General features: G+C 65.2%; 106 protein-coding genes and 1 riboswitch (1 of these 107 running past the window's edge). Of the genes, 47 read left to right on the top strand and 59 right to left on the bottom strand.

The genetic code is table 11. From position 1 onward, the window contains the following. Nucleotides 1–48 precede the first annotated feature (48 nt). The 6 genes from QM467_RS02435 (at nucleotide 49) to pqqC (ending at nucleotide 6143) form a co-directional block, all read left to right on the top strand. A complete protein-coding gene (locus tag QM467_RS02435) occupies nucleotides 49–1827 on the top strand; it encodes a PQQ-dependent methanol/ethanol family dehydrogenase (protein ID WP_283364687.1) in 1779 nt (592 codons plus the stop codon). Nucleotides 1828–2144: 317 nt separating this feature from the next. Then, nucleotides 2145–2834: a response regulator gene (locus tag QM467_RS02430; RefSeq protein ID WP_283364686.1), complete on the top strand. Its 690-nt coding sequence runs from the start codon at nucleotides 2145–2147 to the stop codon at nucleotides 2832–2834. A 24-nt stretch (nucleotides 2835–2858) separates the two neighbouring features. Then, nucleotides 2859–3893: an ABC transporter substrate-binding protein gene (locus tag QM467_RS02425; protein WP_283364685.1), complete on the top strand. Its 1035-nt coding sequence runs from the start codon at nucleotides 2859–2861 to the stop codon at nucleotides 3891–3893. Further along, nucleotides 3890–4627, top strand: coding sequence for an ABC transporter permease (locus tag QM467_RS02420; RefSeq protein ID WP_283364684.1), 738 nt, complete (start codon nucleotides 3890–3892; stop codon nucleotides 4625–4627). The genes QM467_RS02425 and QM467_RS02420 overlap by 4 nt, the downstream gene beginning before the upstream one ends. Next, entirely contained in the window at nucleotides 4617–5351 is a 735-nt protein-coding gene (locus tag QM467_RS02415; protein WP_283364683.1) for an ATP-binding cassette domain-containing protein, read from the top strand. Before QM467_RS02420 ends, QM467_RS02415 begins: the two co-directional genes overlap by 11 nt. Nucleotides 5352–5378: 27 nt before the next feature. Continuing rightward, a complete protein-coding gene (gene pqqC / locus QM467_RS02410) occupies nucleotides 5379–6143 on the top strand; it encodes a pyrroloquinoline-quinone synthase PqqC (protein ID WP_283364682.1) in 765 nt (254 codons plus the stop codon). Nucleotides 6144–6179: 36 nt separating this feature from the next. On the opposite strand, the gene QM467_RS02405 is transcribed toward pqqC, so the two are convergent. Both QM467_RS02405 and QM467_RS02400 read right to left on the bottom strand, forming a co-directional pair. Continuing rightward, on the bottom strand, nucleotides 6180–7181 hold the full coding sequence (locus QM467_RS02405) for an FAD:protein FMN transferase (RefSeq protein WP_283364681.1): 1002 nt from the start codon (nucleotides 7179–7181) through the stop codon (nucleotides 6180–6182). Then, on the bottom strand, nucleotides 7178–9337 hold the full coding sequence (locus QM467_RS02400) for a 4Fe-4S binding protein (protein ID WP_283364680.1): 2160 nt from the start codon (nucleotides 9335–9337) through the stop codon (nucleotides 7178–7180). The genes QM467_RS02405 and QM467_RS02400 overlap by 4 nt, the downstream gene beginning before the upstream one ends. Before the next feature lie 205 nt (nucleotides 9338–9542). Between QM467_RS02400 and QM467_RS02395 the strand changes: the two genes are divergently transcribed. The 6 genes from QM467_RS02395 (at nucleotide 9543) to queD (ending at nucleotide 14360) form a co-directional block, all read left to right on the top strand. Next, on the top strand, nucleotides 9543–10742 hold the full coding sequence (locus QM467_RS02395; protein WP_283364679.1) for an FIST N-terminal domain-containing protein: 1200 nt from the start codon (nucleotides 9543–9545) through the stop codon (nucleotides 10740–10742). Continuing rightward, entirely contained in the window at nucleotides 10739–12064 is a 1326-nt protein-coding gene (locus QM467_RS02390; protein ID WP_283364678.1) for an ATP-binding response regulator, read from the top strand. Before QM467_RS02395 ends, QM467_RS02390 begins: the two co-directional genes overlap by 4 nt. Before the next feature lie 159 nt (nucleotides 12065–12223). Next, complete coding sequence (locus QM467_RS02385; protein WP_283364677.1) at nucleotides 12224–12637, top strand: c-type cytochrome; 414 nt, start codon at nucleotides 12224–12226, stop codon at nucleotides 12635–12637. Between the two features lie 114 nt (nucleotides 12638–12751). After that, the gene (locus QM467_RS02380; RefSeq protein WP_283364676.1) at nucleotides 12752–13150 is read left to right on the top strand and encodes a dihydroneopterin aldolase; all 399 of its coding nucleotides are present in this window, start codon (nucleotides 12752–12754) and stop codon (nucleotides 13148–13150) included. Continuing rightward, the gene (locus QM467_RS02375; protein WP_283364675.1) at nucleotides 13147–13893 is read left to right on the top strand and encodes an SDR family NAD(P)-dependent oxidoreductase; all 747 of its coding nucleotides are present in this window, start codon (nucleotides 13147–13149) and stop codon (nucleotides 13891–13893) included. The genes QM467_RS02380 and QM467_RS02375 overlap by 4 nt, the downstream gene beginning before the upstream one ends. A gap of 113 nt (nucleotides 13894–14006) precedes the next feature. Then, entirely contained in the window at nucleotides 14007–14360 is a 354-nt protein-coding gene (gene queD / locus QM467_RS02370) for a 6-carboxytetrahydropterin synthase QueD (protein WP_283364745.1), read from the top strand. Between the two features lie 49 nt (nucleotides 14361–14409). Here queD and QM467_RS02365 read toward each other — a convergent pair whose 3' ends face one another. The 4 genes from QM467_RS02365 to QM467_RS02350 form a co-directional block, all read right to left on the bottom strand. Beyond that, on the bottom strand, nucleotides 14410–14757 hold the full coding sequence (locus tag QM467_RS02365; protein ID WP_283364674.1) for a hypothetical protein: 348 nt from the start codon (nucleotides 14755–14757) through the stop codon (nucleotides 14410–14412). Between the two features lie 163 nt (nucleotides 14758–14920). Continuing rightward, nucleotides 14921–15910, bottom strand: coding sequence for an Hsp33 family molecular chaperone (locus tag QM467_RS02360; RefSeq protein ID WP_283364673.1), 990 nt, complete (start codon nucleotides 15908–15910; stop codon nucleotides 14921–14923). After that, on the bottom strand, nucleotides 15907–16851 hold the full coding sequence (argF, locus tag QM467_RS02355) for an ornithine carbamoyltransferase (protein WP_283364672.1): 945 nt from the start codon (nucleotides 16849–16851) through the stop codon (nucleotides 15907–15909). Before argF ends, QM467_RS02360 begins: the two co-directional genes overlap by 4 nt. Continuing rightward, nucleotides 16848–18056: an aspartate aminotransferase family protein gene (locus tag QM467_RS02350; RefSeq protein ID WP_283364671.1), complete on the bottom strand. Its 1209-nt coding sequence runs from the start codon at nucleotides 18054–18056 to the stop codon at nucleotides 16848–16850. Before QM467_RS02350 ends, argF begins: the two co-directional genes overlap by 4 nt. Nucleotides 18057–18645: 589 nt before the next feature. Between QM467_RS02350 and QM467_RS02345 the strand changes: the two genes are divergently transcribed. Beyond that, entirely contained in the window at nucleotides 18646–19161 is a 516-nt protein-coding gene (locus QM467_RS02345) for a GcrA family cell cycle regulator (protein ID WP_283364670.1), read from the top strand. A gap of 255 nt (nucleotides 19162–19416) precedes the next feature. Here the strand turns inward: QM467_RS02345 and phoB are convergent, their stop codons facing one another. From phoB to ribA, 11 genes are all read right to left on the bottom strand, one after another. Then, nucleotides 19417–20160, bottom strand: a complete 744-nt coding sequence (gene phoB, locus QM467_RS02340; RefSeq protein WP_283364669.1) for a phosphate regulon transcriptional regulator PhoB — start codon at nucleotides 20158–20160, stop codon at nucleotides 19417–19419. A gap of 23 nt (nucleotides 20161–20183) precedes the next feature. Beyond that, the gene (phoU, locus tag QM467_RS02335) at nucleotides 20184–20882 is read right to left on the bottom strand and encodes a phosphate signaling complex protein PhoU (protein WP_283364668.1); all 699 of its coding nucleotides are present in this window, start codon (nucleotides 20880–20882) and stop codon (nucleotides 20184–20186) included. Nucleotides 20883–20916: 34 nt separating this feature from the next. Further along, complete coding sequence (gene pstB / locus QM467_RS02330) at nucleotides 20917–21717, bottom strand: phosphate ABC transporter ATP-binding protein PstB (RefSeq protein ID WP_283364667.1); 801 nt, start codon at nucleotides 21715–21717, stop codon at nucleotides 20917–20919. After that, on the bottom strand, nucleotides 21714–22556 hold the full coding sequence (gene pstA, locus QM467_RS02325; protein ID WP_283364666.1) for a phosphate ABC transporter permease PstA: 843 nt from the start codon (nucleotides 22554–22556) through the stop codon (nucleotides 21714–21716). The genes pstB and pstA overlap by 4 nt, the downstream gene beginning before the upstream one ends. Nucleotide 22557: 1 nt before the next feature. Next, nucleotides 22558–23553, bottom strand: a complete 996-nt coding sequence (gene pstC / locus QM467_RS02320) for a phosphate ABC transporter permease subunit PstC (protein ID WP_283364665.1) — start codon at nucleotides 23551–23553, stop codon at nucleotides 22558–22560. Nucleotides 23554–23614: 61 nt separating this feature from the next. Then, the gene (pstS, locus tag QM467_RS02315) at nucleotides 23615–24661 is read right to left on the bottom strand and encodes a phosphate ABC transporter substrate-binding protein PstS (protein ID WP_283364664.1); all 1047 of its coding nucleotides are present in this window, start codon (nucleotides 24659–24661) and stop codon (nucleotides 23615–23617) included. Between the two features lie 275 nt (nucleotides 24662–24936). Beyond that, entirely contained in the window at nucleotides 24937–25986 is a 1050-nt protein-coding gene (locus QM467_RS02310) for an ATP-binding protein (RefSeq protein ID WP_283364663.1), read from the bottom strand. 17 nt (nucleotides 25987–26003) lie between these two features. Next, nucleotides 26004–27089 (bottom strand): lysylphosphatidylglycerol synthase domain-containing protein, encoded by a 1086-nt coding sequence (locus QM467_RS02305; protein ID WP_283364662.1) that lies wholly within the window; start codon nucleotides 27087–27089, stop codon nucleotides 26004–26006. A 357-nt stretch (nucleotides 27090–27446) separates the two neighbouring features. Then, nucleotides 27447–27848: a 2Fe-2S iron-sulfur cluster-binding protein gene (locus QM467_RS02300; RefSeq protein ID WP_283364661.1), complete on the bottom strand. Its 402-nt coding sequence runs from the start codon at nucleotides 27846–27848 to the stop codon at nucleotides 27447–27449. 203 nt (nucleotides 27849–28051) lie between these two features. Further along, a complete protein-coding gene (locus tag QM467_RS02295; protein ID WP_283364660.1) occupies nucleotides 28052–30445 on the bottom strand; it encodes a hypothetical protein in 2394 nt (797 codons plus the stop codon). Continuing rightward, nucleotides 30414–31517, bottom strand: coding sequence for a GTP cyclohydrolase II RibA (ribA, locus tag QM467_RS02290; protein ID WP_283364659.1), 1104 nt, complete (start codon nucleotides 31515–31517; stop codon nucleotides 30414–30416). The genes QM467_RS02295 and ribA overlap by 32 nt, the downstream gene beginning before the upstream one ends. A gap of 172 nt (nucleotides 31518–31689) precedes the next feature. On the opposite strand from ribA, the gene QM467_RS02285 reads away from it, so the two are divergent. Together QM467_RS02285 and QM467_RS02280 are read left to right on the top strand one after the other, a co-directional pair. Beyond that, nucleotides 31690–32655 (top strand): hypothetical protein, encoded by a 966-nt coding sequence (locus QM467_RS02285; protein WP_283364658.1) that lies wholly within the window; start codon nucleotides 31690–31692, stop codon nucleotides 32653–32655. After that, nucleotides 32652–33629: a DUF1624 domain-containing protein gene (locus QM467_RS02280; RefSeq protein ID WP_283364657.1), complete on the top strand. Its 978-nt coding sequence runs from the start codon at nucleotides 32652–32654 to the stop codon at nucleotides 33627–33629. The genes QM467_RS02285 and QM467_RS02280 overlap by 4 nt, the downstream gene beginning before the upstream one ends. Here the strand turns inward: QM467_RS02280 and fumC are convergent, their stop codons facing one another. Then, nucleotides 33630–35024 (bottom strand): class II fumarate hydratase, encoded by a 1395-nt coding sequence (gene fumC / locus QM467_RS02275; protein WP_283364656.1) that lies wholly within the window; start codon nucleotides 35022–35024, stop codon nucleotides 33630–33632. Between the two features lie 228 nt (nucleotides 35025–35252). Between fumC and QM467_RS02270 the strand changes: the two genes are divergently transcribed. After that, the gene (locus QM467_RS02270; protein ID WP_283364655.1) at nucleotides 35253–35525 is read left to right on the top strand and encodes a KGG domain-containing protein; all 273 of its coding nucleotides are present in this window, start codon (nucleotides 35253–35255) and stop codon (nucleotides 35523–35525) included. Nucleotides 35526–35580: 55 nt separating this feature from the next. Here QM467_RS02270 and QM467_RS02265 read toward each other — a convergent pair whose 3' ends face one another. The 3 genes from QM467_RS02265 to petA form a co-directional block, all read right to left on the bottom strand. Then, nucleotides 35581–36420 (bottom strand): cytochrome c1, encoded by an 840-nt coding sequence (locus QM467_RS02265; protein WP_283364654.1) that lies wholly within the window; start codon nucleotides 36418–36420, stop codon nucleotides 35581–35583. Nucleotides 36421–36445: 25 nt separating this feature from the next. Then, on the bottom strand, nucleotides 36446–37726 hold the full coding sequence (locus QM467_RS02260) for a cytochrome b (RefSeq protein ID WP_283364653.1): 1281 nt from the start codon (nucleotides 37724–37726) through the stop codon (nucleotides 36446–36448). Nucleotides 37727–37789: 63 nt separating this feature from the next. Beyond that, the gene (gene petA, locus QM467_RS02255; RefSeq protein WP_283364652.1) at nucleotides 37790–38308 is read right to left on the bottom strand and encodes a ubiquinol-cytochrome c reductase iron-sulfur subunit; all 519 of its coding nucleotides are present in this window, start codon (nucleotides 38306–38308) and stop codon (nucleotides 37790–37792) included. A 406-nt stretch (nucleotides 38309–38714) separates the two neighbouring features. On the opposite strand from petA, the gene QM467_RS02250 reads away from it, so the two are divergent. From QM467_RS02250 to QM467_RS02240, 3 genes are all read left to right on the top strand, one after another. Beyond that, nucleotides 38715–39206 (top strand): tRNA (cytidine(34)-2'-O)-methyltransferase, encoded by a 492-nt coding sequence (locus tag QM467_RS02250; protein WP_283364651.1) that lies wholly within the window; start codon nucleotides 38715–38717, stop codon nucleotides 39204–39206. After that, nucleotides 39203–40099, top strand: coding sequence for an oxygen-dependent coproporphyrinogen oxidase (gene hemF, locus QM467_RS02245; protein ID WP_283364650.1), 897 nt, complete (start codon nucleotides 39203–39205; stop codon nucleotides 40097–40099). The genes QM467_RS02250 and hemF overlap by 4 nt, the downstream gene beginning before the upstream one ends. 62 nt (nucleotides 40100–40161) lie before the next feature. After that, entirely contained in the window at nucleotides 40162–40359 is a 198-nt protein-coding gene (locus tag QM467_RS02240) for a DUF2158 domain-containing protein (RefSeq protein WP_283364649.1), read from the top strand. A 13-nt stretch (nucleotides 40360–40372) separates the two neighbouring features. On the opposite strand, the gene QM467_RS02235 is transcribed toward QM467_RS02240, so the two are convergent. The 5 genes from QM467_RS02235 to QM467_RS02215 form a co-directional block, all read right to left on the bottom strand. Beyond that, the gene (locus QM467_RS02235; RefSeq protein ID WP_283364648.1) at nucleotides 40373–41497 is read right to left on the bottom strand and encodes an extensin-like domain-containing protein; all 1125 of its coding nucleotides are present in this window, start codon (nucleotides 41495–41497) and stop codon (nucleotides 40373–40375) included. A gap of 165 nt (nucleotides 41498–41662) precedes the next feature. Then, a complete protein-coding gene (locus tag QM467_RS02230; protein WP_283364647.1) occupies nucleotides 41663–42070 on the bottom strand; it encodes a DUF2852 domain-containing protein in 408 nt (135 codons plus the stop codon). Between the two features lie 149 nt (nucleotides 42071–42219). Next, nucleotides 42220–42894, bottom strand: a complete 675-nt coding sequence (locus QM467_RS02225; protein WP_283364646.1) for a TetR/AcrR family transcriptional regulator — start codon at nucleotides 42892–42894, stop codon at nucleotides 42220–42222. Between the two features lie 815 nt (nucleotides 42895–43709). Beyond that, nucleotides 43710–44693, bottom strand: a complete 984-nt coding sequence (locus QM467_RS02220; protein ID WP_283364645.1) for a crotonase/enoyl-CoA hydratase family protein — start codon at nucleotides 44691–44693, stop codon at nucleotides 43710–43712. Between the two features lie 190 nt (nucleotides 44694–44883). Beyond that, entirely contained in the window at nucleotides 44884–46494 is a 1611-nt protein-coding gene (locus QM467_RS02215) for a RecQ family ATP-dependent DNA helicase (RefSeq protein ID WP_283364644.1), read from the bottom strand. Nucleotides 46495–46677: 183 nt separating this feature from the next. Here QM467_RS02215 and QM467_RS02210 point away from each other — a divergent pair, with 183 nt between their 5' ends. Further along, nucleotides 46678–47067, top strand: a complete 390-nt coding sequence (locus tag QM467_RS02210) for a c-type cytochrome (protein WP_283364643.1) — start codon at nucleotides 46678–46680, stop codon at nucleotides 47065–47067. A 160-nt stretch (nucleotides 47068–47227) separates the two neighbouring features. Continuing rightward, nucleotides 47228–47728, top strand: a complete 501-nt coding sequence (locus tag QM467_RS02205; RefSeq protein ID WP_283364642.1) for a GNAT family N-acetyltransferase — start codon at nucleotides 47228–47230, stop codon at nucleotides 47726–47728. Here the strand turns inward: QM467_RS02205 and QM467_RS02200 are convergent. Genes QM467_RS02200 through QM467_RS02185 form a run of 4 tightly spaced genes read right to left on the bottom strand, consistent with a single transcriptional unit; the run spans nucleotide 47725 to nucleotide 54597 of the window. Beyond that, nucleotides 47725–49836 carry a hypothetical protein gene (locus QM467_RS02200; RefSeq protein WP_283364641.1) on the bottom strand — a complete coding sequence of 704 codons (2112 nt, stop codon included), beginning with the start codon at nucleotides 49834–49836 and terminating at the stop codon, nucleotides 47725–47727. The two genes, QM467_RS02205 and QM467_RS02200, sit on opposite strands and share 4 nt — an antisense overlap. After that, on the bottom strand, nucleotides 49833–52649 hold the full coding sequence (locus QM467_RS02195) for a DUF4159 domain-containing protein (RefSeq protein WP_283364640.1): 2817 nt from the start codon (nucleotides 52647–52649) through the stop codon (nucleotides 49833–49835). Before QM467_RS02195 ends, QM467_RS02200 begins: the two co-directional genes overlap by 4 nt. Further along, on the bottom strand, nucleotides 52646–53578 hold the full coding sequence (locus tag QM467_RS02190; protein WP_283364639.1) for a DUF58 domain-containing protein: 933 nt from the start codon (nucleotides 53576–53578) through the stop codon (nucleotides 52646–52648). Before QM467_RS02190 ends, QM467_RS02195 begins: the two co-directional genes overlap by 4 nt. Beyond that, nucleotides 53578–54597, bottom strand: coding sequence for an AAA family ATPase (locus tag QM467_RS02185; RefSeq protein ID WP_283364638.1), 1020 nt, complete (start codon nucleotides 54595–54597; stop codon nucleotides 53578–53580). The genes QM467_RS02190 and QM467_RS02185 overlap by 1 nt, the downstream gene beginning before the upstream one ends. A 177-nt stretch (nucleotides 54598–54774) precedes the next feature. On the opposite strand from QM467_RS02185, the gene QM467_RS02180 reads away from it, so the two are divergent. The 6 genes from QM467_RS02180 to QM467_RS02155 all read left to right on the top strand — a co-directional run bounded on the left by QM467_RS02180 (nucleotide 54775) and on the right by QM467_RS02155 (nucleotide 58837). Then, nucleotides 54775–55374 (top strand): DUF1285 domain-containing protein, encoded by a 600-nt coding sequence (locus QM467_RS02180; protein WP_283364637.1) that lies wholly within the window; start codon nucleotides 54775–54777, stop codon nucleotides 55372–55374. Beyond that, nucleotides 55371–56021, top strand: a complete 651-nt coding sequence (locus tag QM467_RS02175) for a CoA pyrophosphatase (RefSeq protein WP_283364636.1) — start codon at nucleotides 55371–55373, stop codon at nucleotides 56019–56021. The genes QM467_RS02180 and QM467_RS02175 overlap by 4 nt, the downstream gene beginning before the upstream one ends. Next, nucleotides 56022–56282 carry a DUF6111 family protein gene (locus tag QM467_RS02170; RefSeq protein ID WP_283364635.1) on the top strand — a complete coding sequence of 87 codons (261 nt, stop codon included), beginning with the start codon at nucleotides 56022–56024 and terminating at the stop codon, nucleotides 56280–56282. Continuing rightward, nucleotides 56279–57565 carry a CCA tRNA nucleotidyltransferase gene (locus tag QM467_RS02165; RefSeq protein WP_283364634.1) on the top strand — a complete coding sequence of 429 codons (1287 nt, stop codon included), beginning with the start codon at nucleotides 56279–56281 and terminating at the stop codon, nucleotides 57563–57565. The genes QM467_RS02170 and QM467_RS02165 overlap by 4 nt, the downstream gene beginning before the upstream one ends. Before the next feature lie 42 nt (nucleotides 57566–57607). Further along, a complete protein-coding gene (locus QM467_RS02160) occupies nucleotides 57608–57865 on the top strand; it encodes a hypothetical protein (RefSeq protein WP_283364633.1) in 258 nt (85 codons plus the stop codon). 294 nt (nucleotides 57866–58159) lie between these two features. Continuing rightward, nucleotides 58160–58837, top strand: coding sequence for an outer membrane protein (locus tag QM467_RS02155; RefSeq protein ID WP_283364632.1), 678 nt, complete (start codon nucleotides 58160–58162; stop codon nucleotides 58835–58837). Between the two features lie 235 nt (nucleotides 58838–59072). Here the strand turns inward: QM467_RS02155 and QM467_RS02150 are convergent, their stop codons facing one another. The 8 genes from QM467_RS02150 to QM467_RS02115 all read right to left on the bottom strand — a co-directional run bounded on the left by QM467_RS02150 (nucleotide 59073) and on the right by QM467_RS02115 (nucleotide 65783). Continuing rightward, nucleotides 59073–59678, bottom strand: coding sequence for a glutathione S-transferase N-terminal domain-containing protein (locus QM467_RS02150; RefSeq protein WP_283364631.1), 606 nt, complete (start codon nucleotides 59676–59678; stop codon nucleotides 59073–59075). Between the two features lie 121 nt (nucleotides 59679–59799). Further along, a complete protein-coding gene (locus QM467_RS02145; RefSeq protein WP_283364630.1) occupies nucleotides 59800–60012 on the bottom strand; it encodes a cold-shock protein in 213 nt (70 codons plus the stop codon). A gap of 279 nt (nucleotides 60013–60291) precedes the next feature. Further along, entirely contained in the window at nucleotides 60292–61128 is an 837-nt protein-coding gene (locus QM467_RS02140; RefSeq protein ID WP_283364629.1) for a 23S rRNA (adenine(2030)-N(6))-methyltransferase RlmJ, read from the bottom strand. Next, the gene (locus QM467_RS02135; protein WP_283364628.1) at nucleotides 61125–61880 is read right to left on the bottom strand and encodes a ribonuclease T2; all 756 of its coding nucleotides are present in this window, start codon (nucleotides 61878–61880) and stop codon (nucleotides 61125–61127) included. Before QM467_RS02135 ends, QM467_RS02140 begins: the two co-directional genes overlap by 4 nt. A gap of 25 nt (nucleotides 61881–61905) precedes the next feature. Then, entirely contained in the window at nucleotides 61906–62376 is a 471-nt protein-coding gene (locus tag QM467_RS02130) for a hypothetical protein (protein ID WP_283364627.1), read from the bottom strand. A gap of 53 nt (nucleotides 62377–62429) precedes the next feature. Beyond that, nucleotides 62430–63326 (bottom strand): WecB/TagA/CpsF family glycosyltransferase, encoded by an 897-nt coding sequence (locus QM467_RS02125; RefSeq protein WP_283364626.1) that lies wholly within the window; start codon nucleotides 63324–63326, stop codon nucleotides 62430–62432. Nucleotides 63327–63636: 310 nt separating this feature from the next. Then, entirely contained in the window at nucleotides 63637–65217 is a 1581-nt protein-coding gene (locus QM467_RS02120) for a peptide chain release factor 3 (protein WP_283364625.1), read from the bottom strand. An 89-nt stretch (nucleotides 65218–65306) separates the two neighbouring features. Continuing rightward, on the bottom strand, nucleotides 65307–65783 hold the full coding sequence (locus tag QM467_RS02115; RefSeq protein WP_283364624.1) for a ferritin-like domain-containing protein: 477 nt from the start codon (nucleotides 65781–65783) through the stop codon (nucleotides 65307–65309). A gap of 246 nt (nucleotides 65784–66029) precedes the next feature. Between QM467_RS02115 and QM467_RS02110 the strand changes: the two genes are divergently transcribed. Continuing rightward, the gene (locus QM467_RS02110; RefSeq protein ID WP_283364623.1) at nucleotides 66030–67916 is read left to right on the top strand and encodes an alpha/beta hydrolase; all 1887 of its coding nucleotides are present in this window, start codon (nucleotides 66030–66032) and stop codon (nucleotides 67914–67916) included. Nucleotides 67917–67997: 81 nt separating this feature from the next. Continuing rightward, nucleotides 67998–68498, top strand: a complete 501-nt coding sequence (locus tag QM467_RS02105; protein WP_283364622.1) for a hypothetical protein — start codon at nucleotides 67998–68000, stop codon at nucleotides 68496–68498. On the opposite strand, the gene QM467_RS02100 is transcribed toward QM467_RS02105, so the two are convergent. Next, the gene (locus tag QM467_RS02100) at nucleotides 68460–71672 is read right to left on the bottom strand and encodes an efflux RND transporter permease subunit (RefSeq protein WP_283364621.1); all 3213 of its coding nucleotides are present in this window, start codon (nucleotides 71670–71672) and stop codon (nucleotides 68460–68462) included. The genes QM467_RS02105 and QM467_RS02100 overlap by 39 nt on opposite strands. A 56-nt stretch (nucleotides 71673–71728) precedes the next feature. Next, on the bottom strand, nucleotides 71729–72859 hold the full coding sequence (locus QM467_RS02095; RefSeq protein WP_283364620.1) for an efflux RND transporter periplasmic adaptor subunit: 1131 nt from the start codon (nucleotides 72857–72859) through the stop codon (nucleotides 71729–71731). A 376-nt stretch (nucleotides 72860–73235) separates the two neighbouring features. Here QM467_RS02095 and QM467_RS02090 point away from each other — a divergent pair, with 376 nt between their 5' ends. The 5 genes from QM467_RS02090 (at nucleotide 73236) to QM467_RS02070 (ending at nucleotide 77621) form a co-directional block, all read left to right on the top strand. Then, the gene (locus tag QM467_RS02090) at nucleotides 73236–74648 is read left to right on the top strand and encodes a circularly permuted type 2 ATP-grasp protein (RefSeq protein ID WP_446737720.1); all 1413 of its coding nucleotides are present in this window, start codon (nucleotides 73236–73238) and stop codon (nucleotides 74646–74648) included. Between the two features lie 82 nt (nucleotides 74649–74730). Then, nucleotides 74731–75690 (top strand): alpha-E domain-containing protein, encoded by a 960-nt coding sequence (locus QM467_RS02085; protein WP_283364619.1) that lies wholly within the window; start codon nucleotides 74731–74733, stop codon nucleotides 75688–75690. A gap of 80 nt (nucleotides 75691–75770) precedes the next feature. Continuing rightward, nucleotides 75771–76604 carry a transglutaminase family protein gene (locus QM467_RS02080; protein ID WP_283364618.1) on the top strand — a complete coding sequence of 278 codons (834 nt, stop codon included), beginning with the start codon at nucleotides 75771–75773 and terminating at the stop codon, nucleotides 76602–76604. Between the two features lie 49 nt (nucleotides 76605–76653). Further along, nucleotides 76654–77124: an Lrp/AsnC family transcriptional regulator gene (locus QM467_RS02075; protein ID WP_283364617.1), complete on the top strand. Its 471-nt coding sequence runs from the start codon at nucleotides 76654–76656 to the stop codon at nucleotides 77122–77124. A 203-nt stretch (nucleotides 77125–77327) separates the two neighbouring features. Then, nucleotides 77328–77621 (top strand): hypothetical protein, encoded by a 294-nt coding sequence (locus tag QM467_RS02070; RefSeq protein ID WP_283364616.1) that lies wholly within the window; start codon nucleotides 77328–77330, stop codon nucleotides 77619–77621. A gap of 111 nt (nucleotides 77622–77732) precedes the next feature. Here the strand turns inward: QM467_RS02070 and QM467_RS02065 are convergent, their stop codons facing one another. From QM467_RS02065 to hpnN, 7 genes are all read right to left on the bottom strand, one after another. Next, entirely contained in the window at nucleotides 77733–79256 is a 1524-nt protein-coding gene (locus tag QM467_RS02065; RefSeq protein WP_283364615.1) for a hypothetical protein, read from the bottom strand. Next, complete coding sequence (locus QM467_RS02060) at nucleotides 79253–80011, bottom strand: ABC transporter ATP-binding protein (protein ID WP_283364614.1); 759 nt, start codon at nucleotides 80009–80011, stop codon at nucleotides 79253–79255. The genes QM467_RS02065 and QM467_RS02060 overlap by 4 nt, the downstream gene beginning before the upstream one ends. A gap of 85 nt (nucleotides 80012–80096) precedes the next feature. Continuing rightward, on the bottom strand, nucleotides 80097–83402 hold the full coding sequence (locus QM467_RS02055; protein WP_283364613.1) for a transglutaminase family protein: 3306 nt from the start codon (nucleotides 83400–83402) through the stop codon (nucleotides 80097–80099). Between the two features lie 143 nt (nucleotides 83403–83545). Then, nucleotides 83546–84445, bottom strand: coding sequence for a transglutaminase family protein (locus QM467_RS02050; RefSeq protein WP_283364612.1), 900 nt, complete (start codon nucleotides 84443–84445; stop codon nucleotides 83546–83548). Further along, nucleotides 84442–86961: a circularly permuted type 2 ATP-grasp protein gene (locus QM467_RS02045; protein ID WP_283364611.1), complete on the bottom strand. Its 2520-nt coding sequence runs from the start codon at nucleotides 86959–86961 to the stop codon at nucleotides 84442–84444. Before QM467_RS02045 ends, QM467_RS02050 begins: the two co-directional genes overlap by 4 nt. Nucleotides 86962–87092: 131 nt before the next feature. After that, the gene (mog, locus tag QM467_RS02040) at nucleotides 87093–87632 is read right to left on the bottom strand and encodes a molybdopterin adenylyltransferase (RefSeq protein ID WP_283364610.1); all 540 of its coding nucleotides are present in this window, start codon (nucleotides 87630–87632) and stop codon (nucleotides 87093–87095) included. Next, nucleotides 87629–90292, bottom strand: coding sequence for a hopanoid transporter HpnN (gene hpnN / locus QM467_RS02035; RefSeq protein WP_283364609.1), 2664 nt, complete (start codon nucleotides 90290–90292; stop codon nucleotides 87629–87631). The genes mog and hpnN overlap by 4 nt, the downstream gene beginning before the upstream one ends. Nucleotides 90293–90513: 221 nt before the next feature. Between hpnN and hpnH the strand changes: the two genes are divergently transcribed. Continuing rightward, a complete protein-coding gene (gene hpnH, locus QM467_RS02030; RefSeq protein ID WP_283364608.1) occupies nucleotides 90514–91662 on the top strand; it encodes an adenosyl-hopene transferase HpnH in 1149 nt (382 codons plus the stop codon). Here hpnH and QM467_RS02025 read toward each other — a convergent pair. Continuing rightward, nucleotides 91606–92364, bottom strand: a complete 759-nt coding sequence (locus tag QM467_RS02025) for a phosphorylase family protein (RefSeq protein ID WP_283364607.1) — start codon at nucleotides 92362–92364, stop codon at nucleotides 91606–91608. The two genes, hpnH and QM467_RS02025, sit on opposite strands and share 57 nt — an antisense overlap. A 447-nt stretch (nucleotides 92365–92811) precedes the next feature. Between QM467_RS02025 and QM467_RS02020 the strand changes: the two genes are divergently transcribed. Then, nucleotides 92812–93573, top strand: a complete 762-nt coding sequence (locus tag QM467_RS02020; RefSeq protein ID WP_283364606.1) for a hypothetical protein — start codon at nucleotides 92812–92814, stop codon at nucleotides 93571–93573. On the opposite strand, the gene hpnE is transcribed toward QM467_RS02020, so the two are convergent. From hpnE to hpnA, 5 genes are read right to left on the bottom strand one after another with little or no spacing between them, the layout of a single operon-like run. Beyond that, nucleotides 93548–94816, bottom strand: coding sequence for a hydroxysqualene dehydroxylase HpnE (gene hpnE / locus QM467_RS02015; RefSeq protein WP_283364743.1), 1269 nt, complete (start codon nucleotides 94814–94816; stop codon nucleotides 93548–93550). The two genes, QM467_RS02020 and hpnE, sit on opposite strands and share 26 nt — an antisense overlap. Continuing rightward, nucleotides 94816–95655: a presqualene diphosphate synthase HpnD gene (hpnD, locus tag QM467_RS02010; protein WP_283364605.1), complete on the bottom strand. Its 840-nt coding sequence runs from the start codon at nucleotides 95653–95655 to the stop codon at nucleotides 94816–94818. Before hpnD ends, hpnE begins: the two co-directional genes overlap by 1 nt. Continuing rightward, entirely contained in the window at nucleotides 95655–96542 is an 888-nt protein-coding gene (hpnC, locus tag QM467_RS02005) for a squalene synthase HpnC (protein ID WP_283364604.1), read from the bottom strand. Before hpnC ends, hpnD begins: the two co-directional genes overlap by 1 nt. Beyond that, entirely contained in the window at nucleotides 96539–97747 is a 1209-nt protein-coding gene (locus QM467_RS02000) for a glycosyltransferase (RefSeq protein ID WP_283364603.1), read from the bottom strand. The genes hpnC and QM467_RS02000 overlap by 4 nt, the downstream gene beginning before the upstream one ends. Next, nucleotides 97744–98745 (bottom strand): hopanoid-associated sugar epimerase, encoded by a 1002-nt coding sequence (hpnA, locus tag QM467_RS01995; RefSeq protein ID WP_283364602.1) that lies wholly within the window; start codon nucleotides 98743–98745, stop codon nucleotides 97744–97746. Before hpnA ends, QM467_RS02000 begins: the two co-directional genes overlap by 4 nt. A 290-nt stretch (nucleotides 98746–99035) precedes the next feature. Here hpnA and QM467_RS01990 point away from each other — a divergent pair, with 290 nt between their 5' ends. From QM467_RS01990 to cysN, 6 genes are all read left to right on the top strand, one after another. Beyond that, on the top strand, nucleotides 99036–99359 hold the full coding sequence (locus tag QM467_RS01990) for a DUF2849 domain-containing protein (RefSeq protein ID WP_283364601.1): 324 nt from the start codon (nucleotides 99036–99038) through the stop codon (nucleotides 99357–99359). A 127-nt stretch (nucleotides 99360–99486) separates the two neighbouring features. Continuing rightward, nucleotides 99487–101157: a nitrite/sulfite reductase gene (locus tag QM467_RS01985; RefSeq protein WP_283364600.1), complete on the top strand. Its 1671-nt coding sequence runs from the start codon at nucleotides 99487–99489 to the stop codon at nucleotides 101155–101157. Beyond that, on the top strand, nucleotides 101144–101671 hold the full coding sequence (locus QM467_RS01980; protein WP_283364599.1) for a DUF934 domain-containing protein: 528 nt from the start codon (nucleotides 101144–101146) through the stop codon (nucleotides 101669–101671). Before QM467_RS01985 ends, QM467_RS01980 begins: the two co-directional genes overlap by 14 nt. Beyond that, nucleotides 101664–102431, top strand: coding sequence for a phosphoadenylyl-sulfate reductase (locus QM467_RS01975; RefSeq protein ID WP_283364598.1), 768 nt, complete (start codon nucleotides 101664–101666; stop codon nucleotides 102429–102431). Before QM467_RS01980 ends, QM467_RS01975 begins: the two co-directional genes overlap by 8 nt. Beyond that, nucleotides 102428–103330: a sulfate adenylyltransferase subunit CysD gene (cysD, locus tag QM467_RS01970; protein WP_283364597.1), complete on the top strand. Its 903-nt coding sequence runs from the start codon at nucleotides 102428–102430 to the stop codon at nucleotides 103328–103330. Before QM467_RS01975 ends, cysD begins: the two co-directional genes overlap by 4 nt. After that, nucleotides 103330–104958 carry a sulfate adenylyltransferase subunit CysN gene (cysN, locus tag QM467_RS01965; RefSeq protein ID WP_283364596.1) on the top strand — a complete coding sequence of 543 codons (1629 nt, stop codon included), beginning with the start codon at nucleotides 103330–103332 and terminating at the stop codon, nucleotides 104956–104958. The genes cysD and cysN overlap by 1 nt, the downstream gene beginning before the upstream one ends. Nucleotides 104959–104964: 6 nt before the next feature. Here the strand turns inward: cysN and QM467_RS01960 are convergent, their stop codons facing one another. The 3 genes from QM467_RS01960 to QM467_RS01950 form a co-directional block, all read right to left on the bottom strand. Continuing rightward, nucleotides 104965–105357 (bottom strand): hypothetical protein, encoded by a 393-nt coding sequence (locus QM467_RS01960; RefSeq protein WP_283364595.1) that lies wholly within the window; start codon nucleotides 105355–105357, stop codon nucleotides 104965–104967. A 55-nt stretch (nucleotides 105358–105412) separates the two neighbouring features. Beyond that, nucleotides 105413–105853, bottom strand: a complete 441-nt coding sequence (locus QM467_RS01955; protein ID WP_283364594.1) for a DUF3775 domain-containing protein — start codon at nucleotides 105851–105853, stop codon at nucleotides 105413–105415. 90 nt (nucleotides 105854–105943) lie between these two features. Further along, nucleotides 105944–106519, bottom strand: a complete 576-nt coding sequence (locus tag QM467_RS01950; RefSeq protein WP_283364593.1) for a hypothetical protein — start codon at nucleotides 106517–106519, stop codon at nucleotides 105944–105946. A 168-nt stretch (nucleotides 106520–106687) separates the two neighbouring features. On the opposite strand from QM467_RS01950, the gene QM467_RS01945 reads away from it, so the two are divergent. The 5 genes from QM467_RS01945 (at nucleotide 106688) to thiC (ending at nucleotide 110582) form a co-directional block, all read left to right on the top strand. Next, nucleotides 106688–107200 (top strand): L,D-transpeptidase, encoded by a 513-nt coding sequence (locus QM467_RS01945; protein ID WP_283364592.1) that lies wholly within the window; start codon nucleotides 106688–106690, stop codon nucleotides 107198–107200. Nucleotides 107201–107310: 110 nt separating this feature from the next. Next, nucleotides 107311–107775, top strand: coding sequence for a Spy/CpxP family protein refolding chaperone (locus QM467_RS01940; protein ID WP_283364591.1), 465 nt, complete (start codon nucleotides 107311–107313; stop codon nucleotides 107773–107775). Between the two features lie 35 nt (nucleotides 107776–107810). Further along, nucleotides 107811–108080, top strand: a complete 270-nt coding sequence (locus QM467_RS01935) for a hypothetical protein (RefSeq protein ID WP_283364590.1) — start codon at nucleotides 107811–107813, stop codon at nucleotides 108078–108080. 142 nt (nucleotides 108081–108222) lie between these two features. Next, the gene (locus tag QM467_RS01930) at nucleotides 108223–108489 is read left to right on the top strand and encodes a hypothetical protein (RefSeq protein ID WP_283364589.1); all 267 of its coding nucleotides are present in this window, start codon (nucleotides 108223–108225) and stop codon (nucleotides 108487–108489) included. A 95-nt stretch (nucleotides 108490–108584) separates the two neighbouring features. Next, nucleotides 108585–108681, top strand: a riboswitch (TPP riboswitch). Nucleotides 108682–108725: 44 nt separating this feature from the next. Then, a complete protein-coding gene (thiC, locus tag QM467_RS01925; protein WP_283364588.1) occupies nucleotides 108726–110582 on the top strand; it encodes a phosphomethylpyrimidine synthase ThiC in 1857 nt (618 codons plus the stop codon). 143 nt (nucleotides 110583–110725) lie between these two features. Here thiC and hpnI read toward each other — a convergent pair whose 3' ends face one another. The 3 genes in view from hpnI to QM467_RS01910 are tightly spaced (at most 17 nt apart) and all read right to left on the bottom strand, a layout consistent with a single transcriptional unit that may run on beyond the window. Further along, entirely contained in the window at nucleotides 110726–111964 is a 1239-nt protein-coding gene (gene hpnI / locus QM467_RS01920) for a bacteriohopanetetrol glucosamine biosynthesis glycosyltransferase HpnI (RefSeq protein ID WP_283364587.1), read from the bottom strand. Between the two features lie 17 nt (nucleotides 111965–111981). Beyond that, on the bottom strand, nucleotides 111982–112590 hold the full coding sequence (locus QM467_RS01915; protein ID WP_283364586.1) for an ABC transporter substrate-binding protein: 609 nt from the start codon (nucleotides 112588–112590) through the stop codon (nucleotides 111982–111984). Then, a protein-coding gene (locus tag QM467_RS01910; protein WP_283364585.1) for a lysylphosphatidylglycerol synthase domain-containing protein crosses the window boundary here: on the bottom strand, nucleotides 112580–112592 show its 3' portion. It continues 995 nt past the right edge of the window; the window shows 13 of its 1008 coding nt (coding positions 996–1008); the start codon falls outside the window, past its right edge; the stop codon is at nucleotides 112580–112582. The genes QM467_RS01915 and QM467_RS01910 overlap by 11 nt, the downstream gene beginning before the upstream one ends.

Below are 112592 nucleotides of genomic sequence, written 5' to 3'. Positions count from 1 at the left end.
AGCCAAATCAAATGGCGCCGGTCGCTCCGGAGCAATTCTTTGGGAGGAATGGGAATGATGAAACGCACACTTCTTGCTGGCGTCTCCGTGTTGGGGATGGCCTTCGCCGGCGCCGCGTTGGCCGCTGGCGTCACAGACGCGGACCTGCTCGCCGACGGCGTTAACGCCAAGCAGGTCGTCACCAATGGTCTCGGCCTGGCGGCCCACCGCTTCAGCCCGCTGACCCAGATCAACACCACGACCGTCAAGAACCTCGTTCCGGCCTGGTCCTTCTCCTTCGGCGGCGAAAAGCAGCGCGGCCAGCAAGGTCAGGCCGTGGTGCATGACGGCGTCATCTATATCACCGGCTCTTACAGCCGCCTGTTCGCGATCGACGCGAAGACCGGCGAAAAGATCTGGGAATATGACGCCCGTCTGCCGGAAGGCATTATGCCCTGCTGCGACGTCGTGAACCGCGGCGCCGCTTTGTTCGGCGACAAGGTCTTTTTCACCACGCTCGACGCCCAGATCTACGCGCTTGACGCCAAAACCGGCAAAGTCGTGTGGCACAAGGCCATTGACGACTTCAAGGCTGGCTATTCCAACACCGCCGCGCCCCTGATCGTCCCGACCAAGGCCAATGGCACGCTGATCGTGACCGGCGTCTCCGGCGGCGAATTCGGCGTCGTCGGCCGCGTCGAAGCCCGTAACGTCGACACCGGCGAACTGGTCTGGAGCCGTCCGACCCTCGAGGGCCTGACGGGCACCTATCAGGGCAAAGAAACGACCATGACCGGCAAGGCCAACGACACCTGGGCCGGCGACATGTACAAGACCGGCGGCGGCGCCACCTGGCTCGGCGGCACCTATGACGCCGACACCAAGATGGTCTTCTTCGGCACCGGCAACCCGGCCCCCTGGAACTCCTGGCTGCGCCCGGGCGACAACAAGTGGACGTCCTCGCGCCTCGCCATCAATCCGGAAAACGGCGAACTCGTCTGGGGCTTCCAGACCACGCCGCATGACGGCTGGGACTTCGACGGCGTGAACGAGTTCATTCCGTTCGAAATGACCAAGGACGGCAAGACCGTGAAGGCCGGCGCCACCGCCGACCGCAACGGCTTCTTCTATGTCCTCGACCGCACGAACGGCAAGTTCATCTCGGCCATGCCCTTCGTGAGCAAGATCTCCTGGGCCAAGGGCATCGATTCCAACGGTCGTCCGATCTACAACGACGACAACCGTCCGGGCGACCCGACCAAGTCCGAAGATGGCAAGAAGGGCAAGGAAGTCTTCGCCGTTCCGTCCTTCCTCGGCGGCAAGAACCAGATGCCGATGGCCTATTCGGACCAGTCCAAGCTGTTCTATGTGCCGTCGAACGAATGGGGCATGGACATCCACAACGAGCCGGTCGTCTACAAGAAGGGCGCGGCCTATCTCGGCGCGGGCTTCAACATCAAGCCGATCTTCGACGACCACATCGGCTCGCTCAAGGCGATCGACCCGGTCGCCCAGAAGGTGGTGTGGGAATACAAGAACAAGGCTCCGCTTTGGGCTGGCGTTCTGACCACCGCCGGCGGTCTTGTGTTCACCGGCAACCCGGAAGGCTATCTGCTGGCCTTCGACGCCAAGAACGGCGAAGTCCTGTGGAAGTTCAACGTCGGCACCGGCATTGTCGCGCCGCCGATCAGCTGGGAACAGGACGGCGAGCAGCTCGTCGGCGTGGCCGCCGGTTGGGGCGGCGCGGTTCCGCTGTGGGGCGGCGAAGTCGCCAAGACCTTCAAGGGCATCAACCAGGGCGGCTCCTACTGGGTGTTCAAGCTCGCGCCCAAGTCGGCGACCAAGTAAAAGTCTGCCGCCAAGTAAGACGATCCGGCCGCTTTCCGGCGCAAGCCAGAAAGCGGCCATCGCCGGCGACTTCAACGATCATGCCAATCGAGCGGCCGCGCCAACGCCCGGCCGCTCTTTGCTTGTCGCGCGGCGCCATCCTGTTGCGCGGATTTATCTTTCCGCGCCGACTGGTCCGTCACGCGACTTGCGCGCGGCGCCGTCAAGGCGCACATTCACGAATATTCGCCCGGACCTTTCCACAGACGAAACGCCGGGCGATTTGGACGGCGGGTTTGATCGCCGTTCAAGATGAGGCTGGGACCGGGAAACGCCAAATGACGCGCATTCTGATTGTCGACGACCATCCCCTGTTTCGCGAGGCGCTGGAAAGCGCCGTGCGGCTGGAGCGTCCGCAATGCGAGATTTTCGAGGCCACGACCATCGACGAGGCGCTCGACGTGCTGGCCAGGGAAAAGAACCTCGATCTCGGCCTGTTCGATCTTTTTCTCCCCGGCACGACGGGCCTTTCCGGCCTTGTGCGGGTGCGCGCGGCCCATCCGCATCTCCCGATCATGGTCGTCTCGGCGCATGAGGACCCGCGCGTGGTGCGGGACCTGCTCGCGCTCGGCGCCGCTGGCTTCGTCTCCAAGGCGACGTCGAAGGGCGAACTCGCCCGCGCCATCAACGAGGTCCTCAATGGCTCGATCTATCTGCCGGAGCGATTCCGCGACATCAATCAGCCGCAGCCCTCGGAGATCGAGCGGGGCGACATGCTGCGCCGGTTGCAGGACCTGACGCCGCAGCAATTGCGCGTGCTCGACATGATCCGCGCCGGCCTGCAAAATAAACAGATCGCCTATGAACTTGGCGTGGCGGAAACCACCGTCAAGGCCCATGTCTCCGAAATCCTGCGCAAGCTCAATGTTTACAGCCGCACCAAGGCGGCGATCGAAGTCGGCAAGATGGATTTCGCGCAATTTTCCGCCGAGGGACATCCCGGCGCCGATAAAAGCGCGTCGAACTGACCGCTTCGCAAAAGGTTGTCCACCGTGCGCAGAAATTCCCTCCGCCTTCGCCCGCTCTTCCTTGGCCCGCTCTTGCTTCGCCCGTTCTTTCTGGCGCTGAGCCTGGCCGGCTTCGCCCTGGCCTCGACCGCCGCCTCCGCGGCCGACAAGCTGCGGCTCGCCATCCAGTCCACCGGAACCTTCGCCTGGGAGCTGGCCACCGCCCGCGCCTATGGCCTGGACAAGGAAGCCGATCTCGATTTCGAGACCACGGAACTGTCGACCACCGAGGCCGGCAAGATCGCGCTGGTCGGCGGCGGCGCCGACATGATCCTGTCCGACTGGCTGTGGGTGGCGCGCGAGCGCTCGCTCGGAACCGCGCTGGTCTATTATCCCCACTCCACGGCGCTCGGCGCCGTGATCGCCAAGGGTCCGGCGGCTTCCTGGCAGGCGTCGGACTTCGTCGGCAAGAAGCTTGGCGTGGCGGGCGGCTCGCTCGACAAGAGCTGGCTGATGCTGCAGGCCTGGGCGCTCAAGCAGAAGGTCGATCTCAAGACGCAGACGACGCTCGCCTTCGCCGCCCCGCCTCTGCTGGCCGAAAAGCTGGCTCAGGGCGAACTCGACGCCGCGCTGGAGTTCTGGACCTTTGCGGCGCGGCTTGAGGCCAAGGGCTTCGCCCGCGTGGTCGACATGGCGGCGGTCGAGCGCGATCTCGGCGCCAAGGGGCCGGTCGTCGTCACCGGCTATGTCTTCAACGAGTCGTTCGGCGCGAAGAACGGCCCCTTGCTCCAGCGCTTCTTCGCCATGATGACCAAGGCGAAAAGGCTGATCGCCGACAATGACGAGGCCTTCGCGAAAATCGCGCCCATGACCGGCGTCTCCGATCCCGCGACGCTGGCGATCCTGCGGCAATATTATCGCCAGGGCATTCCCTCGCGAACGCTGGCCGAGGAATTCGCCGACGCCGAAGCGATCTACAAGGTGCTGGCCACCGTAGGCGGGCGGCAGCTCGTCGGCGATGCGGCCCAGCTCGATCCGGGCCTGTTCTTCCGTCCGCCGCCCGCATCCGGAAGCAAATGACGCGGATCGTTTCGCTCTGCCTGTTCGTCGCGCTATGGCAGGTTGGCGCCCTGCTGCTCGGCCCGCGCTATCTCCCCGAGCCGATGGCCGTGGCGGCGACCCTGCTCGCCGAGGCCCGCAGCGGAGCTCTGGCCTTCAATCTCGGCGTCACGCTCGCACGGGTGCTGGCGGGCTTCTCGCTCGCCATGGTCATCGGCTCGGCTCTGGGCGTCGCGCTCGGCCGCCTGACCTGGCTCGACCGTCTGGTCGATCCCTGGCTGGTGATCGTGCTGAACACGCCGGCGCTGGTCGTCATCATGTTCGCCTATATCTGGGGCGGGCTGAACGAGGTCTCGGCGCTCGCGGCGATCACGCTCAACAAGCTGCCCAACGCCGTCGTCACCCTGCGCGAAGGCGCGCGCGCGCTCGATCCCGCGCTCGATGAAATGGCGAAGGTCTTCGTCTTCTCCCGCCTGCGGCGCTGGCGCCATGTGGTCGCGCCGCAGCTCGCGCCCTATTTCGCCGCCGCGGCCCGCGGCGGACTGGCGCTGGTTTGGAAGATCGTGCTGGTGGTCGAATTGCTCGGCCGCCCCAATGGCGTCGGCTTCAAGATGAACGAGGCGTTCCAGCTGTTCGACCTCCGGCTGCTGCTCGCCTATGCCTTGCCTTTCGTCGCGCTGATGATCCTGGTCGAAAGCTTCGTGCTGCGCCCGGCCGAACGCTCCGCCAGCTGGTGGCGTCGCCATGGCGCTTGAAATCGAGATCGCGCGCAAGGCCTTCCGCCTCGCCGATCGCGGCGAGCGGATCGTGTTCGATCGTTTTTCGCTGAGCGTCGCCGAGGGCTCCATTGTCGCCCTGCTCGGCCCTTCGGGCTGCGGCAAGAGCAGCCTGCTGCGCATCATTGCCGGCCTGGATACGGATTTCTCCGGCGTGGTGACGAACAGGCCCGCGCGCGTCGGCATGGCCTTTCAGGAGCCGCGCCTGCTGCCCTGGCGCAGTGTCGCCGACAACCTGCGCCTCGCCGCGCCGGGCCTGACCGACGAGGCTCTGGCCGCGCTGCTCGCCGCCTTCGAACTTGAGGGGCGCGGCGGCGACTATCCAGGACAATTGTCGCTCGGCCTCGCCCGCCGCGCCGCTCTGGCGCGGGCCTTCGCCGTCGAGCCCGAGCTGATGCTGCTCGACGAGCCTTTCGCTTCGCTCGACCGCGCCTTGCACCTGCGTCTGCGCGCGCTGCTGGCGCAACGCATCGGCGCGAAAAAGATCACGGCGCTGATCGCCACCCACGACCTCGACGACGCCCTTCTGCTCGCCGATGAAATCATCTTTCTCGAGCCGGCGCCGGCCCGGATTCGCGGGCGCCTGCCGATCCCCGCGCCGCGCGGGTCGCGTGACGAAAATCTTACAAAACTAAGGGCTTCCGCAGCGATTTATCAGGTGAACGACGCGCCCGGGAATGGTAATTCGGAAGGCGCGACATAACGCAAGAACAACAATGGGAGCGAAACTATGGGCAGCGCCGCTTTGGCCGAAAAGGTCTCCGCGCCAACCGATCTTCTGACCAGGGAAGAATTCGAGGCCGCCATCCGCGCCGTGGGCGCCGAGCGTTACCACGACAAGCACATCTTCCACAAAATGCTGCATGGCGGCCAGCTGAACAAAGGCCAGGTCCAGGCCTGGGCGCTTAACCGCTATTGCTATCAGGACGCCGTGCCGCGCAAGGACGCCGCGCTGATGGCGCGCACCGATGACCGAGAATTGCGCCGCGAATGGATTCACCGCATCCACGACCATGACGGCCTCGAGAACGAGGAAGGCGGCATCGAACGCTGGCTGGTCCTGACCGATGGCCTCGGGCTCGACCGCGCCTTTGTCGTCTCCAAGGAAGGCGCCCTGCCCGCCACGCGTTTCGCGGTGGAGGCCTATGTGCGCTATGTGACCGAACAGCCGCTGGTGGTCGCCGTCGCCTCCTCGCTTACCGAGCTGTTCGCGCCCAAAATCCATCGCGAGCGCATCTCCGGCATGCTGGAAAATTACAGCTTCGTCAGCGACGACGTGATGGCCTATTTCAAGCGCCGCCTGTCGCAGGCCCCGCGCGACGCCGATTTCGCGCTGGAATATGTCAAGACCCACGCCAAAACCCGCGCCGAACAGGACGCCTGCGTCAAGGCCGTGCAGTTCAAATGCAACGTGCTGTGGGCCCAGCTCGACGCGCTCTATCTCGCCTATGTGCAGGGCATGATCCCGCCCGGCGCTTTCGTGCCGAAGGCGTGAAAAATCGCGCTCGCCCCGCTGAGGCAGGGCGAGCGCTTAAGCGAGATTCTGGCGCGGGAATCCAGGGGTCGCCCAGACCTTGCCGGCCTTGGTGACGCCATAGGCCTCGGCGTCGAAATGCTTCAGCAGTTTCGCGCCCTCATCCGGCCCCAGCACCGAAACCGCAGTCGAGAGCGCATCTGCGACCACGGCCTTGGGCGCGATCACCGTCACGCAGGCGAGCGATGCGGGCGAATAGCCGGTGCGCGGGTCAAGAATGTGGTGGCGGGAATAATCCTCCGACCACGTATAGGCATAGTCGCCCGCCGTCGCCATGCAGCCGGTGACAGGCGCCGTGCCAAGCATGGCGTCGGGCTGGCGCGGATGTTTCACCGCCGCCGTCCAGTCGCGATCATTGGCGGGGCGGCCCAGGGATTCCATCTCTCCGGTATCGACGAAGGCCTGTTTCACGCCGCGCTCGGCCAGGATTTTGGCGACGCGATCCGCCGCATAGCCATGGGTGAGGCTATTGAGCGTGATCCCCATGCCGGGGCGCTCGAAAGCGATCGCCTCGGCGTCGAAACGCACGCGCGACTGGCCGATCAAGGCGCGGGCCGGGGCGGCCTCGTCGTCGCTCGGCCAAGCGCCGCGCCTGGCCCAGGAATCATAGAAAATCCAAAGCGGCTGCACAGTCACGTCGAAGGCGCCGCCGCTGGCGCTGTGCACGTCTTCGGCGACCGCGAGCATGTCGAGCAAGGCTTGATCGGGCCGCTCCAGCCGGCCTTCGGCGTTGAGGCGGCGAATGTCGCTGCCCGGCGTGGACAGGCCCGCGACGCGCTCCAGGCGCCGGATTTCGGCGAAACCGGCGTCGAGCGCAGCCTCGGCTTCGCGCTCGGCCAGCCCGACCACGGTCAAGGCGACGCCGGTGTCGAAGGCCACGCCCGCCCGGCGGAAGGACAGCGCCGCGCGCCCCTCGCGTGAAGCGGCCCAGACGCCCGCGGCGCCGAGCCCGGCGCCCGCAAGGGCGAGTTGCAGCATCTGCCGACGATTGGTCTTCACTGCGCCGCCTCCAATTGCTGTTTCTGCTTCCTGCGCGCGCGCTTCTGCTCCAGCACCACGGGCACGCAAAGTTGCGGATTGTCGAGGATCGCCACGCAATCCAGGCATTGGAAACATTCCGAATAGACAATCTCGCCGCTCTTCTCGATCGCGCCATAGCGGCATTTCACCTTGCACATCTGACAGGGCGAGCCGCACTCCTTGCGGCGCGGAATCCAGTTCCAGCGCCGCACGAAACTCAACGCCGCAAATGTCGCCCCCAGCGGGCAGAGATAGCGACAGAAGAATTTGTAATGGAACATGCCGGCGATCAGAAGGGCCACGGCATAGAGCACGAAGGGCGCCGAGCGCAGGAAGATCAGCGTGATCGAGGTCTTGAACGGCTCGACCTCGGCGACCTTTTCCGCCTGGTTGGAGAAAAACAGCGCGGTGACGAGAATGACCGCCAGCACGATGAATTTCGGAACGCGCGCCAGGCGTTCATAGCGCTGCGGCAAGCCGATCTGGCGCAGGCGCAGCAGCCGCGCGACCTCGCCCGCGAATTCCTGCAAAGCGCCGAACGGGCAGAGCCAGCCGCAGAAGGTCCCCCGCCCCCAGATGAACAGGGCGACGAGGCCGAAGATCGTGACCATCAGGGTCGGCGGATCCCACAGGAAAAAGACGAAGCTGCCTTCGCACTTGAGCGCCTTGATCAAGCCGAACAGCCAGACGATCGACAATTGCGCCTGCGCCATCCAGCCGATAAAGACCAGCGTGAAGGCGAGAAAAGCGAGACGGAACCATTTGAACGCGCGGGGCGAATGCGTCAGCGCGCGCTGGCGCGCCAGGGCGACAGCCAGCACGATCAGGCCAATGCCCAGGATCGCAATGTCGCGGCTGCGGCTTTCCCAGATCGAACCGAGACCGAGGCCGGAATCGTCGGGCGGCAGGTCGAACAGATTTTTCGGCAGTCCGTAGCCGAGCTTGAAATCCCGCGTCACGCGCTCGGGAAAGATCTGGCCTTTTTCCCGCAGCACGCGGATCGAGAATTCCGACGGCGAGGCCGGATCGAACGCCGCCTGCGGCGCGATGCGCATGATGGCGACGTCGCTCCTGGCGAGATCGAGCCCCTTGGGCACGGGCAGGTCGAGCGAGTCGCGCCAGACGAAATCGCGCCAGGCGACCGGCGCCTCGGCCTGGTCCAGCGCGATGAAATTGGGCGTGGCGCCAGGCACGAAAGAGTCCGGCATGAAAGTCCATCGCCCGCTCGACAGCACGAGCATGGCAGGCGCCCCATCGAGCTGGTTCATCAGCTTGCGCCAGGGCGCCTCGCCGAGCAGGTTGCGCCCCACGATCGGCACGTCCACCTCCGCGATATAGACATCGGCGAAGGTTCCGTTCGGATCGGCCTTGCCCTCTTCGTCCACATCGGCGGCCACCGTTCCGGCGAAAGCCTTGTTCAGCTCGGCATTGGTGAGATGCAGATGGCGGATGTAGCCGCGATCGAGCATTTGCGCGAAGGTCAGCGGCTCGAAAACATCCGGCTTGGCGCGAGCGGCGCGATTGGGGTCGCGCCCCTTGGAAAAGCCAAGCCTTGCGCGCGCGACCTGCAGGGCGGAATTGATGATCGTCTCGTTGATGATGCGGACCGAGGCAGTCGCCTTGGCGACGCCGTCGATCTCGGCCGCGACATTGTCGGCGCGCGGATCACGCGTGCCGGGGGGCATGATCTTGATCGATTGCCGCAGCGACTTGCCGGTATATTGTTTGAGGAAATCCTTTAGCGGCTCCGGCCCTAGACCGTCGACAAAGACCGGCTCGTGCTGGCTGAGCACCCTCACGTCCAGAAGTTCGCCGGACGGCTTGACCGCGACCAGCAGGTTGACCGGCGTGCCGGAGAAACCCGGGATCGGCTCGAAATCGATGGATTCGAAGGCATAGGCGACGAGAACGTCGCCATTGTAGCTTTGCTGGAAAATCGGCCAGACAGGCAGCGTCGCATCACGCTCGCCGACGCTGAAAGGCTTGGGAAACAGGACGTTCATCGCCTCGCGGTCGAGCGAGGACGCTCGCGCGCCTTCCATGAAAAAGCAGCCGCACGTCAAAGCCGCGAGCAGCGCCATGAGACGCGTCAACGCGGCGACCAGCCCCGAAGGACCCGCCCAGTTCCAAGGCATTTCTTTCTCCCCGAACAAAGTTGTTTTACGCGGAAGACATCGCCTATAGTACTTTCTCCCAATTGCGCGCCGGGTGACGGGCGTTTCGCGCGTCGCGCCGGAAGCGGCGGCGAAACGGGCGCGACTGGGGACCAGAAGAATGCGCGCCCGCAAAAAAGCCGGGCGCCAAAAAATCCGGGGGATGGAACCGTTGCAGACAGGCGAGATGCGCGTCGACAGCCTGGAGGGCGTCGTCGTCGCTTCCACCAGCGCGGAGAGCGCCGAAGGCGCGGCGCGCGAGATTGCCGCGGCGATTTCCGGCCAGCTGGCCACGACCGGCGACCGGCCCGAGGAAGCGCTGGTCGGACTGGTCTGTTTCGTTTGCGCCAGCTACGACACCGCCGCTTTCGCTTCCGAAATCCATTCGCTCCTTCCCGGAACGCCGATCTTCGGCTGCACCACGGCGGGCGAACTGACGCTTTCCGGCTGGGCCTCCCATTCCATCGTCGCGATCGGCTTCCTGCGCAGCAATTTCACGCTTGAAGCCCAAATGATGGAGGACCTGTCGCATTTCGGCGTCGAAGAGGGGCGCGCCTCCATCGCCGATGCGCGCGCGGCGTTGGCCGCGCGCATCCCGGAAGGCGAAACCGACCGCTGCTTTGGCCTGCTGCTGATCGACGGCATGTGCCGGCGCGAGGAGGCGGTGATCTCGGCGCTCTATTCGGCGCTTGATGACATCCCCGTCGTCGGCGGCTCCGCCGGCGACAGCATGACGTTCGAGAAGACCTGGATGATCCGCGACAGCGCCATCTACCGCGACGCCGCGCTCCTGCTGCTGTTCCACACCGACATCCCGTTCACGACCTTCAAATGCGATTATTTCGAGCCGACATCGCTCAAGATGGTCGTCACCGACGCCGACACCGAGTTGCGCGTCGTGCGGGAGCTGAACGCGGAGCCGGCGGCGCAGGAATATGCGCATCAGGTCGGGCTGGTCGAAAGCTCGCTCGACGCCTCGTCCTTCGCCTCCCATCCGGTGCTGGTGGGCGTCGGAGGCCAATATTATGCGCGCTCGATCCAGAAGGTGAATGCGGACGGCTCGCTCAGCTTTTTCTGCGCCATCGACGAGGGACTGGTGCTGACCGTCGCCAAATCGCTCGACCCCTATGAAAGCACGCTGGCGACCTTCGAGCGCATGGAGTCCGAACTCGGCCCGGTCTCGCTCTATATCGGCTTCGACTGCGTGCTTAGGCGGCTGGGCGCCGAGCGCAACCAGATCGCCCACCGCCTGTCCGAGCTTTATCGCCAGCATCGGGTGGTTGGCTTCAACACCTATGGCGAGCAATATCGCTCCATGCATGTCAACCAGACCTTCACGGGCGTAGCCTTCGGCTATCGCAGCGATGACCAAAAACAGCCGGCATGACCCTTTACGCGAGCGAAAACACCGACGATCTCAAGCGCCAGATCGAGAAGCTGGAAAAGATCAACCGCGCGCTGATGTCGCGCGTGGAACGGTCCGTGGACAGCCAGTTCAACGCCTTTTCGCTGTTTGAGACGGCCATCGCGCTCGACCATCAGGTGCGTCGCCGCACGCAGGAACTGCAGCAGGCGATGCGCTCGATCGAAAAGGCCAAGCGACAGGCCGAAGCGGCGAGTTCGCTGAAGACGACCTTCGTCACATCTGTCGGACACGACCTGCTCCAGCCCTTGAACGCCGCCCGGCTTGCGCTTTCGGCGCTCAGTGAATTGCAGACCGGAACAGAGGGCGGCGTGCTGACCGAACAGGTCGACCGCTGCCTGATGACGCTGGAGGACCTGATCCGGACGCTGCTCGACCTGTCGAAGCTCGACGCCGGCGTGATGCAGCCGGAATTCCGCAGCTTCGAGCTTAACGACGTGATGGAGCCGCTGGCGCGCGAATTCGATCATTTCGCACAGAAGCGCGGGCTGAAGCTGCGCATTTTCGCCACCCGCCGCACCGTGCGCTCCGATCCGTCCATGCTGCGCCGCATTTTGCAGAATCTGCTCGCCAACGCCCTGCGCTACACCGCGCATGGCGGCGTTCTGGTCGGTGTGCGCCGGCGCGGCGACAATGTCCTGGTGCAGGTCTGCGACACCGGTCCCGGCATTCCGGACGACCGGCGCGAGGCGATTTTCCAGGAATTCCAACGCGCGCACAGCGACATACCGGGCCAGACCGGCTTCGGCCTCGGGCTCGCCATCGTGCGACGCTTCGCCCATGTGCTGGGCCATCCGGTTTCGCTGGCTTCGCGTGTCGGACGCGGCTCGACTTTTTCGGTCCTCATTCCGCTCAGCAGCGAAGCGCCGCCGCCGCCTGTCCCGGCCCCGCAGTTCCGCGCCTTTCCCAACCGGATCGCCGGCGCGAAGATCCTGCTGATCGAGAACGAGCCCGCGGTCAGCGAGGCGATGATCCTGCTGCTGGAGCGATGGGGCTGCGACGTCGCGGTGGCGACCTCCGGGGCCGAGGCGGTGGAGAAATTGCGCGCGCTGGCCAATCCGCCGCAGATCATCATCGCCGACCTGCATCTCAACAACGGCGAACTCGGGCCTCAGGCGATCCAGGCCGTACGTCGCGCCTGCGGCAAGGACGCCCCCGCGCTTCTCGTGACGGCCGACCATTCGTCGCGCGCCGAGGACGAAGCGCGCCGCAACAAGCTCGAAATGTTGCACAAGCCTGTCCGCCCCGCCGAGCTTCGCTCGCTGCTGTCCTTCCTCCTGAATTGAAAATAGGACTTTATAACGGGAGAACTGGGGCTGTTGAGGTGATTTAATTGAGTTGCATCATGTCGCAACGACCATGATTCCAAGATAACAAATATGTTGGGTCCGTCGGAGCGCATGGAACGCTGCGAGGTCGATCCACCGCAAGCGGAGCAAGAGGTTATGCAAGCCAAGGTTCTCATTCTTTCCGCCGCCCTGTTCGCCGGTCTGGCGATTGGCGCGCAGGCCGCCGAAGAGATCAAGGGCGACCCCAAGGCGGGCGAAATCGTCTTCAACAAATGCCGCCAGTGCCATCACATCGGCAAGGGCGCGACCAATTTCTACGGCCCCGTCCTGAACGGCCTGATCGGCCGTCCCGCCGGCACGGTGCCCGGCTATAATTATTCGGAAGCCAACAAGCATTCCGGCAAGGTTTGGGACGTCGCCACCCTGACCTCCTATCTCAAGCAGCCGCAGCACGACGTGCCAGCGACCTACATGACCTTCACCGGTCTGAAGGGCGACCAGGACATCGCCAATGTGATCGCCTATATCGCCCAGTTCGACACCAGCGGCGCGATGCACGAAACCAAATAAGGCTTCGCGCGCGAGACCTGCTGCAAAAGGCCGCTGGCGCGATCCGGCGGCCTTTTCATTGCGCCGCCGGATTTCAGCCTCTATGAGAGGGCGCAAACCAGCGAGGCGGAGCGAATGAAGGACCTGTTTTCCGGTGACGACCATATCGTCGTGGCGCTCGACGACGTCTGCGTCAACGTCTCGTGCGGCCTGCATCCCTGGGAGCGCCATCCGGAGCGCCCGACCCGCCTGATGATCTCGGTCCGGCTCTATGCGCCGCTCTCCACCCCGCGCGCCGCCGACGCCCCGATCATCGATTACGACGTCGTTCGCGAACGCATCCGCGCGCTGGAGAGCGAGGGTCATATCGATCTCGTCGAGAGCGTCGCGGACCGGATCGTCGAGTCCTGCTTCACCGACGAGCGCGTGGTCGCCTGCGCGCTGTCGATCCGTAAACCGGACATCTACAACGAAACGCGCGGCGCCGGCATCGACCTGTTCCGCACCCGGACGCGCTGGAGCGCCGGCCAGTGAAGTGCGCGCTGGTCACGGGAGCGACCAGCCGGCTCGGCGCCCCGCTCGCGCGCTCCTTCGCCCGCGAGAACTATCGCGTGATCCTGCATGCCAACCGTTCGCGCGAAGCCGCGCACGAACTCGCCGCAAGCCTGACGCGCGAGGGCGCGACAGCCGAGGTCCTGATCGCGGATTTCGCGGAGCGCGAGGCCACCGCGCGGTTCTGCGAGACGCTGATCGAACGGTTCGGCGCGCCGGACGTCGTCGTGAACAACGCTTCGAATTTCGAGCATGATTTTCCCGGACGCGGCGATCCCGCCGTGCTCGCGACGAGTTTCGCCGTCCATGCCGAGGCGCCCTTCCGCATCGTCGAGGCCGCGGCCCAGGCCAAGCAGGCGGACGCCTTGCTGACGGTCTTCAATATCCTCGACCAGAAGCTGATCAATCCGAACCCGGACTATTTCTCCTACACCCTGGGCAAGGCCGCGCTGCTGGCCATGACCGAGCTCTGGCAAAGGGCCGGGCGCACGGACGTTCGCGTGTTCGGCCTGCTGCCCGGCCTGATGTTCCCCTCCGGCCCGCAGACGGAGCAGCGCTTTTCCCTCGACGCCTGCAAAATCCCGACCGGTCGCGCTACGCCGGCGGACGACATCTGCGCGGCGATCCATTTCTACCTCGGTTGTCCTGACATGCCCGGCCAGATGCTGCCGATCGACGGCGGCGAACATCTCACGCCGCGCAGCCGCGACATCGCCTTCGAGTGAAGGCGGCGGACCATCTCGGCTTTCGAATGATCGCGCACGCGCGATCTCGGTTTTCGAAAGATTTTCGGCTTTTGTTACAGGACGAAGGACGCTAAGAACCCGCCATGCCAGCGATGACGATCACCCAGGCCTTCACCTTCGAGGCAGCGCATCATTTGCCCCATGTGCCGGAAACCCACCGGTGCCGGCGGCTGCACGGCCATTCCTATCGCGTCGAGCTGCGGCTCGCGGGCGAGGTGGACGCCTATACCGGCTTCGTCGTCGATTTCTTCGACGTGGAAAAAGTCTTCCAGCCGCTGCTGGCGCGGCTCGATCATCATTTGCTCAACGAGATCGAAGGCCTCGAAAATCCGACCGCCGAGAATATCGCCGTCTGGATCTTCGATCGCGTCAAGCCGGAACTGGGGCAGCTCGACTCCGTGAAGGTGTTCGAGACGCCGATGTGCTGGGCCGAATATTGCGGCTGAGGCGCCGGGAGAATGGGACGGGCGCGCCCGTCCCTTTCAGGCTGCGCCCTTAATTGCAGATCCACACTCGGCGCCCCAGGTACGGGCTCCAGCGCCAGCACGCGCCATAACCTGCGCCGTAAAAGCCGGGGCGGTAGTAGGCGCCGCCATAATAGCCCCGACGATAGCCGCCGCCGTAATAGCCGCGACGATAGCCGCCCCGATACCCAGCACGATAGGCGCCGCGATAACCGCCGCGATAACCTCCGCGGTAGCCGCCATGATAGCCGCCGTGGAAGCCGCGGCCGCCGCCGTGATAGCCGCCGTGGCCGCCGCCGCGAAAGGCCAGGGATTCGGTCGGCGCGGCGAGCAGCCCGGCACAGACGAACGCAAAAGCGAAGAGCAATTTCCGCAACATTTTTCTTCTCCTCCCGGATGCCCGCCATCGCTCGGAGGGGCATCTCTGGCCCGCCGGACAACGAAGGCCAAACTGGACGGCGCGCGTCGCGCACTGTCCCGTTCAAGAAACGCCCGAGAGGGAAAAGAGTTGCTTTCACGCCCTCTGCGACAGGGCGCGCAAATCAATCCTGGCGGAAATCGCCCGGATCGTAGCGGCGCAGCGTCGAGCAGAACTCGCAGGTCACGCTGATCGCGCCATCGTCGCCGACCATGTCGTCGCGCTCCTGCTGCGAGAAGCTGCGCAGCATGTCCTCGACGCGCTCATTGGAGCAGCGGCAGGCGTCGCGCAGGGTCTGGACCGGGAAGGCCATCACCCCGCGTTCGTGGAACAGGCGATAGGCAAGGTCCTCGCTTGGCAAGGCCGGATCGAGCAATTCGTGATCCTCGACCGTGGCCGCCAAGGCTTTCGCCTCGGTCCACGCCTCGTCCTCGCTCCATTCATGCCCGGCATGGCCTTCCGGCGCGTCGCCGGGCGGGAAATCGGCCTGGCGGCGGCGCTCCTCGGAATGGGGCAGGAATTGCGCGAGCAGGCCGCCGGCGCGCCAACTCGCGCCCGAGGACGTCACGACCTGTCCCGCCGCAAGGCGGATGAAGGTCGGAATCTGTTCCGATTGCTGGAAATAGACCCGGGCGGCCTGTTCCAGCGAGCCGGACTCGATCGGCGCCACGCCCTGATAGCGCGAGGCCTCGGAGCCCTGTTCGATGGTGAAGGCGAGATGGCCGCGCCCGAGCAAAGCCTCCGGCGCGACGCCCCCCTGCTGCGGGAGCCGCGCCGCGTCGTAACGGGCGAAGGCGCGCAACCGGTCCGGCGCGTCGAAATCGACCACCAGCATGTCGACAATGCCGTCGGTGCGGGTCTGCAACTGGAAGCGGCCCTCGGATTTCAGGGCCGTGCCGAGCAGGACGGTCAACGCGGCGGCTTCGGCGAGCAGACGCGCGACAGGATCGGGATAGCCGTGACGGGTCAGGATGGCGTCCAGCGCCGGGCCAAGCCGGGCGATGCGGCCGCGCAAGTCGAGCGGCTCGACCGCGAATGGCAGCACGCAATCGTCCTGCCCCGCGGCCGCGAAGGGAAAATCGGCGGAAAAGCGCGAACCGGAACCGGTTGTCACTCATTTCCCTCCAGGCACCAGGCGAGCACGCCCTTTTGCGCGTGCAGCCGGTTTTCCGCCTCGTCGAACACCAAAGATTGCGGCCCGTCGATCACCTCGTCGGTGACCTCCTCGCCGCGATGGGCCGGCAAGCAGTGCATGAACACGGCGTCCTTGGCCGCGTGGCGCATCAGCTTGGCGTTGACCTGATAGGGCGCGAGCAGCGAATGGCGCAGTTTTTCGTCCTTGTCGCCCATCGAGACCCAGCAATCGGTCAGCACGCAATCGGCGTCCTGCACGGCCTCATAGGGATCGCGCATGACATTGACCACGCCGCCCTGGGCGCGCGCCCAGGCGATGAGCTCCGGACGCGGCGCCAGATCTTCCGGCGAGGCGATATCGAGCGTGAAGCCGAATTTCGCGGCGGCGTGAACCCAGCTCGTCAGCACATTGCAGCAATCGCCGATCCAGGCGACGCGCGCGCCCGCGATGTCGCCGCGATGCTCCTCATAGGTGAGGATATCCGCCATGACCTGGCAGGGATGGGTGCGCTTGGTCAGCCCGTTGATGACCGGCACGCTGGCGTAGGCGGCCATTTCCAGCAGATGTTCATGGCCGAGGATGCGGATCATGATGGCGTCGACGAAACGCGACAGCACGCGCGCGGTGTCGGCGATGGTCTCGCCGCGGCCGAGCTGCATTTCCGCGCCGGTCAGCATCAAGGTCTCGCCGCCGAGTTCGCGCATGCCGACGTCGAAGGAGACGCGGGTGCGGGTCGAGGGCTTGTCGAAGATCATCGCGAGCGTGCGGCCGGCGAGCGGCTGGTCAGGCGAGGGACGGCCTTTCCGGCGGCGGCTCTTGATGTCGGCGGCGCGGTCGAGAATGTTGCGCAAATCGTCGAGCGGGAAATCCGCAATGTCGAGAAAACAACGACGCGCCGGATCGATCGGCGGCAATTTCATGAATCGGCTCCCAGCTTTCCCTTTGGCGTCGCCGCAACTTCAAAATGGGCGCAGGCCGCGCCAAGACGGCGCACGCCCTCGCGGATTTCGTCCTCGGAAACGATCAGCGGCGGAATGATGCGCACGACATTGTCCGCCGCCGGAATGACGATGAGTTTTTCGGCCCGCGCAGCGGAAGCGAAATCCGCGTTGGGCACGCGCAATTTGATCCCCTGCATCAGGCCCTCGCCGCGAATTTCCGCGATAACGTCGGGATGTTCCGCCGCCAGCCCCGCCAGGCTCTGCCGCAGCAGCAGGCCCTTGCGCGCGACATCGTCGAGGAAGCCCGGCGCAAGCAGAATGTCGAGCACGGCGTTGCCGCAGGCCATGGCGAGCGGATTGCCGCCATAGGTGGTGCCATGGGTGCCGAGCCCCATGCCCTTGCCGGCTTCGGCGGTCGACAGCACGGCGCCGAGCGGGAAGCCGCCGCCGATGCCCTTGGCCGACGCCAGAATATCCGGCGCGACTCCATAACGCTCATAGGCAAAGAATTTGCCTGTGCGGCCCATGCCGCATTGCACTTCGTCAAAGCACAGCAGCAGCTTGTGCTCGTCGCAGAGGGCGCGCAGGCCGCGGATGAACTCCGGCGCGCCGACGCGAATGCCGCCCTCGCCCTGGATCGGCTCGACCAGAATGGCGCCGGTCTGCGGGCCGATCGCCGCTTTGACCGCTTCGAGATCGCCGAACGGCACTTGGTCAAAGCCCGGCATTTTGGGTCCGAAGCCGTCGAGATATTTGGCGTTGCCGCCGGCGGCTATGGTCGCGAGCGTGCGGCCATGGAAGGCGCCCTCGAAGGTGATGATGTGGAACCGCTCCGGCGCGCCATTGGCCGAATTCCACTTGCGCGCCATCTTGATCGTCAATTCCAGCGCCTCCGCGCCGGAATTGGTGAAAAAGACATTGTCCGCGAACGTCGCGTCGACGAGGCGGCGGGCGAAGGTCTCGCCGAGCGGGATCTGGAACAGATTGGACGTGTGCCAGAGCTTTTGCGCCTGCTGGATCAGCGCGTCCACGAGGTGTGGATGATTGTAGCCGAGGCTCGCCACCGCGATTCCGCCGCCGAAATCGAGATATTTGTCGCCCGACGCCGTGATCAGCCAGGCGCCCTCGCCGCGATCGAAGGCCAGCTGGTACCGCGCATAGGTCGGAAGGATAGCTGACGTCACGTCCAGAACTCCCAACAGCCGCCCGCCGATCGCCTCCCCAGAGGCGCAGTCCTTAAAGAACCGGCAGCGAACCCGAAAATGAAAGCGCCGCCCCGCGGGGGCGGCGTCAACAGGCCCGCAATCTAGAAAATCCGGGCCGGAAGGTCAATTCTGTAATGGCTTTGGCGGGAACCCTGCGAGACGTTGCTCGAAAGGCGCAAGGCAAAAATACCTGTCGTCCCAGCTTTTTCGGATTTCGCGTAAAGGGCTGGGGAAAACCTGCGACGCGGCCTTGCGAGTGTTGCACGCGATTCAACGAGTAGTGTAGTGTCCCTCTTGTCGGCTACGACATCTCGTGCGGCGCCTGCTTATCAAGCGCCTGCTTCGTCAGTCCTCGTTCGGTCGGAGCGTTTCCACCGGCTGCGTCAGCGCAGCCGAACTGGTTATGATTCCGTCGTCGGAAAGACCGCAAGAGAAAGCAGCCGGACGCCTCCGCGCGCAACAGCAACGCGCGGCTGAGCGGAAGTCACGAGCGCCAATGATGGCGCCGCCCGGGGAGCCGCCGTTTCCGCCAAACCTGCGAAACGGACAACGTTTGGAGGTCAATTCAATGTCCTGGACCGATGAACGCGTCGAGCAATTGAAGAAAATGTGGCTGGAAGGCTTGAGTGCGAGCCAGATCGCCAATGAACTCGCTCATGGCATCACCCGCAATGCGGTCATCGGCAAGGTGCATCGTCTTGGCCTGTCCGGCCGGGTCAAGTCGCCTGCCCCCGCGCCGGCCCGTGCGCGCCCCAAGGCGCGGACCGAGGAAGAGAACCGCCCGACCGCCACTCCGGTCGTCCACGGCAATCTCGCCCTCGCCGCCGATCTGCGCCCCGCTCCGGCGCCCGCGCCGCGCCGCGCCTCGGAAGACGTGGTCATCCCCATGTCCGAGCGCGTGAGCATCATGGACCTGCGGGAATCCATGTGCCGCTGGCCGCTGGGCGACCCCTCCAGCCCCGATTTCCGCTATTGCGGCGCGAAAATGCAGATCGGCGTGGGTCCCTATTGCGCCCATCACGCGCGCATCGCCTATCAGCCGGCGCAGGACCGTCGTCGCGACAAGCGCATCGCCCGCGCCTGAGGCTCCCAAAAAGGGCAAGGGCGAGGGGCCGGCCCGTCGGCGCGCGATCTTCGAGCAGCAAATCTGTTCGGGTCAGACCGCGCGTAACGTCGGCAAGTCGCGGCGGCGAGACCTCCGGCGGCGAAAGGCGCGGTTCAGACCCCTCCCCCCTGCCCTTTGGTGAAACGAAAAGCCGGCGTGCGCGGAGCGACGCCGGCTTTTCATTGGGCGGCGGGAGGTCAGCACAAGCCCGGCCGAACGCGACGCCTGCAGGGATCAGCCGCGGCCGAAAGTCTCGTCGAAGGAATAACCGGAGCCGCGCACTGTGCGGATCGGATCGTCCTCGCCGCCCGCAGCAAGCGCCTTGCGCAACCGTCCGATATGGACATCGACCGTGCGTTCGTCGATCTCGGCCGACATGCCCCAGACGCTGTCGAGCAATTGCGAACGGGCGAAGACCCGACCCGGCTTCTCCATCAGATATTCCAGCAGGCGAAATTCGGTCGGGCCGAGATGGACGTCGCGGCCGCCACGACGGACGCGACGCGTCTCCCGATCCAGCTCCAGCGCGCCGGCGGTCAGCTTCACGGCGACGCGTTCGGGGCGCGCCCGGCGCAACAGCGCGCGCACGCGCGCCATCAGCTCTGGAACCGAGAATGGCTTGACCACATAATCGTCGGCCCCGACCGAGAGGCCGCGCACGCGTTCGCCCTCTTCGCCGCGCGCGGTCAGCATGATGACCGGCAGAGTGCGGGTGGCTTCCCGCGCCCGAAGGCGGCGGCAGATTTCCAGTCCCGAGACGCCGGGCAACATCCAGTCGAGAATGACCATGTCCGGCGCGGTTTCTTCAAGCCGCAGTTCCGCCTCGTCGCCGCGCTCGACGCGCTCGACGACATAGCCCTCGGCTTCGAGATTGTAGCTCAGCATGAGAGCCAGGGCGGCCTCGTCCTCGACAACCAGAATTCGTGGGGCGCCGCCTGGCGAGGCGGCGCCGATGACCGATGCGCGCGGTTCGTTCATGAAATCGAATGGCTCCTAAAGACTCACGGCAAAGTCGAGGAATCGATGCCGCGCGGGCGCTCGCCCGGCATGCTCTCCCCGGTCACGATGTAATGGACCGTTTCGGCGATATTGGTGGTGTGATCGCCGACGCGCTCAAGGTTCTTCGAGCAGAACAGCAGATGCGTGCAGAAAGTGATGTTGCGCGGATCTTCCATCATGAAGGTGAGAAGGTCGCGAAACACGGAATCCTCGAGCGCGTCCAGCTCCAGATCGCGGTTCCAGACCGCCTTGGCGCGCTCGACGTCGCGCTGGGCATAGGCGTCCAGCACGTCGTTGAGCTGCGTGGCGGCGAGATCGTGCATCGACCGGAGGCCGACCACTGCGCGCGGAATGCGGGACTCCCCGGCGATCTTGGCGGCGCGCTTGGCAATGTTCTTGGCCTGATCGCCGATGCGCTCCAGATCCGCCGAGATGCGGATCACGCCGACGACGTCGCGGAGATCGACCGCGACGGGCTGGCGGCGCGCTAGAACGCGTACGGCGAGGTCCTCGACCGTCCGCTGCAGCACGTCGAGACGCACGTCGGTCGCGATGACCTTCTGCGCGAGTTCGACATTCATCGTCGACAGCGCGTCCATTGCGTCGGCGAGCATTTTTTCGGCGATTCCGCCCATTTCTGAAATGTGGCGGTCGAGCGTTTCGAGATCGGCGTCGAAAGATCTGACGGTATGTTCGACCATGGTGCCTTGTTCCTGTCTGGCCGGAGAGCCGAAATCAGCCGAAACGGCCGGTGATATAATCCTGGGTGCGGCGCTCTTTCGGCGCCGTAAAGATCTTGTCTGTATCGTCGAATTCGACCATTTCACCGAGATACATGAAGGCCGTGTACTGCGAGACGCGCACCGCCTGCTGCATGTTATGCGTGACGATCGCGATGGTGTAGTCGCGGCGCATCTCGTCGATCAGCTCCTCCACCTTGGCGGTGGAGATCGGATCGAGCGCCGAACAGGGCTCGTCGAACAAGATCACTTCCGGCTGGATCGCGACGGTGCGGGCGATGCACAGGCGCTGCTGCTGTCCGCCGGAGAGGCTGAGGCCGCTGGCGTTGAGCTTGTCCTTGACTTCGTCCCAGATCGCCGCGCCGCGCAGGGCCTTCTCGACGCGCTCGTCCATGTCGGCCTTGCCGAGCTTTTCATAGAGCCGGACGCCGAAGGCGATGTTGTCATAGATCGACATCGGGAAGGGCGTGGGCTTCTGGAAGACCATGCCGACGCGGGCGCGCAGGGCGTTGATGTCCTGTTTCGGATTCAGAATATTCTCGCCGTCGAGCAGCACTTCGCCCTCGGCGCGCTGGCGCGGATAAAGGTCGTACATGCGGTTGAGCACGCGCAGCAGCGTGGACTTGCCGCAGCCCGACGGGCCGATGAAGGCGGTCGCCTGATTTGCGTAGAGCGGGACGCTGACGGACTTCAGCGCCCTGGTCTCGCCATAGAAGAAGTCAAGATTCCTGACCGACATCTTTTCCGCGAGCTTGTCGCGCGACGCCGGGGCTTCCTGCGAAAGAGCATTGGTCATTTGCTGGTCCTTTGCGCGCCGAGAACGCGGGCGGTGATCGACAGAGCCAGAACGGCGAGGGTGATGAGGAGCGCGCCGGCCCAGGCGAGCTGCTGCCATTCCTTGTAGGGCGACAGCGCGAACTGGAAGATCACGACCGGAAGGCTGGCCATGGGCGCGTCCAGCTTGGTGCTCCAGAACTGGTTGTTCAGCGCGGTGAAGAGCAGCGGCGCGGTCTCGCCGGAGACGCGAGCCACGGCCAGCAGCAGGCCGGTGATGAGGCCCGCCCTCGCAGCCTTGTAGGCGACGTGGCGGATGACCAGCGAGCGCGGCAGCCCGAGGGCGGTCGCGGCCTCGCGCAGCGAGCCGGGCACGAGATTAAGCATGTCCTCGGTGGTGCGCACCACGACGGGCACGACCAGAAAGGCGAGAGCGATCGAGCCGGCAATGGCCGAGAAATGGCCCATCTGCACGACTGTGATCTCATAGACGAACAGGCCGATGACGATCGAAGGCGCCGACAGCAGAATATCGTTGATGAAGCGCACGACGGTCGTCAGCTTCGAGTTACGGCCATATTCGGCCATGTAGGTGCCGGCGAACATGCCCAGAGGGGCGCCGATCAGCACGCCGAAGAAAGTCATGATCAGCGAGCCGACGATGGCGTTGAGCAGACCGCCCGCGGAGCCGGGCGGCGGCGTCATTTCCGTGAAGACCTTGAGGTTCAGGCCTGAAAATCCGTTCCAGAACAGGGCCGCCAGAATGAAGGCCAGGGCGATGAGGCCGACGCCCGCCGAGGCGACGCAGAGACCCATGGCGACGGCGCTGCGCGTCTTGCGCGCGGCTTGCAGTGCGGACATGTCAACGCGCTCCCTGGCTTTCGATGCGCATCAGCAGCAGGCGCGAGATCGAGAGAACAATGAAGGTGATGATGAAAAGAAGCAGGCCGAGCGTGATCAGCGAAGAGGTATAGATCGCGCCGTCGGCCTCGGTGAATTCATTGGCGATGGTCGCCGAGATCGTCGTGCCGGGGCCGAGGATCGAAGGGGCGATCTTGTGGGCGTTGCCGATGACGAAGGTGACCGCCATGGTTTCGCCGAGCGCGCGGCCAAGCGCCAGCATGATTCCTCCGACCAGGCCGACGCCCGTATAAGGCGCAACGATGTTGCGGATCACTTCCCAGCGGGTGCAGCCGATGCCGAAGGCGGACTCCTTCAGAACGGTCGGGACCGTTTCGAACACGTCGCGTGAGATCGAGGAGATCAGCGGCAGGATCATGATGGACAGGATGAGGCCCGCGGTCGCGATGCCGATGCCATAGGGCGGGCCGGAGAAGAGCTGGTTCAGCAAAGGCACATTGGCGAAAATCGCGATGATCGCCGGCTGAACATGTTCCTGCAGGAAGGGCGCAAGGACGAACATGCCCCATATGCCGTAGATGATCGAGGGAATGCCCGCCAGCAATTCGACGGCGATGCCGATCGGCCGCCGCAGCGCGTAGGGGCAGAGCTCGGTCAGGAAGACAGCGATGCCCAAGCCAAGCGGCACGGCGATGGCCAGTGCGATGATCGAGGTGATCAGGGTGCCGTAGATCGCTGGAGCGGCGCCGAAATTCTCGGTGACGGGGTTCCAGGCCTGCGACGTCAGAAAGCCGAAGCCGAATTTTTCCAGGGCCGGGATCGAGCCGTGGATCAGGGAAAAGATGACCCCGCCAAGCAAAAGCAGAACAGCGACCGCGCAGGTCTTGGTCAGGATGTGAAAGGCCTGGTCGCCGAGCTCGAAGCGGCGCAACACCTTTAAACGACTATCGCCCTGCGCCGCAGGTTTCGCCACGGAACTCAATGCGGCCTCCGCCATGTTTCGTTCCTCGTACAATTGAGCGGCCGGAGGCTCAAGCCCCCGGCCAGCAGGAGCAGCGTTACTTGGACTCGTAGACCGGCTTGCCGTCCGCGGTCTTGACGTCCGCCGCCCAGGTCTTGCGAACCATGCCGATGACATTGTCAGGCATCGGGATGTAGTCGAGCGCAGCGGCTTCCTTGGACCCGTTCTTGAACGCCCAGTCGAAGAACTTCAGCGCTTCGCCGGCGACGGCAGCGTCTTGCGGCTGCTTCGGGATCAGGATGAAGGTCGCGGCCGTGAGCGGCCAGGAGGCGGCGCCCTTCTGGTCGGTCAGGATCTGGTAATAGCCCGGCGCATTGGCCCAGTCGGCGTTGGCGGCTGCGGCCTGGAAGCTTTCCATGGTCGGCGCTACCGTTTTGCCGTCGTGGTTGACCATCTTGGCGTAGGTCATGTTGTTCTGCTTGGCATAGGCATATTCGACATAGCCGACAGAACCCTTGGTGTTGGCCACGGTGTTGGCGACGCCTTCATTGCCCTTGGCGGCGAGGCCGATCGGCCATTCGACGGCGGCGGCGGCGCCGACCTTGGACTTCCAATCCGCCGAGACCTTGGACAGGTAATCGGTGAAGTTGAACGAGGTGCCGGAGCCGTCCGAACGATGGATGACGGCGATCGGGCCTTCGGGCAGCTTCAGGCCGGGGTTCAACTTGGCCAGAGCCGGATCGTTCCAGGTCTTGATTTCGCCGAGGAAGATTTTGGCGAGGGTCGGGCCGTCGATGACGATTTCGCCCGGCTTGACGCCGTCCAGATTGACGACCATCACGATGCCGCCCATGACCTGCGGCCACTGCACAAGACCGTTCTTTTCCAGGTCTTCCGCCTTCATCGGGGCGTCGGAGGCGCCGAAGGTGACCGTGCGGGCGACAATCTGCTTGATGCCGCCGCCGGAGCCGATCGACTGATAGTTCAGGCCGATGCCGGTGTCCTTCTTATAGGTGTCGGCCCATTTGGAATAGACCGGATAGGGGAAGGTCGCGCCAGCGCCGGAAATATCGGCGGCGAGGGTGGACGCGGCGGCGCCGACGACGGCGACGACGAGGGCGGAACGCAGCAGGATTTTGGACATGCCAGACCTCTCGAGAGGTTGAAACGGGCGCGAGCAAGGGAGCTGCTCGCGGATTGCGCTTGAGCGCGGGGAAGCTTTACGACGGCTGGATGACACTTCCATGACAACGCCCGAGCCGCTTGCGGGCGGCATCCGTTCATAACTGAACCTCGGCGCGCAAGATCGCGGAGATTCAACGCGTGCGGCGCAAACGAGATTTTTTGCAACTGCTCAATCCGGTCTGTTCTGGACGCGAAATTGGGCTCGAGACTGGGACGCGAAATCGCCGCCCCGATTCACTTCTCGTGGAGCGGCGCGAAGGCGGTGAAGGTCGCGCCGCGTCCCAGCGTGGATTCAATGCCCAGCCGGCCACGATGGCGGGCGAGAATATGCTTGACCAGCGCCAGCCCCAGGCCGGTGCCGCCCTTGGCGCGGCTCTGGCCGACATCGACGCGGTAGAAGCGCTCGGTCAGGCGCGGGATGTTCTGCGGCGCGATGCCCGGCCCCTCGTCGCGCACGGCCATGAAGCCGAAGCCGTCGCGGGTTCCGATCTCGACCCGGACGGCGCGTTCGGCCTCCTCCGGCTCCGGCGCGCTATATTTGATCGCGTTCTCGATCAGGTTCTCGGCCACCCGCAGCAATTCGTCGCGATCCCCGCGGACCACGGTCCGGGTCGCGGACAGCTCCAGATGGACGCGGTTCTCGCGCGCCATAGGCGCGAGGGCGTCGAGCACCTGCTGGGCCAGCGGCGCCAGATCGACAGCCGCGCGCGGCTGGAGATGCAGACTCTGCTCGATCCGCGACAGGGAGAGCAGATCGTCCACCAGTCGGGCCATGCGGCGCGCCTGCTCCAGCATGATGCCGAGGAAGCGATCGCGCGCCACGGGGTCGGCGCGGGCGGGTCCCTGCAAGGTCTCGATGAAGCCAAGCACCGAGGCGAGCGGCGTGCGCAATTCGTGGCTGGCGTTGGCGACGAAATCGACCCGCATCTTTTCGAGACGCCGCGTTTCAGTCGCGTCATGCAGATTGAGGGCGACGAAACCCGAGTCGATCGACTGAAACCCTGCGACATGAACCTGGAACAGGCGCTCGACCGGGACGCGATCGAGCCAGGACACGTCTTCAGCGAGACCGGACGCCATCACCCGGGCGATGGCGTCGTGCAGATCGACCGCGCGCAGGGTCGAGGCGAGCGGCGCGCCGAGACGCAGATGCGGGAACAGGCCGCGCGCGGGACCATTGGCCGCCACGAGACGAACCGATTCGTCCACGACCAGCACCGGTTCGGGCATGGCCTCGATCAGACTGGCGACAAGACCCCCGACAGGATCGACTATTTCGTTCATGAGGGCCTATTTTTGAATCAGGCGCCGTTTTCCCCGTCGCTTTGCGCGCGATTCATGGCGTCGCGCAGAGCGTCCCAGCGGCGCCCGCCTTCATTCGCGCCGAGGAGCGCAAGAGCCAACACGAAAGGGATGACATAATAAAGAATGCGGAACATCAAGAGCGAGGCGAGCAGCGCCTCCTGCGACGGCGACGGCAGCACCTTGAGCATGGTCGCCTCGAAAACGCCGATGCCGCCCGGCGCGTGGCTGACAATGCCCAGCAGGCAGGCGAAGACATAGATCGCGGCGAAAGTGAAGAAATCCACGCCTTCATGGCTCGGCAGCAGCACATAGAGGACCGCCGCGGCGCTGCATAGATCCATCACGCCGAGGGCGATTTGTCCCAGCGACAGGCCCAGCCCCGGCAGTTCGAGCGAAAGCCCCTGCCAGCGGGCGCGACGCGGACGGGCGGAGACCCAGTAGAGGTAGAAGCCGATGGCGGCGAGCATCCCAAAGCCGATGAGGCGGTTGAGATTGACCGCGAGGCGGTCGATTTCCGAAATCGGCCCGGCCTTGACCAGGAGCCCGAGGGCGATGACCACCGCCATGCCGAGCCAGAAGGTCACGCCCGCAACGACCGTGAGGCTGGCGATCTTGCCCGGACGCACGCCCGCCCGGGAATAGATCCAGTAGCGCACCGTGCCGCCCGTGAAGATCGGGAAGCCGAGCATGAACGAGACGGCGTAGGAGGTGAAGGAGGCCAGCGCCGTGGTGCGATAGGGCACGCTCAATTTCAGCTGGCGCAGGGCGATGGCGTCATAGCCCGTCAGCATCAGGAAGGAGCAGGCTGTGAAAAACAGGCCGAGCGCGATCTGGGTCGCCGAAGTCGCGGCGAAGGCGGCGCGCAATTCGGCCATGTCGAGATTGGCCAGAGTGCGGGACAGGACGAAAGCCGCGACGAGGACAAGGATCAGGCTCGCGGCGGCGCCGATGCGGGCGGCCAACCTGCGGCGCTTCTCGGCGGCGGCGGCGAGCGCGGCGCGCTCGCTTCGTCTCTCCGATGAGGAGGAAAGGCCCGACGCCGTCTCCGGCGCCTCCTCGTCACGCTCGTATTCGCTCCCCATCCGTTCCATCGCTGACGCTGCCCGAGCGGAATTGCATGTGGCCGGAGGCCGGATTCGCCCCGGATTTCCGCGATGCAGACGCGGAAACACGAGCGAACGGGCGGCGGACCGGCTACCTGCGGCGCCCGGCACGCGGACGCTCGCGGTCATTTACGGCGCCTGACCCGGTTCGGCAAGTCGTCGTTTCCGCCAGCCCTTGCGCCCCGGCGCCTGCGGCCGCTCCGGAAAAACCAACGGGGGCGTGATCGCCACGCCCCCGCGTCCTCCCCAGACTGACATCGGTCTTTTTGGCCGAAGTGTTTGGCCGAAGCGTCTGTCCGATGTCTGGCTCGTCAGCCCGGTCGCCCGGACCTTGAATTATCCGATGGTCCTGGCGCCCGACTTGCGCTGCTGAACAGGCAAAGTCTCGTCGCCGGCGAACTTCACCAGAATGTCCTCGTCGCGGATGATGTACTGGCAGGCCAGGCGGAAATGCGGCGGCAGGTCGTTGACCTCGGCCTCTTTCACTTCGGCCTTGGAGATCTTGCCGAGCTGCTTGAGCATTTCCTTCTCTTTTTCGGTGAGGGAAATGGCGTGGGTCGCCTTGCTCAGCACGGTGACTTCGACGAGGCAGGAGCCGCATTCGCCGTCCTGGCAGTCGAACGGAATCGGAATCTTGTTGTCCTTGGCGAGCGCCAGCAGCGTGCCGCGATCGCCGGCCACCGCATAGACGGTCACGTCGCGGGTAATGGACGGAGAGGAAAAGGTCACATTGGCCATGGATCGTCCTCCAGAGGGGGCGGTTCGTGAAACCGCGTTTGCTCCCGCCGACGCGACAGCAAGACCCATGCCTGCAACCGGCAACGCTTTTTCAGCCGCCAAGGCGAGACAATTTGTTCCGGCCCAATCAAACAGGAAAAGAAGGCGACAGCGCGCGTCGCCTTGGCGACCATTGCTGTCCGACACGCTTGTCGGGAGAGGCGTCAGCTTTGGCCGGGATTGCGCAAGCCCGGCAAGCTCCAGCCCTTCGGCAGGAATTGCGCGAAGCCCCGGAACGGCTCGAAGCGGAAGCGCACGCGATGCGGCCCGGGGCCGAGACGCACGGCGCGGAACATCAGATTGGCCCGCAGAATCGGCGCGCGGCGGCCATCGACATAGGCCGCCTGCCAATCCTGCCAGACGTCATTGAGGACGAGGAAACCGCCCTGCGCCGGCGCGACCGCCTCCACATCGACCAGCGTGTTGTCATAGCGCAGGATCTTCGCCGAGCCCGCCTCTGCGCCGCCGCCGGAAGCCGCCGCGACGTCCGGCGCGCAGCCCAGCTCGGGCCTTGCCGCGCAATCGGCCTGGTCGAGCAGGACGAAACGCCGGTAATCGATATCCGGCATGCCGCCCCCCGCTTCAATCGCGGCGAAATCCGCCGCGATGGCGCGGCCCGGCGCGAGCACGCGCGGCAAGGCGTTGGCGTTCTCGTAAAGATAGGCGTCCGCGGTCTGCCGGACCAAAGGCAGGTCGCCCGGCTTCAGGCTGGGGTCGATCTGCTCGATGGGCACGCCCGTCGCGATCCAGCGCAGGCCGAACAGATTGGCCATCGGCGATTTATAAGACGGGAAGGCCGGCGAGAAGACCCGCTGTTCGGGAAGGGCGACATGGTCGTTGGCGCGGGTGACGTCCACGAAAGTGGTCAGCCGGATCGGGTTGTAGCCGAGGTCCATGTCGAAGCCATGGGTCAGCCCGGCGTTTGGCCAATGGAAGTCGATCCCCGCCAACTCCACGCGGTCGCGGCGGTCGGGCGCGGCGTTTTCAGCCAGCTTCTGCTTCAGGAAGGCGATGGTCTCGTTCTGCGTGCTCTCGCGCAAAACGTCATAGGTTTGCGGCGGCAGGGCGGTGGATTGGTTAGGCGCGTTATTTAGCGACAGGTCGAAGGTCAGCACGGCGCCGATCAAAAGGACGCCCAGCGCCGGCGACTCGCGCCAGCGTCGCGCGGCCAGCAGGGCGGCGAGGGACAGAGCCGCGCAGAACAGCGAAAAAGCCAAAGCGGGCCAGGCGCCGCCGAGACGCCCCTTGGCGAGGGCGACGCCCACGGCGACCGCGTAAAGTGCGCCGACCAGCGCCAAGCCGATGTTGCGCGCCCTTTTGTCGGGCGGCGCGTCGATGAAGCGCGCGACGCAATAGCCGCCGACCACGCCGGCGAAAACGCAGAGCGGAAAAGTGGCGTCGGCCGGCCGCCGGAACAGATTGGCGCCGGGCACATCGAACAGCGCGGCGAAGACCGGGGTATATTTGCCGAAGGCATAGACCGCCAGAACCAAAATCGCCGCCGAGAAAAACCGCATCGGCCGCTCGAAGGCCCACAGCCGCCCGAAGCCCAGCGCGACGAGGGCGAGAAAGGGCAGCGCGCCGAAATAGATCTCGCCCATGTTGCGCGCGATATAGAGGCCAGTCTCGCCCCAGCCCGGCGACGGCGGCCCCCAGAAGGCCGATTGCGGCCCGTGCACGTCATAGAGATTGGCGACCAGCGCCGTGAGCAGCGAACCAGGATGAAGCGAACCGCGCATCGCGCCTTCCAGCGTGATTTCGGCGCGGTTGGACTGCTGCGCAAGCGCAATTGTCCACAGCAGCGGCGGCCCCGCCACGGCAAGCCCGACGACCATGCCGCCGAGCAGCGGCTTGAACATCCGCCCGAGTCGCGAAAAAAAGCCGCGGCTGTCGCCTTCCGGCGGCGAGAACAGGCGCCAGATGACAAAGAACGTGAGCGTCAGGACGAGAAGCCAGGCGATCTGGTCGCGGCCCAGCACCATGAAGGCGGCGAACAGCCCGGCCAGCGCGCCCCACAGGAAAGATCCGCGATCGAGCGCGCGATTGAGCGCCCAGAAAGCGAGCGGAAACCAGGACAGGCTGAGAATCTGGCCGGTGTGCTGGATGCGCCAGGCCGCCGAGCCGCCAAAGGCGAAAGCCAGCGCCGCCACGAGGCCGCCCGCGGCGCGCCAGCCGCGATCGCGGAAGTAGAGCATCCAGCCGATCCCGCCCAGCGTGAGCATGGCGAAGGCGACCGCATCGGCCTCCTGAAAGCCCGGCGCCGGATCGAGCGCCGCCAGCAGCAGATAGGGCGGGGAGAAGATCAGCGATTGCGGATCGGCGACCTGCGGCATGCCCGCGAAGACATTGGGCGTCCAGAACGGCGACTGGCCGCTATGCAGCGCATGGGCGAGGAAGGAGAGCTGCGGCTGGAAATGCGCCTTGGAATCCCACGGAATCGTCACCTGTCCCGACAGCCACGGCCAGGCCAGATACAGGCTGGCGAGCAGGAACAGGACGAGCGCGAAACGAAAGACCCAGCGGGATTCAGCCGCCGCCGGCGGGGGGGAGATCGACATCGAGATAATGGCCCGCTCTGTCGCGCTTTGTTGCGAGGTAATGGATGTTCTGCGGCGTCGGCCGGCCCTGGATGCGCTGGTCCGTCACGTCCAGCCCCGCCGCGCGCAGGGCTTCGATCTTGGCCGGATTATTGGTCATGAGCCGCACGCGCGTCACGCCGAGCAGGTCGAGCATGCGCGCAGCGTAGCCGAAGCGGCGCTGATCGAGGCCAAACCCCAGGATTTCGTCGGCATCGTAGGTGTCGTAGCCCTGCGCCTGAAGCGAATAGGCCCGCACCTTGTTGGCGAGGCCGTTGCCGCGCCCTTCCTGGTCGAGATAGAGGATCACGCCGCCGCCATTCTCCGCCATGAAGCGCGCGGTATGGCGCAACTGGTCGCCACAATCGCATTTGAGCGAGCCGAACAGGTCGCCGGTGAGGCAGGCGGAATGCAGCCGGACATGGACCGGGCCCGACAGATCGGGCTTGCCGACGATCACAGCCGCCTGATCGCGCAGGCCCTCGCCGCCGCGAAAAACCGCGATTTCCGAATTGGGCGCGCCTTCGAGCGGCAGCGGCGCCCGGCCGATCAAATGAAGCGACAGCACCTTTTTGGCGCGGAAGGAGCGCACGTCGCAGCCGTTGATCTCCTGCAATTGCGGCATCGGATCCGCCAAGGGGGCGACGATTGCGCCGGGCAGCAGCGTCGCGAGCCGCAGGAGATCGAGCGCGGCCTCGTCGGCGGCGCCGGGCGCGGCGACAGGCGCGTCGATAGAGGCGGTTTCGTCGGCCAGCAGCGCGCCGACCCGCTCGACGTCGATCTTCGGCATGGCGACGAGGCCGGGCGCCGTGCGCTCGACGCCGAGCCGGCGCAGCCTTTGCGCGGAAAGGATCAGATTGGCGCGGCCGCGCGCCAGCTGTTCGAGCGCGGCGGCGCTAACGGAATCGAGATTTTCGGCCGGGAAAACCAATATGCGGACGGAGCCTTCGAGCAGGGCCACGGGACGACCGGCCCGCAATTCCGCCACCGCGCGCTCCACGCTGACCGCGCCGGAGACCGCAGGCGAAGAAAAAAGACCCGAAACATCCGTCATTTGCGAGGAAAGCCCCTGTTCGCACGCCCTGGCGCCGTTTCCTACATAATCGCTTCGGGCCGCGAGAACCAGCTTTAAGCGAGAATTGAGCCAGAGCTTTCCCTTCAGGGCCGCGGCGCTTGCCTTGAAGGCCGGGCCAGATTAAAGCCGAAAGCCTCTTTCGGATGGTCCCATGCGCCTTTTTCGTCTTGCCTGCGTCCTGTCTTGCCTCGCCGCGCCCGCGCTGACCGCCCCGGCTCAAGCCGAGGGCGCCAAGGATCTCGTCAACGAGCTGGCGGTGAAGGTCGTCAACAAATCGACGCCCGAGCTCTGCGCCGAGCGCGACAATGTCGAGCTGGACTTCGTCTCGCCGGAGGTGCGCCATTTCACCATCCAGGCGGCGCATCCCTCCTATATCGGCATGATCAGCACGGACCGCTGGGCGCCGGATTTTTCCGCCTGCAACATTCCGCATGCCGAAGGCGCCCTGCCGCGCAAGACCTTTTTCGAAACGCCGACGCTGTGGCTGACCGGCCTGACCGATCCGGACTTTTGGCGTCCGGCGAATGTGCCGATCCGGGTCGGCGACCATGTCGAGCCGGGGTTTAATTACATCCAGCTCTGGATGCTGTTTCGCGAGCGCGCCGAGGAGGTTCTGGTCCTCTATCCGTCTGATGGCAATTGGCGCATCCGCCCCCTGCCCTTCGGCGACATGCGCTGGACGGCCTATGGCTCGTCGTTCCAGATCGGGCCGCTCGAGATTCAGGATTCGCCCGCTGGACCCCGTCCGATCGTCGCGATCAAGGATATCGCCTTCGATCCCGCCAAAAAGGCCTTTACGCTGAATTTCGTCCGCGGCGGCTCGGCGACGGTGACGGTCCGGCAGGTCGATCAGGACCATGTCGCGCTCGACGTCGCTTATTCCGGCGCCCTCCCCGGCAATCTGCCCTTCGCGGCGCTGCGCTCGATGTATTCAAATGAGAGCAACGCCGACGTCGCCCGCATCGCCTGGCGCGTCAAGGACGGCAAGGGCTGGGAGGAATCCCCGGTCCTGTCCTTCCCCGGCGCGCTCGTCACCGAGCTTTGGGCGGGGCGCCATTCGGCCTCCCGGCATAATCTCTCGGCGCCGGACATGGTCTTCTCGCACTTCCAGCCGTGACCGCCCCCGTCCCGCGCCCGGACTTCCCCCGCCTCGGCTGGGTCGATTCCGCGCGCGGCCTCGCGCTCTGGGCGATGCTCGGCTTTCACCTGACATGGGATCTGGCCCATTTCGGCTGGATCGACCACGGAACGCCTTATACGGCGGGTTTCCATTGGCTCGGCCATGTCATCGGCGCGAGCTTTTTGACGCTGGTCGGGATCAGCCTCGCCCTCGCCGGGCGGGCGCGCGGCCCCCTCCTGCGCAGCCCGGCCTTCTGGCGGCGCTGGGCGATGATCGTCGCGGCAGCCGCGGCGATCAGCGCCGCCTCGTTCTGGCTGTTTCCCACGACACCGATCTTTTTCGGCATCCTGCATTGCATTGCGCTGGCCAGCGTCATCGCCGCGCCTTTGGTCGCCGCGCCGGCCTGGGTCCTGCTCGCTGCGGGCGTGCTCGCGCTGGCCGCGCCGCACTTTCTCGCAACGCCCTTTTTCGACGTCAAAATCTTCTGGTGGACCGGGCTGGGCACGTTCGAGCCGCCCAGCAATGATTTCCGCCCGCTCCTGCCCTGGCTGGCCTTCGTCCTGTTCGGCGTGGCCCTTGGCCAATGGATCGCGCGGCGCGCGCAAGGCGCAACCCCGCCGGCGCAGCTCGCCCGATCCGGGCTACTGGCGCGCGGCTTGGCGTTATGCGGGCGGCATTCGCTGGCCTTCTATCTGATCCATCAGCCGCTGCTGTTCGGCTTTTTCTCTTTGCTCGCGCTCTTCGTCGTCGCGCCGGCGCAGGAATCCGGCTTCATCGGGCAGTGCGCGGCGCAATGTTTTCAGGACACCGGCGAGGCCGATCTTTGCCAAAAGACCTGCGCCTGCACCGTCGCGCACGCCAAGGCGGAAGGCTATTGGCCTCGGATGGCGCACGACGATCTGACGCCAGCGCAGAAAATTCAGGCCCATGACGCGATCATGGCCTGTTTCGGCGACAATCGCGGCAATTGATCAGCCCTTCGGCGCGAGCATATCCTCGGGACGCACCCAGCAATCATAATCCTCGGGGCTGACGAAGCCGAGCCGGATCGCCTCCTCGCGCAGGCTCGTGCCGTTCGCATGCGCTTCCTTGGCGATCTTCGCCGCCTTGTCGTAGCCAATTTTCGGCGTCAAAGCCGTCACCAGCATCAGCGAATTCCGCATGGCCGCGTCGAGTTTCTGCGGGTCGGCCGCGAGACCGTCGACGCAATGGACCGCGAAGCTGCGGGCGGAATCGGCCAGCAGGCGCACGCTTTCAAGAAAGGCGAACGCGATGACCGGCTTGTAGACATTCAGCTCGAATTGGCCTTGCGACGCAGCGAAGGCGATGGTCGCCTGATTGCCGAACACCCGCGCGCAGACCATGGTCAACGCCTCGATTTGGGTCGGATTGACCTTGCCGGGCATGATCGACGAGCCGGGCTCGTTCGCCGGCAGGATCAGTTCGCCAAGCCCGGCGCGCGGCCCGCTGCCCGCGAGGCGGATGTCGCTGGCGATCTTGAACAGGCCCGTCGCCACGGATTCGAGCGCGCCGTGAGCGAAGACCAGAGTGTCGTGGCTGGCCAGCGCCTCGAAGAAATTTTCCGCCGGCTTGAACGGCAGTCCCGTTTCCCGGCCGATTTCGCGGGCGAATTTCGCAGCGAACAGCTTGTGGGAGTTGAGCCCCGTGCCGACCGCCGTCGCGCCCTGCGCCAAAAAGGCGAGGCCCGGAAGAGCCGCCTCGATCCGCTCGATTCCGAGGCCAACCTGCGCGACATAGCCCGAAAATTCCTGGCCGAGGGTGATCGGCGTCGCGTCCTGCAGATGGGTTCGGCCGATCTTGATCAGGCCGGCGAATTCCCGCACCTTGCCGCGCAGGCTCGCTTCGAGTTGGCGCAGGGCCGGCAGAAGGTTTTGGATCAGCGCCCTCGTCGCCGCGACATGCATGGCGGTCGGAAAGGAATCATTGGACGATTGCCCCAGATTGACATGGTCATTGGGATGAACGGGGTCCATGGCGCCCCGCGCCACGCCAAAAACCTCATTGGCGCGATTGGCGATCACCTCGTTGACGTTCATGTGGCTCTGCGTGCCGGAGCCTGTTTGCCAGACCTTTAGCGGGAAATGATCGTCGAGCCGGCCGGAGGCGACTTCCTCGGCGGCGTCGACAATGGCCGCGGCGAGCTTGGGATCGAGCAGTCCAAGCTCGGCATTGACCTTCGCGGCCACCTTCTTGCCGAGGGCAAGGGCGTGGATGATTTCGCGCGGCATGAGTTGCGCGCCGATCGCAAAATTGCGCAGGGAACGCTCGGTCTGCGCGCCCCAGAGCCGGTCCTCAGCCACCTCGATCCGGCCGAACGAGTCCGTTTCCGTGCGAGTTTGCGTCATGCCGGGCTCCACGGGCTCCAATAGGCGCCCGCCCAATCGAACGAAGCGCCCAAAACTCCATTTGAACAGACTACGCCGATCGCCGCGCAGAGCCTCCACGCGCGCCGTCACGATTTGGTGATCGTTTAAAACACGAAAAATTGCACCCGAAAGCCGATTCGCGCGTTTCCTAGATTATCCCCCCGTTCAGGGCCTGCGCCCCGGGCGCGGCGCCGCGAGGATGTAGGTATGGAGACGATCAAGAAAGCTCGGGGCTTCGCCTCGATGGATCCCGAAAAGCAGCGCGCCATCGCGCGCAAGGGCGGGGAAAGCGTGCCCCGCGAAAAAAGGAGTTTCTCGCAAAACTCCGAACTGGCCGCCGAGGCCGGGCGCAAGGGCGGCCGCAGCGTCAGCCCGACCAACCGCAGTTTCGCCCGCGACAAGGACCTCGCGAAGACCGCCGGACGCAAGGGCGGACGCGCGGCCCATGGCGCGGCGGAGAGCGACGCGCCGATGAAATGAAAAGAGGCCCCAACGGGGCCTCTTGACGTTTCTTTCCGGCTATGGCGCGAGAAGATCAGTGGGCGACGTCCGCCCAGATCTTCTTCTTCGTGAAATAGAGCAGACCCGCCAGAACCAGCAGGAAGATCATGACGCGGGCGCCGATGCGCTTGCGCTGCTCAAGGCTGGGCTCGGCCGCCCAGTACAGGAAGGCGGCCACATCCTTGGAATATTGCTCCAGCGTGGTCGGCGTGCCGTCCGTATAATCGACCTGGCCAGCGGCCAGCGGCTTGCCCATGGCGATCTTGTGGCCCGGGAAATACAGGTTCCAGTTCGGGTCGTCTTCCTTGGTGTAGCCGTTCAGGATCGCGTAGATCAGATCCGGCCCGACTTCCTGATACATACCGCCGGGAATTGGCAGCGCGTCGAAGACGAAAGCGGGGAAGCCGCGCTCGAACTTGATCGACTTGGCGAGCAGCGACATGTCCGGCGGCGCGGCGCCGAGCGAAGCCGCGGCGGCTTCCGGATTCGGGAACGGAGCCGGGAAGAAGTCCGCCGGACGGCCGGGACGATCGAACATTTCGCCCTGAAGATTCGGGCCGTCATGCACCGTATAGGTCGCGGCGAGGGTCTTGACCTGATCTTCCGTGAAGCCGGGTCCGCCCGGCTGGCCGAGGGTGCGGATCGGGATGTGCAGCTCGTGACAGTTCGAGCACACTTCCTTGTAGACCTTGAAGCCGCGCTGCAGCTGCGCGCGATCGAACGTGCCGAACGGACCCGAGAAGGACCACGTCTGACGGGTCGGATTCGGCGACTCATGTGCGCCGCCCTCTTGCGCGCGCAGGGTCAGGTTGGAGAAGGCGACGGCGCCCAGCAAGGCCGCCGCGGCGATTCCGATTTTCTTGGTGAAAGCCATTGTTGAATTCCTCGAAATCGGCCGGTCAGCCCTTGGTCTGCGGAGCGGAGGCGGCGCTCGCCGCGACCGATGATGCGGACCCGTGCTTGGCGAGAACCGCGTCGGCGATGGAGGCCGGCACCGGCTTGGTCTTTTCGAAAAGGCCAAGCAGCGGCAGAACGATCAGGAAGAAGGCGAAATAAGCGACGGCGAGAATGCGCGACGCCAGGACGAAGCCGCCTTCCGGAGGCATGGCGCCGAGATAGCCGAGGCCGACCGCGCAGACAACGAAGATCCAGAAGAAGATCTTGTAGATCGGGCGATATTTGGCCGAACGCACCTTGGAGGTGTCAAGCCAGGGCAGGAAGGCCAGCACGGCGATCGCCGCGAACATCGCGATGACGCCCATCAGCTTGTCCGGAATCGAACGCAGGATCGCATAGAACGGCAGGAAGTACCATTCAGGCACGATGTGCGGCGGGGTCTTCATCGGGTTCGCCGGAATGTAGTTGTCGGCGTCGCCGAGATAGTTCGGGACGTAGAAGATGAACCAGCAATAGAGCAGCAGGAAGAAGACGATGCCCAGGCTGTCCTTCATCGTCGCATGCGGCGTGAAGGGCACGGTGTCCTTGGCGATGTCCTTGATCTCGACGCCGTCCGGATTGTTCTGGCCGCAGACATGCAGCGCCCAGACGTGCAGTCCGACGACGGCGACGATGATGAAGGGCAGCAGGTAATGCAGCGCGAAGAAGCGGTTCAGGGTCGGGTTGTCGACCGAATATCCGCCCCACAGCCAGACCGTGATCTCGTCGCCGACGAAGGGAATGGCCGAGAACAGGTTGGTGATGACGGTCGCGCCCCAGAAGGACATCTGGCCCCAGGGCAGCACGTAGCCCATGAAGCCGGTGGCCATCATGAGCAGGAAGATGATCACGCCGAGGATCCACAGCACCTCGCGCGGAGCCTTGTAGGAGCCGTAATAAATGCCGCGGAAGATGTGGATATAGACGGCGAAGAAGAACATCGAGGCGCCGTTCGAATGGGCGTAGCGCAGCATCCAGCCCCAGTTCACGTCGCGCATGATCTTTTCGACCGAGCCGAAGGCCAAAGTGGATTCCGGCGTGTAGTGCATGGTCAGCACGACGCCGGTGACGATCTGCGCGATCAGCATGAAGGACAGGATCGCGCCGAAGGTCCACCAGTAGTTGAGGTTCTTCGGGGTCGGATAGGCGACGAAAGAGCCGTGCATGAAGCTGAGAATCGGCAGACGGGCTTCAAGCCACTTCACCACGCCGTTCTTCGGCTCGAAAGTTGAGTGTCCGTGCATCTGGTATCTCTTCGAAAATTCGTTGGGACGGGCGGAGGCGTCCGGCGCGGGCCGGACGGCGGGTCAGCCGATTTTCACTTTCGTGTCGGTCAGGAACGTATATTGCGGAACGGCCAGATTGCGCGGCGCAGGGCCTTTGCGAATGCGGCCCGAGGTATCGTAGACCGAACCGTGGCAGGGGCAGAACCAGCCGCCATATTCGCCCTGGTGGCCGAGCGGGATGCAGCCGAGATGGGTGCAGACGCCGATGACGATCAGCCATTGCGGCTTCTGGACGCGGGCGGCGTCGGTTTGCGGGTCCGGCAAGGTGGCGATGTTGACGTCCTCCGCCTCCTTGATTTCCTTTTCCGTACGGTGGCTGATGAAGACCGGCTTGCCGCGCCATTTGATCGTGATGATCTGGCCCTCGGGGATCGCGCCGATATCGACTTCCGTCGAGGCCAGAGCAAGGGTCGAGGCGTCGGGGCTCATCTGATTGATCAGCGGCCACACGACGGCGGCCGCGCCCACGGCGGCGACAGCCCCGGTGGCGATGAACAGAAAGTCTCTGCGGGTCGGTTCGACCGTCGTTGCGCTGGCCAAGTTTTCGTCCCCAATCGTTGGAGCGCCTCCGCGACCGGCGGAGACTCGCTTCGCCTCGGGCGGCGAAGCCATTGAACTTCGCGCGGCTTCGAACGAATCTCCGTCGCGCGGCGAAAAGGTTTGTTCCGCCGAAATCGCCGGCTGCGCGGGCCTGATGATGGCAAGGCGCGACAGCGAAAGGAGGCGGGCCTGTTTGGGCAAGCGCCGTTATTTGGCGCCTTTCCGCCCCATTGTCCATAGACCCCGCTAAGAAGAAAGGCTTAGACCATACAGCTTTTTCCAGCCTTTGCTTCACCGGCCTCGGCCTAAAGGACGAGCAGAAACGTGCGCGCCTAAAAATGTGGCGGCGGCGCATCGCGGACCGGATGGATATTGGCGGCGCCGCGCGGCGGTGCTATCGAACGCCATGCCCTCCGCCGCCGCTCCCTTCTGCCTGGCGCTTTTCCAGCCCGACATACCGCAAAACGCGGGCACGATGCTGCGGCTCTGCGCCTGTCTCGGCCTCGACGCCGCGCTGATCGAGCCCGCCGGATTTCCCATTTCCGACAAGCATTTCCGTCGCGCCGGGCTGGATTATCTCGACCATGTCGACATCGCGCGGCACGCCTCCTGGCGCGCTTTCGAGGACTGGCGTGCGACAACGGGCCGCAGGCTGGTGCTGCTCTCGACCAGCGGGACCACGCCCTATGTGGACTTCGCCTTCCGCCCGGGCGACATTGTCATGGTGGGCCGCGAATCCGCCGGCGCGCCGCCCGAGACGCATGAAGCGGCGGACGCCGTGCTGCGCGTTCCGATTCGCGCGGATCTGCGCTCGCTCAATGTCGCCGTGGCGGCCGCGATGGTTCTGGGGGAAGCGCTTCGCCAGACGGATGGATTCGCTAAAGGGGAGCTTTCGTGAACGATACGATTCTGGATGTTCGCAAACGCGCGGCGGTGGAATGGTTCGACGCGCTGCAAGGCCGCATCATGGCGGCCTTCGAGGCGCTGGAGCGCCGCGACGACGCCGTGCTGGCCGAACCGGGCGCCGCGCCGGGGACATTCGTGCGCACGCCATGGGAGCGGAAAAACCACGATGGCGCGCCGGGCGGCGGCGGCCGCATGGGCCTGCTCAAGGGCCGGCTGTTCGAAAAGGCGGGCGTTCATTGCTCCGCCGTCCACGGGACCTTCGCGCCGGAATTCGCCAAACAGATTCCGGGCGCGGACCAGGACCCGCGCTTCTGGGCGGGCGGCATTTCGCTGATCGTGCATCCGTGGAACCCCAATGTGCCCGCCGTTCACATGAACACGCGCATGGTCGTGACCTCGCGCGCCTGGTTCGGCGGCGGGGCCGACCTGACCCCGGTGCTCGACGCCCGCCGCACGCAGGACGACCCGGACACGCTCGCCTTCCACGCCGCGATGCAACAGGCCTGCGACGGCCATGCAGTGGCGGATTACGCGCGCTTCAAGGCCTGGTGCGACGAATATTTCCATCTCAAGCACCGTAACGAGCCGCGCGGGGTTGGCGGCATATTTTACGACTATCTCGAAGCGGGCGACGGGGCATTCGATCCCGCCTTCGCCTTCACCCGCGCGGTCGGCGAAGCCTTCCTCGATATTTATCCGCGCCTGGTCGAAGCCAATATGGGCAAGGACTGGACCCCGGACCAGCGCGAGGAGCAACTGGTTCGGCGCGGACGCTATGTCGAGTTCAATCTGCTCTATGACCGAGGCACGATTTTTGGACTCAAGACCGGCGGCAATGTCGACTCGATTCTGTCATCCATGCCCCCGATAGTAAAATGGCCGTAAGGCAGGACGAATCGCCCCGTGGTTTCCTCACGGGGTTCAAAGCGAGCGAGGCGAGGGAAGCGATGGACTTCAAACCCGGCGAAATCGTGCAACTGAAATCCGGCGGGCGCGGCATGACCGTGGTCCGGCAGACCAAGGATCAGGTGGACCTGATCTGGTACGCCGACAGCGACGACGCCCTGCGCACCGCCACTGTCACCGCCGCCTGTCTCTCGCTGATCGAATTCGACGACGACGAAGATCTCGACGACGACGATTGAGTCCGCCTGAAGATCAGCGCCGCGGGCGCGACGGCGGCAGGTCAAAATCGGATGGCGCGCCTTCCGGCACATAGGCTCCATCCTCGCGCATCGCGCCGCGCCGCTCGCGGGACGGCGGCGCCAGAGGCTCATCCGCCGGCAATTGCGCATGCAGGCTCACGGGCGCGAGTCCGCTGGGCCGGCGCGGCGGTCCCGGCGGAGGGCCGAGCGGCGCCTGCGCGATGGCGGTCTGGGGGGCCGAAGTCTGGGGCATTGTCGTGGCGGTCGCTGGAACTGGCGGCGGCGGGCGGCGGATCGGATCCGGCGCCGCGCCGGACAGCGCGAGATTGGCGCCTCCGGTCGTGGCATAGGCGGCCGGACCGCGCGGCGCGCCCGCCTGGGCGATATCGAGATCGTCATCGAATTCAGGCGTCTCGGGCAAATTGTCCTTCGGCGATGGCGGCGCGACCGTGTTCTGCTGGGCGGGCTTGCAGATGCGGCGCGGGCCGCTCGAGCTCATGCCATGCATTGCCAGATCGACATGGATATGATTGTAGTGGAACGGATTTGAACCCGGGCTCAAAACCGTGGCGAAATGTTCGCAGGCCCCGTTGTGAATATCGCGCAGAAAAGCCTGCGTCTGGGGATCGCCGCGCGTCCAGTCGCGGACCAGCGTGACCTGCCGACCGTCGGCGAGGCGGAAGCCGCCGATATCGAGCGCATTGCCGAAGGAATGTTCCGACAGGCGCGCGCCGATCTGGTTGTTCATGCCGCGGCAGGAATAGGAGCCCATGGAGTCGATCTGCACCACCGGCTGGCCGAAGCGCGCCTGAGCCGCCGGCTGGACCATGTCGGCGAGCCAGGCGTCGAGCTCCGCCACCATGGGGCAGTCGAGCGTCTGGGTGGAGTTGAACAGCACCGCCCCACCCTGTAGCGCCGTGACCTTCAGCGGTTTCGTCAGGCCGCAGATCGACGGGCCGTCGATCTCGCGCGCCGCAGGCTGGACATAGGCGCTCATCGCGACGCGGCGTTGCGCGAAACAGGCGTTCTCGGCTCGCGTGCGCCAGGCCGGGCGCTCGGCGCGCTCGAACTTCGAGCATCCGGCGAGACCGCCGAGCCCGATCGCGAGCAAGAGGAGAGGCAGGACAGGACGCGCCATGCCGCCATTCCTGCGACCGGCGCGTTAATCTCCCCTGAAGCAAGATAGTTAATGCTTAAAATTCAACCGGTTTCGCCGGTATGGTCCTGGATGGAAGCGCTTGGCCGGAATTCGACGCCCGCGCGAAAAAAAAACGGCGGCCCGAAGGCCGCCGCCGATCTGCGGTCAGGATTGCTTGCCGGCCGGCGCCGAAGCGGCACGACTGGCCATGAAGCGTTCGAATTCCTCACGGTCCTTGGCCTGGCGGAGACCCTCCTGGTAATCATAGAAGGCTTTTTCGGCCTCGTAGATCTTGCGGCGCTCTTCTTCGAGGCGCTCAAGCTCCGCCTTGCGCCATTCGTCGAAAGCGGAATTGCCGCTGGCCCCCGGCCTGCCGCTGAACTCGCGGGCCATGGCGCCAAGGCCGCTGCGTCTTTCAAATCCGCCCCATTTTTCCTGGGCGAACTGGCCGAAATCACCGGCATACCGGGTTTTCGCCTGATACATTTTCCACCCGAGGATGGCGAGGCCGATGGGCCAGAACAGGACGAAGCCGAGGATCATCGCCGCAAGCTCCATCGGCCTCCAGCGCATGCGCCCGCAACGCGAGGAACGGGTCCGGGCATCAGTTGAGCAGCTCATGTGACACTCCATTGATCGCGGCCCGTCCGGCCAACGATGTGAATGTAATATACATTTACATCGACCACCTTCACAGGGGGAGATGCGAAATATTTTTCTGCTCAGGCGACAGGGGGCCGAGGCAGGATCGGCGGGACGCCCAGCGCCTTGCGCACGGCGGCCTCGACCAGCGCGCCAACGGATTCATCGAGCAGCGCGGGCGCCTGATCGGCCTTGTCGCCGAAATGGCCGGCGAGCATCAGTTCGGCCACGCCATGGGTGGTCGCCCAGATCTGCAGCGCCAGCGTGCGGGCGCCCTGTTCCGGCGCGTGAAACTGCCGCAACACCGCAATGGTGGTGCGCAGAAGGTCGTCGAAAGCTTTCTGCCCGGCGCTGTCGCCGCTCAGCCGCGCCAGCGCCCCGGCGTCGCCGAACATCGCCTTGTAGAGGCCCGGTTCGGTGCTGGCGAAAGCGAGATAGGCCGCGCCGCGGCGGCGTAGTGCGGAGACGGCGTCGGGCTGCCCGCCGTTCCAGGCCCGGCCCAACTCCTCATTGAAATGTTCGAAACCCTGCTGCGCCAGTTCGGCGATGAGGGCGCTACGGTCGGCGAAATGACGATAGGGCGCGGCGCCGGTGACGCCGACCCTTTTCGCCGCCTCGGCCAGAGTGAAGCCTGCGGGGCCGCGCTCGGAAATCAGCGCCCGCGCCGCCGCAAGCAAGGCCAGGCGCAAACCGCCGTGATGGTAGCCCCTGCCCTTTTCGGCGCGCCGTCCGCAAAAGCTCCCTTCGGCGCCCATTCCCGTTCCCTGTTTTATCCCGGCGCGAGTCGCGCCGCCTGCGCATTAAGCGCCGAGCGCCCACGCGTTTCAACGCTTTCCGCGTTTCGCTCCCGCGTAATGAAATTGGAATAATTCTAAACAGGCCACATTTGTTTGCGTGACGTTGGCCGCCGAGGGAAATTGGCGAAACGAGGCGAATCGAAATTGCCGAAGGCCGCCGCCCGTTAGGACCAGATGCCCGAATATCGGGCGTCGCGAGGCTGTCCGCTGCCGGGATTTATCGGATTTGCGCGGCGGGATGGCTCCACGCTCATCAGCATGCTGACGATGTAAAAGGCGGCATGCATGCAAAATGTGCAATTTTGGCTCGAATGCCTAGAGTTAACGCCGTGGCGCCTGTCATTTGGAATTGTTCGGGACTGTCGGAAAATTTACAATTCATTAAATCTTCACAGATGAAGTCATCGAGAACGAGTTTGCCGATTCGGACCCGAAACGTTTCATCTGAACTTCTGGAGGGCTCGTCGATGACTTCTGCGATCAAAGTTGAAATTCTCTCGATTTGCGCGGCCTTCGCCTTCATGACCGCCGTTCTCGCCGTCGTATGGTGAGAGCGACCCGGCCCGAAACCCAAGGATTTGGTCGTCGCGCCTAAGCCAGGAACGTTTCGGGCGAAGCGCGCTTCCTCCCCGTTCTGCGCCCCGTTTCCAGGCGGCGACGATTCGAGAGCCTTCCGCGATCCGGTCGATCGCGGGAGGCTCTTTCTCTTTTTGGCAGGTTCGTTTCTGACAGGATTTGGCGCGAAGGCGGGAGCCCGTCGAATGGCCGCCCGCTCAGGGCTCCGCTTTGAAACGCTGGCTTGCGGCCTGCTGGAACAGCCGGTCTTGCGACAAGGCCAACATTTCCATCTTGCGCAGGTTGATCGGCGCGAGATTGAGCACCGTCTCCACCCAGATATCGGTCACGTCGCGTAATTCCTCAAGGCTCAGCGGAGCGACGCGGCGGCGCACCCTGCCCATTGCGCCCAGCAATGCATGACGCTTTGTATTCGCCTCGATATAGGCCCGCGCCCGTTCTGGCCCCTCGCCCTTCTCGACCAGGTAATCAATCAGGCCCATCTCGTGGAATTCCTCGGACTTGAACATCCGGCCGCCAAGAATGAGCTTTTCCGCACGCGCCGCGTCCAGCCGGCGCGATATGAGGCTGTAAGCGCCCATTCCGGGGAAGGTATGGAACAAGGCTTCGGGGAAACCGACATTCACGCCCCGCTCGGCGATCACGACCTGGCAGCTCAGGGCCGCCTCGAGGCCGCCGCCGAGGGCGTCGCCCTCCAACAGCGCGATGGTCACGACCGGAGAATTGAAGCCGTGATAATTATTGTAAACCAGATCGACGCAGGCATAGGCGTAGGCGCGCAGGGCTTCCTCGTCCTTCGCGCGCGCGCGGCTCAGGAAATAGGACAGGTCGCCGCCCATATTGAACACGCCAGCTCGCAGCGAGCCGCCGACGAAGAACCGGATCGGCGGCTCGTCGAAGCCCTGTTCTTCGTGAAGCGCGCGAATATCGGCAGAGAGGGCGTTCAACTCATGCAGCAAGGGCAAGGTCCAGCTCACGCTGGTCGCGTGGCGCATTGAGCACCAGACCGTCCTGGCGACCGGATCGAAACGAACGTCAAGCTCCTTGCGCGGCTTGACGAGAAAGGCAAGCCCCCGGGGCAGCCCCCGGCCCGCCCCGACAGCCGCATCATGTTTCGCATCAATGGGACTCGGCGCCGGGAGCGAGGAGGGCAATGACGAAAAGTCGACGGACTGCATCATGGGCGGGACATTCCAGCGAGCATAACGCGCTTCGCACTCGGCAAATTATGCGTTAAGGAAGCTTAACAAACATTAACTTCTTGAAATGTTACGCCCATAACTTTTCAAGCGCAATTTATTAAAAAAGATCGTTTCTTGAACTAAAACCCACCCGCGCCGCTGTATTATTTCGAGACATTCAAAGTAAAAATTAACCATAGCGCACCGTTTCGAGAATGGGCGCGCCATGACGGGACAGCACGCCGCTTTCGTCGCCGCAACGGGCGACGAGTTCCTCAAGGTCCGCTGGCGGCGATTCGATCAGCCCCATCAGCGCCTCTTCCGCGATCAGCCGCGCGGGCGCGACGCCGCCACGGCGGGCCACCACGATTCGCGCCGCCCGGAGAGCGCGCAGGCGCCGGTCCTGCCCGGCGCACAATACCCGCGCCGCCTGCCTCAACCCCTCTTCCGCCGGCGCGCCGATCGCCGCCTCCTCCTCCTCGGCGACGGGCGATGACCGACCGGAAAGGCAGAGTTCTAATCCATGACGCGCGAGGGCAAGCATCTCGCGCGGTCCGTCGCGGGCGATGCGCGCGGCAAGGAACGCCGCCTGACGCAGTCCGAAACCGCCGCGACGGCAATTGTCGCATTGCCCGCAGGGCGGCGCCTCCTCGCCCAGAACCGCGAGCAGTGTCTGCTCGCGGCAGCGCCAGGTCTGGAAATAATCCGACAGCGCCTTCGCGCGGAAACCGGCAGCAGGATCGACGCGCGCAAGATCGAGCCGCGCAGCGCGCAAGACGGCGATGTCCCGCTCGCCATAGAGCGCGATGGCTTCCGCCGCCGCCCCGTCGCGGCCGGCGCGGCCGGTTTCCTGATAGAGCGTTTCCAGATGGTGGGGCGGATCGAAATGGATCACGAACCGCACGTCCGGCTTGTCCACGCCAAGGCCGAAGGCGATGGTGGCCGCCATCACCATGTCGGTGCGCGCGAGAAATTCGTCCTGCCGCGCGGCGCGTAGGTCGGACGGCAATCCGGCGTGATAGGAGGCCGCCGCGAATCCGGCGCCGTTCAGGAGATCGGCGACCCGGTCCGCCATTGCGCGCGACGCGCAATAGACGATGCCGCTTTTCCCCTTTCGCGCCGCGACGAGCGCGAGCAGCTGGGCGAAACGATCGCGGGCGCGCGGTTGCGCCGAGAGCGCGACCGACGGCCGGCGAAACGACCCGATGCACAGGCGCGGCGGCCGCGCGAAGATATTTTCGACGATGTCGGCCCGCGTGCGCGGCGAGGCCGTAGCGGTCGCGGCGATGATCTGGGGCGCCCCAAGGGCCCCGGCGGCGGCGGCGATGCGGCGGTATTCGGGGCGGAAATCATGGCCCCATTGCGAGATGCAATGAGCCTCGTCGATCGCCAGCGCGCGCACGCCAGCCGCCCGCACCATCGCCAGCGCCTCCGGATCGGCGAGGCGTTCGGGCGCGATATAAAGCAACCGCAGCGCGCCGTTTTCGAGACCGGCGCGGAGCCTCGCATAGGCGTCCGGCTCCAGATCGGCGTATAGCGCCGCTGCGGGGACGCCAAGCCGTGCGAGTTTCTGCGCCTGATCGCGCATCAGGGCGACCAGCGGCGAAACGACGAGCGTCAGGCCCGGACGCGCCAGAGCCGGCAATTGATAGACCAGCGACTTGCCGCCGCCCGTCGGCCACAGCACGAAAACATCCTCGCCGTCGAGGGCGGCGGCGACGGCCTCGGCCTGGCCGGGCAGAAAATCGTCAAAGCGGAAACGCGTGCGAAGGATTTCGCGCGCCGCGTCAAGACTGGCCAAGGCTCAGCCCCCTGCGACAAAAGGAGGCGCCAAAGTTGAGTGCCTGATAAGCGCGGGAGCGATTGTCACGGGCCCTTCCACGGCCTAGATTGGCGCGCGCAAAAAATACACTTGGTTCATTGCGCCAAGGAAGTTTGCACCGATTCGGGTTCGTAGTCCCCATCGTCAGGAAGGAAACGTCACATGAAGCTCATCCACACGCTGGCGGCGGCGGCCGCTCTGGCTCTGGTCTCCTCCTCCGCTTTCGCCGCGGGCGATCCCGAAGCGGGCGCCAAGGTCTTCAACAAGTGCAAGGCCTGCCACCAGATCGGCCCGGGCGCGAAGAACGTCGTCGGCCCCGAACTGAACGGCCTCGTTGGCCGCAAGACCGGCGCGGTTGAAGGCTATAATTATTCCGACGCCAACAAGAACTCCGGCCTGACCTGGGATGAGGCGACCTTCCTCGAATATATCGCTGGCCCGCAGAAGAAGATCCCCGGCACCAAGATGACCTTCGCCGGCATTCCGGAAGAGGCCGACCGCGCCAATCTCTGGGCCTATATCGCCCAGTTCAAGGCTGACGGCTCCAAATAAGCCAGTTTCCTCCCTTCTTTGCAGCGCCGGCCGCAATCCCGCGGCCGGCGCTTTCTCTTTTTGGGGCGGCCAGATTTTTTTGGGGCGGCAAGAGCCTTTTCGCCGCCTGCAAAGCAATTTGGCGCTTTCCCCCTGGCGCAGGGGGCGCTAAACCCCCGCCATGTCCGAACTCTCGCTCAATTACGCCCTCGTCACGCCCGCCGATCAGCCGGCCATCCTCAAGCTGGAGGAGCGCGCCTTCGGTCCGGGGCGTTTCGCCAAGACCGCCTATCGCCTGCGCGAGGGCGTCGAGCCGGATTGGAGCCTGTCTTTTCTCGCCCGCATCGGGCGGATGCTGGTTGGCGCCAACACCATGACGCCGATCGCCATCGGCGGCGCGCCGGCCCTTTTGCTCGGCCCGCTCACAGTCGAGGAGGCCTTCCGCGCGCGAGGGCTTGGCGAGGCTTTGGTCCAGAAATCGCTGCAGGCGGCGCGCGATGCGGGCCATGGACTTGTCGTTCTGGTGGGCGATCCGCCGCTTTATGAACGCTTGGGCTTTTCGCGCGCCCCGTTCGGACGCTTCCAGTTTCCCGGCCCTGTCGATCCCGGCCGCCTTCTTTATTGCGAGCTGCAGCCGGGCGCGCTGCAAAGCCACAAGGGCGTCGTGACGTCCGGCGTCTAGCCGCCCGAAGACGAGGCCCGCGTCCGCCGGCCCTCCCACGCCCAGGCGCCGACCAGCGCGCCGAGCAGGACCAGCAGCCCGAACAATCCGACCGCGAGCGGCGTCAGCTTCACGCCGCGCGCCACGCTGGCCTCGGTGCGGCGGATTCCAATATAGTCCGAACCCGCATAGACCGGGCTGTCGCGCATGGCGACGATGCGCGGCATGGCGATCGCAGCCGTTCCGGGCGCGCCGATGCGGCGCACGGAGCCGCCGCTCGCCTCGGCCAGCGGCCGCAGCTTTTCAGGCGTCGAGACCACCTCGCGATATTCCAGCGGATTTTCCGGCCCGACATTGACCAGCGCCGTCAGCTCGCCCTGACTCACGCGATAGAGCCCGAACTCCTCGGCCTTGAGATTGGCGCGGAACAGGCCCGGCCCCGCCGGCGCCAGCGCGACATCCTGCGTCTTGCCCGAGGGCGCGGTCACCCGCGCCTTGCCGCTTTGTTCGCTCAAGCTCTGGCGCTCGACGGTCAGGTCGCGGCCACGCGCGGTCGCGCGCAAGGCCTCCTCCTCAAGCTCCGGCTCCTTCATCAGCCAATGCGCGACGCGGCGCATCAGATCGACATAAGGCCCGCCGCCTTCGTAACCGCGCGCCCAGAGCCAGCTCTGGTCGGTCAGCAGCAGGCCGACGCGGCCCTTGCCTTCGCGGGAGAGCACCAGCAGCGGCGCGTCCTTGGCGCCCGTCAGCACCGAGGCGCCGCGCAGGGACGTCGCCTGCTCCTGCCTGAACCACTCGCTCCAGGCCGGCGGCTTGCTCTGGCTTCCCGGCAGCTCGCGCGTCACCGGATGGCGTTCGCCGATCTGCGACAGCGCGGCGCGGAACGGCCCCTCGCTCACCTGCCCGGTCGGCCGCGCCGGGACGATCTTGCCGATCGGCGTGTAATAAAGCCCGTCGGGCTCGGCGAAATTCGGCCCCGCAATAATGGCCATCGCGCCGCCGTCGCGGACATATTTGACGATATTGTCGAAATAGGCCGGCGGCAGCAGGCCCATGTTGGAATAGCGATCGAACAGGATCAGGTCGAAATCGACGATCTTCTTGCCGAACAATTCGGCGGTGGGAAAGGCGATCAGCGCCAGTTCGCGGATCGGCGTGCCGTCCTGCTTTTCCGGCGGCCGCAGGATGGTGAAATGCACCAGCTCCACATTGGCGTCGGATTTCAGGAGATTGCGCCAGGCGCGCTCGCCGGGGTTGGGCTCGCCCGAAACCAGCAGCACCTTGAGATGGTCGCGGATTCCCTCGACCATCGCCACGGCCTTGTTATTGATCTCGGTGATCTCGCCCGGCATCGACTCGGCGTCGAATTCCAGCACATTGCGCCCGCCATGGCTCAGGCGCAGCGGGATTTTCACCGGCTCGCCCGGCCGCGCCAGCACCCGCGTGACGACCTCGCCGTCGCGCCGGACGACGACGGTGACGGGATCGCCCGGGCCATTGGCCTCCTCGACCTTGACCGTGAACATAATGTCCTTGCCGATCAGGCCGAAGCGCGGCGCCTCCACCAGAACCATGCGGCGGTCGCGCTCACCGGCATGGCCGGTGACAAGCGCATGGAGCGGCGCCTTGAGGCCGGCGGCGGCGAGCGAGGGCGGGATGTCGTGGACCACGCCGTCAGTCACCATGATGACGCCGCCGAGGCGCTCGCTGGCGACGTCGGCGAGGCCCGCGTTCAGCGCCGAAAACAGCCGCGTTCCGTCGCCACCCTCGGACTCGCCGGTCTCGTTCCCCGCGTCGATGAATCGAACCTCGACATTTTCCAGCCCCTTCAGCGCCTCGTCGAGCGCGGCGCGCGCGGCCTCGGTCTGGGCGCGGCGGTCGCCGAAATTCTGCGAGGCGCTGCGGTCGAGCACGACCGCGACCACGTCGCGCAGGGCTTCGCGGCGCTCCTCGACCAGCGACGGATTGGTCAGCGCGCCCAGCAAAGCCAGGAAGACGACCGCGCGCAAAATCGCGCCTCGGCGCCGCAGGATCAGGGCGGCGACAACCAGAACTGCAGCGAGAACGGCGAACAGGCCGATGAGCCAGAGCGGCGCCAGCGGCGCGAAGGCGAGGCCGAATTCGGTCAATGTCCGAGCCTTTCCAGCAGTTCGGGGACATGGACCTGATCCGCCTTGTAATTGCCGGTCAGCGTGTACATCACGATATTGACCCCGCCGCGCAGGGCCATTTCGCGCTGGCGCGGCCCGCCCGGCGTCAGCGGATAGAGCGCGTCGCCGCCCTGGTCGCCGGCCCAGGCCGCCGCGAGGTCATTGGAGGCGATGACAAGCGGCGAAACGCCGTCGCCCGCGCGCGCGGGTCGGCTCTCGGAAGCGCTTTCCGGCGGCAGGACCTCGATATAGGTCGGTCCGTTTTCGGTGCGCCCGACGAAACCGTCCAGTAGATAGAAGGTCCGGGTGACGACATGGTCCTTGGGAACCGGCTCCAGCGGCGGCAGGTCGACACCCTTGAGAAAGGTCTTGAGCCAGGCCTGCGCCGGGGTCGCCGGTCCATTGTTGAATTGCATGCCGCCGTCGCGGGTGTCGAACAGCACCAGCCCGCCTTGTTTCATATAGGCCTCGATGCGCCGCGCCACTTCCGGGCCGGGCTGCGGGCGATCCGGCGCGATGGGCCAGTAGAGCAGCGGATAGAAGGACAATTCGTCGCGCGCGGGATCGACGCCCTGCGGCTCGCTCGGCACGAAGGAGGTTCGCCGCGCCAGCGTTTCCGACAAGGACAAGAGCCCTTGCTGGCTGATGCGGTCCACGCGCGCGTCGCCGGTGACCACATAGGCGAGCTTGGTCCCCAGCGCGGCCTGAATGTCGCGTGGATTATGCGCCTCCTGCTTTGACGGCGACGGCGCAGCGCTTGCTGGCTGCGAGGCGGCGCTTGCTGGCTGCGAGGCGGCGCTTGCGGGCGGCGGAGGCGCGAAGGCCAGCAGCAAGGCGAGCGCAGCGATGGCCGGCGCGACCTGACGCCGCCAGCGTCCCCCGAGCCAGAGCATGGCCAGGGCGTCCGCCAGCGCCAGAACGAAGGCGCCGATCAGCAGCGGCGCCCGCAAATCGACCGGACGCGGCCCCACCAGTTCGGTCTGCCGCAATTTCAGCCCGGCGAGGTCGAGCGGCGCGAGAATCATGCCGCGATTGAAGGCGTTCAGCGCGCGCGGCGCAGCGGCCGCGCCATAAAGCCCGGCGGGATGATCGGCGTCCGGCGCGGCCAATCCCGCGGCGGGCAGCGGCTTTGCGCTGGCGGGCGGCGTTCCGAGGACGCCGAAGCCGTCGAGCAGACGCTGGGGCGGCAGGAAGGCTCCCGCTTCCGCGCCCGCCTCCCCGGCCTTGCCGACCAGCCCGGCGCGATCGACGATCCGCTTCAGCATGTCGACGAAAAGGCCCGATAGCGGCACATTCGACCAACCCGCGTCAGCCGAAACATGGAACAGGACCAGCGTGCCGGGGCCGCGCTTGTCCGCTGTGACCAGAGGCGTGCCATCGGCGAGCCGCGCCCAGGTCCGGGCGGGCAGGCCTTCGTCCGGCTCGGCCAGGACCTGGCGCGACACCGTCGCTTCGGCGGGCGGCGTCAGGCCGAAAAAGGGGCTTTGTTCCTCGAAGGGCGCCAGCGGCTTGGGCTTGTCCCACGAGAGAGCGCCGCCGAGCGTGCGCCCGCCGCGCCGCAGCCGCGTGGGAAAGAGATCGTCGCCGCCAGCGGCGAGGCGCGGGCCGGCGAAACGCACCAGCGTGCCGCCTGCGGCGAGAAAGGCGTCGAGCCGCGCGCGCAGGGCCGGCGCGGCGACATTGACGTCGGCCAGGATCAACACGTCCACGCCCTCGTCGAGCAATTGGCCGACCGGGTCGCTGGCGCCCGGCTTGGCCTCGCGCAGATCGGCGAAAGGCGAGAGCGCGTCGCGCAGATAATGCAGCGGCGACAGCAGCGGCTGCTCGCCCCTGGCGCCGGCGACGAGTCCGACGCGACGGCGGCGCGATCCCGCATCCAGCAGCAGCACGGCGCCAGCGGAGGTCTCGCCGAGAATCTCCAGCCGCGCGATCTCATTGCGCAAGGCCGCTGGCAGGTCGAACGACGCCTTGGCGGCGAGGGTGTTGGAGAAATCGAATTCGGCTTCGCCGAGCGAGGCGCCCTTGGCGTCCGTGGCCCGCACGCGTCCCGCCGCCGCGCCGCCCGGCGCTGAACGCACAAGGCGCGCCTCCAGCGCCGTCGCGCCGTTGTCCGCGCCCGCGATGACCTGAACCGGGCGCGGATCGCGCAGGATTTCCGTCTCCGGCGCCAGAGCGGCGAGCTGCACGGCGAAAGACGCCCCGTCGGAATTATCGAGCCCGTCGGTCAGCCAGACGGGTTGGGCCGTTGGATTGGCCGTCAGAAAGGCGCCGATGGCGGCCAATGATGGCGCGCGGGACGGCAGGAAGGCCTTGGGCTTCAGCGCTCGCAGCCGGGCGAGCGCCGCCGACGCGTCCTGCGCATTCAGCGCCTCGGCGGGCGGTTCGGAAAAGCTGAGCACCGCCGCGGGCAGGCCGTCGCGCGCCGCCGCCTCAAGCCGCGATTCCGCCGCCTGAAGCCGCAGGCTCCAATCGCTCGCCGCCGTCCAGCCGTCATCGACCAGCAGCAGAAGCGGGCCGTTCTTCAGCGCGGGCGCGCCCTTGGGAGTCAGCACCGGCCCGGCCATGGCGAGCACGACCAGAGCCGCCAGCGCCATGCGTAGCAGCAGCAGCCAGAGCGGCGTGCGCGCGGGCGTGGCGTCGGGCTTTTTCAGATCGAGAATGAGCTTGAGCGGCGGAAAGGCCACGCGTTGCGGCGGCGGCGGAGTGACTCGCAGCAGCAGGTAGAGCAGCGGCGCCCCGGCAAGGGCCAGCAGCGCCCAAGGCGCGGAAAAGGCCAGCGAGAACAGGCTCATCTTGCGCCATCCGCAGTCAGCGCCAGACGCAGGTTGAGCAAGGCCTCGGAGGCCGGCCGTTCGGTCGAATGGAGCGAGAAAGTCCAGCCCATCGCCCGCGCCGCCCCGGAAAGTGCGTCGCGATGGGCGGCGAGCCGCGACCGATAGGCCGCGGCGTAATCTTCGGCGCGGCCCGCGCGCAAAAGATCGCCCGCCTCGTCATAAAATTCGGTCTGGCCGGAGAAGGGAAAGGCCTCTTCGGCGGGATCGAAGATCATCAGGGCGTGGCCGCGCGCGCCCTGGACGCTGAGCCTTTGCAGGCAGGCGGCGAAGGCTGGCGGCTCGACCAGAAAATCGCCGATGAGCGCCGCCTTTTCGCGCGGACGCAGCGGCGCCGCCTGCGGCAGGTCGTCGAAGCTCTCGCCAAAGAGACGGGTTTCCGCAATCAGCGCGACGGCGAGGCTGTCGACAATGTCGCGCGCCGCAGTCAGCCGGGTCAGCCCCAGCCATCCGGCGCGCTCGCCTGCGCGCACGCATGAATCGGCCAAAGCCAGAGCCAGAACCAGCGCCCGCTCCAGCTTGGACTGCGAAGCCAGCGGCGAACGGTAATTCATCGAGCCGGAGAGATCGGCCCAGACCCACAGCACCTGCGCCGCCTCCCATTCGCGCTCGCGCACATAGAGCCGGTCGTCGCGGGCGGAGCGGCGCCAATCGACGTTCTGCGCCGCCTCGCCGGGAATGAAGGGCCGGAACTGCCAGAAATTCTCGCCCATGCCCGCGCGCCGCCGCCCGTGCGGGCCGGCCTGCGCCGAGGCCGCCGCCTGCCGCGCCGCGAGGGCCAAGGCAGGCAGCCGACGCGCGAGATCGAGCGCCTGGAGCCGCTTCTCGTGATCGGGCAGCGCGGCTTCGGGCGGCAGGAATTCGAAAGCGTTCCGGGCGTTTTGAGCCATCAGCCGAATCTTTGCTTCAGCCGCTCGATCACGGCGTCGATGGTCTCGCCATCGGCGCGGGCGCTATAGGTCAAAGCCATGCGGTGCTTGAGCGCGGGCCCAGCCAGAGCCAATACATCGGCCTTGCTCGGCGCGAGGCGGCCTTGCGTCAGGGCGCGGGCGCGGCAGGCCAGCATCAGCGATTGCGCGGCGCGCGGCCCCGGACCCCAGGCGATATGTTTGGTCAGCTCCGGATCGCCGTCACCCGGACGCACAGCGCGCACGAGATCGAGAATGCAGTCCACGATCGCCGCGCCGACCGGCATCAGGCGCACCAGCGCCTGAATCTCCATCAGCCCGGCGGCATCGATCACCTGCTGCGGCGCCGGGCGCGCCTGTCCTGTCGTCTCGATCAGGATGCGCCGCTCGGCGTCGCGCCGCGGATAGGGCACGTCGATCTGCAACAGGAAACGGTCAAGCTGCGCCTCCGGCAGCGGATAAGTGCCCTCCTGCTCCAGCGGGTTCTGGGTCGCCAGAACATGGAACGGCTTGGGCAGGTCATAGCGCTCGCCCGCAATGGTGACGTGATATTCCTGCATGGCCTGCAGCAGCGCCGATTGCGTGCGCGGGCTGGCGCGGTTGATCTCGTCGGCCATCAGCAATTGCGCGAAGATCGGCCCCTTGATGAAGCGGAAGGCGCGGCGATGGTCGGCGCCCTCCTCCAGCACTTCCGAGCCGAGAATGTCGGTGGGCATCAGGTCCGGCGTGAACTGCACGCGATTGGCGTGGAGGCCGAGCACGCGCCCGAGCGTATCGACCAGCAGCGTCTTGGCTAGCCCCGGCGCTCCGACGAAAAGCGCATGGCCGCCCGAAAGCAGCGTGACCAGCGCCTCCTCCACCACCAGTTCCTGGCCGAAAATCGCGGCGCCGATCGCCTTGCGCGCGGCCGCCAGCGAATCGAGCGCCTGCTGCGCCCGGGCCTCGATCTGGCTTTCCGTCAGAGGGATGGTCTCGGCCCGGAGGGCGGGTTCGGCGTTCATGCCAGAAATCTCCTGTTGCGGCGCCGTCCGCGATTCAGCGGCGGCATTGTCGGGCCCGCGGCGCCAATATAGGCTGGCTCCCGCCGCCGGAGAACCAGATAATAGGCGCCGCTTCTCCATTCACGGCGTAAAATGCCGCCCAAATCAAGGCGGCGCGCCCGCCTTTGAAGGCCTATGATGAACGATAACGCCAAGCCCGCCCCGGCAAACGCATCCGATCCCCTTCAAGGGCTCGCCGCCGTGCGAAAGACGCGCGGGCCAGCGCCGGTCCATTTATGGAACCCGCCTTATTGCGGCGAGATCGACATGCGCATCGCCCGCGACGGAACCTGGTTCTACAATGGCACGCCAATCGGCCGCCCCGCTCTGGTTCAACTATTCGCCAGCGTGCTGCGCAAGGACCCCGAGCGCTTCGTGCTGGTGACGCCGGTGGAGCGCGTCGGCATCGTGGTGGAGGACGCGCCCTTCCTTGGCGTCGAACTTTTGCGCGATGGCGAGGGCGCGGCCCAGTCCTTGCGATTACGCACCAATGTCGATGACTGGATCGATATTTCGGACAAAAATCCGCTGAAATTCCTGCCCGGCGAAAGCGGGGGGCTGAAGCCCTATGTGCTGGTGCGCGGCGAGTTATGGGCCCTGGTCAAGCGTGCGCTGTTCTATGATCTCGTCTCCTGGGGCGAAGCCCGGGACGTCGCGGGCGAGGAGATGTTCGGCGTATTCTCGGGCGGCGCCTTTTTCGCCATGGCGCCCATGCGCGACATCGCGGATTTCACATGAGCGGTCCTTTCGACACCGCGGATTTTTTGGCTCGCGCCCGGGCGCATCTGCGTCAGGGCTGGCCGGAGGAGGCTTTCGATCCCATGATGCGGCCGCATCACGGCGACCATAAGCTGAATGAGCCCTTGCCCGGCGAAGCCGCGTTGCTGCCTGCCCCGGCGCGTCCCGCCGCCGTGCTCGCGCCGGTGGTTTTTCGCGGGGGCGAGGCGCGGCTGCTATTGACCCGGCGCGCCGGGTCGCTGCGCGACCATTCCGGTCAGATCGCCTTTCCCGGCGGCAAGATCGAGCCCGGCGAATCCCCGCTCGACGCCGCCCTGCGCGAGGCGGAGGAAGAAATCGGCCTCGGGCGCGACAAGGTCGAAATACTCGGCTGCCTCGATCCCTATCAGACCAGCACGGGCTTCCGCGTCTTTCCGCTGGTGGGCATCGCCCATCCGCCGTTCGACCTCGCCGTGAACGCGCAGGAGGTGGACGAAGTGTTCGAAACGCCCTTGTCCTTCCTGATGAACGGCGCCAACCACCAGCGTCATTTCCGGGAATGGCAGGGGAAACGCCGCCAATTTTACGCCATGCCCTATGAAAACCGCTATATCTGGGGCGCGACGGCGGGCATGATCCGCAATCTTTATGAGAGGCTTTATCCCTAGATGGCGCGTTCGCTTCTCGAATCGCTCGGCCTGTTCGCCGCGCCTTTCCTCCTCTACGCCCTGTTCCTCATCTACCGCTCCCGTCACCCGCTGGTCGTCGCCCATTGGTCGCGCGGCGCCCTGTTCTGGCTGACGCTGGCTGGCCTCTGCCTGGCGATCGCGGGCTTCCTCTACGCGGGCTTTTTCGGCGCAAATAGCGCGGGCGTCTATGTGCCGGCCCATATTGAAAACGGCCGCCTGACGCCGGGGCGCTTCCAGTGACGGCGGAGCGCGAGGAGGCTCTCAAGGCCCTGCTCGACCGTCCGGGGCTGCACAAGGTCTTCGCCGCGTTGGAGGGCGACGAACTGCGCATCGTCGGCGGCGCCGTGCGCAACGCCCTGCTCGGCCAACCCGTCGCCGACATTGACCTCGCGGTCGCGGCCGAGCCGCAGGTCGTCGTCGAAAAGGCCGAGCGCGCGGGGGTCCGCGTCGTGCCGACCGGCATCGACCACGGCACCGTGACGCTGATCCTCGAAGGCGCCCATTTCGAGGTCACGTCGCTGCGCGAGGATGTCGAGACCGACGGGCGCCGCGCCATCGTGCGGTTCGGCGGCGATTTCGCCGCCGACGCCCGTCGCCGCGACTTCACGATCAATGCGCTGTCTGTGGACGCGCAGGGCAGGCTTTACGATTATGTCGGCGGCCTGGACGATCTCGCCACGCGGCGGGTGCGCTTCATCGGAGATCCACAGCAGCGCATCGCGGAGGATTATCTTCGCATCCTGCGCTTTTTCCGCTTCTCGGGCATTTACGGCGAAGGCCCGCTCGACGCGGAAGGTTTTGCCGCCTGCATCGCCCAAAGGGCCGGGATCGCAAATCTGTCGCGCGAACGGCTGGGCGGCGAAATGCTGAAAATCCTGGCCTCGCCACGGCCCTGCGCCGTCGTCGAGGCCATGAGCAAGGCCGGGCTGCTCAGTTTTCTGGGCGTCGCGCCCTGGCCTGCGCGTTACCGGCGGCTCACCGCGCTTCTTGAAACGCGGCGCGCCGCCGACGCGCTATTGTCGCTGGCCTCCCTCGCCTTGCACAGTGAGCCGGATTCCGAACGCCTGACCGAGTCCCTTCGCCTGTCGCGCGCACAAAAACGCCGCCTCGCCGGCATGGCCAAGGTCGCGGCCGCTTGGCATGGCGCCGGCGAAGCGCCAGCGGCGGCGCATTTGCGCGAACAATTGTTCCTGCATGGCGCGCAGGCGGCGCGCGACGGACTCATGCTGGTTCAAGCCGAAAGCCCGGCCGCGCCGGAAGACCAGGAATTTCTCGCAGCCGACGCCTTTCTGCGCGACACGCCGGCGCCGAAGGTCCCCTTCGCCGCAACGGACCTGATCGCGCGGGGCGTCAAGCAGGGCGCGGGACTCGGCGCGGGCCTCAAGCGCCTGCAAGCGGCGTGGATCCGCGCCGGCTTTCCGCAGGATCCCAAAACCATAGCCGCCCTGATCGACGAGTCCTGCGGCGCCGACCGGCGCGATTCCGCGCCGCAAGAATCCGGCTGGACGCGGCCTCGCCATTAGTGGTTTAATTTCGCGGTCAATTGGGGCCCTCACAGGACGCGAATGGCCGTCGAACGCAAAGAGCCAGGCGACATCGCCGCGCGCATGGCCGCCAATCTGCAGCGGGTCCCGCGCGGGCGGCGCGAGGACGGATTCAAACGCGAATCCTATACATTGCCGCGCGAAAAGGCGCGCGAAAAGGCGCGCGAAATCTTCGCCTCTTTTCCCAAGGCCGCCTATATGACCGAAATCGAGTCCTGGCGGGAGCTTGCCGACGGGCGGATCGAATTCACCATGCGTCGCCTGCCGAGCGCCGATTGACGGACAAAACGCAGACCCTTCCGGCGAGATCAAACAAAATATCTTTATTAACCAATCTATTTTTGCGCTCATCCTGATGATGACAGGTATTTGGCGGAAATTGAAACAATCTTAACCAAATAAACTTGAGAAAGTTTGGTTAAATTTGCGAAGCGCCCCTTAATGCAATCTTCGCCATACGGCCAACAAATTCCCTAACCTCGATAAACCATTTATTTTTACACTCCAATTACCATTGCAATTCTAAATCACTCCAGACGGCCCGTTAACGAGCCTCGATCTGGAGTTTGTGTGATGAAAAAGGTTTCGATCGCCGTGATCGGCGGAGCGGCGATGTCCATCGCCTCGCTGGCGCAGGCCGCCGATCTGCCCTATCGCAGCGCCGCGCCCGGCAATTACGACTATCCGCCCTCTTTCACCTGGACCGGCTTTTACGCCGGCCTGAACACGGGCGCCGGCATCGGCGGGTTCAACGGCTCGGGCGCGCCCTATTTCGGCAGCGATCCGAAGGGCTGGCTGCTCGGCTTCACCGCCGGCTATAATTATCAGCAGGGCAATCTGCTGATGGGCGGCGAAGCCGATTTCGACTGGTCCCGCATCGCGTCCGACGCCACGGTCTACCCCGGCGTGACCTCGACCGGCATCGTCCAGAACATGAGCACGATCCGCGCGCGCTTCGGCTATACGATGGACCGGATCCTGATTTTCGGAACAGGCGGCTATGCCGGCGCCAGCATTCGCGGCGTGCTCAACAATGTCCCGCGCGGCGCCGTCGCCGACCAGTCCTATTGGGCAAATGGCTTCGCCTTGGGCTTCGGCGCCGAATATGCGATCACGCCCCATATCACCGCCAAGGCCGAATATATCTATACGTCCTTGGGCTCCAACACCTATTTCGCCGGCACGCCGAACGTGTCTTCGGTCGGCGCCAACATCAACCTGCTGCGCGCGGGCGTGAACTACAAGTTCTGACGCGCGCAATCATCGCGCCAACCGTCCGCGGCCGCCGTTCCAAGCGGCTAGCCGCGGGCAGGATTTGCCCAAGAAAAGACCTCCCGACGACTTGAGACCCGGCCTCGCGCCGGGATTTTCAGTTCAGGCCCAGGTCTTCGGGACCAAGTCTTCAGGCCCAAGTCTTCGGGACCAGATCTTCAGGCCCAGGTCTTCAAGCCCAGGTCTTCAAGCCCAGGTCTTCAAGCCCAGGTCTTCAGGCTTTGGTCGCAGCATAGGCCGGAACAGCCGCGGCGAAGGCGTCGAGCCAGGCTGCGAGCCGGGGATGGCCGGCGCGCCAGGCGCCTTCGAAACGCAGGTCGAGATAGCCAAGCGCGCTGGCCAGCGCGACGGCGCCGATATCCGCCTGCGCCGGAGCAGCCACGGCAGCCGGCGGCGCGGCCTCCAGAGCGGCGAGGGCGCGCTCGACCTTGCCGCGCTGAAGCGCGACCCAGCTGGCGCTGCGCTCGTTCTCCGCGCGCATCCGGTTTTCATAGACTTGCAAGAGGCTGGCGTCGGCCAGGCCGTCGGCCAGGGCTTCGAGCGTCAGCGCGGCGAAACGCGCGTCCCGTTCGCTGGGGATGAGGCCGCCGCCCGCGAGATCGTCCAGGAAAGCGACGATCACCGCGCTGTCATAGACGCACACGCCGTCGTCGCGTTCCAACGTCGGAATCTTGCCGAGCGGGTTTTTCTGGCGAATGGCGTCCTGCGGATTGACCGTATCGGTGATGACCAGCTCGATCCTGTCGTCGAGACCGAGCAGCGAGGCGGCGATGCGCACTTTACGCGAATAGGGCGAAGGCGGCGAAAAATACAGCTTCATGGCGCGAACTCCGGCGGCGCAAGACATATGCGCGAGAATCGGGACGCCAAAGGCGATACCAATTCTCGCGCAAGCTGCAAGTCATTCACGCTGTAAGTCGTTCACGCGCCGTCGCGCGCGATCATTCCAGATGCAGGTTGACGGCCTTTGGCCCCTTCCCCTTCTTGTCCGGCTCGACCTCGAAGGTGATCGTCTGCCCCTCGTTCAGAGAGGCGAGACCCGCCTGTTCGACGGCGGTGATGTGAACGAAAATGTCCCGCCCCCCGTCGTTGGGCTTGATGAAGCCGTACCCTTTGTCGACATTGAAAAACTTGATCGTGCCCGTTTGCGCCATGACGCTTTTCCTCCGGTCGTGGCCGATCGTTCGGGCAGGGCGCCGGCGCGGCGCTGGATTGCAATTCCAATATGCAGTCCACCCGGTCCGAAAAGGTCGGCCGATTGGCGGATCGCCTTGCTTTGTGAATGCTTTTTATCGCAAGACGGGCTGCGCTTTTTTTGTCGTCAGCCCCTTCGCCGAAGCGAAGCCTCCCCCAATTGCGCTCAGGTTGCGGCAGAATCCGGCGCTTGGCAAGTCTCCCGTTATGGCGCCAAGGCGCCTAGTCAAACCTCGCGCTCAAGCCGCACCATAACGCTCCATGAAAAACGCCGCGCCCGGCCCGCGCGCCAGCCGGAGCGTCAGCGCCGGAAGCAAAACTTTCAATTCTTCTTCAAGCACATAGGGCGGATGGACGATCAACAGGCCGGTGCGCGCCAGCGGACGGCCGGGCTGCGGCGCCTCGACCTGAAGATCGACACGCAGGCAATCTGGCGCCTCCGCCGCGATGGCGCGGCAAAACGCGTCCGCCACTTCCGGCTCCTTGACGGGCTGCCAGACCATATAGGTTCCGCCCGGCCATTTGCGCAGCCCCGCCAGCAGCGAGTCAAAGGCGCGCTCATATTCGTCGCGCCGCTCGAAGGGCGGATCGATCAGCACGAGCCCGCGCCGTTCCACCGGCGGGACATAGGCCTTGAGGCCGGTATAGCCGTCGATCTCGATGGTCTTTACGCGCGCGTCGCGGCCCAGCGCCCGGCGCAGGCCGTGCGCGGCCTGCGGCAGCAATTCGCAGAAGGCCGCGCGATCCTGCGGACGCATCAGGGCCTGGGCGATCAGCGGCGAGCCGGGATAGAATTTCGGCGCGCCCGCCGCCCGGACCGCGTCGAGGTAGGGCGCCAGCAAGTCCCCCGCCGCGCCGGGAACCGGGTCGTCAAGCAGGCGCAGGATTCCGTCCTTCGCCTCGTTGGAGCGCGCCGCCTCCGGTCCCGCGAGATCGTAAAGGCCCGCGCCGGCATGAGTGTCGATGACGCGGAACGGCTTGTCCTTGCGGCGCAGGTAAAGCAACGCGCGCGTCAAGGCGGCATGTTTCAGGACGTCGGCGAAATTGCCCGCGTGGAACTCGTGGCGATAGTTCATTGCGCGGCGGGCATGACGATGCTCTGGCTGCGGCAGCCCTGACGCACGACTTCCGGGCAGGCGACGAAAGCGCGCAGATCCCGCGAGAGGCAGAAACGCGCCTCCTGAAACGTCCCCCGCCGGCAGACCACGGCCATCATGCCGGGCCGAAGCCGGGGATTGGCGTCGATGAAGGCGCGCTGGATATCAAGAGGCGAGACTTCCCGATCCTCTTGCGGCCCCTTGAAGGCTTGCGGGATGGCGACACCATCGCGGGCCGCGCGGACATCGGCGAAATAACCGGAGGGGCTCTTGCCGGAGCACAGGCCGTGCTGGCGCCATTCATGACGGGCCAGTCCTTGATCGGGATAGAGATCGCCCAGACCGGACAGGACCGAAAAAGGCAGGAAGCCGTCGCCGCCGCAACGGCTGGGATAGCCGTTCTGATATTGCGGCCACAGGCCATGCGTGACGAATCCGGGATTGGCGCCCGGCGCGCACTGGGCCGACGAGCGCTGGGATCCGCCGGTGGCGCAGAAGGCGGGGGACCAGGACAGGGCCAGCACATAGAAATCGAAATCGCCCGAAGGCGCGCCGCCGCCCCGACGCGGTCCGGGCCATTGCCGCGGCGCCGGGGCGTCCGGCGCGGGCGCTACGGAAGGCTCGCCCGGCGAAGGCCTCTGGTCGGCGCAATTGTCGAGAATGCAATCGCTGGCCGCCAGCGCCTGGGTCGCAGTGCAGGCCAGCAGAGCCGCGACAAGCAGGCTTTTCATCCGCGGACCCGCCATGTCGAGGACCTTACGGGCCCACGCCTTCGCAATTCGGCGAATAGGCGTGATAGCGGTCGAGCCCGATGACGCACCATTCGACGCCACGGCCGATTCCGGCGAAACCGCCGCGCTCGATGAGATTATATTTCAACGTGCGCTCGCGCTGGTCGTTGAACATGGCTCTGGCCGCGCAAAAGCGACGCGGAACCAGGTCTGGGCCATTGCTGCGGAAGCCAGTCTCGCGGATGGCGGTGAAGCCCGTGATCTGCAAGGGCGAATTGAAGCCGAAGGCTTCGGCGTCATGGAGCCGCGCGGCGATCTCCTGGAGCGTGATCCAGTCATCGCAGCCCGGCATCTTGCCGTCATAGGGAAGCGTGAAGAATTCTTCCGCGGGCTGGAGCGGGCGGGCGACGGCAGAACCCGCGCAAAGCGACAAAGCCAAGCTCGCGCAGAACGAAAAGATGGTGGCGGCCACAATGGCGTGACGCGTAGGCTGCATGGAATCCCCCGGCTGCGAACGCGATCGACGATGCGCAAAGAACCGCGGGCGCGTCAAGGCGCTTTTCGCGCCAAACGCCTTTCTACCGGCCAGCCAGCCCCATTCGGCCCGAGCGCGTGGCCGTGGAACAACAGCGAGCCGCTGTTGCGCACGGTTTCAATCGCCCGTTGGCCCTTCACTCGAAAGGAGGCGAGACTTTGCCTGACCCGAAGTCCCGCCAGCAGCGCCGCGCACTGAAAATAGCGTCCCGCCATGCGGCGCGGCTGGGTCGCAAGCCGCCACGCCCACTCCATGCCCACGGACTGGACGAAGACAGGCGCCCGGATCTGGGCGCCCGACTGGAAATCCGCCGCTGCGCCGACGCAAACGAATCCGATTTCGGGATGGCTTTGCGCTACGCGGTCGGCGAAGAGCTCCTGCTTGGGCGCGCCGAGGCAGACGAAACAAAGTCGCGCGCCGCTCGCGGCGATCGCGGCGCCGGCGGCGTCGGCAGCGCTGGAGAAGGGATCAAAGCCGAAAGCGGGGCTGGCGACATAGACCACGTCGAGCCCCGGGGCCAGCGCCCGCAGCCGGTCCGCCGCAGCTTCGAGGCTTTCCGGCGTGGAGCCGAACAGGGCGACCGGAATCTTGTCATGCGCGGCCATGCGGCAAAGCGGGACGAGGAGATCGGCGCCCGTGGCGCGCCGAACCGATCGCGTCTGCTGGCGCGCCAGGGCGGCGACGGGCGCGCCATCGGCCGATACGAAATTCATGCGTTCATAGGCCGCACCGAAGGCTGAATCCGAGCGCAGCTTGACCAGATGATCGAGATTGAGCGTGGCGAAATTGAAACCACGACGGGCTCGCAGCCGCGCCCGCACGCAGGCGACGGCGTCATCGAGCGTGCAAATATTGATTGCATGCCCGTCGACGTGAGCGACGGCATCATGACGCGCGCCATCCCGATGCATTGAGTCCCCTCCACAAGGTCTTCTCTCGTGGAATGCAATCTATCTATACGGACAACATTTTCAATGTGGCCTCTTATACGTCATATTTTCAAATTCTTAGCTGTAACCCAGCTTTTTAGCCTTCAAGTCGCAAATATGTTTCATATGAGTACTTGTATGGATCAATTGAAAACGCCGGAATCGGCGCCTGTCTCAAAATGGCGCATTTTCAGGCTGCGAAAAATTTTATTCAAATCAACTGCATAGTAAATTTCGCGCCGCAGCGGAGCCCCGGCGCGCCAGTCGTTGCGACACGCAGCGGCAGTCGCCGTTACGCCTTGCCGACCTGGTAATCCTTGATGTCGTCGAATTTGATCGCCGGCCAGCGCTCCTGGTCGTAGCGCAAGTTGAAGGCCGATTGCGCCAGAAAGACCGGCGCCCCGTCGAGATCATGGGCCATGGACGACGGATAGGCGCGCACGAACTTCTCCAGCTCGGCCGGATCGTCGGCGCTCACCCAGCGACAGATCTCGAAACGGCTGGTCTCGAAACTGACCGGCAGGCCATATTCCGCCTGCAGGCGCTCGCTCAGCACGTCGAGTTGCAGCGCGCCGACGACGCCGACCATGGCGGGCGATCCGTCATGCGGCAAGAAGAGCTGCACCACGCCCTCCTCCGCCATCTGCTGCAAGGCCTCGCGCAATTTCTTGGCCTTCATGGCGTCGCCGAGTTTTACGCGGCGTAGAATCTCGGGCGCGAAGCTTGGCACGCCGCGAAAGACCAGATTCTCGCCCTCGGTCAAGGTGTCGCCGATGCGTAGCGCGCCGTGATTGGGAATGCCGACCACGTCGCCCGCAAAAGCCTCTTCGGCGAGCTGGCGGTCCTGCGCAAAGAAGAATTGCGGCGCGTTGAGCGCGATATTCTTGCCGGTGCGCGACAGCCGCGCCTTCATGCCGCGCAGCAGCCGGCCCGAAGTCACGCGCAGAAAGGCGATGCGGTCGCGGTGGTTGGGATCCATATTCGCCTGAATCTTGAACACGAAGCCGGTCATCTTGTTTTCGCGCGGATCGACCGTGCGGGTGGACGCGGCGACCGGCTGCGGCGGCGGCGCGAATTCCGCGAGGGCGTCGATCAGGTCCTGCACGCCGAATTTCTTCAGCGCCGAGCCGAAGAAGACTGGCGTGAGATGGCCTTCGAGAAAGGCGTCGACGTCGAACGGCTTTTGCGCCTCGCGCGCCAGTTCGATTTCCTCGGCCGCCAGCAAGGCGTCCGCCGTCGACGATATTTCCTCGATTTTCGGATCGTCCGGGCCGGAGACTTTGATCGGCTCGGCGTCCTCTTCCAGCCGACGCACGATATTGGCGCGCAGGTCATAGGTTCCGGCGAAGCTTCGTCCTCGCCCGATCGGCCAGGTCAGCGCCACGGTGTCGAGCGCCAGCGTTTTCTCGATTTCGTCGAGCAGGTCGAAGACGTCGCGCGACTCGCGGTCCATCTTGTTGACGAAGGTGATGATTGGAATGTCGCGCAGCCGGCAGACTTCAAACAGTTTTCGCGTACGCGCCTCGATGCCCTTGGCGGCGTCGATCACCATGATCGCGCTGTCGACCGCGGTGAGCGTGCGGTAGGTGTCTTCGGAGAAGTCCTCGTGGCCGGGCGTGTCGAGCAGGTTGTAGACGCAGTCGCCATATTCGAAGGTCATCACGGAGGTGACGACCGAAATGCCGCGCTCGCGCTCGATGCCCATCCAGTCCGAGCGGGTCTGGCGGCGGTTGGCCTTGGCGCGCACCTCGCCCGCGAGCTGGATCGCGCCGCCGAACAGCAGCAGCTTTTCGGTGAGCGTGGTCTTGCCGGCGTCCGGATGCGAGATGATGGCGAAGGTGCGCCGACGCGCGACGGGATCTATATTTTTCATGACAAGCCGGGGCGGGAAAACGGGTCCCGGCTGATTAGCGCATGAGACGGCCGCAGCGCAAACTTATTGACGCGCCGCGAAGCGCGCGCTCACTCGGCGGAAGCCGACTGGCCGGCGTCGGCGGCTGCGATCCATTTCTTCAATTCGGCGACGTGTTCCGCCTCCTCATTGACGAATTCGGCGGCCAGAGCCTTGATCTCCGGATCATTCGCGCCATCGAGGACCGACCTGTAATAGTCATGGCCGGCCTTTTCGGCGGCGAGCGCAATCTCGAGCGCCTCGCGACGGCTCAGCATCGGGTCCGCGCCCCAGATCGCCGCAGCTTCCGGGCTTTCGAGATCGGGCCACACGAGATCCTGCGCCGCGATCTCAGGAATATCGCGGAAACCCGCGCGCGCCTTGGCGTCGGCGAGGTGCAGGCGGGAATAATCGGACAGGCGCCGAAACAATTGCCCGACTTCCTTGTTGCCGCCCGCTTCCATGGCGTCGGCCAATTCGCCGAAACGCGTCGCGGCTTCGTGTTCAAGATGAATGGAATAGGCCAGAAATTCCTCGACCGTCTGCATCGAATGTCTCCCGATCTGTCTGGCGTCGTTTTTCGATGACTTTTTCTTACTCCTGCTCCCTCAGGGAGCAAGCCGCTTTTTTATGCAAAACCTGGAATGCGGGCAGGCAAAGGCGCATCTTTGGAGCAAAAACGCCGAACAAATCCGCGAGAGACGGATGCGAGTTCAGTCTGGCGCGCGAAATGATGTAACCTTTGCGACGGCCTCCGCGTATCCCTTTCGGTTGCTCAACGCTGGACCAGACCCATGCCGCTCCGCCTCGCCTTCATCCTCGCCTTGCTTTGCTTCGCCGCCCCGGCCGGCGCGGCGGAAATCCGTTTGGCCGTCCCCTCCGCCTTCGCCGACGATTCTTTTGTGAAAAGCTTGCTGGCCAGCAAGATATTGGCTGGCGCGGGCGTGACAGTCGCGCCGAAGCCCGTGGCGAGCGACGCCGAGGCCCTGTCGGCGCTGGAAAAGGGCGAGGCCGACCTCGCCGTCTTCGCGCTCGATGGCGAGAACCGCCGCGCCTTGCAGAATTCGAGCGCCGCGACGACGCTACTGACCCGGCCCTTCATGTTCAAATCCGCCGAGGAGGTCTTCCTGATGCAGGATTCCTTTCTTGGCATGGCGGCGACGGCCGACGCCGGCCGGTCGGGCCTGTTCCCGCTGAAAATCTGGACTCATTCCATCACTTATCTCCTTACGCACGAGCCTATCCGCTCGGAGGAGGATTTTGCGCGCCTCAAGGTTGCGGCGGAAGATGGCGCGCCAGACGTCAGGATCCTGACCGCCGCCGGGGCGCGGCCGGCCGGGGCGATGGCTGCGATGGAACGCAACGGAGCCAATGCGATCGAGACGCGGCTTGGCGGACAGATCGCCGGTTTCGCGGCCAAAATGGACGGCAAGCTCTACCTCACTGTCGGCTGGCCGGAGACCGGCCTGCTCGCCGCCGCGCCGGATTTCTGGCGGCAGGCCCGGGAAATCGAGAAGAACGCGATCAAGACCACCGCCGAACAGGCCCGGGCCGACGCCAATTCCGCCATCAGGGCGCGCGAGGCCGCCTTCCTCCAGGCGCCCAATGTCGAAATCAGCCAGCTCGAACATGGCGCCCAGATGGAGCTGGCGATGCGCGCGGGCGGCGGCGGCGAGGCGGCGATGACCGAGGAAACCGCGCTGTGGGGCAAGGCGGAGAAGGAGGTTCACGGCCAGCCCTCCGCAGCACCCGCCGTCCCCGCGCCAAAAATGGCGATGAATTCGCCGGTGCTGTTCGCCACAGACCGAAATGACGAAAAGACAGCAATTCTGGCGACGCGTTTCGGCGCGCGCCGCCTCGATCCGTTCGAGTTCAGCTGCGGCTATCTGGGCGCCCCGGCCCGCCATTCCGGCGAGCCAAGCCTGCCGGCCGCGCCGCTCAGCCTCGTCAAAGGATCGGAAGACTGCGCCCGTGAAATCGTCGCGCGGACCCGCGCGGCGGGAGCCAAAAAAATCCTCTTCGTTATCCATGGCTTCAACATCGATTTCTCCGGTCTGATGTGGCGCGCTTTGCAAGTGGCTTCGGATCTCGACTATGACGGCGCCCTCGTCGGCTGGAGCTGGCCCTCGGAGGGCTCTGCCTTTTCCTATGCCTATGACGAGGATTCAAACGCGTGGAGCGAGCCTCATCTGGCTGAACTGGTGAGCGAGATCGCGGCGATTGCGCCGGATTTTCAGCTCGATTTCGTCGCTCACAGCATGGGCAACCGGATTCTGTTGCAGATGTTGCGCGAATTTGCGCAGGCGAAGTCCAGCATACGCATCGGCGCCGCCGTCTTCGCCGCGCCCGACATTTCGCAGGACGTGTTTCGTGAGCAATTGCGGCAGGCGCGCAAGATCGGCGCGCTGCGCACGCTCTACGCTTCGGAATATGACCGCGCGATCCTGATTTCGGAGAGCTATCACAAGGCTCCGCGCGCGGGCAGCGGCGGCGCCAATATCCTGGTGACCGGGGGCGTCGAATCCGTCGACACGCGCCTGTCGGGCCATTCCTATGTTTTCGACGAGCCCAAGGCGATCGAGGATTTCCGGAAGATCGTCAATCGCGAGACGGCGGCGCCGGGACGTGGCCTGCCCGCGCGCGAGAAGGCCGGGGCGGCCTATTGGGTGATCGAGCCATAGGGCCGAGCGGACGCCTCAGGCGCCGCGCCTTGACCAACGCCCGCCAAAATCCCCTATATTGCGGGCCGGGCGAACGGAAACATGGGCTATCTGATGGGGCGAAGCTGTGGCGATTGCAGTCTGTGCTGCAAGGTTCTGGGCGTCGGCGCGGTCCAGAAGAAAAACCTGACATGGTGCCAGCATTGCGACATCGGCAAGGGATGCAGGATTTATGAAACCCGACCGGAGGAATGCCGCGACTTCACATGCCTTTGGCTCGCCGACGCCTCCCTGCCGCCGGAATTCCAGCCGACACGGTCGCGTTTCGTGCCCTATTTCAAAGGCAAATGCCTCGTGATCGATTGCGACACGCCGGCCCGCAACATCCATCGCGACAAGAAATATGCGGCGCTATTCGCCCGGCTGGCCGCAAATCTCGAACCCCATGGCGGCTTTGTCTCGGTCTGTTACGGCGAACACATGGTTGCGATCACGCCGCGCGAGGTGTTCGACCTCGGCGCCACGCGGCGGACACATCAAATCAATGTTTCCTTCAATCCGGCCCTACGGATGATCGACAAGATTTCCGTCGAAATGATCTGAGATGACCCGGCCGCGCGAAGTGGCCTGGTGAACGTCCGGACTGTCGCCCGGCGCCACTGCGCCCTCGATTCCGGCGGGCTTCGCGTCGAGCAGTTCGCTACGGTCATGCTTGCGGGCGAGCAGCGAATAGACCGCCGGCGTGACGAACAGGGTGAAGATCGTGCCGACGCTCATGCCCGCGCCGATCACGATGCCAATGGCGGAGCGGCTGCGCGCTCCGGCGCCCGAGGCGATGATGAGCGGGATCATGCCGACGACCATGGCCGCCGTGGTCATCAGGATCGGGCGCAAGCGCACGCCAGCGGCATGTTCGATCGCCTCGCGCGGCGACAGGCCTTCGCGCCGCTGCATCTGATTGGCGAAATCCACCATCAGGATGCCGTGTTTGGAAATCAGGCCAATCAGGGTCATCAGGCCGATCTGGGTATAGATGTTGATCGAGGCCGCGCCGACCACGCCCATGATGTTCAGCGGCAGCAGCGCGCCGAACATCGAGGTCGGCAGCGCGACCAGCACGATGAAGGGATCGCGGAAGCTCTCAAATTGCGCCGCGAGCACCAGATAGATCACGATCAGCGAGAACACGAAGGCCAGCGCAAGCGTATTGCCCTCCTGCTTGAACTGACGGCTCTCGCCCTGGAAATCATAGCTGTAGCCTTCCGGGAACAGCTCCTTGGCCTTGCTCTCCAGGAAGGACAAGGTCTCGCCAAGCGTATGGCCCGGGAAGGGAACGCCCGACAGGGTCGCCGAATTGAGCTGCTGGAAGCTCGTCAGCGCATTGGGCTGGGTCTTTTCCTCGATGGTCACCACCGTCGAAAGCGGGATCAGGGCGCCGCCGGCAGTGCGCAGCTGATAGCGCTTGAGCCAGTCGTTGGTCAGGCGGAAATCGCGCGGCGTCTGGGGGATGACCTGATAGGAGCGCCCATCCAGATTGAAGCGGTTGACGTAATTGCCGCCGAGGAAGGTGGCGAGCGTCGCGCCAATGTCCTGCATGGTGACGCCGAGGCTGCTCGCCTTGGCGGCGTCGATCTTGACCTCAACCTGCGGCGTGTCGAATTTCAGGTCGCCGTCGGTGAAGATGAACAGGCCGCTCTTGCGCGCTTCGTCCTGCAGCTTTTCGAGCACGCCCGCCAGCGTGCGGTAATCGCCCGCCGTGCGGATGACGAATTGCACGGGCGGGCCGCCGGTCGAACCGGGCAAGGCCGGCAGCGAGAATGCGAAGATCTGCGCGCCGGTCTGATCGGCCAGCATGGGCTGCAAGCCTTGCAGGATCTGGCTCTGGGTGCGCTTGCGCTCGCTCCATGGCTTGAGCAGCAGGCCCGCGATGCCCGTGTTGACGCCCTGCGAGCCGTTGATCATGAAGACGTGGCTCTTTTCGTCGACCTTGTCGAAAACGTCCGTCTGCAGGCGCGAGGTGACCTTTTCGAGATAGTCGAGATTGGCGTATTGCGGCGACTTGACCATGGTCAGGAGAATGCCCTGATCCTCTTCCGGGGCCAGTTCGCGCGGTGTCGAGACATAAAGCACGCCAGTCAGCGCCAGCACGCCGACGAGGATCAGGATGGTCAGGGCGCGGAAATTCAGCGTCCGGTGCAGCAGGCGCTCATAGCGCTGGCGCAAGCCCTCGAACAAATCGTCCAGCACTTCCACGAAGCTGCGCCGCCCCACTCGCACGGCGCCGGGCGCGTGACGCTCGTGCGGGCGTAAAAGCTTCGAGCACATCATCGGCGACAGCGTGAGGGCGATGAAGCCCGAGACGACGACCGAACCGGCCAAAGTGAAGGCGAATTCCTTGAACAATGCGCCGGACAGGCCGGTCACGAAGCCGATCGGCGCATAGACTGCCGCGAGCGTGATGGTCATGCCGACCACCGGCGCGGAAATTTCCCGCGCGCCGACCAGCGCCGCCTCCCTGGGCGACAGACCGTCCTCAATATGGCGATAGATATTCTCGACCACCACGATGGCGTCGTCGACCACGAGACCGATGGCGAGCACGAAGGCGAGCAGCGTCAGCAGATTGATCGAATATCCGAGCAGCAGCATGAAACCCATGACGCCGATCATCGACAGCGGGATCGTGATGATCGGAATCAGCGTCGAGCGCAGGTCGCCCAAGAACAGGAAGATGACGACGATGACGATGAGCGCCGCTTCCAGCAGCGTCTTGGCGACTTCGTCGATCGAGGCGCGGATGAATTCCGTCGCGTCATAGGCGATCGCGCCCTTCACGCCCGACGGCAGAGCCGCCTGAATCGAGGGGAAGGCCTTGCGCACATCTTCGATCACCGTCAGCGGATTGGCTGTCGGCGTCGCATAGATGCCGATGAAGACCGCCTTCAGCCCGTCGAACACAGCAGAAGAATCGACGCTTTCCGGCCCCAGTTCGATATGGGCGACGTCGCCGAGGCGCACCAAAGCGTCGCCCTTGTTGAAAATGGTCAGCTGGGCGAAAGCCTGCGCGGTTTCCAGCGAGGTCAGGGCGTTGATGCTGGTTTGGGTGAAGTCGCTTTTGACCTGTCCCGCGGCGGAGGTGAAATTATTGACCAGCAGCGCGTTGCGGACGTCGGCGGCGGTGACGCCGCGCGCGGCCATCTTGTCGGGATCGAGCCAGACCCGCATGGCGAAATTCTGCCCGCCGATGATCTGGGCGCTGGCGACGCCGTCGATGGTCTGCAGGCGCGGCTGGACGACGCGAGTGATGTAGTCGGTGATCTGCGGCGGGGTCAGCGTGTCGGAATTGAACGACATATAGAGCAGCGCCGTGCCCTGCCCGGTCTGCTTGACGACAACCGGGTCATTCGACTCTTTCGGCAGGATATATTTGACCTGCGCGACCTTGGCGAGGACGTCGGTCATCGCGCGGTCGGCATTGGCGTTGAGGCGCAGGTTGAGCGTCACGGTCGAGACGTTCTGCTGCGAATTGGAGACGAGCGTGTCCACGCCCTCGGCGCTGGCGACCGCCTGCTCGATCGGGGTTGTGATGAAGCCCTTGATCAGGTCGGCGTTGGCGCCCGGATAGGTCGTGGTGACGGTGATCGTCGCCGAGGACAGCGCCGGATATTGCCGGATCTGAAGGTTGAAGCCTGCCTGCGCGCCGACCAGCAGGATCAGCAGGCTGACCACGATCGAGAGAACCGGCCGGCGAATGAACAGATCTGTAAAGGCGCCCATGGGTTGCGGTCTCTGAGTGTCGGTCTCGAAAAGCTTCTGCGCGGAGCAGCTTCAGCTTACTGCCTCGGCCGGACGGCCTGGGGCTTCATCGGCTTGTCCGCATCGATCTTGACTGGCGCATTGGGCTGCAGCTTGATCTGGCCCTCGGCCACGACCTTCTCGCCGGGCTTGACGCCCTCCAGCAGGACGATGCGGTCTTCGCGGGCGTCGCCGACCTTGACCGTCCGGCGCTCGACATGAAGCGGGCCCTCGAAGCCCCTGGCCGCGTCGTCCGGCACGACGACGAAGACGGAATCGCCATAAAGCGAAAAGGCCACCGCCGTGCGCGGCGCGGTGACGGCTTTGGCTGCCTCGCCGGTGGCGAAGTCGACATGGCCGAACATGCCGGGCATCAGCTTTTTGTCGGGATTGGCGAATTCCGCCCGCACCAGAACCGACCGCGTTGCGGGATCCACCCGCGCGTCGATATTGCTGATCTTGCCGCGGAAGGTCTTGCCTGCGAAGGCGTCGACATCGGCCACAACGTCCTGGCCAGCCGCCAGATGAGCGTAATTCTGCTCGGGAACCTGGAAGTCGAGATAGATCGGATCGAGCTGCTGCAGTGAAACCATCGCCGCGCCGGCGGCGACATATTGACCGACGTCGACCTTGCGGATGCCGAGCCGCCCCGCAAAGGGCGCCAGGATGGTCTTTTGGCCGATCAACGCGCGGGTGCGATCCTCGGCGCCGGCGGCCTGGTCGCGCACGGCCTGGGCGAGGTCGAAATTGGCCTTGGCCCCGACGCCGCTCGCCGACAGCGACTTCTGCCGCTCATAGGCAAGATTGGCGTTTTTCAGCATGGCGAGATTGGAGCGCAGGTCGGCCTGCTCGGTCGAGTCGTCGAGCCGCACCAGCAGCGCGCCCTTTTGCACGTCCTGCCCGTTCTGGAAGGCGATTTCAGCGACGACGCCCGCCACCTGGCTGGAGACGTCGATGCCCGGCACCGCGCGGAACGTGCCGATCGAGGACACGCTGGACGCCCAGTTTTCAGCCCGCGCCTCCTCCACCGCGACGCCGGCCACAGGACGCGGCATCGAGGAGATCGCCGCGCGCGCGAATTCCGGCTTGAGATTGAAATGGAAATGATAAATCCCGCCGACGAGCGCGGCGAGCACGACGAAGACGACAAGAAAGACAAATTTGCGCATCGACCGGACCAATTTCGCGCTTGCGGGCTCGAAGACCCGTGCGCGCTTTTACCGCATCGCGGCGCCGGCAGGCAAATTGCGATTGGGAAATAATGGTCAGAAGAACCGGCGGCATGAGCCATTTGGCGAAGCTGCCTAATTTATAGGCGCCAATCAGGATTGAAACATTCATCCGCACGCTATCGGGCGCCAAGCTTAAAATTTAGACTGTCAAATCGCGCGAGGCGGCATTTAAGTTAGGTCAAAGCGCAACCGGCGCAGGCGATTCAGACTGACAAACATGAAATCCCTGGCCGTTTGCGCTCGCGGCGCAAAACGCCCCGAAATGAGTTCCAAAAAGGCGATCAAGCCGATGACCTTGCCCTGTTTCGACGAGATGACCGAAGGCGACGGAGCGGCGCGCGCCCTCTATAGCCGCATCGCCAAATGGCTGGAGACGTCCCCGCCCGGACTGCTGGATTCGCGCCGGCAACAGGCGGAGATGCTGTTCCGCCGCATTGGCATCACCTTCGCCGTCTATGGCGACAAGGAGGCCGCCGAGCGCCTGATTCCCTTCGACATCATCCCGCGCCTGCTCGGCCATGACGAATGGCTGCGGCTCGAAGCGGGGCTGGTCCAGCGCGTCAAGGTGCTGAACATGTTCCTCACCGACGTCTATGGCGCGCAGGAGATCATCCGCGCCGGCGTGGTGCCCGCGGACCTGGTGTTCCGCAATGACTGCTACCGGCCCGAAATGCAGGGACATCGCGCGCCGCACGACATCTGGACCCATATCGCCGGGATCGACATCGTGCGCACGGACGATCAGGATTTCTATGTCCTGGAAGACAATTGCCGCACGCCGTCCGGCGTCTCCTACATGCTGGAGAACCGCGAGATGATGATCCGGCTGGCGCCCGATCTCTTCGCGGAACACGCCGTGATGCCGGTGGAGAACTATCCCGATTCCCTGCTCGCCTCGCTGCGCTCCGTCGCCCCGCCGAGATGCGCGAGCGAGCCGAACATCGTGGTGCTGACGCCCGGGCAGTTCAATTCGGCCTATTACGAACATTCCTTCCTCGCCGACAAGCTCGGCGTGGAACTGGTGGAAGGCGGCGACCTCACCGTGAAGGACGACGTGGTCTATATGCGAACCACCGAGGGCCCGAAGCGGGTCGACGTGATCTATCGCCGCGTCGACGACGAATTCATCGACCCGCTGGTGTTCAACCCGGATTCCGTGCTCGGCGCCGCCGGGCTGATGGGCGCCTATCTTTCCGGCAATGTCACCCTGGCCAACGCCGTGGGCGCGGGCGTCGCCGACGACAAAGCGATCTACACCTATATGCCGGAGATCACCCGCTTCTATCTCGGCGAGGAGCCGAAGCTGAAGAATGTCGCCACCTGGCGCTGCCGCGAGCCCGACGCCCTGAAATATGTCCTCGACCACCTGTCCGAACTGGTGGTGAAGGAGGTCAATGGCTCCGGCGGTTACGGCATGCTGGTCGGGCCGCACGCGACCAAGGAGCAGATCGAGGACTTCCGCAAGAAGCTCCTGACCGCGCCGGACAATTTCATCGCCCAGCCGACCCTGTCGCTTTCGACCTGCCCGACGTCCTTCCTCGGCGGCGTCGCGCCACGCCATGTCGATCTGCGCCCCTTCGTGCTCTCCGGCTCCGACGGCGTGCGCGTCGTCCCCGGCGGGCTGACGCGCGTCGCGCTGAAGGAAGGCTCACTGGTCGTCAATTCCAGCCAGGGCGGCGGCACCAAGGACACCTGGGTGCTCGAGACGGACGCCGCCACGCCCTGATCCGCCGACGCGGATCGTCGCCGCTCGCGGGGCGATCCGGCAACGCCATTCCTGTCTTGCCCAATCTTGTCAAGGTCGCCCCATGCTTTCCCGCACCGCCGACAATCTCTACTGGGTCTCGCGCTATCTGGAGCGCGCGGATTTCCTCGCCCGCCTGATCGAGGCCTCCAGCCGCATCGCGGCCCTGCCGAAGACCTACGCCTCCGCCCAGGACGAATGGCAGAGCGTGCTGATCGCGTCGGGAGCCGACGAGACCTTCTATGAGCATTTCCCGGAGCCCAACGAGGCCAGCGTCATCGCCTATCTGGCCTTCGACGCGCGCAATCCCTCAAGCATCCGCAATTGCATCGAGTTCGCCCGCACCAACGCCCGCGCGGTGCGCACCGCGCTCACCGTTGAAATGTGGGAAGGCATCAACAGCGCCTGGCTCGAGCTGAAGAAGTTCGAAGCAGTGCAGAAGGAGCTGGGCCGGATCGACCGCGAGGAGCTGATCAAGTTCCTCGAATATGTCAAGCAGACGTCGAGCCTTTACGACGGCTCCGGCTACCGCACCATGCTGCGCAACGACGCCTATTATTTCTCCCGCCTTGGCGTCTATGTCGAGCGCGCCGACAACACCGCCCGCGTGCTCGACGTGAAATATCACGTGTTGCTGCCCGAGCAGGAAGCCGTCGGCGGCTCGGTCGATTATTTCCAGTGGACCGCGATCCTGCGCTCGGTTTCGGCGCTCACCGCCTATCACTGGGTCTATCGCGAGAGCATCAAGCCCTGGAACGTGGCGGACCTGCTGATCCTGCGTCAGGAAATGCCGCGCTCGCTCCTGTCCTGCTGCGACAATATCGTGCGTTTCCTCGACGCCATCGGCAATCAATATGGCCGCCAGGGACCGGCGCAGCGCCACGCCCGCAATATGAAGCGGCGTCTGGAAAGCACTTCGATCAAGGATATTTTCCAGTCCGGCCTGCATGAATTCGTCGATGGCTTCGTCACCGACAACAACCGGCTCGGGACCGAGATCGCCGAACAATATTTGATCGGCTAAGCCTTTCGCCCGGAGGGACGACGGCTTTCCGGGCGGCTATAACAACAAGGTCGAATCAGCCAGCGGGAGACTCTCGCTCCATGCGCGCCTCTGTCCAGTATCACTTCCAGATTTCCTATGCCGACCCGGTTCGCGCGATGAACCAGGTTCTTCGTCTCACGCCCCGCGGCTTCGACGGCCAGGAGATCAAGGACTGGCGCGTCGACGTCCTGCCGGATGCGCGCATGCGCCGCAATGAGGACGCCTTCGGCAACATCGTCCATTCCTGCTCCCATGACGGCCCGCTGGAGCAGCTGAGCATCATGGCCGAGGGCGAAATCGAGACCAATGACACGGCCGGAGTCGTGCGCGGCCTGCCCGAAAAATTGCCGCTCGACGTCTATCTTCGCCACACGGCAGCGACGCTTGCCGACAAGGATTTGCTCGCCTTCACGCAGGACGCCCTGTCGCGCGAGACGGATCCGCTCGGCCGCATGCATGTCCTCAACGACGCGCTTCACGAGGCCTGCGCCTTCGCGCCGGGCGAAGGCGAGACGCCCCGCCCGGCGCGGGAGGCCTTCGCCTCGCGCGCCGGCTCCGCGCGCGAACTGGCCCAGGTCTTCGTCGCGGCCGCGCGCGGCGTCGATGTTCCGGCCCGCTTGATTTCCGGCTTTTTCCTCGGGACGGAAGGCGTCGGCGCAGCAGGGGCGCATCACGCCTGGGCGGAAGTCTTTGTCGAACCGATCGGCTGGATCGGCTTCGACCCCGCCTTCGGCTGCTGCCCGCGCGACGAATATTTGCGGATCGCCCTGGGCCTCGATTTCGCAGGCGCGGCGCCCCGGCGCTCGGCCGTCTTCGGCTATGCGCGGGAAGCCTCGATCGCGGTGCTGAAGGTGGACGTCAGCCGTCAGGCGAGCTGGCAAGGCCAGCAATGATTGCCTTCCGCCGATAATCTCGCCAGAGTCCGAGGGAGGCGTGAGGGGCATGGACGCGATTGACCGTAAAATCCTGACCATTCTGCAGGACAAAGCCGATATCGCCGTCGCGGATCTCGCGCGTGCGGTCGGACTGTCGCCGACTCCGTGCTGGAAGCGGGTGCAGAAGCTGGAAAACGCGGGCGTCATTCTGGGCCGCGTCGCGCTGGTCGATCCGCAGAAGATCGGCCTCGGCCTCACCGTCTTCGTCTCCATCGAGACGGAGGATCATTCCCAGCCCTGGCTGGCGCGTTTCGCCGCCGCCGTTTCCGCCATGCCCGAGGTGATGGACATTTATCGCATGGCGGGCGACGTCGATTACCTGCTGCGCGTCGTCGTCGTCGACACCGCCGCCTATGACGCCTTTTACCAGCGGCTCATTTCGGCGGTGCCGCTGAAAAAAGTCACCTCGCGCTTCGCGATGGAGCGGGTCAAGGCCAGCTCGGCCTATAGAATTCCTGAGGCAGGAAGCGAGCGCTGAATTTGCGCTGGGTCAATTGCCGGGCGTCGCATTCCTGTTACATGATGCTACGCACTATGGTACGACTAAAGCACAAGACCGCTAAAGGCGGCAAACGGACACGTTCCATTCTCGACAAGAAGAACGAGCCGGGCTGGTCAACGCCACAGGACAAGCGAGAGGCCGCGCCTTTTTAGGCGGCCATCTTGGCGGGAGGAAAAATAATGCCCTATGCGAACGGGAGGTCCTACCTCCCTCAGGATTTCATATCCACAAATATTCCGGCCGGGCATGACACGATCTGGGGCTGGGCCGCAAAATGGTCGCCGCAGGACCTGCCTGCGAAAATCGATCCGGCCAAAGCTTTCGCGGAAGAGATTTCGGAACTGATGAAAAAAAGCGCGGCCGGCGGATATTCCGTGGTCGCCGTGGACGCGCCCGCCGCCTTGCGCGCGTTCGGCGCGACCAAGATCCCGGCCTTCGAGACGCAATTGCTCTATATGATGTCGCGCAGCTGAAGCGCGATGTCGAAGGCTGCTCTCCGCGGGAAACCGCGAGAAAGTGGCCAACTTGGCGCCGGTCCCCAGGGGCCGGCGTTTTTCTTTTGGCGAAGGACGCCTTGCAAGGCGTCAGGCGGGGGCGAAAGCCTTGACGCGGCGCGCGCGCGGCTTGTTCGCCCACAACAGGGCCAGCGCGATGGCGATTGGCGCCAGCGCCATCCAGGAGCCAAGGCAGAGCAGCAGCGCGGCCAGCGCCCAGCAGATCGAAAGCCCATGCTCGACCAGGCCGACCAGCTTGTTCTGGGCGTGGGTCTTGATGAGGTCGCCGCGCCGGTTCTCCAGCGGTTTCCAGAAATTCAGAGTGGCGGTGGAGGCCGCCCCCGCCGCCGCGCAAAGAAACGTCACGAGTCCGATGCGCGGCGCGGCGAAGGCCACGCCGGCGAGCGGCAGGGCCAGCAGCAGCGCGACCGGAACGGCGATGGCCTCGATCTTGCGGCGAAGGATTTCGCCCGGCGCAACCGGCGCCGTGGCGACGAAATCGCCGGCGTCCTCGCTCGACCCCGCCAGGAAGGCGAGCGCGGCGCTGAGCTGCGCGGCGATGGCGACGAGCGCAGGCGCGACGGAAAGCGCCACCGAGCCGTTGGGTCCGAGGCTCTTCCAGATGATCAGCGCCACCGGCAGGGTATAAAGCGATTGCAGCAGGATCTGCGACAGCAGATAGGGATCGCGCGCAAGCAGCCGCCATTCCTTGCGGCGCAGCGCACCGGCGCGCTCGCACCGGAAGCGCGCGTCGCGGGTCGTCGCCCGCGCCCTCCCCTCGCCCGCCGCGATCAACGCGCCGCGCGCGAAGGCGGGGCCCAAGGCGCGAACCGCCAGGACGAAGGCGCCGCAGCCCAGCAGGACCCAGAGCGCCAGCGCGCGTCCTTCCGCCGCCGCCGCCCGGGCGGGCAGCCAGAGCGCGCCTTGCGGATCGAGCCAGCTTCCGGGCGCGGGGTGCGCGAGCGCCTCCCGCAACGCCTTCTGGCTATCGGCAGGAATGAAATTGAAGATCTGCGCGCAGATCACGAACCACGCGCCGACCAAAGTGGCGATCACCTGCGTCGCGGCCCGGGTCCGTTTCGGCCCCAGCAGGCGGAAAAGGCCGAGCGTCGCGGCGAAGCTCGCGCCCGTCGCCATCAGCACGGCGCTGGCGAGCGCCGGATAGACCGCGAGCCAGCGCGCCCCCCCGAGCAGCGCCGCCATATTGACCACCGGCAGCAGGAACATGCCGACGGCGCCGAAACTTTCGATGCCCACAGCCAGAGCGCGCGAGGCCAGAATTTTTTGCGGCGGCAGCGGCGCCGACAGCAGCAGGTCGAGATCGCCGCGCGAATAGAGCGCTCGCGTCGCGCCGGTGAGGCCCTGCGACATCAGCCAGGGCAGCACGATGACGAAGCCCAACCCGTCAAGCGCGACAGCGCCGTCACGCGCCTCCAGCGCGAGCAGGCCCAAGGCTAAAGGCCAGGCCGCGAGGTGCAGCACCGCCGACGCCAGCCCCAGAACGATCAAGGCCCGGGTCGTCGTTTTCGCGCGCAGGAAGCCACACAGGCGCCGCCATGAAATGGCCAGATCGTGGCGGACGAGGCGAGCGAGCGTCAGAGAACGCGGCCTCACGCCGCCACTCCGCGCGCGGTGAGATCGAGGAACACATCTTCGAGGCTCGCGCTCGCGATGGCGCTCAGACGTCGCAATTGCGCGAGATCGCCTTCGGCGATCAATTTGCCATCGGCGATGATCCCAATGCGGTCGGCGAGCTTTTCCGCGACTTCCAGAATATGGGTCGTCAGCACCACGGCCACGCCCTGCCGGGTCTGTTCGGCGAGCATGTCCTTGACCAGACGCGCGGCGCCGGCGTCGAGCCCGGTCAAGGGCTCGTCCAGCATCAGCAGGCGCGGCTCATGAATCAGCGCGCCCGCCAGCGCCACCTTTTGCCGCATGCCGCGTGAAAAACCTTCGCAGCGCTGGTTGCGCTGCTCCCACAGGCCGAGGCGGCGCAGCAGGTCTTCCGCGCGGGCGCCGGCTTCATCCGAATCCATGCCCCAGAGACCGGCGACGAATTCGAGATATTCCAGCGGCGCGAGCTTGTCATAGAGCAGCGGTTCGTCGGGCAGCCATGCGGTGAGCGCCTTGGCCTCCAGCGGGTTGCGCCGCGCGTCGATCCCGCAGATCGAGACTTCGCCGCTGTCGGGCTGCAGCAGGCCCGCGACCATGCGCAGGGTGGTGGTCTTGCCCGCGCCATTGGCGCCAAGCAAGGCGTAAAACTCGCCGGGCCGGATCGTCAGGTCGAGCCCGTCCACGGCGGGCTTGCCGAAAGATTTGCGCAAATCGCGCAGGCGCAAGGCGTCGGGCGGAGAGGCGGGTTCGGTCATCGGGCTTTCCTGAAGGCGACGCGCCAGCGTAAACGCGCGCGTCTTTCCTTCAAGTTAAGCCCGACGCCCCGATTTGAACGGCCGCCTAAACCCCGACCGGACGGCGCAGGTCGAGCGTGGTCGGGAAGTCGCCCGTGACTTCCGCCGACGGCAGCCAGACCTTGCCCGGCGTATGGCCGTGATCCTGAAAGCGGGCGAGGCGGCGCGCCTCCGCTTCATAGGAATTGACCGGGAAGGTCTCGTAATTGCGGCCGCCGGGATGGGCCGTGTAATAGACGCAGCCGCCCAGCGACCTTTTGCTCCATTTGTCGATGATGTCGAAGGTCAGCGGCGTATGCGGCCAGATGGTCGGGTGGTAGCCGGAATAAGGCTGCCAGGCCTTGAAGCGCACGCCCGCGACGGCCTCACCGCGCCGGCCCGTCGAGCCGAGCGGCAGGCGCCGGCCATTGCAGGTGACGATATGGCGCTCCTCGTTGAAGCCCTCGACGCGCACCTGGAGGCGCTCGACGGAGGAATCGACGAAACGCACCGTGCCGCCGATGGCGCCCTCTTCGCCCATGACGTGCCAGGGCTCCAGAGCCTGCCGGATTTCCAGCTTCACGCCGGAATGCTCGACCTGGCCATAGAAGGGGAAGCGGAATTCAAACTGCGCGCGATACCATTCGCGGTCGAACGCATAGCCCGCGCGCTGGAGGTCGTCGAGCACGTCGAGGAAATCCTGCCAGACGTAATGCGGCAGCATGAAGCGATCATGCAGGCTGGTGCCCCAGCGGACCAGTTCGCCTTCCTGAGGCTCGCGCCAGAACCAGGCGACCAGGGCGCGCAACAGAAGCTGCTGCGCCAGCGACATCCGCGCATCCGGCGGCATTTCGAACGAGCGGAATTCGACCAGGCCCAGACGCCCCGTCGGACCCGACGGCGAATAGAGCTTGTCGATGCAGATTTCCGCGCGATGGGTGTTGCCGGTGACGTCGGTGAGCAGGTTGCGATAGAGGCGGTCCACCAGCCACGGCGGGCACTGGCCCTCGCCGGGCCGCGGCGTATTGGCCAGCGCAATCTCCAATTCGTAGAGCGAGTCGTGCCGCGCTTCGTCCACGCGCGGCGATTGCGAGGTCGGGCCGATGAAAAGGCCGGAGAACAGATAGGACAGCGCCGGATGGCGCTGCCAATAGACCACGAGGCTCTTCAACAGGTCGGGACGGCGCAGGAAGGGCGAATCATTGGGCGTGGCGCCGCCGATGACAACATGATTGCCGCCGCCGGTGCCGACATGGCGCCCGTCGACCATGAATTTTTCTGTTCCCAGCCGGCATTCGCGGGCCATGTCATAAAGCTCGCGGCTGATCGCGGCCAGTTCGTTCCAATTGTCGGACGGATGGACGTTGACCTCGATCACGCCCGGGTCCGGCGCGACGCGAATGACTTGCAAGCGCCAATCGAGCGGAGGCGGATAGCCCTCGATATGGACTGGCATGCCGAGATCGGCGGCGCTGGCTTCAACGGCAGCGAGCAGTTCGAGGTAATCTTCGAGATAGCTGACCGGCGGCATGAAAATGTGCAGGCGCCCGTCGCGCGGCTCGACCGCCACGGCGGTCCTGACATCGGCGGTGAAGCCCACCAACTGCTGGTTGAGGACCTGCCGGTCGGTCTCGTAATTGCCGCGCCGGTATTTCTGCGCGATTTCGTCTGCGGACGGCAAGGCGCGGCGCCATTCCGTCGGATCCTGTTCCACGACGAAGGGATAGGCGCTCTGAGGAATATAGGGCAGCGAGGCCAGCGGCAGGCGGAAGCCGACCGGGGAATCGCCGGGCTTGAGGAACAGGGCGCCGCGGCGCAGCGGCCATTTCTGGCTGATCCACGAGCGTTGGCGCGTCTGGGCGTTCCAGCGTTGCACCGGCAGGACGAAGCCGGTCGGCACATTCAGGCCCTGATCGAACACGCGGGCGTAGCGGGCGCGTTCCTCTGGTTCCGAGAGCTTGGAATCGCCCGGCGTCACATTGACCGGCAGCTCCGCCTCCTTGAGCACCCATTCCGCCGGATCCTCATAGGCCGGGATGATGTAATCCTCGGTGATCTCCAGCTTGGCGGCGATGGTCTCGCACATCTGCCGGGCCTGGTCGGGCGTCGCCCAGACCGCGGGCTTCTCGCGCGCGATCAGATCGAGGTTGCGCCAGATCGGCTGGCCGTCCTTGCGCCAATAGATCGAGAAGGTCCAGCGCGGCAGGCTCTCGCCGGGATACCATTTGCCCTGGCCGTAATGCAGGAAGCCGTTGGGCGCGAAGGCCTCGCGCAGGCGGCGGGTCAAATCGTCGGCCAGGCTGCGCTTGGTCGGGCCGACGGCCTCGGTGTTCCATTCCGGCGACTGGTAATCGTCGATCGAGACGAAGGTCGGCTCGCCGCCCATGGTCAGGCGCACGTCCTGGGCGTTGAGATCGACGTCGACCTTCCTGCCCAGCTTGTCCAGCGCCTCCCAGGCCTCGTCGGAGAAGGGCGCGGTGACGCGCGGCTTCTCGTCGATCCGCTCCACGGTCATCTCGAAGCCGAAATCCGCGTGGGCGTCGCCGGCGATATAGCCCTCGATCGGCGCGGCGGAGGAATAATGCGGCGTGGCGGCGAGCGGCAGATGGCCCTCGCCCGCGAACAGGCCGGAGGTCGGATCGAGGCCGACCCAGCCCGCGCCGGGAATATAGACTTCGGCCCAGGCGTGGAGGTCGGTGAAGTCGTGGTCCGTGCCCGAGGGGCCGTCGAGCGATTTCACATCCGGCTTGAGCTGGATGAGATAGCCCGAGACGAAACGCGCGGCGAAGCCGAGATGGCGCAGAATCTGGACCAGCAGCCAGCCGGTGTCGCGGCAGGAGCCCGAGGCCAGCTGCAGGGTCTCCTCCGGCGTCTGGACGCCGGGCTCCATGCGCACGAGATATTTGATCTTCTGCTGCAGCGCCGTGTTCAGCGCGACCAGGAAATCGACCGTGGGGGTCTCCTTGCGCGGAATCGAGTCGAGATAGGCCTGCAGCAGCGGACCGGCCGGATCGGCGCCGATATAGGCGGAGATGTCCTTGGTCAGCGACTCGGCATATTTGAACGGAACGGTCTGCGCATATTCCTCGATGAAGAAGTCGAACGGGTTATAGACCGCCATTTCAGCGAGCACGTCGACTGTGATGGAGAATTCGTCGGTTGGTTCCGGGAAGACCAGCCGCGCCAGATAATTGCCGTGCGGATCCTGCTGCCAGTTGATGAAGTGGTTTTCCGGCTGGATTTTCAGCGAATAGGCCAGCACCGGCGTGCGGCAATGAGGCGCCGGCCGCAGCCGGACGATCTGCGGTCCCAAGGTGACGGGACGGTCATAGGAATAGCGGGTGGCGTGGTGGAGTTTCGCGAGGATGGCCATTGCGGCAAGTGCCTTTCTTGGCGGCGAGTTATTCCATTTATGCTGATGGGAGCGCGGGCCTGTCACGTCCGAATTGCAGGCTTTTCGGCGGTGCGACGGGCGACACGCACAAAAAAGAGGCGCCTGGAGCGTTTCAGGCGCGATTAGCCGAAGGTCAGGGGGACGCTTTCCGACGCGACCGGGATGACATCAACGCCGACATCGACGTCCTGCCCGCCGGAGGAGAGAATGACGCCGTCGATCGGCGAGATGTCCGAATAGTCGCGGCCTTCCGCGAGAATGATGTGATCGTCGCCGACAAGGATCTTGTTGGTGGGATCGAGCCCGACCCAGCCGTCGAACGGACCGCACCATACCGCGACCCAGGCGTGGGTGGCGTCGGCGCCTTCGAGCCGCTCCTGCCCCGCCGGCGGCACCGTGCGCAGGTAGCCGCTGACATAGCGCGCCGGCAGCCCGATGCCGCGCAGGCCCGCGATCATGATATGGGCGAAGTCCTGGCAGACGCCGCGCTTCTTCTCGAAAGCCTCGCCGAGCGGGGTCGAGACCAGAGTCGCCTTGGGATCGTAATCGAAATCGTCCCAGATCCGCTCCATCAGGTTCACGGCGCCGTCCAGAATCTCGCGTCCGGGCGGAAAACTTTCGCGGGCATAGGCGACGACCGGCTCGTCGAGCGTGATGGCGCGGCTGGCGTAGATAAAATGGGCCGGCGATTGCGGCCCAAGATCCTCGACGCTGAAGGCGAGCTGGCGCACTTCCTCCCAGCTTGGCGTCGTCGCCGGCGCGACGGGCCGCGACACCGCGATCCGGGCCCGCGCCGTGACCGAAAGCTCGCGATGCTCCGCCTCGATCCGGACGATCTCGAAGCTGTTGCCAAAAAAACATTCGCGCTGGATGCGCTTGGCGGCCGGCGGATCGATGTCGATCTTGACGTCGATCACGCGCTGGCCCGCACGGCTGGTCGGCCGCAGCCGCAGGGCGCAGAGCGAAAAGGCCACCGGCGTTTCATAGCTGTAGGTGGTGACGTGGCGGATATCGTAAATCATGCGAGGCCCACCTGTTTTTCCGCCTGCGCCGCATGGGCGCCCTGCAGGAAATAACGCGCGGCGACGGCGTCGGCCAGCCCCATCAGCCGGCGCTCGACCGAGATGACGAATTCCGCTGTGATGCAGGCGGCGACCTTGGTGGCGAGATCGGCGTTGACCTCGATCGCGATTCGATTGGGAGCCTCCAGCATGCCGTCGAGCTTCAGCACCGGCAGGGTCGCGATATGTTCGGCGAGCCTTTCGGTCTGGAAGGCGACGGAGCGCGGATTAAAGGGATCAAGCAGCGCCATGTCGCGCACTGGATAAGGCGCGACGCCGGAAATATAGCGCGAGCGATAGGTGATCTGCGAATCGATCAGGTCGAGCAGAACGTCGAAATCGGTGGCGCGGGCCTGCTCCATGCCGAAGGCGCGAATGAAGCGGCAGGTGTTGACGCTGCGCTCGAGACGGCGGCCGATTTCGAGAAAGCGCCAGCCCGCGACCCGGTTCATGTTCTCCTGCGCCAGCCCGGAAATGCTGGCGAGGGCCTGCAGCGCGCCATCGGTCAGCTCCAGGATTTCCGGCTCGTCGAGCGGAACGCGGCCATTCTCCAGCTTCTGGCTCAAATCGACGACAATGCGCCAGGTGTCGCTCGACAGGCGTTCGCGGATCACCGAGGCCGTGCGCTGCGAGGCGCGCGCCAGCGACACCGCCGAGCCATATTCGTCGACATTGAACATGGCCGCGTTGAGAAATCCCTGCGGCGTCAGCGGGACTTTCAGCTTGGCCGGGACGGCGCCCCAGTCGCTGAGCAACTTGCGCAGGCGCTGCGTGGTGGTGGCGCCTTCCTGGAACATGTCCTCGTTCTCGATCGCCCGCCGCGTCAGGCAGCGGATCAGGCGCAAGGTCGCCTCGGCGCGCTCGATATAGCGTCCGAGCCAGAACAGGTTGTCGGCGGCGCGGCTCGGCAGATTGCCCATGATGCGGCGGATCGAAACCGTGTCGCCGCGCGGCAGCAGGGTGGTTGGCTCGACCGGGCGGGTGCCCGCGATCCAGACGTCGGAGGTCTGCACCCCTTGCCCCATGGCGAGGGCGCGCGAATCCACGCGGTCGGAAATGCGGCAGAAACCGCCGGGCATGACCTGAAACTTGCCGTCGGGCCCCATGGCCGCATAGACGCGCAGGACAAAGGGACGCGGCTCCAGCCTGTTGTCCACCCAGACCGGCGTGGTCGAGAGGCGAACAACCTCCTGGCCAACGAAATCCGCGCCGCGCTCGCGGATCGCGTTCGCGAGCTTCTCGCGCTGTTCTTTCGTCAGTTCGCCCGCCACGACCGAGCGGCCGAGCAGGGCGCGGGAGGTCGAGGCGCCGAAAGCCGGGGCGATGGCCATGTCCTCGAGACGGTCGAGCACATATTCGCGCTCCGCCTCCTGCCCGCACCACCAGGTCGCGATGGTCGGCAAGATCAGTTTTTCGCCGAGCAGATGGCCGGCGATGGAGGTCATGAAGCCCAGAAGCGCCGGGGTTTCCGCGACGCCGGCGCCGAGGGCGTTGGCGACCGCGACATTGCCCTGACGGATCGTCTCGACCAGACCCGGCACGCCGAGCTGGGAGCCGCCCTTCAGCTCCAGCGGATCCGCGAAATCGGCGTCGATGCGGCGCCAGATCACGTCCGCGCGCTTCATGCCCGCTATGGTGCGGACATGGGCGAGGCCGTCGCGCGCGACGAGATCGGCGCCCTCGACCAGAACGAAGCCAAGATAGCGCGCGAGATAGGCCTGCTCGTAATAGGTTTCGCTGTAAGGGCCGGGCGTGTGCAGGCAGATGCGCGGCTCCGAGCGGCTGGCGAGCTCCGCCAACCCGGCGCGAAAGGCCTGGAAGAAGGGGGCCAGCCGGGGCACGTTCATGTCGCGGTAGATCGTCTGGAAGGCGCGCGACAGGTTAAGGCGGTTCTCCAGCGCGTAGCCGAGGCCGGAGGGCGCCTGGGTGCGGTCGTTGAGCACCCACCACTGGCCGTCGGGCCCGCGACCGAGATCGGCGGCGTATAGGCTGAGATAGCGGCCGCCGCGCGGCTTGATCCCGACCATCGGATGCAGGAAGTCGGCGCTTCCGGTCACCGCCGCGGCGGGCAGAAAGCCCTCGGAGACCAGCTCGCCCTTGCCGTAAAGATCGGCGAGCAGCCCTTCGAAGGCCTCGGCGCGCTGCATGACGCCGGCTTCGATCACCGCCCAGTCCTGTTCCGAGATCAACAACGGCATGTGGCTGAGCGGCCAGGTGCGGTCCACCGTCTCGCCATAGGCGCGATAGGACACGCCCTGCTCGCGGATGTTGCGCTCGATGGCCTCGAAGCGGCGGGCGATGTCGTCGCTGCCCAGTCCCGCCAGCTTGTCGAAGAATTCAAGCCAATGGCCGCGCGGACATCCGTCCGCGCCAATGAATTCATCGGGCGCGCCGTCAAGCGGGCGATAGGCCGCCGTCATCTCCACCAGGCGCCTCGCCTTGGCGTTCGAGGCGCTCCCCGGCGTCGGTCCCAGCATCAAACCCCCTGAACAACCCGTACACGAGTCCACGCCGCCCGAAGGCCGCGTTGCATAAATTTTAGCGACCGGCGCAGATTATCATAGTCGCCCCATGAAAAATTCCACGGGCGAAAAAGCAGCGCTTCAGCCTATTTTTTCATCGGCCGCACTGTCTTTACAAAATCCTCATGCGTGTCCAGCCATGCGCCGCCGATCAGCTCGACGCAATAGGGGATGGCCGGAAAGACCGCCTTGAGGCAGAGATCGATGGAGCGCGGGCTGCCGGGCAGGTTCACGAAGAGGCAGGCGCCGCGATGGGCCGCCGTCTGGCGCGACAGAATGGCCGTGGGCGTCTGCTCCAGGCTTTTCATGCGCATCAGCTCGCCAAATCCCGGCATTTCGCGATGCGCGGCGGCCAAAGTCGCCTCCGGCGTCAGGTCGCGCGGGGCCGGGCCGGTGCCCCCCGTAGTCAGGACAAGGCAGCAGCCCGCCCTGTCGGCCATGTCGATCAGTTCGTCGCGCACGCGCTCGAAACCGTCGGGGATCACCCGGACGTCCAGTTCATATGGCACGGACAGGGCCTTGCCGAGCCATTCGGCGATGGCCGGGCCGGAAATATCCTCATAAAGCCCGGCGCTGGCGCGGTCGGAAATGGTCAGGACGCCGATTTTGGCGGGAGCGGCGGTCATCTGGCGTCCTCCTTGGCCTCTTCCTCAACTTCCTCCTCAACGACTTCCCGAACTTTCTCCTCGCGCGGGCGCGGCGGGCCCATCAGGGCGGGCTGGAACAGCACCGCCGCGCAGAGCGTGGTGGCGAGCGACAGGGCCAGCAGCTTGCCCATGCTCGAGGTCCCGGGATGGTTGGACATCCAGAGGCTGCCGAAAGCCGTGGCCGTGGTCATGGCGCTGAAGAAGATCGCCCGCGTTAGCCCGGTGCGCAGCAATTTGGCCGAACCGGCGCGCCAGGCGATGACATAATAGATCTTGAAGGCGACGCCGAGGCCGAGCAGCAGCGGTAGAGCGATGATATTGGCGAAATTCAGCCGCAACCCGATCAGAGCGCAGATTTCCATGGTGTAGACGCCCGCCAGCAGCAGCGGCGCAAGGGTCAGGGCGACGTCGCCGACCCGGCGCAAGGCGAGGTACAGCAGGAGGGAAATCGAGATCAGGGCCAGCGCGCCCGCCTCCATGAAGGCGCCAATGACGGTGTCGCCCGAGGCGAGGATGGAGACCGGCGCGCCGGAGGCGTCGGGCGCGACCGCCAGAACCTGATTCACGAAGGGGCGCATCTTGTCATAATCATTCTTGTCGCCGCGCGGCGCGATCTCAAGCCGCGCCCTCCCGTCCGCCGTGATCCAGTCGCGGCGCAATTCCTGCGGCAGATTGTCGATCGTGACCGGACCCGCCTGAAGCGTCAGGCGCACGTCTTCGAGCAAGGCCTGCATCGGCGCGATGAGCATCGCCCGCGCAAGCGCGCGGGCGGGCTCCGGCCCCTGGCTCAGACGTTCGAGCGCCGCGCCGAGGCGGGCGAGCGGCGCCAGTTCCGGACTGTCGCCCGCCGCCTTGCGCAAAGCCGCGCCAGCGCCGGCCAGAGCCTGGACGTCTTCGGCGTCCGACGCCGGACGCGGGCGGCCAGGATCGAGGCTCGGGCCGAGCAGGCCCCGCGCCTCTGCAATCGCCGCGAGTTTGGGCGTCTGGTCCTCCGGCACGAAATCCGACAGGCTGGTCACGCCCTCGACCAGCGGCAAAGCGCGAAGCTTGACCGCAAGCTGGTCCGCCGCGGCCAGCGACGGCGCAAGAACCTCGATGATATTGGGGCTCGTGTGCGGGTCCTGCATCAGGTCAAGCAGGGCCGCCACCGATTCAGTCTGCGCGCTGCGCAGATTGAGCGGGTTGTAATCGAACCGCACCTTGGCCAGCAACGGCGAGCCAATGATCGCCAGACCCAGAGCGGCGCCGATAATGCCCTTGCGATGGCTCATCTGGAATTCGTCGAGCGGCGCGAGGAAGGCGTAGCCGACCGGCTTGGTTTCGGAGGGCGGCTTCAGCGCCGCGAGCAAGGCCGGCAGCGCCGTAATCGAGGTCAGGAAGGCGATGATCATGCCGCCGCCAGCGATCAGGCCGAGTTCCGACACGCCCCGATAATCGGTGGGGATGAAGGAATAAAAGCCCGCCGCCGTGGTCGCCGCCGCCAGAGCCAGCGGCAGGCTGGCCTTTGCGCCCGATGAATTCAGGGCGCGCCGCACATTATCGTCGCGATAGCGCTCCTCGCGGTAGCGCACCGAGAACTGGATGCCGAAATCGACGCCGATGCCGACGAAGAGCACCGCGAAGGCGACCGAAATCGGATTGAGCGAGCCGACCATCCACAGGCCAAGCGCGGCGGTGAGGGCCAGGCCGATCACAAGATTGATCATCACGGCGAGGATCAGCCTCCCCCAGCGCAGCGCGCGCCACAGGATGAACAGAACCGCCAGAACCATAAGGCCGTTGTTGAGCGCGGCGCCCTCGGCCAGCGTCGAGAACTCCTCGTCCTGCAAGGCCACGTCGCCGGTCAGGCGCAGGCGGTAGCCGGTCTCCGGCGTCAGTCCGATCTGCTGCGCGGTCGCGCGCAGGGCGTCGGCAGCGTCAGCGCCGGGCTCCAGCGCGGAAAAGTCCATCACCGGCTTGACCATCAGGAAGCGCCGCTTGTCGCGCGCCGAAGGCGGTTCGCCCGAGAACAAGGCCGACCACGAGAAATCGCTCGGCTTTCCGGCGTTGGCCGCCTCGACCGCGCCGGCGATGCTTTCGAGCGGCTTGGCGAGGCCGGCGGCTTCCTTTCCGCCGCGCGCCATCAGGCCGAGCGCGCCGGAAAATCCGCGCAGGGTCGGGTCCTTGGCCAGAGCCCCGAGAAAAGGTTGCGCCTCGATCAACTGGTCCGTCTTGGCCTCGACCTCCTTCGCCGGGAGGAACAGCAGGCCGTTGCGGCGGAAGAAATCGCTGGTCTCGAGGCTGGTGACGCCGGCGAAAAACTGCTTCTGCGGCTTGAGCGCCTCGGCCAGCGCAAGCGCGCCCCTGGTCGCCAGCTCCGGCGAGGGCCCGTCGAGCACAGCCAGCAGCATGTTCTCGCGCTGGGGAAAGGCTTTCCCAAGCGCAATCTCGCGCTGGCGCCAGGGCAAATCGGGATTGATGAGCTTGTTGAGGTCGGTGCTCATGGCGAAGCGGTCCGCCGCATACATCCCGGCAAGGACGGTCACGATGAGCGAAAGGGCCAGCACCAGGAACTTGTGAGCGGCGCAGAAGGCGACGGTTTGAGCGACAATGCCGATCTCTTCGGCATCCGGATGAAGAAACTCGTCAGTATCGGTCATGTCGTTCCCGCGCCGACGCGATTCGGGCTGGATCGCCGCCGCCGGCGCCCGGAAATTGCTTTATTTTTTAAGGAAAGGGAACCAGCCCGGGGCATTATTCGTCTCCAAGCCATTCGGAGCAGTCCGGTTTTTGCTTGCGACGAAAGGCGAGTTCGGCCTATTGGTCCGTTGGAAAGCTGACAATTCAAGGGCGCAGGGGCGCCTACGCCAGAGGAGCGGCAATGGGAATCCCGGTGATTCAGGGGGCGCGGATCGGCGCCTATATCCTCAAGCAGCATCTGCTCGGACGGAAGCGCTATCCCCTCGTTCTGATGCTGGAGCCCCTGTTCCGCTGCAATCTCGCCTGCGCCGGCTGCGGCAAGATCGACTATCCCGACAAGATCCTGAACCAGCGCCTGCCCTACGAAGACTGCATGGAGGCGATCGACGAATGCGGCGCGCCGGTGGTTGTGATCGCCGGCGGCGAGCCGCTGCTGCACAAGGAAATCGGCAAGATCGTGCGCGGCGCGCTGGATCGGGGCAAATTCGTCACGCTCTGCACCAACGCCCTGCTGCTCGAAAAGAAAATGAACGAGTTCCAGCCCTCGCAGGCGTTCAATTTCTCGGTCCATCTCGACGGCGACCGCGAGATGCACGACAAATCCGTCTGCCAGAGCGGCGTTTACGACCGCGCGGTGCAAGCGATCAAGGCCGCACGCGCCAAGGGCTTCCGGGTCACCATCAATTGCACGCTGTTCAACGACGCCGATCCCGAGCGCGTCGCCGGCTTCCTCGACACGCTCAAGGGCATGGGCGTGGACAGCGCCACCGTCTCGCCGGGCTACGCCTATGAGCGCGCCCCCGATCAGGACCACTTCCTGAACCGCAACAAGACCAAGGAATTGTTCCGCGCGATCTTCCGGCGCGGGGACAAGGGCCGCAAATGGGCCTTCTTCCAATCGTCGCTGTTCCTCGACTTCCTCGCCGGCAACCAGACCTATCACTGCACGCCGTGGGGCAATCCGCTGCGCACGGTGTTTGGCTGGCAGCGTCCCTGCTATCTGCTCAACGAAGGCTACGCCAAGACCTTCAAGGAGCTGATGGAGACAACGGACTGGGATTCCTATGGCGTCGGCAATTATGAAAAATGCGCCGATTGCATGGTGCATTGCGGCTTCGAGCCGAGCGCCGTCACCCATGCGGTGAAGAACCCCTTCGCGGCGCTCAAGGTCGCGCTGTTCGGCGTGAATACCGAAGGCCCCTTCGCGCCGGACATCCCGCTCGACAAGCAGCGCCCGGCCGAATACGCCTATACGGCGCAGGTCGGCCAGCAGCTAAACGAGATCATCGAAGCCGAAAAAGCTCCCCAGCGCACGGCGGCTGCCGAGTAAGGCGGCCATTCCGGCCCGGGCGTCGAAGGCCGTGCGGATCAGACCGCCGAGCTGGCCCGGGCTGAGCGCGAGCGCGGCGAGAACCGCCCAGACATCCGCCGTTCCATCGGGCTTGAATCCCGCCATGGCCGCGGGGGGAATCGCCCGTCCCTGCGGATCGGCGATCGCGCGCAATGCCGCGAAAGGCAGGCCGTTCATGGCCGCGAAACGCGCGGCGCCATGCGATTCCATATCTACCGCCAGCGCGCCATGGGCGCCGTGCAGACGACGCTTGTGCTCCGGGGTCAGGATCGGCTGATCGACGCCGAGCAGCGCTCCGCTATGCGCGTGCGGCAAATGACGCGACAACTGGCCAGTCCAGCCCGCGTGGCAGGCATAGGCCTTGCCGCCCGCATGGACGGCGTGCGGCAGCAGAACATCGCCGGGGCGCAGATGCGGCGCCAGCGCGCCCGCAATGCCGAAGCTCAGCACGCCATGCAGCGGCTTGCCATCCGCTCTGGCGCGATGATGGGCGCGGGCGAGGCCATTCTCGACCTGCGCCGCCGAGCCGCCGCCGATGATCGTCAGGTCCGCGCTGGAGGCGGCGATCCGCGCCTCCGACTTCATGCCGACGACGATGGCGATGCGCGGACGGACGGGCTCGCCGCGGCCGCGCCGCGCCGCGAGCGCCGGCGCTTGGTCATAAGCCCGCGAAATGCTCACCTGCCTGCCCCCCTGAGACATGCCGCGCCGACAAGGGCGCCCACAAAAACGCGCCCCTGGACCCGCCGGCCCTTTGGAAGCGTCAAGAGTCTATCCGCTTAGGCCAAGAAAACTCTGAGTCAACTCTAAAACGGGAGACGATCGCTCAAAGCATCGACGGTCGACGGCGCCGGAATACAATCAAGCAGTAACCGTGCCAGCAACGACGCCCCCGGATTCGATGGCGCCGAACCTTTTATGTGATGCGCGGTTTAAATCGTGCGGCAATTTTCAGAAACGCGCCATGAAAAGCGTCCGGCGCCACGCGAGCAACAAAAGGTGCGAGCGCGACCACCGAAGGCGCCTTTTAGCAAGCGCGCTTATGGCAAGCCGCCGACGTCGCTTCTTTCCTTTGGCGGCAAACCGCCAGGCCGGGCGCAACAGGCCTGAAAAAGTCGGGAGGAAAACATGAGTATGGAATTTCCTCATCTCGGTATCGTCATTGACGGCGACGGTCTCAACAATGTCGATCAGCGCCTTTACGAGTTTAAGTTAAGCAACATCCTATTGCTGCTTTCCACATTCGCTGTTCCTCGCGCCATTTTTCGTAAAATCATCGCACATGGCGGCGTTGAAATCGTGCCCTGGAATACTCAGGACGCGAAACAATTCGGCGCGTGCAACGCAACCGGAAACCAACCCGGAGAGGATTGGCCCGAAATGAGGGCCGGATTTTTCACTCTGCCGGGACGGGCGACCGTGCATTACTCTCCCGATACGTGGATGACCGGTTCATGCGCGAGCGGACCCGGATCAAAACCGGACGAGATATTGCTGCACGAACTTGTTCACTCGGCCCGTTTCACGGGCAGGGACTTCAATCAAAAACCCTTGACGGGGCCGATGAGCGGCTATGGCGACGAAGAGGAGTATTTCGCCGTCCTGGTAACGAATATTTACACATCCGAGGCGGGCGGAACCAACTTGCGCGCAGACCATGCGGGCTTTTCGAATTTGTCCGCCACATTGAGCAAGCCCGAGGATTTCCTTCGCATGCCGGAGAATTACAGGCTTGTGAAGAAATTCTGCTCCCAGCACCCGAATATCGCTCCGATGATCGCCACGGCAAACGCGGCCTTCAACCCGGTCAAGACTTTTTACGAGTGGAAGAGCAGAAACTTCGAGCCAGACCCGGTCCAGTGGGTCATTGACCAGGCGCTGACGAGGTAGAAAACGACCGATCGACGCATAGGCGCGCCGCCGCAACGCCCGAGCGGATCGCCCCCTCGATGGTCGCGGGCAGGCCGGTCTGGGTCCAGTCGCCGGCGAGCGCGAGATTGCGCCATTGCGTCCCGGCGCCGGGACGGAGCGCGTCCTGTTGCGGCGTGGCGGCGAAAGTGGCGCGCTTTTCCTTGATGATCTGCCAGGCCGGCAAGGACGCCGAAAAGCCCGCCACGGCCTGGACCTCGGCCCAGATCGTCTCGGCCAATTCCTCGCGCGGCGTCGCCAGAAACCGTTCGGCGGCGCTGATGGTCACCGACAGGCGGTCGGAAAAACCGAACAGCCATTCGCTCGCCCCGCCGATCACCCCGGTCAGCAGCGGCAGGCCCTTCGGCGCCGGATAAGCGAAATGGGCGTTGACGATGGCGCGGAATTCGGTCGGCGCCTTCAGGCCGGGCAGCAATCCCGCCGCGACAGGCGCCGTCGCCGCGAGCACGATCCTGTCTCCCGGCGCCAGCGTCACGACGTCCTCGCCGAAATCGAGCGCCGTCGCCCGGTCGCCCTCGAATGTGATCGCGCGCAATTTGGCGCCGAAGCGAATGTCGGCGCCACGCGCGCGCAAAAAATCAAGCGCCGGGTCGATGAAGGCGGCGGACAGGCCCTCAACCGCCACCAAAGGCCGGCAGGCGTCGCCGCCTTCGGCGAAAGTCTCGCGCACGATGGCCCCTGCCAGCGCCGCCGAGGCCTCGGCGGGATCGGTATTGAGCGCCGAGATGAAGAGTGGATCCCAAAGATTCCGGGCGATCTCGCCCGTTCCCAGCACGGGGCGCAGAAGCTGGTCCGGCTTGGCGAACAGCAGCTTGACCAGAGCGAGATAATCCAGGCCCGCCGTATTCGGCACGCGGCGGTCGGGCACGAGAATCCACCACGGCAATTTTCCGGCGTTGGGCCGCAGCGTCCAGCGCTGGTTGCGCGCGAGGTCGCAGAAATCGAACGTCGCTTCGTCCGGCCCGGCGAGCTTGGCCGCGCCGCCGATCTTTTTCGCATAGGCCAGAGCTGACGCATTGCCCGACAGCAACAGGTGATTGCCGTTGTCGATGGTCATGTTCAGGCTGGAATCGAAATAGGAGCGGCAGCGCCCGCCCGCCTGCGGCGCGGCCTCGTAAAGCGAAATTTCCGCGCCGGCGACGAGTTCAACTGCCGCCGAAAGGCCGGCGAGGCCCGCCCCGATGATGTGAACCCGCGCCATGATCAGAAAAACCCATAACGGAGGATCGCGACCGCCAGCGCCAGTTTCGGCGTCTTGATCGGATTGCGCGGCCTCGCGAACCCCCGCGCCGCCAGCTTCCGCCAGATCGCGCCATAAGCGAGGCTCATGATTTTCGGCGCGCGGATCATTTCACGCGGCTGCGCGGCCATGATCGCGTCGGCCTTCTCGAAATGCTGTTTCGCCTGTTGCAGCAACGGCAGGCAGACGGCGTCGAGATCGTCCATCGCCGCGACTTTTTCAGGGGTCGGATCCGTGATCCCGGCGGCGGCAAGATTTTCGCGCGGCAAATACAGGCGCCCGATCGCGGCGTCCTCGTCGATGTCACGCAGAATATTGGTGAGCTGAAGGGCGCGGCCGAGATGATGGGCGAGCGCTATTCCCTCGCCCTCTGGCAGGCCGAACACCCGCACCGAAAGCCGCCCCACCGCGCTCGCCACACGGTCGCAATAGAGATCGAGCGTCGCGGCGTCCGGCGCGACAATGTCGGAGTCGACGTCCATTTCCATGCCGTCGATCACGGCGAGGAAATCCTCGCGCGCGAAACTGAACGCGCGCAAAGGCGTGACCAGCCCCTCGGCGAGGCCGGCGTGGCCGCCGTCGTAAAGCGCGTCAATGGCGCGACGCCACGATTCAAGGCCTGCCTTTTTGGTCGGTTTGTCGCCGCCCTCGTCCGCGATGTCGTCCACCGCGCGGCAGAAGGAATAGATCTCGAACATGGCGTCGCGCTTTTCGCGCGGCAGGATCGCCATGGCCCGGTAGAACGAACTTTTGCGCGCGCGCTGCCGCGCGTCGTTCGCCGCCTCGTCGATCACAGCGGTCATCAGGCCCTCCGCCCCGCAAGATGGGAAAAAGCCTCGATCGCCGCCGCGATGAGAGAGCCGGCCAGCATCTGGCCCTTGCCCAGCTTCACATTTTCGCTCAGCGGATCGCGCGCGATCAGCAGATCGGCGATTTCGAAGGCGTGGCGCACGACCACGGCGATCTCCATGCTCAGGCGGAAATCCTTGATCTCGCGCGGCAGCCGGCCGCCCTCAGCAAGCAGCGCGCGGTTCCTGATCGCAAGATCGCGGAGGCACTTGCGCAGGGCGGGCGTCGCCTTTTCGGCTGCAAGATCCTCGACCCGCGCCCCCGCCGCCGCCAGCGCGTCGCGCGGGACATAGACGCGGTCGATGGCGCGGTAGTCCTTGGCGCAGTCCTGCAGATGATTATTGATCTGCAAGGCGGCGCAGACAGCGTCGGAGGCGGGCCAGAGGTCGCGGCTTTCGCCATGGACGTCGAGCAGGAAGCGCCCGACAGGCATGGCCGACAGACGGCAATAATCGATCAGCTCGTCCCAACTCTCATAGCGGTTCTTGTCAATGTCGCGGCGGAAGGCGTCGAGCAGATCGCGGGCGTGACGGTCGGTCAGGCCGCGTTCCGCGAGCCTTCCGCGCAACATTACGCCCAAGGGCTCCGCGTCGCTTTCGCCGATCAGACTCCGGTCAAGCTGGTCGAGCAGCGCGCGCTTGGTTTCGGGAGGCAAGGTCGGATGGTCGGCGACGTCGTCGCCCGCACGCACGAAATCGTAAAAGGCGAGGATGACCGGACGTAAAGGCGCGGCGATCAGCAGCGAGGCGACGGGGAAATTTTCGTCGCCGCCGCTTTTGCCCGAACGCAGGCTTTCCGCCGTGACCGGCGCGGATTTGGCGGCGCTGTCGGCGGCGCTCATGACGTCTCCGTCTCGATGGTATTCCGCGCCTCGCGCGCTGGATGCACTACATGCGCCTGCGCGCGGCCTTTCCACATGCCGCCGCGCCCGCGCCAATATTGCAGGGCTGAATCGAGCGTATAGACCATATAAAGCGCGGCGATAAGCGGCAAAGTCAGCGCGCGCCAGCGCGGCAGACCGTAAAAACGCTGGATCGGCGCGAAACTCACGCTCATCAGCACAAAAGCCGCAATCCCGCACAGGCCCGCGGCGCCCGGCGCGGAAACGGCGAGCGCGACAGGCGCGAAAAAAGTGAGCGCGAGGCCCAGAACCGCGCCAGCAAGCCAGAGCGGCGAGAAGCGCAATTGCGCATAAGCCGAACGGGAAACCATCTTGCGGATATCGGCAAAGCGCGGATAGGGCCGCAGCGATCGCAGCCGCTGCGACAGGCCAAGCCAGATCGGCCCGACGCTTTTCATCCGGGCGCCAAGCGCGCAATCGTCGATCAGGGCGTTGGCGATGGACTCGATTCCGCCAGCCTTTTCGAGCAGATCGGCCCGGGCCAGCATGCAATTGCCGGCGGCGCCAGCGTCCTTTTTCCGCGCGTCCGAGACCCAGCGGAAGGGGTAGAGCATCTGAAAAAAATAGGTGAAGGCCGGGATCATCCATTTCTCGGCGGCGCTCTGGCAGCGCCACGTCGCCATCAGGGACACCATCGCATAACCGCCGGCCTCCGCCCGCGCGACCACCACGCGCAGATTGTCCGGGCGATGCGCGATATCGGCGTCGGTGAACAGGATGTAGCGCGGCACGAAGGATTCGCGCGCCTGTCGAACGCCTTGCGCCATGGCCCAGACTTTTCCGGTCCAGCCCTGCGGCAGCGGCGCGCCAGAGACGATGGCAAGCCGTTCCGCACGCCCGGCGCCGGCGGCGCATTCGCGCGCAATTCGGGCCGTGCCGTCGGCGCTCTGGTCGTCCACCAGAACGATGTGAAATTCGCCCGGATAATTCTGCGCCAGCAGCGATCCGAGGCTTGCCGCGATGACCGAAGCCTCGTCGCGCGCCGGGACGACGGCGACCACGCCGGGCCATTGGCCGGGCGCCGGCGGATCGTCGAGATCGTCACGATCGAGGCAGCGCCAGAAATTTCCGCGCGCAAAGACCAGAACCAGCCAGATCGTCAAAACCAACAGGCCGAGCCAGATCTGAACGTCAGAGACGCTCACGCGATCATGCCCTTTTCGCGGAACCATTCCACCGCGTCGGCCAGAGCCTGCGCATAGGGCCGCGCCCGATAGCCGAGTTCGCGCTCCGCCTTGGCGGAAGAAAAATACATGCGATATTTCGCCATCCGCAAGGCGTCGGCGGTGATGAAGGGCTCTTTTCGCGTGATCTGCGCCATGGCCTCGGCGGCGTAAGCCAGCGGGAACAGGGGCCGGCGCGGCACTTTCAGCCGGGGCGGCTGGCGCCCCACCAGAGCGGCGATCTCGCCGAGCATCTGGCCCAGCGGCGCGTCCTGCCCGCCGAGAATATAACGCTCGCCGATGCGGCCCCTGTCCATCGCGGCGAGATGGCCGGCGGCGACATCGTCCACATGGACGAGATTGAGGCCTGTATCGATATAGCCCGGCATCTTGCCGCTGGCGGCCTCGACGATGATGCGGCCCGTCGGCGTCGGCTTGATGTCGCGCGGGCCGATCGGCGTCGAGGGATTGACGATGACGGCGGGCAGGCCCTGCTCCGCGATCAGTTTCTCGACCAGCCGCTCGGCAACGGTCTTGCTCTTCTTGTAGGCCCCGATCGCCTGTTCCGGCGCGGCGGGAGAGGTTTCGTCGACCGGGCGACCCTCGAGGTTCAGCTTGAGCGTCGCCACCGACGAGCAATAGACGATGCGGCTCACGCCGGCGCGCAAGGCCTCCGACATGACATTGCCGGCGCCGACGCGATTGGCCTCGATGATTTCCCTGGGGTCTGGCGCCCAGATCCGATAATCGGCGGCGACGTGATAGAGCTTGTCGACGCCCTGCAGGGCCGGCCGCAGCGAGACGGCGTCGCGCAGATCGCCGATGACCACTTCGGCGTCGAGTCCCTCGACATTGCCGCGCGGCGAATCCTTGCGCGCCAGCAGGACGACGCGCTCGCCGCGCGCGATCAGCGCGCGGGCGACCGCCGCGCCGACAAAGCCTGTGGCGCCGGTGACCAGAGTTTTTCCACTCGAACGCATGGAGCTCCCGCCTTTCTTCTCGGCAATCCTCCTACCATGGCTCGGCCCGCGCCTGAATGGCGAAATGCGCGGGACTCGGACCGCGGCTGCGGTTTCAGGCAAGAGCAGTAAATTTTTTCCTTTTTGAACCTATGAATCTACTGAAACAGATATTTTCATCTCCAAAACTGACAAAATTCGATATTTTTTTCTTTTTCTCCTCATTGAAACGTCATTCGCTCCGAATTATTCTCTCCCAAGCAGCGTGAAAGCAATTTTTTCGCGCGTCCGAAGCAAAATGAGGAAGACAAATGGCCGCCGTGAAGCGACCTCCCCTGCCGGTGATCCTTGTCGCCAACGATCTGCTGGAAGGCGACGTGGTTTACGCCGTCGCCGGCGGCTGGACGCGCGACCCCCGTCAGGCCCTGGTCGCCAGCGACGAAGGCGCCGCGCAGGCTCTCGAGGCTTTCGGCGCGACGGAATTGCGCCAATCCAGGGTCGTCGATCCCTATCTGGTCGATGTGCAGGTCGGCGACGGCGGCCTTCCGCTACCCCGCCATTACCGCGAGGTTCTGCGCATGCTCGGCCCGAGCGTGCGGCGCGATCTCGGCAAGCAGGCGGATTTCAATTACTGACGCCCCGCCTCGCCCGATCCGAAAGGCGAGACTTCGCGGCGCAGAGGCGAAAATGGCGAAGGATGAGGGCCGCGACGCGTCGCGGCCCAAGCGACAATTCAAACGCCCAGGGCGGCGAGGTTGACCGATGTATCGCTATGACGAATTCGACGAGCGCCTGGTGCGCGAACGCGTGGCCCAATTCGCCAGTCAGGTCGAGCGCCGCGTTGCCGGCGCGCTGACCGAGGAGGAATTCCGCCCGCTGCGCCTGAAGAACGGGCTCTATCTGCAATTGCACGCCTATATGCTGCGCATCGCCGTTCCCTATGGCACCCTGCACGCGCGGCAGTTGCGCCAGCTCGCCCATATCGCCGATGTCTACGACCGCGGCTACGGCCATTTCACCACGCGGCAGAATCTCCAGTTCAACTGGCCGAAACTGAAGGACGTTCCGGCCATCCTCGGCCTGCTCGCCGATGTCGAGATGCATTGCATCCAGAGCTCGGGCAATTGCATCCGCAATGTCACAGCGGACCATTTCTCCGGCGTCGCCCATGACGAGCTCGAAGACCCGCGCCCAGTCGCCGAATTGCTGCGGCAATGGTCGAGCCTGCACCCCGAATTCGAATGGCTGGGCCGCAAGTTCAAGATCGCCGTGACCGGCGCGGCGCAGGATCGCGCCGTGCTGAAGTCCCACGACGTCGGCGTGCGCATCTTGCGCGACCCCACGACGCAGCAGGTCGGCTATCAGATTCTGGTCGGCGGCGGCCTTGGCCGCACGCCCATGGTCGGCAGGATTCTGCGCGAGTTCCTGCCGCGCGAGAAGCTGCTCAGCTATCTGGAAGCCGTGCTGCGCGTCTATAATCTCGAAGGCCGCCGCGACAACAAATACAAGGCGCGCATCAAGATCCTCGTCCACGAGATCGGGATCGACGCCATCCGCGCCAAGGTCGAGGCGGAATTCGCCGCCATCGATTCCGGGCGCACCGACGTCGATGCTCAGGAATTTGCGCGCATCGCCGCTTTTTTCGCGCCGCCCGCCTATGAAAGCCTGCCCGACGTCTCGCGCAAGCTGGAACAGGCTCAGGCCAGCGACGAAGAGCTGGCGCATTTCGTCGAGCACAATCTCTTCCGCCACAAGCAGCGCGGCTATACGGCGCTGACGATTTCGCTCAAGCCCGTCGGCCAGGCGCCGGGCGACGCGACCTCGCATCAGATGCGCGTCATCGCCGATCTCGCGGAGAAATATTCCTTCGACGAGGCGCGCGTCTCGCATGCGCAGAACATCGTCCTGCCGCATGTGCGTCTCGACGACGTGCCCGAAATCTTCGCCGTGCTGCGCGCGGAAGGCCTCGGCACGCCGAATGTCGGCCTCCTCACCGATATTCTGGCCTGCCCCGGCCTCGATTATTGCGCGCTCGCCACCGCCCGCTCGATCCCGGTCGCGCAGGCTCTGGCGGAGCATTTCGCCGATCCCGCGAAGCAGAAGGAGATCGGCGATTTCAGCATCAAGATCTCCGGCTGCATCAACGCCTGCGGCCATCACCATGTCGGCAATATCGGCATTCTGGGGCTGGAGAAGAAGGGCGCGGAATCCTACCAGATCACCATTGGCGGCGATCCGGGCGAGAATTACGCGCTTGGCGAATTGCTTGGCCCCGGCCTGCCCGCCGAACTGGTCCCGGAAGCCGTCGACCGCGTCGTCGCGGTCTATCTCGCGCGGCGCGAGCCGGGCGAGAGCTTCATCGAGGCCTATCGCCGTCTCGGCCTCGCGCCGTTCAAGGCGGCGTTCAAGGAGATCGCCGATGCTGTTGCTTGATCGCCACGGCCGGAAGGACGATTCCTTTGCCCAGCTGGAGAACGGCAAGAAAATCGCCGGCAAGGCGCCGCTCGTTCCCCTGGCCGCGCTCGAAGCCCAACTTGCGGCGCAAGGCGGCGCGCCGCTCGGCGTGCTGGTCGAGAACAACGTCCGGACGGCGGAGCTGGAGCCTTATTTCGGCAAGCTCGCGCTGATCGCGATCCGCTTCCCCAGCGCCACCGACGGCCGCGGCTTTTCGCTCGCCCGGCAATTGCGCGAACGCGGCTTTATCGGCGTGTTGCGCGCCTCCGGGCCGTTGTTCTCGGACCAGTTCCCGCAGGCGCTGGCCTGCGGCTTCGACGAGGTCGAGATCCCGGACGCCAACGCCGCGCGCCAGCCGGTCGAGCAATGGCTCGCCGCACGCGATCGCATCACCCTCGCCTATCAGCATGAGAACGGCCTGGGCGAGAGCATTCTCGAACTCCGCCGCGCGCGGACGCTCGAAAAGAACCTTACGGGAGCGAAAAATGTCTGAAGACCTTCGCGCCCTCGCCGATGAACTCAACGACGCCTTCGCCAGGGCCGATCTCCCCGCGCGGCTGCGCCTGCTGCGCGACGCGCTCAGCGGACGCATCGTCTTCACCACCAGCCTCGGCATCGAGGATCAGGCGCTGACCGATGCGATCCGGGGGCAGGATCTCGACGTCGAATTCGCCACGCTCGACACTGGCCGGATGTTTCCCGAAACCTATGACCTCTGGGCGAAGACGGAAGAGAAATACGGCTTCCGCATCAAGGCCTATTACCCGAACGCCGAAGCGGTGCAGGCGCTGGTCGCCGATCAGGGAATCAATGGCTTCTATTATGGCCTCGCCATGCGCAAGGCCTGCTGCAATGTGCGCAAGGTCGAGCCGCTCGGCCGCGCCCTCGCCAAGGCGCAGGGCTGGATCGTCGGCCTGCGCGGCGACCAGTCGGACCACCGCGCCGGGCTTCGCTATGTCGAATATGACGCGGCGCGCAACCTCATCAAGGCGAGCCCGCTGCTCGATTTTTCGCGCGACGACGTCGTGGCCTTTTGTGAAGCCAATGGCGTCCCGGTCAACGCGCTGCACGAAAAAGGCTTTGTTTCCATCGGCTGCGCGCCCTGCACGCGCGCCATCCAGCCCGGCGAGCCGGAGCGCGCCGGCCGCTGGTGGTGGGAAAGCGAAGACAAGAAGGAATGCGGCCTGCATGTCGCCGAGGACGGCCGTTTGCAGCGCACAAAGGAATTGGCCGAGGAATTGACCAAGCCATGATCCAGCTCACCCACCTGCAAAAGCTCGAAGCCGAAGCCATTCACATCTTCCGCGAAGTCGCGGCGGAATGCGAAAAGCCTGTCTTCCTCTATTCCATCGGCAAGGATTCGGCGGTCCTGCTGCATCTGGCGATGAAAGCCTTCTATCCCTCCAAGCCGCCCTTCCCGCTGCTCCATGTCGACACGACCTGGAAGTTCCGCGAGATGATCGAATTCCGCGACCAGCGCGTGAAGGATCTGGGGCTGGAGCTGCTGGTCCACATCAATGAGGACGGCGTGAAGGCGGGGGTCGGCCCATTCGCGTCCGGCTCGCGCCTGCATACCGACGTGATGAAGACACAGGCGCTCAAGCAGGCGCTGGACAAATACGGCTTTGACGCGGCCTTCGGCGGCGCTCGGCGCGACGAGGAGAAATCCCGCGCCAAGGAGCGCATTTTTTCCCTGCGCTCGGCGGAGCATCGCTGGGACCCGAAGAACCAGCGCCCGGAGCCCTGGCGGCTCTATAACACCCGCAAGCGCCCCGGCGAAAGCTTCCGCGTCTTCCCGCTGTCCAATTGGACCGAAGCCGACGTGTGGGACTATATCGCCAAGGAAAACATCCCCGTCGTGCCGCTCTATTTCGCCAAGCCGCGCCCCGTGGTGCGCCGCGACGGCTCGCTCATCATGCGCGACGACGACCGCATGACGCTCCGCCCGGGCGAGCAGGTGGAAAACCTGAGCGTGCGCTTCCGGACGCTCGGCTGCTATCCGCTCACCGGCGCCGTCGAGAGCACGGCCTCGACCTTGCCTGAAATCATCGCGGAAATGCGCAATTCGAAGACCTCCGAACGCGAGGGCCGCATCATCGACCATGACGGCTCCGCCTCGATGGAGCAGAAAAAGCAGGAAGGCTATTTCTGATGGCTTACGCTCTGGCGGAAACAGACCGCATCAAAGAGCCCGCCGGCGCGCCCGCCCCGGCGGCGGCGGACAGCGTGCAGGACAAGGCGCTGCTGCGCTTCATCACCTGCGGCTCGGTCGATGACGGCAAATCGACCCTCATCGGCCGCATGCTCTATGATTCGCGGATGATCGCGGACGACCAGCTCGCCGCGCTCGACCGCGATTCCAGGAAATTCGGCACCCAGGGCGGCAATCTCGATTTCGCCCTGCTGGTGGACGGCCTCTCCGCCGAGCGCGAGCAGGGCATCACCATCGACGTCGCCTATCGCTATTTCAAGACCGACAAGCGCAGTTTCATCGTCGCCGACACCCCCGGCCACGAGCAATATACCCGCAACATGGCGACCGGCGCCTCCACCGCCGATCTCGCCATCATTCTCATCGACGCGCGCAAGGGCATCTTGCCGCAGACGCGGCGCCATTCCTTCATCGTCTCGATGCTCGGCGTGCGCGACGTGGCGCTGGCCATCAACAAGATGGACCTCGTCGATTACAGCGAAGCGCGCTTCAACGAGATCGTCGCAGCCTATCGCGAGATGGCGCGCGACCTGAATTTCCGCACCATCGCGCCGCTGCCGATCTCGGCGCTGAACGGCGACAACATCGCCGCTTTTTCCGAACGCACGCCCTGGTTCCAGGGCGAGCCTTTGCTGCGCTTCCTCGAAAATGTCGAGACCGCCGGCGACGAGCCGGGCGAGGCGCCCTTCCGCTTCCCGGTGCAATGGGTCAACCGGCCGAACCTCGATTTCCGCGGCTTTTCCGGCTGGGTGGCGAGCGGCGCGGTCAAGGTTGGCGATGAAGTCGCCTCGCTCCCCTCTGGCCGCACCAGCCGCGTGCAGCGCATCGTGACGCAGGACGGCGATCTCGACATCGCCATCGCCGGGCAATCCGTGACCCTCACGCTCGCCGACGAGATCGACGTCTCGCGTGGCGACGTGCTCGCGGCCGCAGGGCGGCAGCCGGAGATCGCCTCGCAGTCGCAGGCGCGGCTGCTGTGGACGGCGGAAACCGACATGCATCCGGGCGCGTCCTACATCTTGAAGCTCGGCGCGCGCACCGCCAACGCCACCATCGCCAGAATTCACCACCTGGTCGATATTCACACTTTCGACGCGGCGCAGGCGCGTCCGCTCGGCCTGAACGAGATCGGCCTCGCCACGCTGCGTTTCGATCGTCCGATGATCCTCGGCGATTATCGAGACAACCGGGATCTCGGCGGCTTCATCCTGATCGACCGCATCACCAACGAGACCGTGGCGTTCGGCCTGATCGACCCCAAGGCCGCGCCCGACGCCGGCGAGACGGCGGAACAGCCGGCGCAACCGGTCTCCAGCTGGCCGCAGGTGAGGTCCAATCTGAAGCTCCGGCTCGCGCCCGCACTGTTCAGCGGGTTGTGCGTCGGACTCGGCGCCGTCGTCCTTGGCGCGAGCTCCGCCACTGGCGTCGCGCTCGGCCTCGCCGACGCGGTCCTGCGCCCGCTGGCGCGCGGCCTCTATACCGATTATCGCCGCAACGCCTCGCGTCGCGCCGCCGCCCGGCGGACGGCGGAGCGCGACGAGGCGCTCAATGCCGGCGACGGCATCTGAGCGCGGTCAGAAGCCGACGCCCACGCCCCAGCTATAGACGGTAGCGGGGCCATAGACATAGGGACCCGGCCCGTAGACGCGGACGCCGGGTCCTTCCGCAAAACGCGCGCCGCGCTCGGAAACCCCATAGCCGCGCGCCAGCATGCAATCAGCGTAGGCCGCGTCATATTGGCCTTGCAGGCCGAACTGACCGGCCACGGCGGCGGCTTGTTCCGTTGCGGCCCGGGCGCGCTCGCGGCACTCGGAAGCGTCGCGGGCGAATTTCCGGTCGCTGACATGCGGATCGGCGACGGCGCTCACGCTCGGCCCCGAGGGGGGCGGGCCGGCGCAGGCGCCAAGAGTCAGGACAAGGGATAAGACAAGGCAAAGCGCGACAGGCGCGATCCTGGCGGTTTTCATTCGCTCTCTCGTCGGCAAGTTTGGTCTGCGAATATGATCAGGAATCCCGGCGCGATCAAACGTCTGCGTCAGGGCCGACATCGAAATCCCGGCACGAATGGCCGAAGGAGGCCAGCGCGTCTTCCAGATAATCCGGCAGCAAGGGTTCGCCAAGCAGATAGCTGACCGTCGGCGTCTCGCTGCGCTCGCGCGCCTGCGCGACGGCGTTTTCCCAGTCCTTTGGCTCGAAATCGCCGCGGCCGATCCATAACAGGGCGACCAGGGCGGCCGCCTCGTCCACGTCGAGGTCCTCGACGAACTCCTTCAACTCCGCATGAACCGGGCCATAGGCCGCGTCTGTGAGGATCGAACGTTCGCCGTCGTCGGTCGCGTTGGAGGCGTCAGGCTTCGAGCCCTCGTCCTCGCTCAACAACTCCCTCGCCTTGGCGGCGATGAAGCAGACTTTCTGCGGATTGATATCCGGCATGGAGGGGGTGGATTCGTCTATGGTGCGCATGATGGACCCCGTAACGCCGCCTCAAATTGGCCGCCTCGGATTGAACCAGCCACACTATAGACCCTTGCGCGAAAAACGCCTTGCGAAGGGTCAACGATGCGGCTCGATGGTCAGGCTATCGAACCAGCGCGACGCCGGCTGGATGGAATAGCGATGCTCGCCCGTGAAAAAGGCGGCGCCCAGATCCGCCGGCGGGCTGGCGATCTCGTCGAGGTCGATCAATTGCGGCGTTCCGATGAAGCCGTCCGAAGTCATGGTCAGCGAATAGACCAGCCCATGCGCCATTTTCGCGCCGTAATCCGCCGGACGCTTGTAGACGAACAGCAGGTCATGTTCGAGCCAGGACAGATCGCGCGCCGTCACGACCCGCGGATTGGGATAGGGATAAGGCACGTGGCAGAGGATCTCCGGCCCCTCGACACATTTGAACTCGCGCATGGACAGAAAATATTGCGTGAATTTCGCTTCGTCGAAGTCGATCTTGAAGCGCGAGCTTTCGCCGTCCGGGGTGAAGGTCACTGTCCCGACGGTGAGCGCCTTGCCGTCCTCCGCATGCAGGATGATGTCCTTGACGCCATCGAGCGCCGCCTCGCCAGCCAGCGCGGCCGAACCGCACGCCGCCAGAGCCGCGGCGAGACTTGCCGCCAGTAAGAGCCGCCGCCTCATCATGTTCCCCCGATGTGATCGTTCTTTTTCGGGCAGTCTGGGACCGCGCCCGTATTTCCGCAAGCAGGACCATCGAGCCAGACCATGCTGGCGGTCCGAAGCGGCGATGACAGGCGGCGCGGAAAATGCCACGTTCAGGTTTTACGGCGAATTGCGCGGAGGCGCCCTTTGATCCTGCGTCTGGTCTTCATCTCGGCCCTGCTGGCGGGCGCTCTGGCGCTGCCCGGATCCGGGGCGGCCCGGGAAAAGGTGCGCTACGAAACCTCCGCCGCGCCCGGAACCATCGTGGTCGACACGACCAGGCGCAAACTGTTCTTCGTGCTGGGCGACGGAAAAGCGATCTCCTATCCCGTCGGCGTGCCCCGGCGCGGCGCGGAATGGTCTGGATCAGCCAGCGTCAACGGCAAATTTGTCCGGCCGGACTGGATCCCCCCGGACGAAGTCAAGGCCGAGGCGCCCTATCTGCCCGACCGCGTCAGGGGCGGCGCGCCGAACAACCCGATGGGCGCCCGCGCCATCACGCTCGACCGCTCCGACATCGCCATTCACGGCTCGACCGAGCGCATGCGCGCCTCGATCGGCGGCGCCGTTTCGCATGGCTGCATTCGCATGCGCAACGAGGACGTCATCGACCTTTACGACAGGGTCGGCGTCGGAACCCCTGTCCTGATGCTGCCGTAACCGCTTGAACGGCGGGAAGTGAAGCTCAGGCTTGTGGAAGCGGTCAAATGGAGGCATGGTCGGCGCCGAATTCCGCTTCCCCCATTCTCGCTGTCTTGAAGAAGTGCTCCATGAAAAAACATCTCTTCGCCGCCGCCATTTCGGGTCTGCTCGCTTTTTCCCTGGCGCATCCGGCTGCGGCGGAATCCGCCGACGTTTCCGCGCAGGCGCAGGCGCCGCAAAGCGACGCGGACCGCCTGACCCTCATCGAAGCGCGGATCGCCGCCGTGAAGACGGGATTGCAGCTCACGCCGGCGCAGCAGAAGGATTGGGACAACCTGGAAAAGGTCGTTCGCGAGGTCATCACCGCGCGCGCGGCGCGCCAGATCGCCGATGTGAAAGAGGCCGCCGCCTTCCGCGACAAGGACGACGTCGTTTCGGGCATGAAGCTCGCCGCCCGGGATCTGGCCGCGCGCGGCGAGGAGTTGAACCGGGTGGCGGACGCCGCCGCGCCCTTGTTCGCCAGCATGGACCCCGCTCAGAAACATCGCTTCGCGGTGCTTCTGCATTCCTTCTCGCCCACGGCGCAAAAGTGAGCCGTCCCAGGCTCGAAGCTTGAAAAGAGGTTGAGATGCGTAAACGCTTTCTCGCGACCGGCGTAATCGGCCTGTGCGCCATAGCGGCGCTGGGTTCGGCTCTGGCCCAATCGAGCCTGACCGTGCATCCCCGCAGGGGCATCCCGCTGCCCGCCTATGTGACGTCGAACGAGGACTGGCTCAATCCCGGCAATGTGCCGACCCCCGGCGAAGTGGACCGCTCCAACAACTATTCCCGTCTGGTCGAGGATCCCATCGGCAATATCGTCCCGGTCGGCCCGGATTATGGCGGAATGCCCTGGTGACGGGACCAGGCAGGATGATGAAAACGAGGGCCTCGTCGACGTTTCCAGCCGCGTTCATGCCGGGACGCCGGTCCGAGGCTTGAAAAGGGAACCGAGGACCGCCATCCTCCTGACAGGGCGTTGTTTTTTTGGAGGCGCACCGATGCACAAGCGTTTTTTGGCGATCGGCGCGGCCCTAATGTGCGCCTTCGCGGTTTCCGGTCCGGCTCTCGCCCTGTCGAGGCTGACGGTGCATCACGGCCGGGGCATTCCTTTGCCCTTCTTTGTCACCTCAAACCATTACTGGCTCTATGCCGGCCCTATTCCGAAGCAGAGACGCGTCTACGAAAATTACGATTACATCCGCCTCGTCGCGGAACCTGTCGGCAATATCGTCCCTGTGGGTCCGGACTACGGCTTCCCCTGGTGAGCCGCGAGTCGCCGCCCGGATCATGATACGTACCGCAGCCCTGTAGGCCGAAACGCCACCCTTGCGCGCGATCCTCTTCCCTGCTAGCCTTTTCAGCTAATGCCATGGGGTGCTGCCTGAACGGGCGGCTGAGATCAAACCCATTGACCTGATCTGGATAATGCCAGCGCAGGGAAGGCGGGCGGCGAATCCGCGTCTCTTTCTTGCGCCATAATCATAAAGCGTGGGAGAGAATGATGAACGTCCATTCCAAGAACGTCCGCACGCCGGAAAGCGTCACCACCGGCCCTCTGCCCGGCTCGCGAAAAATCTATCTCTCCCCTGCCTGCTCGCCAGACATGCGCGTGCCGGTGCGCGAAATCCCGCTCGATCCGTCCTGCAGCGAGCCGCCGCTGCGTGTCTATGACCCCTCCGGCCCCTATACCGAGACCGATGTCCAAGTCGATCTCGCCGCTGGCCTTCCGCAGGTGCGCGAGAGCTGGATCGCCCGCCGCGAAGGCCTCGAAACCTATCCGGGCCGCCCGGTGAAGGCCGAGGACAATGGCAATGTCTCCGCCGAAGCTCTGGTCGCACCCTGCCCCGCCAAGCGCATCCTGCGCCGTGGTCGTGACGGCGGGCTCGTCACCCAATATGAATTCGCCCGCGCCGGGATCATCACCGAGGAGATGATCTATGTCGCCCATCGCGAGAACCTTGGCCGCGAGGCCGCGCTGGCCGAGGCCGCCGAGCGCATCAAGGACGGCGAAAGCTTCGGCGCCGAGATCCCGGAATTCGTGACGCCGGAATTCGTGCGGCAGGAAATCGCGCGCGGAAGGGCGATCATCCCGGCCAACATCAACCACACCGAACTCGAGCCGATGATCATCGGCCGCAATTTCCTGGTGAAGATCAATTCCAATATCGGCAATTCCGCCGTCACTTCCTCGGTAGCCGAGGAAGTCGAGAAAATGGTCTGGTCGATCCGCTGGGGCGCGGACACGGTGATGGACCTCTCGACCGGCCGCAACATTCACAACATCCGCGACTGGATCTTGCGCAATTCGCCCGTGCCGATCGGCACGGTGCCGATCTATCAGGCCTTGGAAAAGGTCGATGGCGACGCTCTGAAGCTCGATTGGGAAGTCTTCAAGGACACCTTGATCGAACAGGCCGAACAGGGCGTCGATTATTTCACCATCCATGCCGGCGTGCGGCTAGCCTATGTGCCGCTCACCGCCAGCCGCGTCACGGGCATCGTTTCGCGCGGCGGCTCGATCATGGCGCGCTGGTGCCTGTCGAAGCACAAGGAGAGCTTCCTCTATGAGCGCTTTGACGAGATTTGCGACATCATGCGCAAATATGACGTCTCCTTCTCGCTCGGCGACGGCTTGCGGCCCGGCTGCAACGCCGACGCCAATGACGCGGCGCAGTTCGCGGAGCTGGAGACCCTCGGCGAGCTGACGAAAATCGCCTGGGACAAGGGCTGTCAGGTCATGATCGAAGGCCCCGGCCATGTGCCGATGCACAAGATCAAGCACAATATGGACAAGCAGCTGCGCGAATGCGGCGAGGCGCCCTTCTATACCCTCGGGCCGCTCACGACGGATATCGCGCCGGGCTATGACCACATCACCTCGGCGATTGGCGCGGCCATGATCGGCTGGTTCGGCACAGCCATGCTCTGCTATGTCACGCCGAAGGAACATCTCGGCCTTCCCGACCGCGACGACGTCAAGACCGGCGTCATCACCTATCGCATCGCCGCCCATGCGGCGGATCTTGCCAAGGGCCACCCGGGCGCGCGCCTGCGCGACGACGCCATGAGCCGCGCGCGGTTCGACTTCCGCTGGAATGATCAGTTCAATATCGGCCTCGATCCCGACACCGCGCATAAATTCCACGACGAGACCCTGCCCAAGGAGGCGCATAAGGTCGCGCATTTCTGCTCGATGTGCGGGCCGAAATTCTGCTCGATGAAGATCACGCAGGATCTGCGCGAGGAATCCAAGGCCATCGCCGCCGCGCAAGCCGAACAGGCGGTCATTGAGAACGGTTTGGCGGAAAAGAGCGCGGAATTCCTGGAAAAGGGCGCCAAGCTCTATCTGGAAGGCTGAGAACAGTTCCCCGTAATCGCGACGCATCGCGATTACGGAACCCCTTGCATAAGCTCGGCTTCGCGTTCGCTTCCTGACCGGCCCTCATAGGCTCGTGCCTTTGGGGGGCGGCATGTGGCCTTAAGGTGGCGGTCAAGCCGAGGTCAGGCGACCTCGGCTTCCGCCTCGCCGGACGGTTCGACGCCGACCGGCGCCATGATCCCATGTTCGCCCAGGGCGTAATCACGCCCGCGCCAGTGAATCTGGCCGGGAATGAAACTTCCCACGAAAATAACGAAGCTGAACAGGTCGCGCACCGGCCCGAGCCAGAGCGCGTGCCGGTAGCCCGGAAAACGCTGGTCGACCTCGTCCTGCAGGATCATCCGGCAGAGCAGCGCGGTCGCGGTCAGGATCGTCGCAGCCGGCGCGAAGCCGCTGGCGAGCAGGGCGAGCAAGGCCCAGGCCACGGGGAACGAAACCGCCAGACCCAGGTAGCCAAGCGGATCGAGCGCGCGGATCGTCCGCGCCCAGCGCATGTCGCGCCGCCAGACTTCGGCGACATCGCGCTCCGAATGGGCGTGGGCGACGACGAAATCGGCCAGAACCACGTTCAGGCCGCGCTTTCGCACCTCTTCGCCCAGGGCGTAATCATCTGCGAGCTGGTCCTTGATCGCCGCGAAGCCTCCGATGGCCTCCAGTGTGATGCGGCGGAGCGCGATGGTGGCGCCGACGCAAGGCCGCGCCATGTTCAGGGTCACGCCCGTCACGACATTGGGCAGGAAGCCGTAATCGACGCCCATGGCGCCCAACTTCGCCCACAGGCCCGCGAGGGGCATGCCGCGATAGAGGCAGGTGACGAGACCGACGCCGGGCCGCTGCAAGGCCGCCGCCAGACGGCATAGATAGTCCGGCTCGACCTTGATGTCGCTGTCGGCGAGCACGACCAGTTCATGCTCGACGCGGCCGGACAGGTTGATGAGGTTCGAGACCTTGCCATTGGCGCCGTGCTGCGCCGGATCAATGACGAGTTCCACGCTGAGCTTGGCCGGCGCGCCCTCGATCTTGCCCGCGCGGGCCATCGCGACGATGCGCCGCGCCACGGCGGCCGCCGGGTCGTCGGGCTCATGAACGCCGAACAGAATCTGGACCGGCCCAGAATAGCCCTGACGGCAGAAGCTGAGGAGATTTTCGTAAAGCCCCTCCTCCGCTCCATAGAGCGGCTTGAGCACGCTCACGCCCGGCGACTTCCAGGGCTTGACCGGCGCCCGGCAGCGCGCGAAGCGCCGCAGGCTCGCCACCGACAGCAGTGTGTAAAGGCTGGCGGCGATCGCCAAAGCGCAAAACAGCGTCGCGAGCGGCGCCGTGGCGGTCATATCCGCCAAATCGAGCCAGACCTGTTGCATGCCTCCACCCGGATCGTTCAGGGCGTCAAAAAGGATTCGGTGCGCTGCCGCAACGTCGCCTTCGACGCCGCGAAACCGCTATCGCCAAGCCCGCGCAGCGACCGGCGCCATTGCGCCAGCTCGCTCAGCGAACCGTCGACGAGAATATCGCCGATCTTCCAGCCCTGGGGCGTCTGCCGGACGACATAATCCAGCGGCATCGGCGCGCCGGCGGCGAGGATGACCTTGGTGGTGACCACGACATTCCCGTCGCGGGTCTGGGTCTTGTCGTCCCGCTCGAAGCCCTTGCCATTGAAGCCGTCGAGCCGCGCGGCGTAGGAGGCGGCGATATAATCGCCCAGGGCCTGAGCCCATTCCGCCTTCTGCGCGTCAGTCAGCGCGTCCCAGCCGGCGCCAAAGACCGTCTTTGACATCGCCGCCAGGTCGAAGGTGGCGCCGATGGCGGGCCGCAGCGCGTCGTAACGCTGCTTCACGCTCAGCTGCCCCAGTTTTTGAATCACCTCGAGTTGGCCGTCCTGCAATTGCTTGACGGCGGCCACGGCCTCGGCGGAATCGTCGGCCCGCGCCGCGGCCAAGGCCGGGATCGTCGCGAGGGCGGCGAGAAAGAAACGACGATCAAAGACCATGG

Source organism: Rhodoblastus sp. 17X3 (genome assembly GCF_030056575.1).
Taxonomy (GTDB): Bacteria; Pseudomonadota; Alphaproteobacteria; order Rhizobiales; family Beijerinckiaceae; genus Rhodoblastus.
Note: the sequence above shows the minus strand (reverse complement) of the source record. Positions and strands in the feature narration are given on the sequence as shown.

What these genes read in the sequence shown, in the direction of transcription:
- QM467_RS02435 (WP_283364687.1), top strand. Translation starts at nt 49, where the DNA reads ATGGGAATGATGAAACGCACACTTCTTGCTGGCGTCTCCGTGTTGGGG.
- QM467_RS02430 (WP_283364686.1), top strand. Translation starts at nt 2,145, where the DNA reads ATGACGCGCATTCTGATTGTCGACGACCATCCCCTGTTTCGCGAGGCG.
- QM467_RS02420 (WP_283364684.1), top strand. Translation starts at nt 3,890, where the DNA reads ATGACGCGGATCGTTTCGCTCTGCCTGTTCGTCGCGCTATGGCAGGTT.
- QM467_RS02415 (WP_283364683.1), top strand. Translation starts at nt 4,617, where the DNA reads ATGGCGCTTGAAATCGAGATCGCGCGCAAGGCCTTCCGCCTCGCCGAT.
- pqqC (WP_283364682.1), top strand. Translation starts at nt 5,379, where the DNA reads ATGGGCAGCGCCGCTTTGGCCGAAAAGGTCTCCGCGCCAACCGATCTT.
- QM467_RS02400 (WP_283364680.1), bottom strand. Translation starts at nt 9,337, where the DNA reads ATGCCTTGGAACTGGGCGGGTCCTTCGGGGCTGGTCGCCGCGTTGACG.
- QM467_RS02395 (WP_283364679.1), top strand. Translation starts at nt 9,543, where the DNA reads ATGCGCGTCGACAGCCTGGAGGGCGTCGTCGTCGCTTCCACCAGCGCG.
- QM467_RS02390 (WP_283364678.1), top strand. Translation starts at nt 10,739, where the DNA reads ATGACCCTTTACGCGAGCGAAAACACCGACGATCTCAAGCGCCAGATC.
- QM467_RS02385 (WP_283364677.1), top strand. Translation starts at nt 12,224, where the DNA reads ATGCAAGCCAAGGTTCTCATTCTTTCCGCCGCCCTGTTCGCCGGTCTG.
- QM467_RS02380 (WP_283364676.1), top strand. Translation starts at nt 12,752, where the DNA reads ATGAAGGACCTGTTTTCCGGTGACGACCATATCGTCGTGGCGCTCGAC.
- queD (WP_283364745.1), top strand. Translation starts at nt 14,007, where the DNA reads ATGACGATCACCCAGGCCTTCACCTTCGAGGCAGCGCATCATTTGCCC.
- QM467_RS02365 (WP_283364674.1), bottom strand. Translation starts at nt 14,757, where the DNA reads ATGTTGCGGAAATTGCTCTTCGCTTTTGCGTTCGTCTGTGCCGGGCTG.
- argF (WP_283364672.1), bottom strand. Translation starts at nt 16,851, where the DNA reads ATGAAATTGCCGCCGATCGATCCGGCGCGTCGTTGTTTTCTCGACATT.
- QM467_RS02345 (WP_283364670.1), top strand. Translation starts at nt 18,646, where the DNA reads ATGTCCTGGACCGATGAACGCGTCGAGCAATTGAAGAAAATGTGGCTG.
- phoB (WP_283364669.1), bottom strand. Translation starts at nt 20,160, where the DNA reads ATGAACGAACCGCGCGCATCGGTCATCGGCGCCGCCTCGCCAGGCGGC.
- phoU (WP_283364668.1), bottom strand. Translation starts at nt 20,882, where the DNA reads ATGGTCGAACATACCGTCAGATCTTTCGACGCCGATCTCGAAACGCTC.
- pstB (WP_283364667.1), bottom strand. Translation starts at nt 21,717, where the DNA reads ATGACCAATGCTCTTTCGCAGGAAGCCCCGGCGTCGCGCGACAAGCTC.
- pstA (WP_283364666.1), bottom strand. Translation starts at nt 22,556, where the DNA reads ATGTCCGCACTGCAAGCCGCGCGCAAGACGCGCAGCGCCGTCGCCATG.
- pstC (WP_283364665.1), bottom strand. Translation starts at nt 23,553, where the DNA reads ATGGCGGAGGCCGCATTGAGTTCCGTGGCGAAACCTGCGGCGCAGGGC.
- pstS (WP_283364664.1), bottom strand. Translation starts at nt 24,661, where the DNA reads ATGTCCAAAATCCTGCTGCGTTCCGCCCTCGTCGTCGCCGTCGTCGGC.
- QM467_RS02310 (WP_283364663.1), bottom strand. Translation starts at nt 25,986, where the DNA reads ATGAACGAAATAGTCGATCCTGTCGGGGGTCTTGTCGCCAGTCTGATC.
- QM467_RS02305 (WP_283364662.1), bottom strand. Translation starts at nt 27,089, where the DNA reads ATGGGGAGCGAATACGAGCGTGACGAGGAGGCGCCGGAGACGGCGTCG.
- QM467_RS02300 (WP_283364661.1), bottom strand. Translation starts at nt 27,848, where the DNA reads ATGGCCAATGTGACCTTTTCCTCTCCGTCCATTACCCGCGACGTGACC.
- QM467_RS02295 (WP_283364660.1), bottom strand. Translation starts at nt 30,445, where the DNA reads ATGTCGATCTCCCCCCCGCCGGCGGCGGCTGAATCCCGCTGGGTCTTT.
- ribA (WP_283364659.1), bottom strand. Translation starts at nt 31,517, where the DNA reads ATGACGGATGTTTCGGGTCTTTTTTCTTCGCCTGCGGTCTCCGGCGCG.
- QM467_RS02285 (WP_283364658.1), top strand. Translation starts at nt 31,690, where the DNA reads ATGCGCCTTTTTCGTCTTGCCTGCGTCCTGTCTTGCCTCGCCGCGCCC.
- fumC (WP_283364656.1), bottom strand. Translation starts at nt 35,024, where the DNA reads ATGACGCAAACTCGCACGGAAACGGACTCGTTCGGCCGGATCGAGGTG.
- QM467_RS02270 (WP_283364655.1), top strand. Translation starts at nt 35,253, where the DNA reads ATGGAGACGATCAAGAAAGCTCGGGGCTTCGCCTCGATGGATCCCGAA.
- QM467_RS02265 (WP_283364654.1), bottom strand. Translation starts at nt 36,420, where the DNA reads ATGGCTTTCACCAAGAAAATCGGAATCGCCGCGGCGGCCTTGCTGGGC.
- QM467_RS02260 (WP_283364653.1), bottom strand. Translation starts at nt 37,726, where the DNA reads ATGCACGGACACTCAACTTTCGAGCCGAAGAACGGCGTGGTGAAGTGG.
- QM467_RS02250 (WP_283364651.1), top strand. Translation starts at nt 38,715, where the DNA reads ATGCCCTCCGCCGCCGCTCCCTTCTGCCTGGCGCTTTTCCAGCCCGAC.
- QM467_RS02240 (WP_283364649.1), top strand. Translation starts at nt 40,162, where the DNA reads ATGGACTTCAAACCCGGCGAAATCGTGCAACTGAAATCCGGCGGGCGC.
- QM467_RS02235 (WP_283364648.1), bottom strand. Translation starts at nt 41,497, where the DNA reads ATGGCGCGTCCTGTCCTGCCTCTCCTCTTGCTCGCGATCGGGCTCGGC.
- QM467_RS02230 (WP_283364647.1), bottom strand. Translation starts at nt 42,070, where the DNA reads ATGCGCTGGAGGCCGATGGAGCTTGCGGCGATGATCCTCGGCTTCGTC.
- QM467_RS02225 (WP_283364646.1), bottom strand. Translation starts at nt 42,894, where the DNA reads ATGGGCGCCGAAGGGAGCTTTTGCGGACGGCGCGCCGAAAAGGGCAGG.
- QM467_RS02220 (WP_283364645.1), bottom strand. Translation starts at nt 44,693, where the DNA reads ATGATGCAGTCCGTCGACTTTTCGTCATTGCCCTCCTCGCTCCCGGCG.
- QM467_RS02210 (WP_283364643.1), top strand. Translation starts at nt 46,678, where the DNA reads ATGAAGCTCATCCACACGCTGGCGGCGGCGGCCGCTCTGGCTCTGGTC.
- QM467_RS02205 (WP_283364642.1), top strand. Translation starts at nt 47,228, where the DNA reads ATGTCCGAACTCTCGCTCAATTACGCCCTCGTCACGCCCGCCGATCAG.
- QM467_RS02195 (WP_283364640.1), bottom strand. Translation starts at nt 52,649, where the DNA reads ATGAGCCTGTTCTCGCTGGCCTTTTCCGCGCCTTGGGCGCTGCTGGCC.
- QM467_RS02190 (WP_283364639.1), bottom strand. Translation starts at nt 53,578, where the DNA reads ATGGCTCAAAACGCCCGGAACGCTTTCGAATTCCTGCCGCCCGAAGCC.
- QM467_RS02185 (WP_283364638.1), bottom strand. Translation starts at nt 54,597, where the DNA reads ATGAACGCCGAACCCGCCCTCCGGGCCGAGACCATCCCTCTGACGGAA.
- QM467_RS02180 (WP_283364637.1), top strand. Translation starts at nt 54,775, where the DNA reads ATGAACGATAACGCCAAGCCCGCCCCGGCAAACGCATCCGATCCCCTT.
- QM467_RS02175 (WP_283364636.1), top strand. Translation starts at nt 55,371, where the DNA reads ATGAGCGGTCCTTTCGACACCGCGGATTTTTTGGCTCGCGCCCGGGCG.
- QM467_RS02170 (WP_283364635.1), top strand. Translation starts at nt 56,022, where the DNA reads ATGGCGCGTTCGCTTCTCGAATCGCTCGGCCTGTTCGCCGCGCCTTTC.
- QM467_RS02160 (WP_283364633.1), top strand. Translation starts at nt 57,608, where the DNA reads ATGGCCGTCGAACGCAAAGAGCCAGGCGACATCGCCGCGCGCATGGCC.
- QM467_RS02155 (WP_283364632.1), top strand. Translation starts at nt 58,160, where the DNA reads ATGAAAAAGGTTTCGATCGCCGTGATCGGCGGAGCGGCGATGTCCATC.
- QM467_RS02150 (WP_283364631.1), bottom strand. Translation starts at nt 59,678, where the DNA reads ATGAAGCTGTATTTTTCGCCGCCTTCGCCCTATTCGCGTAAAGTGCGC.
- QM467_RS02145 (WP_283364630.1), bottom strand. Translation starts at nt 60,012, where the DNA reads ATGGCGCAAACGGGCACGATCAAGTTTTTCAATGTCGACAAAGGGTAC.
- QM467_RS02140 (WP_283364629.1), bottom strand. Translation starts at nt 61,128, where the DNA reads ATGAACTATCGCCACGAGTTCCACGCGGGCAATTTCGCCGACGTCCTG.
- QM467_RS02135 (WP_283364628.1), bottom strand. Translation starts at nt 61,880, where the DNA reads ATGAAAAGCCTGCTTGTCGCGGCTCTGCTGGCCTGCACTGCGACCCAG.
- QM467_RS02130 (WP_283364627.1), bottom strand. Translation starts at nt 62,376, where the DNA reads ATGCAGCCTACGCGTCACGCCATTGTGGCCGCCACCATCTTTTCGTTC.
- QM467_RS02125 (WP_283364626.1), bottom strand. Translation starts at nt 63,326, where the DNA reads ATGCATCGGGATGGCGCGCGTCATGATGCCGTCGCTCACGTCGACGGG.
- QM467_RS02120 (WP_283364625.1), bottom strand. Translation starts at nt 65,217, where the DNA reads ATGAAAAATATAGATCCCGTCGCGCGTCGGCGCACCTTCGCCATCATC.
- QM467_RS02115 (WP_283364624.1), bottom strand. Translation starts at nt 65,783, where the DNA reads ATGCAGACGGTCGAGGAATTTCTGGCCTATTCCATTCATCTTGAACAC.
- QM467_RS02110 (WP_283364623.1), top strand. Translation starts at nt 66,030, where the DNA reads ATGCCGCTCCGCCTCGCCTTCATCCTCGCCTTGCTTTGCTTCGCCGCC.
- QM467_RS02105 (WP_283364622.1), top strand. Translation starts at nt 67,998, where the DNA reads ATGGGCTATCTGATGGGGCGAAGCTGTGGCGATTGCAGTCTGTGCTGC.
- QM467_RS02100 (WP_283364621.1), bottom strand. Translation starts at nt 71,672, where the DNA reads ATGGGCGCCTTTACAGATCTGTTCATTCGCCGGCCGGTTCTCTCGATC.
- QM467_RS02095 (WP_283364620.1), bottom strand. Translation starts at nt 72,859, where the DNA reads ATGCGCAAATTTGTCTTTCTTGTCGTCTTCGTCGTGCTCGCCGCGCTC.
- QM467_RS02090 (WP_446737720.1), top strand. Translation starts at nt 73,236, where the DNA reads ATGACCGAAGGCGACGGAGCGGCGCGCGCCCTCTATAGCCGCATCGCC.
- QM467_RS02085 (WP_283364619.1), top strand. Translation starts at nt 74,731, where the DNA reads ATGCTTTCCCGCACCGCCGACAATCTCTACTGGGTCTCGCGCTATCTG.
- QM467_RS02080 (WP_283364618.1), top strand. Translation starts at nt 75,771, where the DNA reads ATGCGCGCCTCTGTCCAGTATCACTTCCAGATTTCCTATGCCGACCCG.
- QM467_RS02075 (WP_283364617.1), top strand. Translation starts at nt 76,654, where the DNA reads ATGGACGCGATTGACCGTAAAATCCTGACCATTCTGCAGGACAAAGCC.
- QM467_RS02070 (WP_283364616.1), top strand. Translation starts at nt 77,328, where the DNA reads ATGCCCTATGCGAACGGGAGGTCCTACCTCCCTCAGGATTTCATATCC.
- QM467_RS02060 (WP_283364614.1), bottom strand. Translation starts at nt 80,011, where the DNA reads ATGACCGAACCCGCCTCTCCGCCCGACGCCTTGCGCCTGCGCGATTTG.
- QM467_RS02055 (WP_283364613.1), bottom strand. Translation starts at nt 83,402, where the DNA reads ATGGCCATCCTCGCGAAACTCCACCACGCCACCCGCTATTCCTATGAC.
- QM467_RS02050 (WP_283364612.1), bottom strand. Translation starts at nt 84,445, where the DNA reads ATGATTTACGATATCCGCCACGTCACCACCTACAGCTATGAAACGCCG.
- QM467_RS02045 (WP_283364611.1), bottom strand. Translation starts at nt 86,961, where the DNA reads ATGCTGGGACCGACGCCGGGGAGCGCCTCGAACGCCAAGGCGAGGCGC.
- mog (WP_283364610.1), bottom strand. Translation starts at nt 87,632, where the DNA reads ATGACCGCCGCTCCCGCCAAAATCGGCGTCCTGACCATTTCCGACCGC.
- hpnN (WP_283364609.1), bottom strand. Translation starts at nt 90,292, where the DNA reads ATGACCGATACTGACGAGTTTCTTCATCCGGATGCCGAAGAGATCGGC.
- hpnH (WP_283364608.1), top strand. Translation starts at nt 90,514, where the DNA reads ATGGGAATCCCGGTGATTCAGGGGGCGCGGATCGGCGCCTATATCCTC.
- QM467_RS02020 (WP_283364606.1), top strand. Translation starts at nt 92,812, where the DNA reads ATGAGTATGGAATTTCCTCATCTCGGTATCGTCATTGACGGCGACGGT.
- hpnD (WP_283364605.1), bottom strand. Translation starts at nt 95,655, where the DNA reads ATGACCGCTGTGATCGACGAGGCGGCGAACGACGCGCGGCAGCGCGCG.
- hpnC (WP_283364604.1), bottom strand. Translation starts at nt 96,542, where the DNA reads ATGAGCGCCGCCGACAGCGCCGCCAAATCCGCGCCGGTCACGGCGGAA.
- hpnA (WP_283364602.1), bottom strand. Translation starts at nt 98,745, where the DNA reads ATGCGTTCGAGTGGAAAAACTCTGGTCACCGGCGCCACAGGCTTTGTC.
- QM467_RS01990 (WP_283364601.1), top strand. Translation starts at nt 99,036, where the DNA reads ATGGCCGCCGTGAAGCGACCTCCCCTGCCGGTGATCCTTGTCGCCAAC.
- QM467_RS01985 (WP_283364600.1), top strand. Translation starts at nt 99,487, where the DNA reads ATGTATCGCTATGACGAATTCGACGAGCGCCTGGTGCGCGAACGCGTG.
- QM467_RS01980 (WP_283364599.1), top strand. Translation starts at nt 101,144, where the DNA reads ATGCTGTTGCTTGATCGCCACGGCCGGAAGGACGATTCCTTTGCCCAG.
- QM467_RS01975 (WP_283364598.1), top strand. Translation starts at nt 101,664, where the DNA reads ATGTCTGAAGACCTTCGCGCCCTCGCCGATGAACTCAACGACGCCTTC.
- cysD (WP_283364597.1), top strand. Translation starts at nt 102,428, where the DNA reads ATGATCCAGCTCACCCACCTGCAAAAGCTCGAAGCCGAAGCCATTCAC.
- cysN (WP_283364596.1), top strand. Translation starts at nt 103,330, where the DNA reads ATGGCTTACGCTCTGGCGGAAACAGACCGCATCAAAGAGCCCGCCGGC.
- QM467_RS01960 (WP_283364595.1), bottom strand. Translation starts at nt 105,357, where the DNA reads ATGAAAACCGCCAGGATCGCGCCTGTCGCGCTTTGCCTTGTCTTATCC.
- QM467_RS01955 (WP_283364594.1), bottom strand. Translation starts at nt 105,853, where the DNA reads ATGCGCACCATAGACGAATCCACCCCCTCCATGCCGGATATCAATCCG.
- QM467_RS01950 (WP_283364593.1), bottom strand. Translation starts at nt 106,519, where the DNA reads ATGAGGCGGCGGCTCTTACTGGCGGCAAGTCTCGCCGCGGCTCTGGCG.
- QM467_RS01940 (WP_283364591.1), top strand. Translation starts at nt 107,311, where the DNA reads ATGAAAAAACATCTCTTCGCCGCCGCCATTTCGGGTCTGCTCGCTTTT.
- QM467_RS01935 (WP_283364590.1), top strand. Translation starts at nt 107,811, where the DNA reads ATGCGTAAACGCTTTCTCGCGACCGGCGTAATCGGCCTGTGCGCCATA.
- QM467_RS01930 (WP_283364589.1), top strand. Translation starts at nt 108,223, where the DNA reads ATGCACAAGCGTTTTTTGGCGATCGGCGCGGCCCTAATGTGCGCCTTC.
- thiC (WP_283364588.1), top strand. Translation starts at nt 108,726, where the DNA reads ATGAACGTCCATTCCAAGAACGTCCGCACGCCGGAAAGCGTCACCACC.
- hpnI (WP_283364587.1), bottom strand. Translation starts at nt 111,964, where the DNA reads ATGCAACAGGTCTGGCTCGATTTGGCGGATATGACCGCCACGGCGCCG.
- QM467_RS01915 (WP_283364586.1), bottom strand. Translation starts at nt 112,590, where the DNA reads ATGGTCTTTGATCGTCGTTTCTTTCTCGCCGCCCTCGCGACGATCCCG.